This is a genomic window from Bradyrhizobium sp. CW1 (genome assembly GCF_023100665.1).
GTDB classification, from domain to species: Bacteria; Pseudomonadota; Alphaproteobacteria; order Rhizobiales; family Xanthobacteraceae; genus Bradyrhizobium; species Bradyrhizobium canariense_D.
On record NZ_CP064684.1, the window covers coordinates 620,163 to 732,893 of the forward strand.

110 protein-coding genes, 2 tRNA genes and 2 pseudogenes (2 of these 114 running past the window's edge) are annotated in these 112,731 nt (G+C 64.5%); 81 read left to right on the plus strand and 33 right to left on the minus strand.

The window, feature by feature from the left end:
* From IVB54_RS02885 to IVB54_RS02895, 3 genes are all read left to right on the plus strand, one after another.
* A protein-coding gene (locus IVB54_RS02885; RefSeq protein ID WP_018453042.1) for a GumC family protein crosses the window boundary here: on the plus strand, positions 1–313 show its end. It extends 1,841 nt beyond the left edge of the window; the window shows 313 of its 2,154 coding nt (coding positions 1,842–2,154); its start codon lies off the left edge, out of view; it ends in the stop codon at positions 311–313.
* A gap of 59 nt (positions 314–372) precedes the next feature.
* Positions 373–1,479 (plus strand): cellulase family glycosylhydrolase, encoded by a 1,107-nt coding sequence (locus IVB54_RS02890; RefSeq protein ID WP_245288363.1) that lies wholly within the window; start codon positions 373–375, stop codon positions 1,477–1,479.
* Between the two features lie 78 nt (positions 1,480–1,557).
* Positions 1,558–3,138 carry a hypothetical protein gene (locus tag IVB54_RS02895; RefSeq protein ID WP_018453044.1) on the plus strand — a complete coding sequence of 527 codons (1,581 nt, stop codon included), beginning with the start codon at positions 1,558–1,560 and terminating at the stop codon, positions 3,136–3,138.
* A gap of 53 nt (positions 3,139–3,191) precedes the next feature.
* Here the strand turns inward: IVB54_RS02895 and IVB54_RS02900 are convergent.
* Positions 3,192–4,205: pseudogene (locus IVB54_RS02900) on the minus strand (LLM class flavin-dependent oxidoreductase); the annotation flags it as partial.
* 273 nt (positions 4,206–4,478) lie between these two features.
* Here IVB54_RS02900 and IVB54_RS02905 point away from each other — a divergent pair.
* The 7 genes from IVB54_RS02905 to IVB54_RS02935 all read left to right on the plus strand — a co-directional run bounded on the left by IVB54_RS02905 (position 4,479) and on the right by IVB54_RS02935 (position 13,958).
* Entirely contained in the window at positions 4,479–4,988 is a 510-nt protein-coding gene (locus tag IVB54_RS02905) for a DUF2867 domain-containing protein (protein WP_018453046.1), read from the plus strand.
* Positions 4,989–5,149: 161 nt separating this feature from the next.
* Positions 5,150–6,595, plus strand: coding sequence for an IS1182 family transposase (locus IVB54_RS02910; protein WP_085348205.1), 1,446 nt, complete (start codon positions 5,150–5,152; stop codon positions 6,593–6,595).
* Between the two features lie 322 nt (positions 6,596–6,917).
* Entirely contained in the window at positions 6,918–8,000 is a 1,083-nt protein-coding gene (locus tag IVB54_RS02915; protein ID WP_018453047.1) for a hypothetical protein, read from the plus strand.
* A 61-nt stretch (positions 8,001–8,061) separates the two neighbouring features.
* Positions 8,062–9,177 (plus strand): efflux RND transporter periplasmic adaptor subunit, encoded by a 1,116-nt coding sequence (locus tag IVB54_RS02920; protein ID WP_247777062.1) that lies wholly within the window; start codon positions 8,062–8,064, stop codon positions 9,175–9,177.
* Positions 9,174–12,212 carry an efflux RND transporter permease subunit gene (locus IVB54_RS02925; RefSeq protein ID WP_026232448.1) on the plus strand — a complete coding sequence of 1,013 codons (3,039 nt, stop codon included), beginning with the start codon at positions 9,174–9,176 and terminating at the stop codon, positions 12,210–12,212. The genes IVB54_RS02920 and IVB54_RS02925 overlap by 4 nt, the downstream gene beginning before the upstream one ends.
* Positions 12,213–12,217: 5 nt before the next feature.
* The gene (locus IVB54_RS02930) at positions 12,218–13,336 is read left to right on the plus strand and encodes an alpha/beta fold hydrolase (protein WP_018453051.1); all 1,119 of its coding nucleotides are present in this window, start codon (positions 12,218–12,220) and stop codon (positions 13,334–13,336) included.
* A gap of 76 nt (positions 13,337–13,412) precedes the next feature.
* On the plus strand, positions 13,413–13,958 hold the full coding sequence (locus IVB54_RS02935; protein ID WP_018453052.1) for a hypothetical protein: 546 nt from the start codon (positions 13,413–13,415) through the stop codon (positions 13,956–13,958).
* Positions 13,959–14,618: 660 nt separating this feature from the next.
* Here the strand turns inward: IVB54_RS02935 and IVB54_RS02940 are convergent.
* Entirely contained in the window at positions 14,619–16,640 is a 2,022-nt protein-coding gene (locus IVB54_RS02940; protein ID WP_018453053.1) for a YgiQ family radical SAM protein, read from the minus strand.
* A gap of 265 nt (positions 16,641–16,905) precedes the next feature.
* On the opposite strand from IVB54_RS02940, the gene IVB54_RS02945 reads away from it, so the two are divergent.
* Positions 16,906–17,070, plus strand: coding sequence for a hypothetical protein (locus IVB54_RS02945; protein WP_162847272.1), 165 nt, complete (start codon positions 16,906–16,908; stop codon positions 17,068–17,070).
* Positions 17,071–17,076: 6 nt separating this feature from the next.
* Here the strand turns inward: IVB54_RS02945 and IVB54_RS02950 are convergent, their stop codons facing one another.
* The gene (locus tag IVB54_RS02950) at positions 17,077–17,742 is read right to left on the minus strand and encodes a GntR family transcriptional regulator (RefSeq protein WP_018453055.1); all 666 of its coding nucleotides are present in this window, start codon (positions 17,740–17,742) and stop codon (positions 17,077–17,079) included.
* A gap of 8 nt (positions 17,743–17,750) precedes the next feature.
* On the minus strand, positions 17,751–19,163 hold the full coding sequence (locus tag IVB54_RS02955) for an FAD-binding oxidoreductase (RefSeq protein WP_018453056.1): 1,413 nt from the start codon (positions 19,161–19,163) through the stop codon (positions 17,751–17,753).
* A gap of 181 nt (positions 19,164–19,344) precedes the next feature.
* On the opposite strand from IVB54_RS02955, the gene IVB54_RS02960 reads away from it, so the two are divergent.
* From IVB54_RS02960 to IVB54_RS02985, 6 genes are all read left to right on the plus strand, one after another.
* Positions 19,345–20,229, plus strand: coding sequence for a dihydrodipicolinate synthase family protein (locus tag IVB54_RS02960; RefSeq protein WP_018453057.1), 885 nt, complete (start codon positions 19,345–19,347; stop codon positions 20,227–20,229).
* A 204-nt stretch (positions 20,230–20,433) separates the two neighbouring features.
* On the plus strand, positions 20,434–22,758 hold the full coding sequence (locus IVB54_RS02965) for a TonB-dependent siderophore receptor (RefSeq protein ID WP_026232450.1): 2,325 nt from the start codon (positions 20,434–20,436) through the stop codon (positions 22,756–22,758).
* Positions 22,759–22,821: 63 nt separating this feature from the next.
* Positions 22,822–24,015 carry a PepSY-associated TM helix domain-containing protein gene (locus IVB54_RS02970; protein WP_018453059.1) on the plus strand — a complete coding sequence of 398 codons (1,194 nt, stop codon included), beginning with the start codon at positions 22,822–22,824 and terminating at the stop codon, positions 24,013–24,015.
* A gap of 78 nt (positions 24,016–24,093) precedes the next feature.
* Positions 24,094–25,326: a rhodanese-like domain-containing protein gene (locus IVB54_RS02975; RefSeq protein WP_247777063.1), complete on the plus strand. Its 1,233-nt coding sequence runs from the start codon at positions 24,094–24,096 to the stop codon at positions 25,324–25,326.
* A gap of 99 nt (positions 25,327–25,425) precedes the next feature.
* Positions 25,426–26,670: a phosphoglycerate dehydrogenase gene (gene serA / locus IVB54_RS02980; RefSeq protein WP_018453061.1), complete on the plus strand. Its 1,245-nt coding sequence runs from the start codon at positions 25,426–25,428 to the stop codon at positions 26,668–26,670.
* Between the two features lie 77 nt (positions 26,671–26,747).
* Positions 26,748–28,409: a tannase/feruloyl esterase family alpha/beta hydrolase gene (locus IVB54_RS02985; RefSeq protein ID WP_247777064.1), complete on the plus strand. Its 1,662-nt coding sequence runs from the start codon at positions 26,748–26,750 to the stop codon at positions 28,407–28,409.
* 21 nt (positions 28,410–28,430) lie between these two features.
* Here the strand turns inward: IVB54_RS02985 and IVB54_RS02990 are convergent, their stop codons facing one another.
* The gene (locus IVB54_RS02990; protein WP_247337563.1) at positions 28,431–30,149 is read right to left on the minus strand and encodes an ATP-dependent Clp protease adaptor ClpS; all 1,719 of its coding nucleotides are present in this window, start codon (positions 30,147–30,149) and stop codon (positions 28,431–28,433) included.
* A 209-nt stretch (positions 30,150–30,358) separates the two neighbouring features.
* Here IVB54_RS02990 and IVB54_RS02995 point away from each other — a divergent pair, with 209 nt between their 5' ends.
* From IVB54_RS02995 to IVB54_RS03020, 6 genes are all read left to right on the plus strand, one after another.
* Positions 30,359–30,826: a MarR family winged helix-turn-helix transcriptional regulator gene (locus IVB54_RS02995; protein ID WP_026232451.1), complete on the plus strand. Its 468-nt coding sequence runs from the start codon at positions 30,359–30,361 to the stop codon at positions 30,824–30,826.
* 17 nt (positions 30,827–30,843) lie between these two features.
* Entirely contained in the window at positions 30,844–31,614 is a 771-nt protein-coding gene (locus tag IVB54_RS03000; RefSeq protein ID WP_018453065.1) for an enoyl-CoA hydratase, read from the plus strand.
* A gap of 133 nt (positions 31,615–31,747) precedes the next feature.
* Positions 31,748–33,829, plus strand: coding sequence for a methyl-accepting chemotaxis protein (locus IVB54_RS03005; RefSeq protein ID WP_026232452.1), 2,082 nt, complete (start codon positions 31,748–31,750; stop codon positions 33,827–33,829).
* Positions 33,830–33,953: 124 nt separating this feature from the next.
* Positions 33,954–34,895: a dihydrodipicolinate synthase family protein gene (locus IVB54_RS03010; protein WP_026232453.1), complete on the plus strand. Its 942-nt coding sequence runs from the start codon at positions 33,954–33,956 to the stop codon at positions 34,893–34,895.
* A 259-nt stretch (positions 34,896–35,154) separates the two neighbouring features.
* The gene (locus tag IVB54_RS03015; protein ID WP_018453068.1) at positions 35,155–36,555 is read left to right on the plus strand and encodes a selenium-binding protein SBP56-related protein; all 1,401 of its coding nucleotides are present in this window, start codon (positions 35,155–35,157) and stop codon (positions 36,553–36,555) included.
* A 77-nt stretch (positions 36,556–36,632) separates the two neighbouring features.
* Positions 36,633–37,226 carry a hypothetical protein gene (locus IVB54_RS03020; RefSeq protein WP_018453069.1) on the plus strand — a complete coding sequence of 198 codons (594 nt, stop codon included), beginning with the start codon at positions 36,633–36,635 and terminating at the stop codon, positions 37,224–37,226.
* 3 nt (positions 37,227–37,229) lie between these two features.
* On the opposite strand, the gene IVB54_RS03025 is transcribed toward IVB54_RS03020, so the two are convergent.
* Genes IVB54_RS03025 through IVB54_RS03035 form a run of 3 tightly spaced genes read right to left on the minus strand, consistent with a single transcriptional unit; the run spans position 37,230 to position 39,796 of the window.
* Entirely contained in the window at positions 37,230–37,928 is a 699-nt protein-coding gene (locus IVB54_RS03025) for a DUF1045 domain-containing protein (protein ID WP_018453070.1), read from the minus strand.
* A gap of 18 nt (positions 37,929–37,946) precedes the next feature.
* On the minus strand, positions 37,947–39,140 hold the full coding sequence (locus tag IVB54_RS03030; RefSeq protein WP_018453071.1) for an alpha-D-ribose 1-methylphosphonate 5-triphosphate diphosphatase: 1,194 nt from the start codon (positions 39,138–39,140) through the stop codon (positions 37,947–37,949).
* On the minus strand, positions 39,137–39,796 hold the full coding sequence (locus tag IVB54_RS03035) for an acetyltransferase (RefSeq protein ID WP_018453072.1): 660 nt from the start codon (positions 39,794–39,796) through the stop codon (positions 39,137–39,139). The genes IVB54_RS03030 and IVB54_RS03035 overlap by 4 nt, the downstream gene beginning before the upstream one ends.
* Positions 39,797–39,979: 183 nt before the next feature.
* Here IVB54_RS03035 and phnC point away from each other — a divergent pair, with 183 nt between their 5' ends.
* The 4 genes from phnC to phnE (IVB54_RS03055) all read left to right on the plus strand — a co-directional run bounded on the left by phnC (position 39,980) and on the right by phnE (IVB54_RS03055) (position 43,594).
* Positions 39,980–40,789, plus strand: a complete 810-nt coding sequence (phnC, locus tag IVB54_RS03040; protein ID WP_247777065.1) for a phosphonate ABC transporter ATP-binding protein — start codon at positions 39,980–39,982, stop codon at positions 40,787–40,789.
* 63 nt (positions 40,790–40,852) lie between these two features.
* On the plus strand, positions 40,853–41,788 hold the full coding sequence (gene phnD / locus IVB54_RS03045; protein WP_026232455.1) for a phosphonate ABC transporter substrate-binding protein: 936 nt from the start codon (positions 40,853–40,855) through the stop codon (positions 41,786–41,788).
* A gap of 76 nt (positions 41,789–41,864) precedes the next feature.
* Complete coding sequence (phnE, locus tag IVB54_RS03050) at positions 41,865–42,749, plus strand: phosphonate ABC transporter, permease protein PhnE (protein WP_026232456.1); 885 nt, start codon at positions 41,865–41,867, stop codon at positions 42,747–42,749.
* Positions 42,746–43,594 carry a phosphonate ABC transporter, permease protein PhnE gene (gene phnE / locus IVB54_RS03055; protein ID WP_026232457.1) on the plus strand — a complete coding sequence of 283 codons (849 nt, stop codon included), beginning with the start codon at positions 42,746–42,748 and terminating at the stop codon, positions 43,592–43,594. The genes phnE (IVB54_RS03050) and phnE (IVB54_RS03055) overlap by 4 nt, the downstream gene beginning before the upstream one ends.
* Positions 43,595–43,758: 164 nt before the next feature.
* Here the strand turns inward: phnE (IVB54_RS03055) and phnF are convergent, their stop codons facing one another.
* Positions 43,759–44,490, minus strand: coding sequence for a phosphonate metabolism transcriptional regulator PhnF (gene phnF / locus IVB54_RS03060; protein WP_018453077.1), 732 nt, complete (start codon positions 44,488–44,490; stop codon positions 43,759–43,761).
* A gap of 118 nt (positions 44,491–44,608) precedes the next feature.
* Here phnF and phnG point away from each other — a divergent pair, with 118 nt between their 5' ends.
* Genes phnG through IVB54_RS03105 form a run of 9 tightly spaced genes read left to right on the plus strand, consistent with a single transcriptional unit; the run spans position 44,609 to position 51,606 of the window.
* Positions 44,609–45,073, plus strand: coding sequence for a phosphonate C-P lyase system protein PhnG (gene phnG / locus IVB54_RS03065; RefSeq protein ID WP_018453078.1), 465 nt, complete (start codon positions 44,609–44,611; stop codon positions 45,071–45,073).
* A gap of 4 nt (positions 45,074–45,077) precedes the next feature.
* A complete protein-coding gene (gene phnH / locus IVB54_RS03070; protein WP_018453079.1) occupies positions 45,078–45,686 on the plus strand; it encodes a phosphonate C-P lyase system protein PhnH in 609 nt (202 codons plus the stop codon).
* Between the two features lie 2 nt (positions 45,687–45,688).
* Positions 45,689–46,792 carry a carbon-phosphorus lyase complex subunit PhnI gene (locus IVB54_RS03075; RefSeq protein ID WP_018453080.1) on the plus strand — a complete coding sequence of 368 codons (1,104 nt, stop codon included), beginning with the start codon at positions 45,689–45,691 and terminating at the stop codon, positions 46,790–46,792.
* Positions 46,789–47,685 carry an alpha-D-ribose 1-methylphosphonate 5-phosphate C-P-lyase PhnJ gene (locus IVB54_RS03080; RefSeq protein ID WP_018453081.1) on the plus strand — a complete coding sequence of 299 codons (897 nt, stop codon included), beginning with the start codon at positions 46,789–46,791 and terminating at the stop codon, positions 47,683–47,685. The genes IVB54_RS03075 and IVB54_RS03080 overlap by 4 nt, the downstream gene beginning before the upstream one ends.
* Positions 47,678–48,475, plus strand: a complete 798-nt coding sequence (phnK, locus tag IVB54_RS03085; protein ID WP_018453082.1) for a phosphonate C-P lyase system protein PhnK — start codon at positions 47,678–47,680, stop codon at positions 48,473–48,475. The genes IVB54_RS03080 and phnK overlap by 8 nt, the downstream gene beginning before the upstream one ends.
* A 39-nt stretch (positions 48,476–48,514) precedes the next feature.
* The gene (phnL, locus tag IVB54_RS03090) at positions 48,515–49,213 is read left to right on the plus strand and encodes a phosphonate C-P lyase system protein PhnL (RefSeq protein WP_018453083.1); all 699 of its coding nucleotides are present in this window, start codon (positions 48,515–48,517) and stop codon (positions 49,211–49,213) included.
* Between the two features lie 11 nt (positions 49,214–49,224).
* Positions 49,225–50,379 carry an alpha-D-ribose 1-methylphosphonate 5-triphosphate diphosphatase gene (locus IVB54_RS03095; protein WP_247299237.1) on the plus strand — a complete coding sequence of 385 codons (1,155 nt, stop codon included), beginning with the start codon at positions 49,225–49,227 and terminating at the stop codon, positions 50,377–50,379.
* Positions 50,376–50,972 (plus strand): phosphonate metabolism protein/1,5-bisphosphokinase (PRPP-forming) PhnN, encoded by a 597-nt coding sequence (phnN, locus tag IVB54_RS03100; RefSeq protein WP_018453085.1) that lies wholly within the window; start codon positions 50,376–50,378, stop codon positions 50,970–50,972. Before IVB54_RS03095 ends, phnN begins: the two co-directional genes overlap by 4 nt.
* Before the next feature lie 22 nt (positions 50,973–50,994).
* On the plus strand, positions 50,995–51,606 hold the full coding sequence (locus IVB54_RS03105; RefSeq protein ID WP_247299239.1) for a pyridoxamine 5'-phosphate oxidase family protein: 612 nt from the start codon (positions 50,995–50,997) through the stop codon (positions 51,604–51,606).
* A 326-nt stretch (positions 51,607–51,932) separates the two neighbouring features.
* Here IVB54_RS03105 and IVB54_RS03110 read toward each other — a convergent pair whose 3' ends face one another.
* Positions 51,933–52,106 (minus strand): hypothetical protein, encoded by a 174-nt coding sequence (locus IVB54_RS03110; protein WP_247299241.1) that lies wholly within the window; start codon positions 52,104–52,106, stop codon positions 51,933–51,935.
* Here IVB54_RS03110 and IVB54_RS03115 point away from each other — a divergent pair.
* A complete protein-coding gene (locus IVB54_RS03115) occupies positions 52,105–52,308 on the plus strand; it encodes a hypothetical protein (protein WP_018453086.1) in 204 nt (67 codons plus the stop codon). The two genes, IVB54_RS03110 and IVB54_RS03115, sit on opposite strands and share 2 nt — an antisense overlap.
* Here the strand turns inward: IVB54_RS03115 and IVB54_RS03120 are convergent, their stop codons facing one another.
* The 4 genes from IVB54_RS03120 to IVB54_RS03135 form a co-directional block, all read right to left on the minus strand.
* Complete coding sequence (locus IVB54_RS03120) at positions 52,309–52,812, minus strand: DUF6496 domain-containing protein (RefSeq protein ID WP_247777066.1); 504 nt, start codon at positions 52,810–52,812, stop codon at positions 52,309–52,311. It abuts the gene before it with no gap.
* Positions 52,813–52,879: 67 nt separating this feature from the next.
* The gene (locus tag IVB54_RS03125) at positions 52,880–53,662 is read right to left on the minus strand and encodes an alpha/beta hydrolase (RefSeq protein WP_018453088.1); all 783 of its coding nucleotides are present in this window, start codon (positions 53,660–53,662) and stop codon (positions 52,880–52,882) included.
* A 4-nt stretch (positions 53,663–53,666) separates the two neighbouring features.
* The gene (locus tag IVB54_RS03130) at positions 53,667–54,962 is read right to left on the minus strand and encodes an O-acetylhomoserine aminocarboxypropyltransferase (RefSeq protein ID WP_018453089.1); all 1,296 of its coding nucleotides are present in this window, start codon (positions 54,960–54,962) and stop codon (positions 53,667–53,669) included.
* Positions 54,963–55,043: 81 nt separating this feature from the next.
* On the minus strand, positions 55,044–55,844 hold the full coding sequence (locus tag IVB54_RS03135; RefSeq protein ID WP_247777067.1) for an IclR family transcriptional regulator: 801 nt from the start codon (positions 55,842–55,844) through the stop codon (positions 55,044–55,046).
* Between the two features lie 131 nt (positions 55,845–55,975).
* Between IVB54_RS03135 and IVB54_RS03140 the strand changes: the two genes are divergently transcribed.
* From IVB54_RS03140 to IVB54_RS03165, 6 genes are read left to right on the plus strand one after another with little or no spacing between them, the layout of a single operon-like run.
* Positions 55,976–56,941 (plus strand): tripartite tricarboxylate transporter substrate binding protein, encoded by a 966-nt coding sequence (locus IVB54_RS03140; RefSeq protein ID WP_247777068.1) that lies wholly within the window; start codon positions 55,976–55,978, stop codon positions 56,939–56,941.
* 3 nt (positions 56,942–56,944) lie between these two features.
* Positions 56,945–57,562, plus strand: coding sequence for a flavin reductase family protein (locus IVB54_RS03145; RefSeq protein WP_018453091.1), 618 nt, complete (start codon positions 56,945–56,947; stop codon positions 57,560–57,562).
* Positions 57,563–57,606: 44 nt separating this feature from the next.
* On the plus strand, positions 57,607–58,467 hold the full coding sequence (locus IVB54_RS03150) for a fumarylacetoacetate hydrolase family protein (protein WP_018453092.1): 861 nt from the start codon (positions 57,607–57,609) through the stop codon (positions 58,465–58,467).
* A 3-nt stretch (positions 58,468–58,470) separates the two neighbouring features.
* Positions 58,471–59,274 (plus strand): 2-oxo-hept-4-ene-1,7-dioate hydratase, encoded by an 804-nt coding sequence (gene hpaH / locus IVB54_RS03155; protein WP_018453093.1) that lies wholly within the window; start codon positions 58,471–58,473, stop codon positions 59,272–59,274.
* 25 nt (positions 59,275–59,299) lie between these two features.
* Positions 59,300–59,692: a RidA family protein gene (locus tag IVB54_RS03160; RefSeq protein ID WP_018453094.1), complete on the plus strand. Its 393-nt coding sequence runs from the start codon at positions 59,300–59,302 to the stop codon at positions 59,690–59,692.
* A gap of 13 nt (positions 59,693–59,705) precedes the next feature.
* A complete protein-coding gene (locus tag IVB54_RS03165) occupies positions 59,706–60,581 on the plus strand; it encodes an amidohydrolase family protein (protein WP_018453095.1) in 876 nt (291 codons plus the stop codon).
* Between the two features lie 54 nt (positions 60,582–60,635).
* Here the strand turns inward: IVB54_RS03165 and IVB54_RS03170 are convergent, their stop codons facing one another.
* Entirely contained in the window at positions 60,636–61,631 is a 996-nt protein-coding gene (locus IVB54_RS03170) for an LLM class flavin-dependent oxidoreductase (protein WP_026232460.1), read from the minus strand.
* A gap of 232 nt (positions 61,632–61,863) precedes the next feature.
* On the opposite strand from IVB54_RS03170, the gene IVB54_RS03175 reads away from it, so the two are divergent.
* The 5 genes from IVB54_RS03175 to IVB54_RS03195 all read left to right on the plus strand — a co-directional run bounded on the left by IVB54_RS03175 (position 61,864) and on the right by IVB54_RS03195 (position 64,700).
* Entirely contained in the window at positions 61,864–62,286 is a 423-nt protein-coding gene (locus IVB54_RS03175; protein WP_018453097.1) for an MgtC/SapB family protein, read from the plus strand.
* A 135-nt stretch (positions 62,287–62,421) separates the two neighbouring features.
* Positions 62,422–62,925, plus strand: a complete 504-nt coding sequence (locus IVB54_RS03180; protein WP_018453098.1) for a twin-arginine translocation pathway signal — start codon at positions 62,422–62,424, stop codon at positions 62,923–62,925.
* An 11-nt stretch (positions 62,926–62,936) separates the two neighbouring features.
* A complete protein-coding gene (locus IVB54_RS03185; RefSeq protein ID WP_026232461.1) occupies positions 62,937–63,566 on the plus strand; it encodes a ferric reductase-like transmembrane domain-containing protein in 630 nt (209 codons plus the stop codon).
* A 195-nt stretch (positions 63,567–63,761) separates the two neighbouring features.
* On the plus strand, positions 63,762–64,238 hold the full coding sequence (locus IVB54_RS03190; protein ID WP_018453100.1) for a cyclic nucleotide-binding domain-containing protein: 477 nt from the start codon (positions 63,762–63,764) through the stop codon (positions 64,236–64,238).
* A gap of 132 nt (positions 64,239–64,370) precedes the next feature.
* Positions 64,371–64,700 carry a hypothetical protein gene (locus IVB54_RS03195; RefSeq protein ID WP_085361134.1) on the plus strand — a complete coding sequence of 110 codons (330 nt, stop codon included), beginning with the start codon at positions 64,371–64,373 and terminating at the stop codon, positions 64,698–64,700.
* Between the two features lie 212 nt (positions 64,701–64,912).
* On the opposite strand, the gene IVB54_RS03200 is transcribed toward IVB54_RS03195, so the two are convergent.
* Positions 64,913–65,863 carry a LysR family transcriptional regulator gene (locus tag IVB54_RS03200; protein ID WP_018453102.1) on the minus strand — a complete coding sequence of 317 codons (951 nt, stop codon included), beginning with the start codon at positions 65,861–65,863 and terminating at the stop codon, positions 64,913–64,915.
* 249 nt (positions 65,864–66,112) lie between these two features.
* Between IVB54_RS03200 and IVB54_RS03205 the strand changes: the two genes are divergently transcribed.
* Complete coding sequence (locus tag IVB54_RS03205; protein ID WP_247777069.1) at positions 66,113–66,493, plus strand: DUF4440 domain-containing protein; 381 nt, start codon at positions 66,113–66,115, stop codon at positions 66,491–66,493.
* Between the two features lie 824 nt (positions 66,494–67,317).
* Here the strand turns inward: IVB54_RS03205 and IVB54_RS03210 are convergent.
* Positions 67,318–67,392 (minus strand) — tRNA-Thr (locus IVB54_RS03210).
* 316 nt (positions 67,393–67,708) lie between these two features.
* Here IVB54_RS03210 and IVB54_RS03215 point away from each other — a divergent pair.
* The 14 genes from IVB54_RS03215 to IVB54_RS03280 all read left to right on the plus strand — a co-directional run bounded on the left by IVB54_RS03215 (position 67,709) and on the right by IVB54_RS03280 (position 77,326).
* Entirely contained in the window at positions 67,709–67,921 is a 213-nt protein-coding gene (locus IVB54_RS03215; protein ID WP_018453104.1) for a hypothetical protein, read from the plus strand.
* 26 nt (positions 67,922–67,947) lie between these two features.
* Complete coding sequence (locus IVB54_RS03220) at positions 67,948–69,654, plus strand: FAD-dependent oxidoreductase (protein WP_247777070.1); 1,707 nt, start codon at positions 67,948–67,950, stop codon at positions 69,652–69,654.
* A 237-nt stretch (positions 69,655–69,891) separates the two neighbouring features.
* Positions 69,892–70,200, plus strand: a complete 309-nt coding sequence (locus tag IVB54_RS03225; protein ID WP_007615494.1) for an EthD family reductase — start codon at positions 69,892–69,894, stop codon at positions 70,198–70,200.
* Between the two features lie 224 nt (positions 70,201–70,424).
* Positions 70,425–70,934 carry a hypothetical protein gene (locus IVB54_RS03230; protein ID WP_026232463.1) on the plus strand — a complete coding sequence of 170 codons (510 nt, stop codon included), beginning with the start codon at positions 70,425–70,427 and terminating at the stop codon, positions 70,932–70,934.
* Between the two features lie 19 nt (positions 70,935–70,953).
* On the plus strand, positions 70,954–71,778 hold the full coding sequence (locus IVB54_RS03235; protein ID WP_018453107.1) for an alpha/beta hydrolase: 825 nt from the start codon (positions 70,954–70,956) through the stop codon (positions 71,776–71,778).
* 136 nt (positions 71,779–71,914) lie between these two features.
* Positions 71,915–72,574 (plus strand): NAD(P)H-binding protein, encoded by a 660-nt coding sequence (locus IVB54_RS03240; protein ID WP_018453108.1) that lies wholly within the window; start codon positions 71,915–71,917, stop codon positions 72,572–72,574.
* Between the two features lie 81 nt (positions 72,575–72,655).
* Positions 72,656–73,093 carry a DUF2948 family protein gene (locus IVB54_RS03245; RefSeq protein ID WP_026232464.1) on the plus strand — a complete coding sequence of 146 codons (438 nt, stop codon included), beginning with the start codon at positions 72,656–72,658 and terminating at the stop codon, positions 73,091–73,093.
* Positions 73,094–73,245: 152 nt separating this feature from the next.
* Entirely contained in the window at positions 73,246–74,541 is a 1,296-nt protein-coding gene (gene hisD, locus IVB54_RS03250) for a histidinol dehydrogenase (protein ID WP_018453110.1), read from the plus strand.
* A complete protein-coding gene (locus tag IVB54_RS03255; RefSeq protein WP_018453111.1) occupies positions 74,538–75,035 on the plus strand; it encodes a UPF0262 family protein in 498 nt (165 codons plus the stop codon). Before hisD ends, IVB54_RS03255 begins: the two co-directional genes overlap by 4 nt.
* A 5-nt stretch (positions 75,036–75,040) precedes the next feature.
* The gene (locus tag IVB54_RS03260) at positions 75,041–75,508 is read left to right on the plus strand and encodes a low molecular weight phosphatase family protein (RefSeq protein WP_247777494.1); all 468 of its coding nucleotides are present in this window, start codon (positions 75,041–75,043) and stop codon (positions 75,506–75,508) included.
* A gap of 156 nt (positions 75,509–75,664) precedes the next feature.
* On the plus strand, positions 75,665–76,294 hold the full coding sequence (locus IVB54_RS03265; protein ID WP_007597557.1) for a Maf-like protein: 630 nt from the start codon (positions 75,665–75,667) through the stop codon (positions 76,292–76,294).
* Between the two features lie 155 nt (positions 76,295–76,449).
* The gene (gene yacG, locus IVB54_RS03270; protein ID WP_007597555.1) at positions 76,450–76,632 is read left to right on the plus strand and encodes a DNA gyrase inhibitor YacG; all 183 of its coding nucleotides are present in this window, start codon (positions 76,450–76,452) and stop codon (positions 76,630–76,632) included.
* A 185-nt stretch (positions 76,633–76,817) separates the two neighbouring features.
* Positions 76,818–76,893: transfer RNA gene (locus tag IVB54_RS03275), tRNA-Phe, on the plus strand.
* A gap of 184 nt (positions 76,894–77,077) precedes the next feature.
* Positions 77,078–77,326 (plus strand): hypothetical protein, encoded by a 249-nt coding sequence (locus IVB54_RS03280; protein ID WP_007615460.1) that lies wholly within the window; start codon positions 77,078–77,080, stop codon positions 77,324–77,326.
* Positions 77,327–77,339: 13 nt separating this feature from the next.
* Here IVB54_RS03280 and IVB54_RS03285 read toward each other — a convergent pair whose 3' ends face one another.
* Positions 77,340–78,482, minus strand: a complete 1,143-nt coding sequence (locus tag IVB54_RS03285) for a helix-turn-helix transcriptional regulator (RefSeq protein ID WP_018453114.1) — start codon at positions 78,480–78,482, stop codon at positions 77,340–77,342.
* Between the two features lie 625 nt (positions 78,483–79,107).
* Between IVB54_RS03285 and IVB54_RS03290 the strand changes: the two genes are divergently transcribed.
* Genes IVB54_RS03290 through IVB54_RS03300 form a run of 3 tightly spaced genes read left to right on the plus strand, consistent with a single transcriptional unit; the run spans position 79,108 to position 81,794 of the window.
* Positions 79,108–79,782 (plus strand): heme-binding beta-barrel domain-containing protein, encoded by a 675-nt coding sequence (locus IVB54_RS03290; RefSeq protein ID WP_018453115.1) that lies wholly within the window; start codon positions 79,108–79,110, stop codon positions 79,780–79,782.
* A 19-nt stretch (positions 79,783–79,801) separates the two neighbouring features.
* Positions 79,802–80,512: a dihydrofolate reductase family protein gene (locus tag IVB54_RS03295; protein WP_026232465.1), complete on the plus strand. Its 711-nt coding sequence runs from the start codon at positions 79,802–79,804 to the stop codon at positions 80,510–80,512.
* A 10-nt stretch (positions 80,513–80,522) separates the two neighbouring features.
* The gene (locus IVB54_RS03300) at positions 80,523–81,794 is read left to right on the plus strand and encodes an NAD(P)/FAD-dependent oxidoreductase (protein ID WP_018453117.1); all 1,272 of its coding nucleotides are present in this window, start codon (positions 80,523–80,525) and stop codon (positions 81,792–81,794) included.
* Positions 81,795–81,852: 58 nt separating this feature from the next.
* Here the strand turns inward: IVB54_RS03300 and IVB54_RS03305 are convergent, their stop codons facing one another.
* Positions 81,853–82,173: a hypothetical protein gene (locus tag IVB54_RS03305; RefSeq protein ID WP_018453118.1), complete on the minus strand. Its 321-nt coding sequence runs from the start codon at positions 82,171–82,173 to the stop codon at positions 81,853–81,855.
* Positions 82,174–82,443: 270 nt separating this feature from the next.
* Between IVB54_RS03305 and IVB54_RS03310 the strand changes: the two are divergent.
* Positions 82,444–82,577: pseudogene (locus tag IVB54_RS03310) on the plus strand (oleate hydratase); the annotation flags it as partial.
* Positions 82,578–82,609: 32 nt separating this feature from the next.
* Here the strand turns inward: IVB54_RS03310 and IVB54_RS03315 are convergent.
* From IVB54_RS03315 to IVB54_RS03330, 4 genes are all read right to left on the minus strand, one after another.
* Positions 82,610–83,200, minus strand: coding sequence for a hypothetical protein (locus IVB54_RS03315; RefSeq protein WP_018453119.1), 591 nt, complete (start codon positions 83,198–83,200; stop codon positions 82,610–82,612).
* Positions 83,201–83,396: 196 nt separating this feature from the next.
* Positions 83,397–84,710, minus strand: coding sequence for a tetratricopeptide repeat protein (locus IVB54_RS03320; RefSeq protein WP_247299245.1), 1,314 nt, complete (start codon positions 84,708–84,710; stop codon positions 83,397–83,399).
* 13 nt (positions 84,711–84,723) lie between these two features.
* On the minus strand, positions 84,724–85,734 hold the full coding sequence (locus IVB54_RS03325) for an aldo/keto reductase (protein ID WP_018453120.1): 1,011 nt from the start codon (positions 85,732–85,734) through the stop codon (positions 84,724–84,726).
* Between the two features lie 280 nt (positions 85,735–86,014).
* Positions 86,015–86,440: a PaaI family thioesterase gene (locus IVB54_RS03330; protein ID WP_026232466.1), complete on the minus strand. Its 426-nt coding sequence runs from the start codon at positions 86,438–86,440 to the stop codon at positions 86,015–86,017.
* A gap of 66 nt (positions 86,441–86,506) precedes the next feature.
* On the opposite strand from IVB54_RS03330, the gene IVB54_RS03335 reads away from it, so the two are divergent.
* Together IVB54_RS03335 and IVB54_RS03340 are read left to right on the plus strand one after the other, a co-directional pair.
* Positions 86,507–87,136 carry a CoA pyrophosphatase gene (locus IVB54_RS03335; protein WP_018453122.1) on the plus strand — a complete coding sequence of 210 codons (630 nt, stop codon included), beginning with the start codon at positions 86,507–86,509 and terminating at the stop codon, positions 87,134–87,136.
* Between the two features lie 70 nt (positions 87,137–87,206).
* The gene (locus tag IVB54_RS03340; protein ID WP_018453123.1) at positions 87,207–88,421 is read left to right on the plus strand and encodes a hypothetical protein; all 1,215 of its coding nucleotides are present in this window, start codon (positions 87,207–87,209) and stop codon (positions 88,419–88,421) included.
* Positions 88,422–88,580: 159 nt separating this feature from the next.
* On the opposite strand, the gene IVB54_RS03345 is transcribed toward IVB54_RS03340, so the two are convergent.
* Entirely contained in the window at positions 88,581–88,883 is a 303-nt protein-coding gene (locus IVB54_RS03345; RefSeq protein WP_026232467.1) for a hypothetical protein, read from the minus strand.
* Positions 88,884–89,077: 194 nt separating this feature from the next.
* Between IVB54_RS03345 and IVB54_RS03350 the strand changes: the two genes are divergently transcribed.
* The 5 genes from IVB54_RS03350 (at position 89,078) to IVB54_RS03370 (ending at position 94,136) form a co-directional block, all read left to right on the plus strand.
* Positions 89,078–89,557: a hypothetical protein gene (locus IVB54_RS03350; RefSeq protein WP_018453125.1), complete on the plus strand. Its 480-nt coding sequence runs from the start codon at positions 89,078–89,080 to the stop codon at positions 89,555–89,557.
* 162 nt (positions 89,558–89,719) lie between these two features.
* Complete coding sequence (locus IVB54_RS03355; protein WP_018453126.1) at positions 89,720–90,667, plus strand: TAXI family TRAP transporter solute-binding subunit; 948 nt, start codon at positions 89,720–89,722, stop codon at positions 90,665–90,667.
* A gap of 161 nt (positions 90,668–90,828) precedes the next feature.
* Positions 90,829–92,940, plus strand: coding sequence for a TRAP transporter permease (locus IVB54_RS03360; RefSeq protein ID WP_018453127.1), 2,112 nt, complete (start codon positions 90,829–90,831; stop codon positions 92,938–92,940).
* Positions 92,937–93,314, plus strand: a complete 378-nt coding sequence (locus IVB54_RS03365; RefSeq protein ID WP_198293337.1) for a DUF1850 domain-containing protein — start codon at positions 92,937–92,939, stop codon at positions 93,312–93,314. Before IVB54_RS03360 ends, IVB54_RS03365 begins: the two co-directional genes overlap by 4 nt.
* A 15-nt stretch (positions 93,315–93,329) precedes the next feature.
* Complete coding sequence (locus tag IVB54_RS03370; RefSeq protein WP_204512522.1) at positions 93,330–94,136, plus strand: glucose 1-dehydrogenase; 807 nt, start codon at positions 93,330–93,332, stop codon at positions 94,134–94,136.
* Positions 94,137–94,295: 159 nt separating this feature from the next.
* Here the strand turns inward: IVB54_RS03370 and IVB54_RS03375 are convergent, their stop codons facing one another.
* The gene (locus IVB54_RS03375) at positions 94,296–95,066 is read right to left on the minus strand and encodes a hypothetical protein (protein WP_018453130.1); all 771 of its coding nucleotides are present in this window, start codon (positions 95,064–95,066) and stop codon (positions 94,296–94,298) included.
* Between the two features lie 78 nt (positions 95,067–95,144).
* A complete protein-coding gene (locus tag IVB54_RS03380) occupies positions 95,145–96,722 on the minus strand; it encodes a sodium:proton antiporter (protein ID WP_018453131.1) in 1,578 nt (525 codons plus the stop codon).
* Between the two features lie 95 nt (positions 96,723–96,817).
* Here IVB54_RS03380 and IVB54_RS03385 point away from each other — a divergent pair, with 95 nt between their 5' ends.
* From IVB54_RS03385 to IVB54_RS03400, 4 genes are all read left to right on the plus strand, one after another.
* Positions 96,818–97,576: a tetratricopeptide repeat protein gene (locus IVB54_RS03385; RefSeq protein ID WP_018453132.1), complete on the plus strand. Its 759-nt coding sequence runs from the start codon at positions 96,818–96,820 to the stop codon at positions 97,574–97,576.
* A 133-nt stretch (positions 97,577–97,709) separates the two neighbouring features.
* Positions 97,710–99,095 carry a tetratricopeptide repeat protein gene (locus IVB54_RS03390; protein ID WP_018453133.1) on the plus strand — a complete coding sequence of 462 codons (1,386 nt, stop codon included), beginning with the start codon at positions 97,710–97,712 and terminating at the stop codon, positions 99,093–99,095.
* Between the two features lie 143 nt (positions 99,096–99,238).
* Complete coding sequence (locus IVB54_RS03395) at positions 99,239–101,161, plus strand: propionyl-CoA synthetase (protein ID WP_018453134.1); 1,923 nt, start codon at positions 99,239–99,241, stop codon at positions 101,159–101,161.
* Positions 101,162–101,325: 164 nt separating this feature from the next.
* Positions 101,326–101,586, plus strand: a complete 261-nt coding sequence (locus IVB54_RS03400; RefSeq protein ID WP_018453135.1) for a hypothetical protein — start codon at positions 101,326–101,328, stop codon at positions 101,584–101,586.
* Positions 101,587–101,705: 119 nt separating this feature from the next.
* Here IVB54_RS03400 and IVB54_RS03405 read toward each other — a convergent pair whose 3' ends face one another.
* Positions 101,706–102,401, minus strand: a complete 696-nt coding sequence (locus tag IVB54_RS03405; RefSeq protein WP_007597507.1) for a cell cycle transcriptional regulator TrcR — start codon at positions 102,399–102,401, stop codon at positions 101,706–101,708.
* Positions 102,402–102,654: 253 nt separating this feature from the next.
* Here IVB54_RS03405 and ispH point away from each other — a divergent pair, with 253 nt between their 5' ends.
* Genes ispH through rnhA form a run of 3 tightly spaced genes read left to right on the plus strand, consistent with a single transcriptional unit; the run spans position 102,655 to position 105,074 of the window.
* Entirely contained in the window at positions 102,655–103,623 is a 969-nt protein-coding gene (ispH, locus tag IVB54_RS03410; protein WP_007597506.1) for a 4-hydroxy-3-methylbut-2-enyl diphosphate reductase, read from the plus strand.
* Between the two features lie 6 nt (positions 103,624–103,629).
* On the plus strand, positions 103,630–104,613 hold the full coding sequence (locus tag IVB54_RS03415; protein WP_247360879.1) for a homoserine kinase: 984 nt from the start codon (positions 103,630–103,632) through the stop codon (positions 104,611–104,613).
* Positions 104,610–105,074: a ribonuclease HI gene (rnhA, locus tag IVB54_RS03420; RefSeq protein ID WP_018453138.1), complete on the plus strand. Its 465-nt coding sequence runs from the start codon at positions 104,610–104,612 to the stop codon at positions 105,072–105,074. Before IVB54_RS03415 ends, rnhA begins: the two co-directional genes overlap by 4 nt.
* Before the next feature lie 169 nt (positions 105,075–105,243).
* Here rnhA and IVB54_RS03425 read toward each other — a convergent pair whose 3' ends face one another.
* The 6 genes from IVB54_RS03425 to IVB54_RS03450 form a co-directional block, all read right to left on the minus strand.
* Positions 105,244–105,729, minus strand: coding sequence for a peroxiredoxin (locus IVB54_RS03425; protein ID WP_018453139.1), 486 nt, complete (start codon positions 105,727–105,729; stop codon positions 105,244–105,246).
* Positions 105,730–105,836: 107 nt separating this feature from the next.
* Positions 105,837–106,391 (minus strand): DUF924 family protein, encoded by a 555-nt coding sequence (locus tag IVB54_RS03430; RefSeq protein WP_018453140.1) that lies wholly within the window; start codon positions 106,389–106,391, stop codon positions 105,837–105,839.
* 15 nt (positions 106,392–106,406) lie between these two features.
* On the minus strand, positions 106,407–108,092 hold the full coding sequence (locus tag IVB54_RS03435; RefSeq protein ID WP_018453141.1) for a long-chain fatty acid--CoA ligase: 1,686 nt from the start codon (positions 108,090–108,092) through the stop codon (positions 106,407–106,409).
* Between the two features lie 190 nt (positions 108,093–108,282).
* Complete coding sequence (locus tag IVB54_RS03440; RefSeq protein WP_085361117.1) at positions 108,283–109,728, minus strand: D-alanyl-D-alanine carboxypeptidase family protein; 1,446 nt, start codon at positions 109,726–109,728, stop codon at positions 108,283–108,285.
* A 202-nt stretch (positions 109,729–109,930) separates the two neighbouring features.
* Positions 109,931–111,727 carry a glucan ABC transporter ATP-binding protein/ permease gene (locus IVB54_RS03445; RefSeq protein WP_247360881.1) on the minus strand — a complete coding sequence of 599 codons (1,797 nt, stop codon included), beginning with the start codon at positions 111,725–111,727 and terminating at the stop codon, positions 109,931–109,933.
* Positions 111,728–111,816: 89 nt separating this feature from the next.
* Positions 111,817–112,731, minus strand: partial view of an ABC transporter substrate-binding protein gene (locus IVB54_RS03450; protein WP_247777071.1) — the 3' portion only. The gene runs 132 nt beyond the window's last position; only the last 915 of its 1,047 coding nucleotides appear in the window; its start codon lies off the right edge, out of view — the gene reads right to left on this strand; it ends in the stop codon at positions 111,817–111,819.

Here is a 112,731-nt window from a genome sequence, read left to right on the forward strand (position 1 = left end):
GATCGACGAGCTGCTGAGCGCCGGCAGGAAGGCCGATGCGCGGCCGGAGGACGACATTCGCTCGGAGTTCGACCTGATCATCGTCCATGCGAACAATCTTGCCTTGCAGCCAGATGCGATCGCGCTCGCCGCGCACGCGGACCTGATCATCCCGGTGGTGCGCGCCGGCGAGCTCGGTTCGGCGGCGATGCGACGGGTGACCGCCGCGCTGTCGAAGTACGACACCGTGCCGACCGGTCTCGTCGTCAATCATGCGCCCGCCGGCTCTGCCGCGCCTCACCCTGACGGCGGTGCGCTTAGCAGGGCGGTTTGACGATGGCGACGCCGTGCCGTCGTCTGCTCCTTGCCACGATCTTGCTATCCACGATCTTGATGCCAACGTCGCTCGCCTCCGCGACATCGGCCGAAACTTGCGTACCTGCCTCGCAGACCGTCGCGCCGCACAGGCTCGCCGCACTGTCGCGCGGGTTCAATGCCGACGGCTGGATCAATGGCGAAAAATCCGCGCCTCCAACTCGCGAATTGCTGCAGCAGCTTCGCAAGGCGGGGATGAGTCATGTCCGCTTGCCGGTGCCGGCCGAGCGCGTGATGCTGCGCTTCGCTTCGAAAGCGGAACGCGATGAGACGCTGCGTGCGCTCGACAAGGCATTGAAGCAGCTCATCTCGCTCGGCTATTCAATCTCCGTCGATCTTCATCCCGGCGATCGTTTCAATCGCCTGCACAAGGACGACGCCGACGCCTCGCTGCGCGAGCTGGAGGATGCGTGGGGCACGCTCGCCCGGGTCATTCAATCGTTCCCGGCCGACCGCGTGTTCGCCGAGCTGCTCAATGAGCCCGACATCGAAGCCGGCAGATGGCAAAAGCAGGTCGAAACGCTCGCCGCCTTCGTTCGCCAATTGCTTCCCGCGACCACGCTGATCGTCGGCCCGGTCGACTGGCAACGCGCGGACTCGCTGCCGCGGTTTCGCCCGTTGCCGGATCCAAACGTCGTCTACGCCATCCATTTCTACGATCCCATGGTGTTCACACACCAGGGCCACTGGGACGTGCAGGATCCGCTGCACGACATCACGGATCTGCGTTATCCGATCAGCGCCGGCGATCCCGGGGTTCAGGCGCTCCGCCGGGATTTGCAGGACAGAGGCGCGACGAAGGCGCTCCTCATGCTCGACACGGCGATTGCCGCCGCCAGGGACAAGCCGGATGTCAGCCGCTGGCTCGCGCCCGCGGTCGCGTGGCAGCAGCAATTTTCGCGGCCGATCATCATCAACGAATTTGGCGTGTTGAAAGCCGCGGCGCCCCGGGACAGCCGCGTACGCTGGCTCGCGGCCGTGACCGCATATGCGCGGGCGCATTGCTGGGGCTGGGCGCATTGGGAGCTGGCGCAGGGATTCGGCCTGCTCGAAAACGGGACCGGCAAGCCCGATCCCGACGTCATGCGCGCGCTGTTCGGCGCCGCGAAGCCGGGCCGCCGCTGAAGCCGGTCCGTCATCGCTAACGAATCCTTACGCATCCTGCCGCTATCGTGGCCGCCGCGCTGCGCCAAAGGACGAGTCATGAGTGGCGGGACCTCACCGCATCTTCAAGCCGTGCAGGCGGGCTGTCCCGAGCCTTCGCGTTCGCCTTCACGTTCGCCTTGGCGCGAGCTGATCCCGACGCTCTGCATCGCCATCGCAACCATCGGCTTTGTGCCGGTCCTGCACGGGGCGAGCCCGGTCCTGTCCCTGACCGTCGAAGTTCTCGTCGCCATCGCCATCGTGGTTGCGGCTCCAACCTACGCGCCGGCGATCGCGATCTTCGTCCTGTTCTTCCAGAACCTGTTCGTCTCGATCCTGTCGCCGCTGATTTCGGCGCCGTCCGACCTGGACTTCATCAAAGGCTATAATTTTCTCGTCTGCTCCGTGATGTGGCTGACGACATTTGGGCTCTACGTCGCCGGCCAAAGGAACCGGTCGACTGAGGTCAATCAGATCATGCGCTGGGGCGTCGTGACCCTCGCCGTGGTGTCGTTGTATTTCGCGATCGGCTTCGTCCAGGACGGCCAGGCGGCAACGGTCTATCTGCGCAACATCGTGCTGCCGCTGTTCCTGTTTCAGCTCTCGCTGCTGACGGCCGCGACCTATGAGGTTCGCGCCACGCCGTTCCTGGTGACGCTTGGAGTCATTCTGATCCTGTGCGGATACGTCGAGTTTGCGTTTCGGGATTTCTGGCTGGCCGTCACCAACGGCTACACGTTCTGGGGTTTCGACGAGCTCAAGGCGGCCCGCTCCGGCGCTTGGGAAGCCGAGATGCGCGCCACCGGCAACGTGCCGGTCGATCTGAAGGATCGCTTCAGCTTCGACTTTCTCAATACGCCCCTGCTCGAAGGGTTCGGCGTGTCGAAGATCCTCCGCATCCACGGGCCGAATATGCACCCGATCAGCTTCGCGTACGGGATCGCGTTTTTCGGGCTTTTCCTGTTTTCGGTAGGGCGTCCGGTTCTGGCCCTCGTGGCGTTGCCGCTGCTGATCGTTTGCAGCGTGAAGGGAGCGCTCATCGTGGTGGTGTTCGTCGCCACGGCCTGGATATCGACCCGTCTGCTCGGCGCCGTGGTGACGCTATGGCTCGGCTTCGTGGCCTTGATCGTGTTTGCAATTGTCGCGATCCGCGTCGGCTTGCAGATCGGCGACTATCACGTCCTCGGCCTCATGGGCGGCTTGAACGGATTTCTCGAAAAGCCGTTTGGCCGCGGCCTGGGCGTCGGCGGAAATCTGTCGGACGATTATTTCTCGATCGACTGGAGCGCCGCGCAGGCCGCCGGAACGACCAACGGCGCCGTCGAGAGTGCGATCGGGGTCCTGCTGTACCAGATGGGCATCGCCGCCCTCGTTCCGCTGGCGTTTCATTTCGCGGTGGCGCTGAAGGCCTGGCGTCTTTATGCGTTCTCCGGATATCTGACGCAGGGGCTCGCGGGCTTCGGCGTCATGGTCGTGCTGCTGAATGGATTGTTTCAGGAAGAGGCCTTGTTCGCGCCGCTGGCGCTGGGGCTCATGCTCTCGCTCACCGGACTGGTCATCGGCAGCCAGATCAGGGCGCAGACGGTCTCCGTTCCGGATGCCGATCCGGAGCGGCTGGCACACTACCAGCCCGCGACGTAGCCTTTAAAAGCCGTAACCTTTAAAAATTGTGCGGCAGTCCAGGCGTCACCGCACCCCAGCGCAGGCGCCACATGCGTGAGGATCGCCTCGATGGCGTGCGCGCAATAGTCGACGCCGAGCTGGTTCGGAATCGTCAACAGCAACGTGTCCGCCTCGGCGATCGCCTCGTCCGTTCGGAGCTGCTCGATCAGCACATCAGGCTCCGCCGCATAGGAGCGGCCGAAGATCGCGCGGGTGCGCGGGTCGATGAAGCCGACCTGGTCCTCGCTGCCGCGCTCGCCGCCGAAATAGGCGCGGTCGCGATCGTCGATCAGCGCGAAGATGCTGCGGCTGACGGAGACGCGCGGCTCGCGGGGGTGGCCGGCCTCTTTCCAGGCTGCGCGATAGGTACGGATTTGCGCGGCCTGCTGCACGTGGAAGGCTTCGCCGGTCTCGTCGTTCTTGAGCGTCGAGCTCTGCAGATTCATGCCGTGCCTGGCGGCCCAGACCGCCGTGGCGTTCGAGCCGGCACCCCACCAGATCCTCTCGCGCAGACCTTCCGCATGCGGTTCGAGCCGCAACAGCCCCGGTGGATTTGGGAACATCGGCTGCGGGTTGGGTTTTGCAAAACCTTCGCCGCGCAAGATGTCGAGAAAGACCTCGGCATGACGCCGGCCCATGTCGGCGTCGCTCTCGCCGTCGGCCGGCCCGTAGCCGAAATAGCGCCAGCCATCGATCACCTGCTCGGGCGAGCCGCGGCTGATGCCGAGCTGGAGGCGCCCGCCGGCGATGAGATCGGCAGAGCCTGCGTCCTCCGCCATATACAGCGGGTTCTCGTAGCGCATGTCGATCACGGCCGTGCCGATCTCGACCTTGCTGGTCCTGGCGCCGACCGCGGCCAGCAGCGGAAAGGGCGAGGCGAGCTGGCGCGCGAAATGGTGCACGCGGAAATAGGCGCCATCGGCGCCGAGCTCTTCCGCCGCAACCGCAAGCTCGATGGATTGCAGCAGCGTGTCCGCAGCCGAGCGGGTCTGCGATTGCGGCGAGGGCGTCCAGTGCCCGAAGGAGAGGAATCCGATCTTTTTCATGGAGGCAACATATGGAGGACGGGAGGAGTTTGCGACACTTCGGCCGGAGGAAAGATGACGACCTGGGAAGCGCGTATGGGTAAGTGCCGCTCCTCGAGGGGGAAGCGGACCGAAGCAGACATCGCTGCCAGCTGGCCTTTTGGCCTAACTGAGACATGTGCGCCGCAGGATTGTTGCGTTGCAGAGCGCGTGGATATAAAAGGACGGCGGCGGCAAGATCCTCTGCAACGCCGGCTGCGCTACGCGCCTCCCCGGCATGCGGTACCTGATCCCATGACAAAAGCGCGCGCCGTGCCGATGCCCAGCAACAGCGTGCTTGCGCCGCTTTACGCGGGCGCGGACCTTTTGGACGCCTTTGCAATTCAACTGCCGGCGGGCGCCAGCGATGATGTAGAGGTGCTGGCACGCGCCGCGCTCGAGCGACAGGCGTGGTGGATTCGTGCGCTCACGCGTGTCCGCGATGTGGTGATGGCGGCAGTCGCGGTCAAATCGTCGCGCGCCGTCGGTCTTGCCGCGGCGGCGCGTGGGCCGGTTATCGGCTTCTTCCCGGTGCTGTCAAAGAGTGCGACGGAGTTGGTCGTGGGTGCGGATGACCGGCATCTCGACTTCCGCGTCACCATTCAACTTCGCGCCGATGCAGCAAATGGGCGCGAGCTGGTCGCGGGTACCGTGGTGCATTGCCATAACCGACTGGGGCGCATCTATCTTGCTACGATAGCACCGTTTCATCGCGTGATCGTTCCGGCCAGTTTGGAACAGGCGGCAAGAGCAATGAAGAATTGAGCAGGCTTGGTGGTCGTGACCGGCTGCGGTCGACCAACGAGTCGGCTTCTGGCCCCTCAGCTGACTTGCCGCGCAATCTGTCGAGGACCGCTTGTGACCCTGGCTGTGTGAAAAGCCACGAGTCGGCTACTATTCCTCCGCTTCCTGATTGGAGGATACGGATGGGACGCTTCGTTGAAGGCGCGGACAGATCCCAGCTGACGCTCTTACCGGACTGCCTGGAGGATTGGGTAAGCGAGGACAACGCGGTCCATGTGATCGATGCGTTCGTCGAGGCGCTCGACCTGCATGGACTGGGGTTTGAGCGTGTGATCGCCAAGGAGACGGGTCGGCCCTCCTATCATCCGGCAGTTCTTCTGAGGCTTTACATCTACGGTTATCTCAATCGGGTGCAATCCAGTCGCCGCCTGGAACGTGAGGCTTGCCGCAATATCGAGGTGATGTGGCTGATCGGGCGCCTGGCTCCCGATCACAAGACAATCGCGGACTTTCGGAAGGACAATGGCGTGGCGATCCGGAAGGTTTGCGCGAAGTTCGTTGCCCTATGCCGGCAAATGGGCCTGTTGCAGACCCCAAGCGTCGCCATCGACGGCAGCAAGTTCAAGGCGGTGAACAACCGAGACCGCAACTTCACGCATGCCAAGATGGCGAGGCGGATGGCGCAGATCGAGGAAAGCGTCGGTCGATATCTGCGTCAACTCGATAGTGCCGATCGCCAGGAGCCATCGGAAGCGATCAGCATCAAGACGACGAGGATCAAGGAAAAGATCACTCGGCTGAAGCAGGAGATGAGCCGCCTCGAAGTGCTTGATGCGCAGATGCGCAACGCACCGGATCAACAGATATCGCTCACCGATCCGGATGCCCGTTCTATGGCCACCAGTGGACGCGGATCGGGCGTCGTCGGCTACAATGTCCAGGTCGCGGTGGACACCGAACACCATCTGATCGTTACGCATGAGGTCGTAAACGTCGGCAACGACCGTGGGCAGCTTGCTCGGATGTCGAAGCAAGCCAAAGAAGTGCTCGAAGCGGACAAACTCGAGGCAGTCGCCGACCGTGGCTACTTCGATGGAGAAGAGATATTAGCCTGCGAACAGGCTGGCGTTACAGTCACCTTGCCCAAGCCCATGACGTCGAACGCCAAGGCGGAGGGCCGGTTCGGCAAACAGGACTTCGCCTACCTGCCCGATGAGGACGTCTACCGCTGCCCATCCGGCCAGCTGCTGCCCCATCACTACACCAACATCGAGCACGGAATGACGCTGCGCCGTTACTGGTCGACAGCAGCGTGCCAGGGCTGCGCGATCAAGAGCCAATGCACGCCGTCAAAGGAGCGCCGCATAACGCGCTGGGAGCATGAGTATGTGATCGAGGAGGTTCAGAGACGGCTGGATTCCAATCCCGACGCCATGCGGACGCGGCGCGAGACGGTCGAGCATCCCTTCGGCACGATCAAAGCCCGTATGGGTGCGACACACTTCCTGATGAAGCGCCTACGGAATGTAGCCGCTGAGATGGCCTTGCACGTCCTGGCCTATAACCTCACTCGGGTGATGAACATCGTCGGCAAACCGAGCCTGATTGCAGCTATCCGAGCGACCTGAAGGCGGGAAGTGCGTCCAAAAGCGACGCCGCGCGTCCCAATAACCACCTCAGCCGGTTACATAGACGATCCGACGCGAAAACATCGGCGGCCTGCAACGATTGTCGACCACGGCCGCCTTTGAGCTGTGTTTCCACACAACCAAGACCCGAAGCGGACCTAAGCCGCGAGGAAAACCCCTGGCTGTTTCCGGATGTCTTTCAATCATTGGAGGTTCCCGCGTATGATGGGAGGTCACAAGAGGCCGGCCCATCACAGTACTTGGCGCCGGCCGTCGGGATGAGAATCGCGCCTGAGACGCGATCAAGAACCGGGGGATCGACATGGGTGTGGTGGGTACGACAGCGCGCTGGACGTGGATTTGGCCGGCTCTCGCCTGGGCCATCTTGTTGCTCAGCCTGGTTCTCGGCGGCGGCGGAATTGTATACGCAGCCGCCGGCGCGGCCCTGTTCGGCACGGTCTTCGCCGCCGTATACCACGCCGAGGTGGTCGCTCACCGCGTCGGCGAGCCGTTCGGCACCCTGATCCTCGCGTTAGCGGTGACCGTGATCGAGACGGCGCTCATCGTCTCGGTGATGATCGCAGCGCCTGCCGAGAAAGCCGGACTGGCCCGGGACACGGTCTTCGCGGCGGTCATGATCGTCTGCAACGGCATCGTGGGGGCCTGCCTGCTGTGGGGCGGCGTCCGGCACCGTGAACAGGGTTTCCAGGCGCAAGGCGCCGGCGCCGCTCTCGCCGTGCTCGTCGCTCTCACCAGCCTCACGATGGTGCTTCCGAACCTTGCGGCGCAAGAACTCGGCCCGCTGTACAACACCTCGCAGCTGGTGTTCGCCGCGCTTGCGTCCTTGGTTCTGTACCTGGCGTTCGTTTTCGTTCAGACGATCAGGCACCGTGACTATTTCCTGGCCGCGAAGGGTGCCACGGCGGACGAGCATTCGCCTCCTCCGGACAACAGAACGACCGGTCTGAGTGCCGCTCTCCTCGTCGTCTCCCTTGTGGCCGTCGTGGGCCTTGCAAAGGTCCTGACCCCCAGCGTGGAGAGCGCCATCGATTATCTTCAGGTGCCCAAGGCAGTCGTCGGCACGATCATCGCCGCGCTCGTTCTTCTTCCCGAGGCGGTGGCGGCCGTGAAGGCGGCCCAAAGCGACCGGCTGCAGACCAGTCTCAACCTGGCCCTGGGCTCGGCGCTTGCGACCATCGGGCTGACGATCCCCGCGGTCGCCGCGGTCTCGATCGCGATGGGTTATCGGCTCGAACTCGGGTTGGACATAAAGGATTTGGGCCTGCTGATGCTCACGCTGCTGTTGAGCGTAATCACGCTCGGGACCGGGCGCACCACGGTGCTGCAGGGCGTCGTCCACCTGGTCATCTTCGCCGCGTTTCTGTTTTTCGCGGTGGTGCCGTGATTTGCCGGAACTACGCGGCCGCTCCGAACGGTCGAATTCGGCAGGACTCGAGGAATGCCCGATGATCCGACATCTCGCGCGATTCACCGCTTTGGGCCTCCTTGTCGTCGGCCTGCAGGGCTGTGGAGAGAAGAAGAAGGAAGCGAACGAACAGCCTGTCCGCGGTCTGCGCGCCTACAAGGTCGCTGCGACAGCCGAAAGCCGTGTTCGGCGCTTTCCGAGCGTGCTGCAGCCGGCCGACGTCAGCAGCCTCTCGTTCGAGATCGGCGGGCAGTTGAAGACCGTTGGCCTCACCGTCGGCCAGAAGGTGCAACTCGGGGACGTCCTCGCCGAAATCGACCCGAGATCGCTGCAGAGCCAGGTGGACCAGGCCAGCGCCGGTGTGCAGCAGGCGCAGGCGCAGCTCGACAACGCTCAGTCGGACTTCCAGCGCAAGGAAGAGCTCCTGAAGCGGGGCGTCTCCACCCAAGCGGCTTTCGAACAGTCGAACGCCACCCTGCTCAGCTCCAGGGCCCAAGTTGACCAGGCACGGCGCCAACTCGAATTGGCCAACCAAAACCTGGACCGGAGCAAGCTGCTGGCCCCCTTCGCCGGGACCATCTCCCGGGTCGAAGTCAAATCGTTTGCGCAAGTCGCTGCGGGGCAGCCGGTGGCCGCGCTCTACAGCGACGACAGCTTCGAGATGTCCTTTCTGGTCCCGGCCGCGACTTTCCAGAATCTAAAGGTTGGAGCCAAGATTGCGGTCAAGGTCGCCGACAAGCCTGACCTGCCGCTCAAGGGCGAGATCAAGGAGCTCGGGTCGAAGGCGGAGCAAGTGTCGGCCTTCCCGGTTGTCGTCCGGCTCGAGAACACCGCCCCGGGTCTGAACGCCGGCATGTCGGTCGAGGTCACGATCGAAGAGCCCTTGGTCGTGGGTCGCAGCGGCTTCCTCGTCCCGCTCAGCGTGCTTGTGCCCGACGGCGGAAGGGTGCTGCAGAATACCGGGACCGTGTTTGGTTACGACGAGGCAAGTTCGACTGTGAAGAAACGCACCATCACCGTCGGCGGGATCCGGGACAATCGCCTGGTCGTCGTGGAGGGCGTCAAGCCAGGCGATATCCTGGCCTCGGCCGGGGTGTCGTACCTCGCCGACGGACAGAAGGTGAAGCTGCTTCCCTTGGAGGACGCCGCGCCGTGAATCTCCTCACCCGATTCGGACTTGCACGGTCTCGATTCACGATCATGGCCATGATCGGGCTTCTGATCGCCGGGATCGGGCTCTATCCGAACTTCCCGAAGCGCGAAGACCCCGTGATCGTCATCCGGACTGCGGTCGTGTCGGCCCTCTTCCCGGGCATGGCCCCCGAGCGGATGGAAAATCTAGTCGCGATTCCCATCGAACGAAAAGTACGCGAGCTCGCCGAGGTCAAGGACATCAGGACGCTTGCGGGCGAAGGATCCCTGACGATCTATGTCGACTTGAAGGACGAGGTCGCGAACGTCACTGCCACCTGGCAGCGGCTTCGCGACAAGATGGCCGATGCTAAGGTCGAACTGCCCGACGGCGTCGTTGGACCCTTTGTCAACAGCGACTTCGGCGACGTTGCGATCGCCACCATCGCCATCACGGGCGAAGGCTTTTCGCCGCGCGAGCTGAAGGATGCGGCCGAGGATTTCCGGAAGAAGCTGTACCAGATCGCCGGCATCTCCAAGGTCGAGCTTCACGGCGTACAGGACGAACGGGTCTGGCTCGAACTCGATACCCGGAAGTTGGCCGCGATCGGCGTTCAGGTGAACGCTTTGATCAAGGACCTACAGGGGCAGAACGTGGTGCTGCCGTCCGGCAACATCAACGCGGACGGCACGCGCCTCCTGCTGGAGACCTCCGGAGATTTCCCGAACGTGCGGGCGATCGAGACCATGCTGACCCGTGTGGGCAGCACCGACAGCCTGGTCCGGCTCGCTGACATCGTCACTGTCCGCCGGGATTACGTCTCTCCAAAGGTTAAGCCGATCTATTTCAACGGCCGTCCTGCTGTAGTCCTCAGCGTGATCATGCAGCCGGACCAGGATGTCACCCAGATCGGTGTCAAGCTCCGTACGGCGGCACGCGAATTTGAGCAGCGGCTCCCGATCGGCTTCGCCCTCTCCTTCCCCACCTACCAGGCCGATCAGGTCAGCGCCTCCGTCAATTCGGCCCTCTCCAGCGTGGCCCAGACCTTCGTCGTGGTGGCCGTGCTGGTGGTGGTCTTCTTGGGCCTGCGGGCGGGCACCATCGCCGCGATGATCGTGCCGTTCGCCGTGATGTTCTCGTTGATCGGGATGCGGGCTCTTGGGATCGCGCTTGAGCAGGTCTCGATCGCGGCGATCATCATCGCGCTCGGTCTGCTGGTCGACAATGGCGTCGTGATCGTCGAGGACATCGTGAGCCGGATCGGCCGCGGAGTGCCTCCCGAGGAGGCCGGATTGGCGTCCGGAGCACAGTATGCGCTGCCGCTCCTGATCTCTTCGATCACTACGATAGCGGCGTTCTTGCCGCTCATGCTGCTGTCCGGAGCGTCCGGCGAGTATGCGTTCTCGCTCGCGGCCGTGGTGGCGCTCACGCTTGGGGGATCCTGGATCACGGCGCTGTACATCCTTCCCGCTTTGACCGTGTGGCTCATCGGCCGGCGAGCCGGCTCCGGAACGGAGGATGCCGCGCCCTCACGGCTGCAGCGGCTCTATGCCACCGCGCTCGGCCGGGCCTTGCGCTTCTCGCCCATCGTCCTCGCCGGTTGCGTCGCGCTGGTCGTGATCGCGCTTACACAATTCCCACGCATTCCAAAGGAGATGTTTCCGCTCAGCGAACGGAGCCAGTTTCTGGTCTACATGAACATGCCTGACGGGACCGACATCTCGCAGACCGAAGCTCGCGCGCGCGAGATCGAGCGATGGCTGGGCGACAAAACGGCCAACCCTGAAATCTCCAGCCAGATCCTGTACGTCGGAGATGGCGGCCCGAGGTTCTACCTCACCTTGACCCCCGTCCCTCCGGACCCGGCGTCCGCTTTCTTCCTGGTCAATACCACGGACTATCAAGGCGCGGTGCGTGCGGCCGATCGCGCCTGGAAGTATCTCTACGCCAACCATCCGGAGGCAAGCTTCAAAATCAAGCGGCTGGCCATGGGCGCGGTGGAATCCGGCGTCGTGGAGCTCGAGATCTCGGGGTCCGATGGGGACCGGCTGCTTGGCTTCAGCGAACGGGTCCGATCCCTGCTGCAGGCGGCTCCGGACGTGCGCGAGAACGACGACGATTGGGGCAACAAGATCGTCAAGGTGGTCGTCGAGATCGACCAGGACCGTGCCCGCCAGCTCGGGGTGACCTCGGAGGAAGTGACCCGACTGCTGAACACCTACTTCAGCGGCACCGCGGTCTCGATATACCGCGAAGGCGACAACGCCATCCCCATCGTACTGCGCGCCGGCGCCTACACCTCGCAGAGCCTGGAAGGCCTCACCAGCGCCACCTTCGCGAAGAACGGCGGGCTTATCTCGCTGGCGCAGGTCGCCAGGCTGAAGCCCGGGTTCGACTTCGCGCGGATCCGCCGCAAGAACCAGGAACGGACGATCACGGTCACGGCCCGCAGCACCTCCCTGACGGCCGGGCAGCTACTGGAATCGATCCAGCCCCGGCTCGACGAGATGGACATGACCGGCGGCTATCACGTGACCGTGGGGGGCGAGATCCAGAAAAGCGCCGAGACGAACCAGAAGCTGGCCGCCGGCTTTCCCGTCGCGCTCGCCGTGATGGTGCTGGCGATCATCCTGCAATTCAACTCCTTCCGTCGTACGCTCCTGACCTTCGTCAGCATACCGCTGATCCTGATTGGCATTCCGTTCGGGCTGTTGGCGACGGGACAACCGCTCTCGTTCTTCGGCACGCTGGGCATCATCAGCCTGTCGGGGATCATCATCAACAACGCCATCGTGCTGATCGATCAGATCGACATCGAGCGCGAGACGCTCCCGCTGCGGAAAGCCCTCGTCGCTGCGTCGGAAAAACGGCTTCGTCCGATCCTCCTGACGTCCGCCACCACGGTGCTCGGGCTCGCACCGATGGCACTGGCCGGCGGCGCGTTGTGGCAGCCCATGGCGGTGCTCATGATGTCGGGACTAGCCGTCGCATCCGTCCTGACACTCTTCTTCGTGCCGGCAGGATACTTTCTGCTGTTCCGCTCGGCTAAAGGAGCCTGACTCCCTTGTGGCGCGCGCCCCTCAGCCATGGCGAAACCGGGAAGATCTGCCGGTCAACCCTCGGCCTCATCGTCTTGGCGCTGTGCTGCTGCGCCTGCAGCCGCGTGCCTCTGGACACGCTGCTACCCGTCGGACAGGTCGAAGCGGAAGGCGTGTCGGTCGTCCCGCTGCTGGTGGCAACGACGCGCAACCGAACGGCTGCCGGAAATGCAGCGATGTTCGACAGCGAACGGGCGGACCAGGTGAACTACGCCTCCATCGCCGTTTCCATCCCGCCGGACGCATCGCGCACTGTCGGTCAGGTTCAGTGGCCGACTTCCTCGCCCGGGGATCCACGACTAAACTTCGTGACGGTCTCGGCCGAAGCGGCCGAAAAACCGGCATTTGGCGCTGCGCTGGCGGCGGCCGCAAAGAAGCCGCGAGCACGTGGAAGAGTCCTTGTATTCGTCCATGGCTTCAACAACAGGTTCGATGAAGCCGTGTACCGGTTCGCCCAGATCGTTCATGATTCCGGAGCGCCGGGGGCTCCCGTCCTGTTCTCCTGGCCGTCGCGGGGGTCCGTCAGCCTGGAAGCCTACAAGGAGGATGCGGAGAGCGCGGCGCAGTCTCGAGATGCATTTTCGCAAGTGCTCGATGCGATCGCCGCTACTCCGAACGTCAAGGAAGTGACCGTCCTGTGTCACTCGATGGGGTGCTATCTCACGTTCGAAACCTTGCGCGCGCGAGCGATAGCTGGCCGCATTGGGGCCAAGATCAAGAACGTGCTGTTCGTTGCGCCCGACGTAGACGCCGACAGTTTCCGTACGCAATTGCACGACATGGGAGCGGTACGGCCACGCTTCGCATTGTTCGTGTCGCGGGACGATGCCCCATTGAAGCTATCGAAGTCTCTCCATGGAGGCGCAATCCGCCTCGGCGGCATCGATCCGGACCAAGAGCCGTATGCCGCTGAATTTCGGCGGGAGGGCGTCGAGCTATTCGATTTGACCCGCCTGCATGGACGCGCTCATTCGCGAGCGTTCGACGACGTGACGACCGTCATGAGTATGATCCAGGCACGCCTTGTCGGCGAGCAGCAGGGTACGGGCGGCGTCTCGAGGCGCCAGGGAGCCGCGCTGCGATGATACGGTGGAGTGGACTCGCATTGCTCATTCGGAAGGCATCGGCCGAAATCGAAACCCAATCAGTTGGAAGGCGCCCTTGATCAAGCGCGGAGAAACACCATCCGATTCCATAGCTGAGGAAATCCCTGAGCCCCTGGCAGAGCCGATTTCCCATTCTTCCGCGGGGCGCGGTGTGCTCACCTACCTGCTCTTGATGGCGGTCCAATTGTTCGGATCGGATTTCATCGTATGGAAGGGCCTGCCGGCCTTCCGGGAGCTAGTGCTCGCGCCTGGTCAGCAGCCGGCCAATACGCCCTATGACGACAATCTGACCCTTGCTGTTCTCATGCTTATGCAGGCGGCTTACTGGTACCGCCTCTTGAAGGTGGCGATCCCGTTCAAAGGCGGACGGCTGTCCCTGAGCCACCTCTTCCTGTTCCTAGGCCGGCTGAACTTCATCTTCGGCAGCGCTGTGTTCTCGATCGTGCTGTTTCGCCACCTTCCCGAACTCGGCCCCGATACCGACGTGGTCTTGATGGCCCGACGTGGGGTGTTGATGGTGATTACGCTGTTCGCGCTGTTCTGCTTCACGTTAGAACTCGAGCGTCTGGGGGATGCACTTGGCGAGAACAAACGAGAGTAGCGCATGCGGCTCGACCGCGCTCTCCACCGAGGTCTGCCGGAGACTATCACCGCTACTACCAGGCCGCCGCGATTACTGTCCAATTTCCTCCTGTGCTTCGGAGGGACCAGGGATCCCGAGCGGAGCGACGCGAAGTCACCGTACTCTGCGATCGCCCCCCTTTAAGAGAGCACTGTCATGACCGCTGTTGGCCCCTAGCTGACTCACAAGGCGGGACTGGCTATGTCCGGTTTCGCGGACAGAGCGGACACCGGCTACCCCGCGAGCTATCGGGTTTACGACTACGCTCCCCAGCGCATCCGGGCGCGCATCGACGCCTGCTGTGTTGAATGGATTCAAGTCGGAGGACGGTTGCTTCGAGCCTCCGCGCGGGACGCGGTGTGAAGCTCGAGGATATCGATACGGAGTAGCGGTTGGGGCTCGCCCTGCCACGCGTGCCGCGACAATGGCATCTTGCGCCTGTTTTGCCCGACGAGTCAATATTTCGTCAAAACATAATTTCGGTTTTTCCGTTATCTCACCCCGCGGATTCAACGGATTCGGCAATCGCCTAAGTCATTGATCCCGCTCATGCCGGCTACTGTGCATGGGGTTGTTTTCGAGGTTTTTGTTTTGAGGGCGACAATGCGAAGCTGAACCGGACCTGATCCGGCTCGCCCGCTACTTCATCACCCGCAAATTCTTGGTCGTGAACCGCTGCGTCTTGCCGTCTGGACGAACCGGCCGCCGCGTGCCGGCGGCCTTGCCGGTGCCGGGCGGCTGGTGCGCGGGGACCAGCTGGTCGGGGCGCGAACCGATCAGATCGGCGCGGCCCATCTCTTTCAGGGCTTCACGCAGCACCGGCCAATTGTCGGGGTCATGGTAGCGCAGGAACGCCTTGTGCAAGCGACGCTGGCGCAGGCCCTTGATCGCCTCGACCTTGTCGCTGCCACCGCGCCGCACGCCGCGCAGTGGGTTGACGCCGGTGTGGTACATCGCCGTCGCGGTCGCCATCGGCGAGGGCAGGAAGGTCTGCACCTGATCCGCGCGGTAGCGGTTCTTCTTCAGCCATAGCGCCAGGTTCATCATGTCCTCGTCGGTCGTGCCCGGATGTGCCGCGATGAAATACGGGATCAAATAGTATTTCTTGCCGGCCTGTTCGGCCGCGGCATCGAACATCCGCTTGAACTGGTTGTAGGCGCCGATGCCGGGCTTCATCATCTTGTCGAGCGGCCCGCGCTCGGTATGTTCGGGCGCGATCTTGAGATAACCGCCGACGTGATGGGTGACGAGCTCCTTGATGTATTCGGGGCTCTCGACCGCGAGGTCGTAGCGCACGCCGGAGGCGACCATCACCTTCTTGATGCCCTTGGTCTCGCGCACCTTGCGATAGAGCCGGATCAGATCGTCATGCGAGGTGTTGAGATTCGGGCAGATCTCGGGGAAGACGCAGGACGGCCGCCGGCACGCGGCCTCGACCTTCGGGTCCTTGCACGCCATCCGGTACATGTTGGCGGTGGGACCGCCGATGTCCGAGATCACGCCGGTGAAGCCCGGCGTCTTGTCGCGGATCTTCTCGATCTCGCGCAGGATCGAGCCCTCGGACCGGTTCTGGATGATGCGGCCCTCGTGCTCGGTGATCGAGCAGAAGGTGCAGCCGCCAAAACAGCCGCGCATGATCGTCACCGAGAACTTGATCATGTCCCACGCCGGGATCTTCGCGTCAACGTAGGACGGATGCGGGGCGCGCGCGTAAGGAAGATCGTAGACGGCGTCCATCTCCTCGCTGGTCAGCGGAATCGGCGGCGGGTTGAGCCAGAGATCGCGATCGCCGTGGCGCTGCACCAGCGGCCGCGCATTGCCGGGATTGCTCTCCCGGTGCAGCACGCGTGACGCGCGCGCATAGGCTTCCTTGTCCTGCTCGACCTGCTCCAAAGCGGGCAGCCGGATCACGGTCAAGCCTTTCGTGCGCGAAGCGCCCTCATCGGCGGAGTCGATATCGTCGGCGTGCAGCTCGGTGTAATCGTCGGGCACGCGGCGGAACAGCGCGACGCCCCTGATGTCGTCGAGCTCGCGCGGCGCCTCGCCGGCGGCGAGACGATTGGCCACTTCGACGACGGCGCGCTCGGCATTGCCGTAGAGCAGCAGGTCCGCCTTGGCGTCGGCCAGCACCGAGCGGCGCACCTTGTCGGACCAGTAATCGTAATGCGCGATCCGGCGCAGCGAGGCCTCGATGCCGCCGAGTACGACCGGGACGCCCTTGAACGCCTCGCGGCAACGCTGCGCGTAGACGACGGTGCAGCGGTCCGGCCGCTTGCCACCTTCGCCGCCCGCGGTATAGGCATCGTCATGGCGCAGGCGACGATCCGCGGTGTAGCGGTTCACCATCGAATCCATGTTGCCGCCGGTGACGCCGAAGAAGACTTTTGGCTTGCCCAATGCCTTGAACGGCTCGGCCGAATGCCAGTCCGGCTGCGAGATGATGCCGACCCGAAAGCCCTGCGCCTCCAGCAGCCGGCCGATGATGGCCATGCCGAAGCTGGGATGGTCGACATAGGCATCGCCCGTCACCAGCACGATGTCGCAAGCGTCCCAGCCGAGCGCATCCATCTCGGCGCGACTCATCGGCAGGAACGGCGCCGGCTTGTGCGGGCGTGCCTGCGCCATCAGGGGTTTTTCGGCGGCGATGATCTGGATGTCCATGGCGCATACGCATAGGACTCCGGGCCTCCGAATACAACCGACGGGCAGGTGAAAGATCCGGTTCCGCGACCGGCAGCCCGGGCGTGCGACCGCGTTAACGGTTTCTAGCGCCGCCATCAGCTGTCTGCACCTTCTCGGGTCACGCGCAGGAACCAACTGCCCTCGCGAACATTCTGAAGCAGGGTTGCGCTGGGCCCGGCTGGCGCGCGCTCGCCTCCGGGGTGTAATATTGCCTCGATGTTCGCCCCTGGCGGATGGGGGAGCCGTGAGTACAGTCATAGAGAACTTGCTGCTCCGAAAGCAGAAGCTGGTTGAGCAGCTCGAGAAGGCGCCCACGGCCGAGGACCGCGACAAAATCGAACACCAGCTCGAACAGATCAACACCGCGCTGGATTTTCTGGACAGGCCCGGCACGAAAAATGCGCGGTAGCAGCGCTCAATCGACCTGCAGCGCTTTGGCGTAGACCACGCCAGAATTGGTGACGTGCGTGGTCATCAGCGTCGCGAAGGCGGCAAACTCGCCGCGGGCGAACAGATCGAGCAGCTTGCGATGCTCGTCGAAAGACGTGCGCGTGCGCACGTCGATCGGCGAAGTCAAATTGGTGCGGAGTGCCGCGACGCGGCTAGATGCGAGCTGATAGGATTCGGCGAGATAGCGGTTGCCGCAATGGGCGAACAGCGCCTCATGGAAAGCGGCATCGGCGCGGCCATAGGCGATGTTGTCCCTGGCTGCAATCGCCGGCTCCATCGCCGCGATCGCCTCGCTCATCGTCGCGATCGCACCGGCGCGATCATGGCGGAAGGCGAGCTCAGCGGCCTTGGGCTCCAGCGCGATCCTGAACGTGCAGAGCGCGGTGATGTCTTCCGCGCTTGGCGTAAAGACAAAACTGCCGACCTGCGGCCGGATCACGACGAGGCCCTGCGCCTGCAGCTGACCCATCGCCTCGCGCACCGGGGTGCGGCTGACGCCGAAGGAGTTTGCCACCATCTCCTCGGAGATGGCGGCGCCGAGCGCGAACTCGCCGTCGATGATGGCCTGGCGCAGCCGCTGCATCACCCGCTGCGACAGCGATTTCGGCGCATCGAGCTTCAGCGATCGCATTGGCTCTCTCAGATCACCTTGCCGGGGTTGAGCAGATGATCGGGATCGAGCGCGGCCTTCAGCGTTCGCATCAGCGCGATCTCGGCCTCGCTGCGGGCATGACCCAGCCACTTCTTCTTCAACGTGCCGATGCCGTGCTCGGCCGAGACGCTGCCGCCCATCTCGCGCACGAGACCGTAAATGATCGCGTCCATCTCTTCCTTCGGCTGCTGCTCGACGGCAAGGCCGGTGACCCAGGAGACGAGATGCAGATTGCCGTCGCCGATATGGCCGTAATAGACGCTTTCGCATCCCTCGACGCCATCAGCCAGCGCCGCCTTGCAGCGCGTGACGAACTCGTCCATCCGCGCCACGGCGAGGCCGATGTCGTAGGAGATGTGCGGACCCAACACCTGGCCGAACTCGGCGCAGATGTCGCGCACGCGCCAGAAGCTTCGCGTCTGCGCCAGCGATTGCGCCACGGCGGCGTCGGCGAGCAGCCCGCGCTCCATCAGCTCTTCGAGCCAGCTTTGGAAGCGCGGTGCGTCGAGGCTCTCGTCGGTGCCCTGCGCTTCCACCAGCACGTAGAGGCCATGGCCTGCGGCGACCGGCGGCTTGACGCCTGCGCGCGACGTGATCACGTCCCAGTAATCCGGCCACATCACCTCGAACGCCGACAGCAGCGGGCCGAGCCCGCTTCGCGCGGCGCCGAGCAGCGCGATCACCGCGGCATAGTCCTCGAGCGCGCAGAGCGCGGCCATGGTCGAACGCGGTTTTGGAAACAGCCGCAGCACCACGCGGGTGATGATGCCGAGCGTGCCTTCCGAGCCGATGAACAGATGCTTCAGATCGTAGCCGGCATTGTTCTTCATCAGCTTGTTGAGGCTAGTGATGATGGTGCCGTCGGGCAGCACGACTTCGAGCCCGAGCACCAGTTCGCGCGTCATGCCATAGCGGATCACGCGATTGCCGCCGGCATTGGTCGAGAGGTTGCCGCCGATGGCGCAGGAGCCGCGCGAGCCGAGATCGAGCGGAAAGAAGAAGCCGGCTTCGTCGGCTGCCATCTGGATCGTCTGAAGCGGCGTGCCTGCTTTCACCGTCATCGTCATCGAGGCGTGATCGATCTCCTCGATCCCGCTCATGCGCTCGAGCGAGATCGCGACCCAGCCTGCTTCAGGCGATGCGCCGCGGCACAGCCCAGTCAATCCGCCCTGCGGCACGAACGGCAGATGCGCCTGCCGGCAGGTCAGAATCGCGTCGGCCACGCCTTGCGCATCGACCGGGCGGATCACCGCGAGCGGCGTTTGCGGCAGGCTCGCGCTCCAGTCGTTGCAATTGCGCGCGGGCACGTCCGGGCCAACGAGCACGGCGGCCGCGCCGAGGCTGTCGCGCAAGGCGCCGAGCAACTGGGTGGGCCGCTCGACCGGGGTCACCATGTCCATGCGAGACCTCCTCGGAATCTGGCTGCGTGTTATGCGCGCCATGACGGCGGAAAGGATTTGCGCCTTTGTTGTATGTAAGGTACAAGCCCGAAAGTAAAGCAAAAACAAGGCTTGCCAAGCTCTGGTTTGATCGTCCGAGACCAGACGCCTGGTCCGAAGCCACAGCAACGGATGGTGTGTGATGACGGAGGCAATTCGCGGGTTCTGGGTGGCTTCGGCGACGCCGCTGGCGACGGACGGCAGCGTGGACTCCGCCAAGCTCGCCGCCCACGGCAAGCAACTCTTCGGTAAGGGCATCGACGGTGTCGTGCTGTTCGGCACCACCGGCGAGGGCACCTCGTTCAATGTCGCCGAACGCGTCGCGACCATCGAAGCCGTGCTCAAGGCCGGCGTTGCGCCGGACCGAATTGGAATCGGCGGCGGCTTCCCCGCGATCGGCGACAGCATCGCATTGACGCGTGCCGTGCTCGGTCTCGGCCTGCGTCACGTGCTGTATCTGCCGCCTTACTTCGACCGAAGCGTCAGCCCTGAAGGCATCGAGGATGCCTTTGCGGCGATCCTCGACGGCGTCGCCGACGATCGCCTGCGTGCCTACCTCTATCATATCCCGCAGATCTCGGGTGTCGCGATCCCGACCGGCGTCGCCGCGAATTTGCGCAAGCGCTACGGCAAGGTCGTTGCGGGCCTGAAAGACTCTAGCGGCGACTTCAAGCAGTTCCAGGCGTTCCGTGCCGCCGCTCCCGAGCTCGCCATCACCGTCGGCAACGAGGTTGACATCACCCGCGCGATCGCCGCCGGCGGTGCCGGCACCATCTGCGGCATGGCCAACATCGCGCCGGAGCTGGTCAAGGCAATGATCGACGGCAAGGATGTCGAAGCACGCATGCAGGCTGCCGTGGACATCGTGGTGAAATCACCATCCTTCCTCACGACGCTGAAAGCCATCCTCGCGGCACAGACGGGCGACGCGAGCTGGCTACGCGTGCGGCCGCCGCTCCGGGCCTTGTCCGACGGCACCGCGCTCAAGCGCAAGCTCGACGAGCTGATGGCTCCCGCGATCGCGTGAGATCGCGGGAAGCCGCGACACGTTGCCGCGAATTCGCGCGCTGCGTGTCGCGGTCGCTGCGCAATCCATCGAGGATTGTCGAATAGCGATCAAAGCCTAGAACCATTCAACACTAGAGCGATTCAAGGCCGCTTGCGGTTCTCTTCACGAACAACGGCTGTTAGACGCGCCAGCTTCTGCGTCTGACTTGGAAGTGAATCGAAAGTGCGTGCTCATCTGGATGGCCAGCGCGTCAGCGGCCGTCGAACTCCTGCCGGCACGAGCTGCGCAGTCCTCCTCATTGGAGCAGCCGTTCTGCTCGGCGCACCTTCCTTCAGCGCGACGGCCGCCCAAGCGCAATCGGCTCTGCCGCCGGTGACGGTCGAGGCGCCGGCACCGCGGCCGAAAGCGGCGCGTGCATCGGACCAGTCCCCACGCCGCGCTCAGACCGCCGCGCGCCAGCGCAATCGCAATCCCGCACCCGCAGCGCCGACGCTCTCGGAGCGCGCGGCCGCGGAAGCCGCCGCGCAACAGGCCGCCAAGCTCGGCTACCGCGCGATGCCGAGCGCGACCACGCTGCGCAGCGGCGCTTCGCCGCTCGATACGTCGCAGGCCGTCAACGTGGTGCCCGAGCAGGTGCTGAAGGACCAGCTCCCGCGAAACATCGACGACGCGCTGATCAACGTCAGCGGCATCACCCAGACCAACACGCTCGCCGGCAGCCAGGACGCGGTCATCCGCCGCGGCTTCGGCGACAACCGCGACGGCTCGATCATGCGCAACGGCATGCCGCTGGTGCAGGGGCGCAGCTTCAATCCCGCAGTCGAAAGCGTCGAGGTGCTGAAGGGGCCGGCCTCGCTGCTCTACGGCATCATGGATCCCGGCGGCATCGTCAACACGATCAGCAAGCGGCCGGAGCTGTACCAGCACGGCTCGGTTACGCTGCTTGGTTCGGCCTTCAGTGCTTCCAAGACCGGCGCCGACGGCTTGCTCGACATCACCGGTCCGATCGGTGATCAAGGCCTCGCCTATCGCTTCATCGGCTACAGCGTCAGCGAGGATTACTGGCGGAATTTCGGCCGCCACCGCGAGATGCTGGTTGCGCCGTCACTGGCCTGGTATGGCCAGGACACCACGGTGCAGCTCAACTACGAGCATCGCGAGTTCATCTATCCGTTCGATCGCGGCACGGCGTTCAATCCGGTGACGAAGGCGCCGCTGGCAGTTCCCACGACGCGCCGGCTCGACGAGCCCTTCAATAACACGTGGGGCACGTCGGACCTGATCCAGGCGTCGGTCGAGCACCGTTTCAATCATGATTGGAAGCTCTACGCCGGCTACAGCTACAACACCGAGACCTTCAGCGCCAACCAGCTTCGTATCACCGGCATCAACTTCACGACAGGCGCCGAGACCCGCAGCAACGACGGCACGCAGGGTTCGCTCAGCAACGCCAGCTATGGAACGTCCTATATTTCAGGCGGCTTCTGGCTCGGCGACATGCGCAATGATGTGGTGTTCGGTGGCGACGGCCAGTATCGCACCATCTACCGGGACAATCTGATCCGGCAGATAACGCCCGCCTTCAATGTCTACAATCCCGTTTACGGCCTGATCGGGCCGGGAACGACGGTGTCCAATCCAGACAGTGCGCAGACCGACAAGCTCGGCCAGTGGTCGATGTTCGTCCAGGACACGTTGCATCTGACAGAGCGGTTCGCCTTGGTCGGCGGCGTGCGCTACATGGACTACGACCAGATCGCCGGGCGCGGGAAGCCGTTTGTCACCAACACCAATGTGTCCCAGGACAAGGTGCTTCCGCTCGGCGGCGCCATTTTCAAGCTCACCGACCAGATATCGCTCTATGCGAGCTATACTGAATCGTTGAAGCCGAATTCGACCATTGCGCCGATCGGCGTCACGATCGGCTCCAACGTCGCGCCGGAAGAAGGCGTGTCATACGAGACCGGCGTCAAGTTCGATTTGAACAAGCGCATCTCCGGCACGCTGGCGCTCTACGATCTCGACAAGAAGAACGTGCAGACGACGAAGACGAACAGCGCAGGCGTGGTAGAACTCCACACCGTGGGCCGTGCCCATTCGCGCGGTGTCGAGTTGGACGTCACCGGCAGGATCACCGATAGCTGGGCCTTGATCGGCAGTTATGGCTACACCGACGCCCGCGTGACGGCATCCGAGGACATCACGCTGCTCGGCAGGAAGTTGCAGAACGTCGCGCTGAACACGGCCTCGCTCTATCTGGTCTATGACTTCGGCACAGCCCTGCCGGGTCAGCTCCGCCTCGGCGGCGGCGCGCGTTATGTCGGTGATCGTCCCGGCGATTCGATCAACTCCTTCTTCCTGCCCTCTTATGTGGTCGCCGATATTTTCGCGACCTATGAGATGAAATACCAGAACACGCCGGTGATCTACCAGCTCAACGTCAAGAACCTGTTCGACACTGTCTACTATCCCTCCGCCGTCAATAATCTGAACGTCGCCCTCGGCGACGCGCGGCGGGTCTCGCTGTCGGCGACGGTGAAGTTTTAGCGATGGGCATGTCGCGCAGGGACGCCCTTCGGATGATCGCGCCGAGCAGGAGGGCTCGCGCCGATGCGTGAGTCCTGGCGCGCGATCAAGGCCGCTCTGCTTCATGTCCATTCCATCGCGGGCCTCGTGCTGGCGCTGCTGCTCGCCGTGATCGCACTGACCGGTGCGATCATGAGTTTTGAGGACGAGATCGTCGATCATCTCAACGCCGGCATCATGCAGGTCGCGCCGCGCCAGGCACCGGCGCTGATGCCGGACGAACTGGTTGCGCGCCTGACTGCGGCGCAGGACGTCGGCAAAATCTCCGCGGTGACGCTGGCGAGTGATCCGTCCGCCGCGGTGCATGTGCGCTTCGCCCGCGACGAACGAGGCGCGCGGCCGTCCTCGCTCTATGTCGATCCCTATGACGCGCGCGTGTTGGGCACACCGGACGGCGAAGAGTTTTTCGCGACCGTGCGCAAGCTTCATCGCTGGCTGTTGATTCCCGGCGATGCCAAGGGCTGGGGGCGCCAGATCACGGGCGTGGCCGCGCTCGGCCTGATCGTGATGCTGATCTCGGGCCTCGTGCTGCGCTGGCCGCGTCGTGCAGGCAGCGTGAAGATGTGGCTGAAGCCGAATCTCGGGCTCAGTGGCCGCGGTCTGCATCGGTCGCTGCATGCGGTGATCGGCACCTGGGTCCTGCCGGTCTATCTGGTGATGACGTTCACCGGGCTCTGGTACTCGTTCGACTGGTACAAGGATGGCGTCGTCTGGTTGCTGTCGCGCCCGCAGATCGCCGCGGCGAAGATGCAGCCCAAGATGCCCACAAAGGCGTCGCGTGCTGCCGGTGTCAGCGAGACGGCACAGCCGATCGGCTTTGATCGCGCGTGGGCCGCCTTCCTGCACGAAGAGGGCGGCCGTTTCTCCAAGGCGTTGCTGACGCTGCCCGCCGGTCCGGGCACGGTGATACGGATCCGCTCCTGGGGGAAAGACTCGACCCTCGACACCACCCGTGACGAATTCCGCGTCGATGCCATCACAGGCCAATTCGTGTCTGCGGAGCGTTATTCCGATAAGACCCTCGGCGAGAAGACCATCGCGAACGTGCTCGATATCCACCGCGGCGCATTTCTGGGCTGGCCCGGCAAGCTCGCGTTCATGCTCGCGGCTGTGCTGATGCCGCTGTTCGCGGTCACCGGCGTTTTGCTTTATTTGTCGCGTCGAAAGCTGAGGCGGCTGGCGCAGCCACGGCTCGGGCGGCTCGTTCCCGGCGAATGAACGGGCTGCCGCAAAGGCTAGCCAACACTTCTGCAATCGTTCAAAAGCCCATGGCCAATCCTCGTCAGGGTTTACGCCATGAAGATCACCACCGTCACTCCCGCCGACATCCGCCGTGCACTGCTGCTCCGCGAGGAGATCGCGTTGCTTGATCTCAGGCACGAGGCTGGTTTCGCGACGGGACATCCGCTGTTCGCCGCCAACATGGCTGCCGATCGGATTGCGATCGAAGCGGACGTCAGGCTGCGGCGCAAGAATGTGCCGATCGTGCTCTATGATGACGGCGAAGGGCTCGTCACCGCGGGTGCCGAGCGGCTGGCCGCGCTCGGCTATACCAACGTCCGCGCGCTCGAGGGCGGACTGAAGGCCTGGCGCGACGCGGGCTATCAAATGTTCGAGGACGTCAACTCCTACTCCAAAGCCTTTGGCGAGCTGGTCGAGTCGCGTAGGCACACGCCCTCGTTCAGTGCCGACGAGGTGGCAAAACTCATCGCGGACAAGGCCAACATTGCCATCCTCGACGTCCGCCGCTTCGACGAATATGCTACCATGAACATTCCGGGCTCGGTCAGCGTGCCCGGCGCGGAGCTGGTGCTGCGGGCAGGACAGGCGGCACCCGATGCCGACACCACCATCATCGTCAATTGCGCCGGCCGCACCCGCTCGATCATCGGCACCCAATCGCTGATCAATGCCGGCGTGCCGAACAAGGTCCGGGCGCTGCGCAACGGCACCATCGGCTGGACGTTGGCGCGGCACACGCTCGACCATGGTGCTAACAGGCGTGGCGCGATCGGGTCGTTCGAGGGCGGCCCGGCCAATGCGCGCGACGTCGCCTATCGCGCCGGTGTCCGCCATATCGGCGCGAGCGAGATGGCTGCGCTTGTCGCGCAGACCGATCGCACGCTCTATCGCTTCGACGTGCGTGACGCCGAGGGATATGCCGCAGGCCATCTCCCGGGCTTTCGCCACTATCCCGGCGGACAGCTCGTCCAGGAAACCGACATGGCCGCACCGGTGCGCGGCGCGCGTATCGTGTTGACCGACGATAAGGGCGTCCGCGCCGACATGACGGCGTCCTGGCTCGCGCAGATGGGCTGGGAGGTCTATGTGTGGGAGGGCGGCTATGACGGCGCGCTCGAAATCGGTCCGCCGCACGTCCTGCCCAAGCCCGACCCCGCCCACCGCTACCGCCGCCCCTATGAAGGCACCGGCGTCGACGAACGCGCGATGCAGGCCTATCTCGACTGGGAATATGGCCTGGTCGAACAATTGCGTCTGGACGGGACGCACGGGTTTTACGTGATCTGACGACCGCTCCGCCATCTTCTCCCCGTATCCGAACCCTATTGTGCTGCGCATCCCCCGCGGTCTATGAGCTGCGGCGAAGCTGTGACCCACGGAGATTTCATGTCAGTCCCAGGCCGAAGCCCTGAGCGGAGCGCGAAGGCGCTGCTGCTCGAAGGCGTCAATGACAGCGCCGTGGACCTGTTCAGAACGGCGGGTTTCACCAATGTCGAGCGCCTGACCAAGGCGCTGGACGGCGAGGATTTGCGGCGGGCGCTCAAGGGCGTGTCGCTGCTCGGCATCCGCTCGCGCACCCAGATCACCGATCAGGTCCTGGAAGCGGCCGACCAGCTTCTCGCCGTCGGCTGCTTCAGCGTCGGCACCAACCAGGTCGATCTGCTGGCGGCGCGCAAGCGCGGCATTCCGGTGTTCAACGCGCCGTTCTCCAACACGCGCAGCGTCGCCGAGCTCGTGATCGGCGAGATCGTGATGCTGCTGCGGCGCATTTTCCCGCGCTCGGTGTCGGCCCATGAGGGCGGCTGGGACAAGTCGGCGACCGGCAGCCGCGAGGTGCGCGGCCGCACCCTCGGCATCATCGGCTACGGCAATATCGGCTCGCAGCTCTCGACCCTGGCCGAGGCGATCGGCATGCGCGTGATCTATTTCGACCGCACCGACAAGCTCCGCCACGGCAACACCGAGCCAGTCGAGAAGCTGGAGGAGCTGCTCGCGCAGAGCGATGTCGTCAGCCTGCACGTGCCGGAGACGCCGGAGACATCAGGGATGATCGGCGAGAAGGAGCTGCGGGCGATGAAGCCCGGCTCCCTTCTGATCAACAACAGCCGCGGCACCGTCGTCGATCTCGATGCACTGGCGGGGGCTCTGCGCGACGGCCATCTCGCGGGTGCCGCCATCGACGTGTTTCCGGTCGAGCCGTCCTCGAATTCGGACCGCTTCAACAGCCCGGTGCAGGGCCTCGGCAATGTCATCCTCACGCCGCATATCGGCGGCTCGACCGAGGAGGCGCAGGAGCGCATCGGCGGCGAGGTGGCGCGCAAGCTGGTCGACTTTTTCATCACCGGATCGACCACGGGCGCGGTGAATTTTCCGGAAGTGCAGCTGCATCTGCGTCCCTCCGGCGCGCGCTTCAGCCACGTCCATCGCAACGTGCCCGGCATGCTGCGCCGGCTCAACGAGGTCTTCCTCCAGCGCGACATCAACATCGCTGCGCAGTATCTGGAGACCTCCGGCGACCTCGGTTACGTCGTGCTCGATGCCGACCTCGGCGGCCAGGATTCAGGCGCGCTGCTCCAGCAGATCCGCGCCCTCGACGGCACCGTCGGCGCGCGGCTGGTGTTTGAGCACTAGCACTGCATTGACGAGCGGCCGCAGGGCGCCTTGAATGCGGCCTGCTGACATAACGAACAGAAACTCAGGGGGAAACGATGGCGCAAATCCATGTGAAGCTGTGCGCATTGCTGGTGGGCGCAGCGGGCGCGCTGGGCGCGAATTCCGCTTCAGCGGTGACGCTGACTGAGGATGCGGACACTGTCTGCAAGGGCCTCGTCGGCGGCGCTGACGCCGTGAAGGTGGATTCGGCGACGTTGCTGGCGCCGTCGCAACTGGCCGTCGCCGAACGCGGCCCGACGCCGTCGGGGCGCGTCACGCCCGCCAATCCCGGCTTCTGCAAGGTGCTCGGCCACATCGATCCCACCGATCCCAAGGCGCCGCCGATCAAGTTTCAGGTCAATTTGCCCGTCGAATGGAACGGCCGTTCGCTGCAATATGGCGGCGGCGGATTCAATGGCGTGCTGATCACGGGCCTGGCGCTGCCGCCGGCCTATCCCTTCGACAAGCCGTCGCCGCTCGCGCGCGGCTTCGTCACCTACGGCACCGATTCCGGTCACGAGTCCAAGCCGGGCGAGCCGCCGCAGCTGTTCGCGCTCAACGACGAAGCCTTCGAGAATTTCGCCCATCGCGCCTACAAGAAGGTGCGCGATGCCGCCGTCGCGCTGATGCAGCGCGCTTACGGCAAGGCGCCGGAGAAAATGTACTTCATGGGGTCGTCCGAAGGCGGCCGCGAAGGCCTCACCATGGCGCAGCGCTACCCTGATGATTTCGACGGCATCTTTGCTCGCGTGCCCGTCATCAACTGGGTCGGCCTGCAGCATGCCGGCACGCGTTCGGGGCTCGTGACCATGGGTGATGGCTGGATCAATCCGGCGCAGGTGAAGCTAGTCGGCGATGCCGTGCGGGCCGCTTGCGACAAGGCCGACGGCTCCGATGACGCGCTGGTGCAAGATCCCGTTTCCTGCAAGGCGGCCTTCAAGGTGGAGACGCTGCGTTGCGCGAGCGGCAAGACGGGCGATCAGTGCCTCACCGACGCACAGATCAAGGCGATCGAGACCTTGCATGCGACCTACAAATTCCCGTTCGCGCTCGCCAATGGCCTCGACGATTATCCGGGCTGGGGCGTGTCGGGCGATGACACGCCGGCGGTCGGCCCGACCGGCGGCTGGGTCGCGTGGTGGCTTGGCACGGCGCCTCCCGCGCAGCCGCCCGCGCCCAATAATGGCATCGCCTGGATCTACGGCGCCGGCGGCATCCAATACGTGTTCGCGCGCGATCCCAAGCTCGACGTGACGACGTATAAGCCCGAAGCGCACAAGGCGCGGCTGCTCGAGGTCTCCAGCCTGATGGATTCCACCGACCCCGACCTCAGCCGCTTCCGCGCTCGCGGCGGCCGGCTGATCATGCTCGAACATATGGCGGACTACGCGCAAAGCCCCTATGCCGGCATCCGCTATTTCGAGAACGTCGAACGCAAGGTCGGCAAAGCCGAGACGGCCGAGTTCGCGCGGCTCTACACCGCGCCAGGGGTCGACCATGTCGGCTCCGGCGCGCCGGCCAATGTCGACATGCTGAGCGTGCTGGTCGACTGGGTCGAAAAGGGCAGGGCGCCCGGCGATCTGGAAGTTACCGAGCAGAAGGTCGAGGCGCCGTCGTTTGCGACGCTTCGCGCGCTGCCGCTGTGCCGCTGGCCGGCCTGGCCGCACTACAAGAGCGGCCCAGTGACGGAGGCGTCGAGCTTCATGTGCGCGCCGTAGCAGGCGCGCCACTTCGGAGCGTCACCCGGTGGCCATTGCCTGCGCGCCGCCGAGCAGCTGCGCGTTAAGCCGGCCGCCGGAGAACAGCATGTCGTCAAGCGCCTCGTCGATATCGGCCGAGATCACGGTGTTGCCGCCGTCCCGCGCGATGCTTCCTTGCGCCAGCCGCCGCATCAGCTCCTTGATGAAGGCGCAACTCGTGCCCTCGCTGCGTCGGGCAGCCTCCGCGATCACGGCCCCCTCGAGCGGCAATCCCCTGCCGTAGAGCCGGACCAGCTTGCCGCGGCCGGTCTCGTCTGGCAGCGGCACTTCGATGGCTTGATCGATGCGGCCGGGGCGACCCGCGAGAGCTCCCTCGAGGTCCTCCGGCCGGTTGGTGGTCAGGACGAACAGGATGTCGGCGTCTTCCTTCAGCCCGTCCATCTCGTTGAGCAGCTTGTTCAGCATGGATTCCTCACACGGCCCCATGTCATCGCGGTCGCGGGCGATGAGATCGACATCCTCGATCACCACCATCGACGGCTGGAGCAACCGTGCCAGGCTCATATAGGCGCCGAGCAGACCGATCTGCTCGGCCGTGATGATCAGCGTCGTATGCCCGGGCAAATGCGTTGCGAGATAACGGATCGTGTGGGTCTTGCCAGTGCCCGGCGGCCCGTACAGCAAGATGCCTTTGCGTGTCGATTGACCCAGCCGGCGCAATTGGTCTCGGGTGTTGACGAAGGTCAGAACGTTGCGATCGAGCAGCCGCAGGGTCTGCTCCGGCAGGATCACCTCGTCGCGCGCGACCTGCGGCAAGCGATGCACCGTGATGCCGCGCGAGCGACCGCGATAGTCGGAATCGGCATCGAGCGACAGGATCTTGCCGCGATAGGTCCGCGCAGCCTGTACGGCTTCTTCCAATTCACTGAAGCATTGCTGGACGAGAGCCGCGCCTGCGGAACCTGAGGGTACCAGGATTTCGATCCGAATTCCGGGCTCGCGACTGTATTCGCGGTGTGCGCAGAGCAAAACCGCATAGCGGAGATGATCCTGCTCACACAGCCACAGCCCGTTATCCAGACACTTGACCGGGCTCTTCTCGCCTACGTCGACGTCGGAATATTGCAGCGGGGCAATCGCGATCGCATAGCGGCCCTCCTTGAGCAGTCGTGGAATCGACAGCGTTTCGTAGCGCTGCTCCTCGTTCAGTCCCACCAGCCGGATGGCCTTGCCGAAGAGCCGGTCGACGGCGGCCTGGAGATCGACCCGCATGTGGCCGGGAAATTGGCGGATCGTGGTCACGAGTTTGCTGCGCGCAGTGCTGGCAAGGTGCCAATCGAGAATGTCGCATGCAAAGTCGAAATTCTCCTCTCGCTCGTTCGAGGGCTCATCCGCCGCACGCATGCATTCGCTGCACAGCCAGACCGTGCGGCTGCCGATACGAACGTCGGTCTGTCCCTCAGGCTTGCCACAGAGTTCGCAAGGACTCTTGACCGCCTCTAGCGTGACCTGCAGTTGGTGGCCGGCCAATTCGATGGATTGTTGCGCAGATTTGAAAAGGGCTTCGGCAACCGATTGCGGGTAAGGTCCGCAAACCGCTTTTTCCTTCTGCTCGATCTGGGTGATCAGCGCGGTCGCTTCACGGTCTGATTTGCCGAAAACCTGCCGAAGCAGATCCATCACGAATTGGTCCGGCGTATCATCGTCATTATGAATTATGAGCTGGGTCGGCTGGTTCTCGCCACGCATACTGTTCATCACGAAAGGCCTCCGGGACAATCTATGATTGAATAGAACGAATAGAGAACATAAAGGGAAGCGGCCGTCAAGCGTGACGGCGGCGGCTAATTGCGATTGGTGGGTGAGGTCCTGGTGCGCCGGGGCGGCCCTGTTCCTCGACGACTGCCGCGGCACATGTCCAGCTGCCGTCCTTTGACAATCTGATCCGCCTCGATTATCTATTTCGCATGCGAAATAAAGACGAGGGCGCGAGACACCATCGGTTGATCTACCTGTTGAGCGTGGCGCAGCGGCGCGTGCAGCGCTGGATGGCGGCGCAGCCTTCGAGCGAGGTCACGCCGGCGCAAGCGGGGCTGCTGTTCATCCTCGGCAAGCAGAACGGCGTCCTGATGGGTGAGGTGGGCGCGGCGCTCGACATGGGGCCGGCCGGCATCTCGGGGCTGGTCGACCGTACGGCGGCGGCTAAACTGGTCGAGCGGCGCGCGGATCACGAGGATGGTCGCGCCTGGCGCGTCTGGCTGACGCCGAAGGGGCGGACGGCACTGGCGCAGGCGAAGGCCAGCGCGGCACGGGTCAACGCGGCGTTGACGGACGGATTCACCAGTGCGGAGATCGATATCGTCGCGCGCTGGCTGACCAGCATTCAGGACAAGTTTCCAAGACAGCTTTCAACAGAGCTTTCTAGAGATCCATAGGAATAGAGGAGAGACCCATGACCGAGCACGTCCGGATCCGGAACGACGGCGGAATTCTCACGCTCACGCTGGCACGCCCCGACAAGAAGAATGCGCTGACGGATGCGATGTACGGCAAGCTCGCCGATGCCATCGAATCAGCCGAGCACGATCCGTCGGTCCGCGTGATCCTGATCCGCGGCGAAGGCGACATGTTTACCGCCGGCAACGATGTCGGCGAGTTCGCGGCGGTCGCGGCGGGCAAGTCGGAAGGAAGCCGCAACGTCGTGCGCTTCATCCAGTCGCTGGCGCGCTGCTCCCGGCCCTTGGTGGCCGCGGTGCAGGGCCGCGCCGTCGGCGTCGGCACCACGATGCTGCTGCATTGCGACCTCGTCGTGCTTGCCGCCAACGCGCAATTGTCGACGCCCTTCGTCAGCCTCGCACTGGTGCCGGAAGCAGCTTCCAGCCTGCTGATGCCGGCGCGCATCGGCTATGCGCGGGCCTACGAGATGTTCGCGCTGGGCGAGACGGTGCCGGCCAAATCCGCGCTGGAATGGGGGCTCGCCAACCGCGTCGTGCCGCTCGACAAGCTCGATGCCGAGGCGCTCGCGCTGGCGCAGCGTCTTGCCCGTCAGCCGGCCGGCGCACTCACCGCCACCAAGAAGCTGATGCGCAACGGCGAGACGCTGGTCGCGCAGATGAATGCCGAAGGCGAGCAGTTCGGGCTGCGCCTGCGCACCGCTGAGGCGCGCGAGGCCTTCACGGCGTTCGCGGAACGCCGCCCGCCGGATTTCACCAAGGTTGCGTGATATCCGGGACTGCGCTGAGGCTCGTCGGGCCGGAAACTCACGCCCATTCGATTAAAACCTTAACGGAACATTGGCATGTCGCGGGCAAGGTGGCGCTCGAAAGAATAGGCCCCCGACCCAGGCCCCCGACACCATGGCAATGTTTAAGAAATCGGTAAGTTCGCTCCTTCTGACCTTGATGGCCCTGCTGGCTGCGGGTGCGCTGGCCTCCACGGCGATCCAGATGGTTGGGGCGTTCGGCCGCTATAGCGACAGCCTCGAGACCGCGCGGCTTGCCGCGGCCGACAAGGCGATCTTCCATGGCGTGCTGGCGCTGCGCAACAATCGCGGCGATGCCCAGAGCGCGATCCTCGGCGAGGATGATCCGCGAGCAAAACTCGAGGCGGCGGAGAAGGCCGAGCAGGGCGGCTATGACGCCATCGGCGCCGCGCTCGCCACCGTCGATTTCGCCCGCCGCGACGAACTCGCTGGCACATTGAAGCAGGGCTGGAGCGCCGCCGCGCCGCAGTTCCAGCTGTTCTACGACGAGGCCAAGCGCCCGCGCGCGGAGCGCAAGATCGAGCGCACCAACTCCTGGTATGATGGCGTCACCAAGGTGATCGAAACGGCCAACCTCGCTTCCACCGCGGTGTCGAACCGCGCCTGGATGGACGACCCCTTCATCGCCCGCATGATCCAGGTCCGGCGCTTCGCCTGGCAGGTGCGCGATCGTTATGGTATCCATTGTTCGTCCCTTCGCTCCAACGTCAACGCCAGCAAGCCGCTCGACGACGCTCAGAAGCGGTCAGTGGCGCAATGGGATGGCACGATCGCCTCCGGTTGGGCGGGCATGGCCGAGTTGCTGGCCGCGCCCGGCGTGGCGGCGGAGCTGGTGACGGCAGCGGCGGACGCGAAGGCCAAGACCGACGGTGCCCTCAAGCAGATCGGCGACCTCACCAAGAATTTCGACGGCAGCGGTAAGCCCGCGATGCCCGCCGCGGAATGGAATACGCTGTGTCAGTCACCCTTTGCGTCCATCGTCGCGGTGGCGAACAAGGCGCTCGACCAGTCGATCGTCCGGGCGGAAACGGTGCAGGCCAAGGCGCTCACCAATCTCGTCGTGCAGTCGCTCGCGTTCCTGCTCGCGCTGGCCGTGACCCTGACCGGCGTGTACGTGGTGCGCAATCGCCTGATGCGCCCGGTGCGCGCCATCCTGGACGCGATCGCCAAGATCAGCGCCCGCGACTACGCGACGCCCGTCCCGCAATCCAGGTATCCCGACGAGTTTGGCACCATGGCGGCCGCACTCGAAAGCCTGCGCGAGAGCGCGGCGACCGCGGAACGCCTGGGCCAGGAGCGCGAATCGCAGCAGGCGCTCCAGCTCGCCCGCTCCGGCACCGTCGATGCGGCCTGCCGCAGTTTCGACGACACCGTGCAAGCCGTCATTCACAGCGTTGCGGCGTCGACCAAGGAGCTCGATGCCACCGCGACTGACGTCCGCTCACTGGTTTCGGAATCGAGCAGCCAGACCGCGGCGGTCTCCTCCTCCGCCGAGCAGGCCACCAACAATCTCGAGACCATCGCAGCGGCGACCGAAGAACTCTCGGCGTCCGTCGGCGAGATCTCCGCGCAGGTGCAGGCCAGCGCCCGCGAGGCCCGCGAAGCCGTGTCGCAGGCAGCGCAGACCAATGCGACGGTCGAAATCCTCGATCAGACCGCTGGCCGCATCGGCGAGGTCGTGAAGATGATCAACGCCATCGCAGGGCAGACCAATCTCCTGGCGTTGAACGCCACCATCGAAGCCGCGCGCGCGGGCGAGGCCGGCCGCGGCTTCGCCGTGGTCGCCGGCGAGGTCAAGAGCCTCGCTTCGCAGACGGCGACGGCGACGGAAGAAATCTCCCGCCAGGTCGCGGAGATCCAGGGCGCGACGGGCCAGGCGGTCGCGGCCATCCGCGCGATCGGCGGCGCGATCAGCGGCATCGACGAAAAGATGACGGCGATCGCGGCAGCGGTCGAACAGCAGCGTGCGGCCACCACCGAGATCTCCCGCAACTTCCAGCAGGCCGCGCAGGGAACCCGCGAGGTCACCGACACCATCGGCAGCGTCGCCAGGCTGAACCAGGAGACCGGCAATGCCGGTTCGGTCCTGTCGGTGTCCGTGACGAAAATGTCCGCCGACGCCGATCGTCTCCGCGTCGCGGTCGAGGGCTTTTTGGGCGCGGTGAGGACCGCATAGCTTCGACAATCTTCCGTCCTTACGTCGCGCGATCGGCATTGCCGCCGATGCGCGCGGCGGGTACATCTGTGGCGCTGTGCGAGCGTCGCGGCAGATGTAAGAGATATCAGGGATGGAGAGTTCGATGCCGGTCACGCCCCACCACAAGGCCCAGCGCCCCTATCGCGGCGTGTTCCCGGTCGCACCCACCATCTTCGACGAGCGCGGCGAACTCGACCTTGAGGGACAGCGTCGCTGCATCGATTTCATGATCGACGCAGGCTCGAACGGTCTGTGCATTCTCGCCAATTTCTCCGAGCAGTTCGTGCTCACGGATGCCGAGCGTGAGACCGTGATGCATGCGGTGCTGGAGCATGTCGCGGGCCGCGTTCCCGTGATCGTCACCACCACGCATTTCAGCTCGGCCGTCTGCGCCGCGCGCAGCCGGCAGGCCGAGGCGGCCGGTGCCGCCATGGTCATGGTGATGCCGCCCTATCACGGCGCCACCTTCCGCGTGCCCGAAAAAGGCGTCGTCGAATTCTTCAAGGTGCTGTCGGGCGCGATCAAGATTCCGATCATGATCCAGGATGCGCCTGTCGCCGGCACCCCCCTGTCGGTTGAGCTACTCGCGCGGCTGGCGCGCGATTTCGCCAACATCCGTTATTTCAAGATCGAGGTGCCGGGCGCGGCTGCAAAGCTGCGCAGCCTGATCGACGCCGGCGGCAGCGATATCGAGGGTCCCTGGGACGGCGAGGAAGCGATCACGCTGCTCGCCGATCTCGATGCCGGCGCCACCGGCGCGATGACCGGCGGCGGCTATCCCGACGGCATCCGCCAGATCGTCGATCCCTATTTCGCCGGCAAGCGTGAAGAGGCCAAAGCCGCCTACGAACGCTGGCTGCCGCTGATCAACTACGAAAACCGCCAATGCGGCCTGATCGCCTGCAAGGCGATGATGCAGGCCGGCGGCGTGATCAAGTCGGACACGGTGCGGCATCCGCTCCAGCCGTTGCACCCGGCGACGCGGGCCGGGCTGCTGGAGTTGGCCAAGGAGCGCGATGCGCTGGCGTTGAGGTGGGGGAAGTAGCGCAACGCTGTCGTCCCGGCGAAGGCCGGGACGACGCTGAGTGTGAGGTGCGCACCCCTGGCCTGATCCCGCCAGCTTCCATCTGGCTGAAGGCGTCGAATTAACGCGGTTCGGGCGGTTTCCCGCAGCCCGGCGATGACATATTGTACGCTCGCCAACCTGGCCCGCGGAGCAACTCAAGACATCGCGCAACAGCTCTTCATTATGCCGCTATTCCGAACCAGGTTGGTGCGAACCAACGAAACAGGGAGGCAGTGCCATGACGATGAGGCCGGATCCCACCTTTCACGCATCGCCCAAGCTTGCGATGGAAGCTCCTGCGGAGAACTTTGCCTACACGTTGCTGCTCAGTCCGGATTTCTCGAAACCGGATGCTCTCGCGGTGATCGACGCCAAGCCGGGATCGCCGACCTACAGCCAGATCGTCCACACCGTGACGATGCCCAACAAGGGCGATGAGTTTCATCACTTCGGCTGGAATGCCTGCTCCTCCGCCTTGTCGCCGCTCACTGGGCATGCCTTCATCGAGCGGCGCTATCTCATCATCCCCGGGCTGCGCTCGTCGCGGATTTACATCATCGATACCAAGCCCGATCCGACCAAAGCCAAAATCCACAAGATCATCGAGCCCGAGGAAGTCTTCAAAAAGACCGGCTATTCGCGGCCGCACACCATCCATTGCGGGCCGGACGGCGTCTATGTGAGCACGCTCGGCGGCGGCGGCAAGGACGGCACCAACGGGCCTCCAGGCGTCTTCATCATGGATTGCGAGACGTTCGAGGTCCTTGGACGATGGGAGATCGACCGCGGTCCGCAGACGCTGCACTATGATTTCTGGTGGAACCTGCCGCGCGACTACATGGTGACGAGCGAATGGGCATTGCCGCCGCAGTTCGAGAACGGGATCGTCCCGGAAGATCTGCTGGCGAACAAATATGGCCATCGTCTCCACTTCTGGGATCTCCGCGCCCGTCGCAACGTGCAGACCATCGACCTCGGCGCCAATCATCAGATGGCGCTGGAGGTACGGCCGGCGCACGATCCGGTTCGCGAATACGGCTTTGTAGGCGTTGTGGTCGACACCACGAATCTCGAAGCCTCGATCTGGACCTGGTGGCGCGAAGGCGGAAAATTCCATGCGGAGAAGACGGCGACGATCCCGCCCGAGCCTGCGCCAAAGGAGAAGCTCCCGCCGCTGCTTCAGGGCTTTGGCGCCGTGCCGCCGCTGGTGACCGACATCGACCTGTCGATGGATGATCGTTTTCTCTATGTCTCGTGCTGGGGCACGGGTGAAATGCGCCAGTACGACGTGAGTGATCCGCGAAAGCCGAAGCTTGCGGGCTCGGTTCACATCGGCGGCATCGCGCGCCGCACCCCCCATCCGAACGGCAAGGCATTTGCGGCCGGTCCGCAGATGGTCGAGATCAGCCGGGACGGCAGGCGGGTGTACTGGACCAATTCGCTCTATTCCACCTGGGATGACCAGTTCTATCCCGATGGCGTTCCGGGTTTGGAAGTCATGGCCAATGTCGGTCGCAATGGTGGCTTCGAGCTCGACAAGAACTACTTCGTGAGCTTCCCCGACGGATATCGTGCGCACCAGATCAGGCTGGAGGGCGGCGATTGTTCGACGGACTCCTTTTGCTACCCGTCGGCCTAGATTGGGCACACGCGAGCCTCGGCTGGCTGTGGCTCGCTCTTGTTGCGAGCGGTCTCTATCACGGGGTCAATCCGGGAATGGGCTGGCCGCTCGCCGTTTCGGCCGGGCTCATGGACAAGAGCCCGCGCGCGCTCTTTCGTGCGTTGTGGGCTCTGGCCGCCGGACATCTCCTGGCAACGCTTCTCGTGCTGCTGCCATTCGCGTTCCTGCTCGTGCTGGCCGAGTGGCAGCGTTCGATCCAGCTCGGCGCGAGCCTTTTCGTCATCGGCTTCGGCGTCTATCGGCTGGTCGAGCGGCGCCATCCGCGCGCGCTGGCACGAATTCCGCCGACGCAATTGGCGCTCTGGTCATTTGCCGTTGCCATTGCTCACGGCGCCGCCTTGATGCTCGTGCCGATCTATCTCGGGCTCTGCCAGGCCTTCGAACTCGATGCCGGCCATGAGGCCGCCGGCGCGCTGATGAAGGCGAGTCTCGGGATGGCGGTTCTGGTGTCTTTGGTGCACGTCGCTGCCATGGTCAGCGCCGGCGGATGTCTGGCGTGGCTGGTCTACCGCCATCTGGGATTGAGGTTCGTCTCGCGAAGCTGGTTCAATCTGGATGTAATCTGGGCCACCAGCCTCATTCTGGTTGGCGTTGTGGCCTTCGGCTTCAATCTCGCGAGCTGGCACTGACACTTACTGGGTCAAAGCCCACTCGCCGATGATGCGGAAGCGAGCCTTGGCGTGGTCCTGTTTGAACAGCGCGACGCGATCGATCGCAAGCGTCTTGAGGCCGAGCGCAGCAAACCTTCCCTGCAGCATTTCCAGAATCGGCCCGCGCCGCTCCACGTCGAGCCGGCCCGTCAACGTCATGTGGAAACGGAATTCCTCCATCACGTAAGGATAGCCCCAGCGGTCGAGATAGTGGCGCTGCCGTTCGCTCAGCTTCTCCGGCTTGCGCCGCGCACGGTCTTCCGCGCTCAGCGGCGCGCGGAAGGAGTCGAAGTCGCGCGCGCAATCGGCGGCGAGCTGCTGGAGTTCGCCGACCGGCTCCCCGGGAATGACGGCGATGAAGCCGCTGATGGAATCGACGACCGGGCGGATCACCGGAATTGCGCGTGCCCTGCCGGCGAATGTCGCGCAGGCCGCAACAAGCTCGACCTCGCGCCTGTCGGACGCCAGCGCCATCGGCGCCTTCAGCGTGGCGTGAAAGCCGTATTTGCGGGGATCGGCGGTGACATCACGCCAGTCCGGCGCGAGACGCGATGCGTCGGCGGGAAACGGCAGCTCGTTGCCGGTATAGGCATCGTAGCCGAGCAACTCCGCGCCGAAGCGGGTGAGCGCGCTGTCGCTGCCTGCGGCAAAATAGATCGCGTAGCGGGGGAAACTCGTCATCGTCCGAGCATAGCGGGTTTATGCCGCGGCGACAGCTTGGCGCGGGGTAGCTGGCATGCCAAGCAACCGCGTCGCCTCGGTGAGATGCACGAGCTTGCCGCCTGATATCACGGCGATCAGCCGCGGCCGCAGCGGCATGCTGTCGTCGACCAGCAGAATGTCCGCGCGCCGGCCTTCCGCGAGCACGCCGCGATCTGCAAGACCGGTCGCGCGCGCGGGCGCGGCGGAGACCAGATTCCAGGCCTCGGTCAGCGGCAGCACGCCATCGGCGGCGAGCCGGAACGCAGCGAGCAGCTGCGCGGGATAGTAGTAGTCCGAGGCCAGAACCGAGCAGAGCCCTTTGGCGATCATGTCGGATGCCCTGGTCCAGCCCGTGTGGCTGCCTCCGCGCACGACGTTCGGCGCGCCGTAGACGATGGCGTCACCGTGGCTTGCTGCCGCCCGCGCTGTCTCCTCGTTGATCGGAAACTCCGCAATCGCCACGCCCATGGCGCGAAAGCCTTCGCGCATCGCCGGCGTCGCATCATCGTGCGAGAGCATCCGCACGTCGGCGGCGCGGGCCGTCGCGGCCAGCCGTGACACGGAAGCCGGCACATCCGCGGCGCGGGACATTATGTGTCCGACCAGCCGGTCGAATTCCTCGCTCGACAGGCCGGTGCGCTCCACCATGCGATTGCGCTTGCGCGGCTTGGCCATGTCCCCAACCGTGCCGTCCATGTGGTCGTTGAAGGCGAACAGGTCGACGCGGCCCTCAGTGAGCCATTGGCTGATCTCGGTTTCGGCGTCGAGATTGTAGGTCTCGTGGCGCAGGTGAAAGCGGGTGTCGGCGGCGAATTGCGGGCGCTGCCGTTCGATCGCCTCCATCAGGCTGCGCGCATTGCCGGCGCTGCGCAGGCCCGGCTCCCACGAACAGGTCGTGGCGTGAAAAACCGTGGTGATGCCGTTGCTGATCGCCTGGCGGTCGCTGTCGGCGAGCGCGACGTCGATCGGGAAATCGACCCCGGCGCGCGGCATCATCTGTCGCTCGAAGGCATCGCCATGCAGATCGACGATGCCCGGCAGGACCAGCAGATCGCGCGCCTTGATCGCCAGCCGCGCCCGGCTGCGCGAGGCATTGATCTCTGCGATGTCCGTTCCGGACACGAGAAGCGACGTTTCGGCGAACTCGGAGCCGATCAGGGCCCGCCCGCCCTCGAGGAATATGTCTGTCACGCGACCGCGCTTCGTTTGCTGGCAGAAGAGGGTGCCCCTGCTTCGTATGCCGTGAGGAAATCCTCAATCCCGAGCTTGCGGAAATTGGGCAGGGCTTCACGCAACTTGTCGTGATCCCAGTCCCACCAAGCGAGCCTCGCAAGCCGCCCCGCAACCTCTTCCGAGAACCGCCGGCGCACGATGCGCGCCGGATTGCCGGCGACGATGGTGTAGGCCGGAACGTCCTTGGTGACGATGGCGCCGGCCGCGATCACCGCGCCGGTGCCGATGTTGCGGCCCGGCAGAACGATCGCGCCATGGCCGATCCAGACGTCATGGCCGATATGGACGTGATGCTGGCGCCGCCAGTCGAAGAATTCCGTGTCGTCGCTCTCGCCTTCGAAATAGGCGCTCGAACGATAGGTGAAGTGCGCCTGCGTGGCGCGTTGCATCGGGTGATTGCCCGGATTGATCCGTGTCATCGCCGCGATCGAGCAGAATTTTCCGATGGTGGTGTAGGTGATCTGGGCGTCGTTCACGACATAGGAGTAATCCCCCATCGTCACCTCGTGCAGCATCGTGCGCGCGCCGACCTCGGTGTAGGCCCCAAGCCTGGCGTCGTGCAGCTTCGCGGAGGGATCGACAGTCGGCTGGACCGAAAGAGCTTTGGCGGCCATGTTGAATCCGAACGAGAGGGCGGGCGTTTCTCTTCGAGCGGCTTGATGACAATGTCATGACGACGCCATGACAGGGGATGAACAGGAGATGAGGTGTGTAGGATCGCCGCACCGCAACGTCCGTGTCACACAAGTGTCAAGCGCCGGCGTTAGCGGTGGGTCCCAGCTACTCTGGAGCCCTGCATGCTGGTGGTTGAAGGTCTGACGTGTCGCTTCGGCGTGAAAGCCGCGGTGGACGACGCCTCGTTTCAAGTCTCTCCCGGCGGCTTCGTCGGCGTGATCGGACGCTCCGGCGCCGGCAAGTCGACCCTGCTGCGCACCATCAACCGTCTCGCGACCCCTGCACAGGGCCGCATCCTGTTCGATGGCCTCGACGTCACGGCGCTGCGCGGCAAGGAGCTGCGGCAGTGGCGGGCGCGCTCGGCGATGATCTTTCAGCAGTTCAATCTGGTGGGCCGGCTCGATGTGCTCACCAACGTCCTGATGGGACGGCTTGCGACGATGCCGGCCTGGCGCTCGCTGTCGCAGACCTGGCCCGAGCAGGACAGGGCGCTGGCGATGTCCGCGCTCGAACAGTTCGACATTGCCCCGCTCGCGGCCCAGCGCGCCGATCAGCTCTCCGGCGGCCAGCAGCAGCGCGTCGCGATTGCCCGCGCGCTGGTGCAGCAGCCCGACATCATCCTCGCCGACGAGCCGATCGCCTCGCTCGATCCGCGCAACACCAAGATCGTCATGGATGCGCTGCTGCGCATCAACAAGCACTTCGGCATCACGGTGCTCTGCAATCTGCATTCGCTCGGCCTGGCGCGCAGCTATTGCGACCGCCTGATTGGCATGGCGCAGGGCCGCGTGGTGTTCGACGGCGCGCCGGCCGAGTTGACCGACCACGTGGCGCGCGAGCTCTACGATCTCGAAGCCGCCGAAGTCATGGGCGGCACGCCTGCACCGGTGCGACAGGGCATTCCGGCGCTTGGAACGGCGGCCGCCGCCTGAGCTGCGCCGCATCAGGACTTACCAATTTTGCGTCAACCGACCTCAACCAATGAAGAGGCTATCATGATTACTCGCAGATTGATTCTCGCCGGCGCCGCCGCGCTCGCGTTGACGACTTCGGCCTCCGCCGAAGACTGGAAAGCCAAATATCCCGAGCTGACCTTCGCGGTCATTCCGGCGGAAAACGCCTCGGGCGTGACCGAGCGCTGGGCGCCGTTCATGAGCTATCTCTCCAGGGAATTGGGCGTGAAAGTCACGCTGCGCATCGCCAACGACTACGCTGCCGTAATCGAAGGCCAGCGTGCCGGCAACATTCACATCGCGAGCTACGGCTCGGCCTCGTTCGCCCGCGCCCGCCTGACCGGCGTCAAGACCGACGCCTTCGCCAACGACATCAACTCCGACGGCTCCACCGGTTATTACTCGGTGTTCTTCGTCAAGGCGAGCAGCGCCTACAAGAGCATCGACCAGCTCAAGGGCAAGAACCTCGGCCTGGTCGACCCGAACTCGACCTCCGGCAACAACGTGCCGCGCTTCGAGCTCGACAAGATGGGCATCGCGGACGCCGACACCTATTTCAGCAAGGTCGTCTTCACCGGAAGCCACGAGAACGCGATCCTGGCGCTGGCGCAGGGCACGGTCGACGTCGCGGCCAACCAGTGGACCAGCGACAACGACTCGACATTAGCGCAGATGCTGACCAAGGGCATGCTGAAGAATGCCGATGGCTCGGCGATGAAGAAGGATGATTTCCGCATCATCCACAAGTCGGCGCCGATCATCAACGGCCCCTATGCCTACAATTCTGACCTGCCGGAAGAGGCCAAGGCCGCCATCGCCAAGGCGTTCTTCGACGCGCCGGCCAAGGACAAGGCTGCGTTCCATCGCCTCCAGGACGGCCAGAAGAAGGGTTTTCATCCCGCGACCACCAAGGATTGGGATGGCACGATCGAGCTGATCAAGTTCGTCGATGCGCTGCGTAAGAAGAAGGCGTCCTGAGTTTCGGGACGATGCCACTGGAGCCGGGTCGATGGACCCGGCTCTTTCTCTTTGATTGACCATTTTCCTGGCCAAGATGACCGTCGCGGTTTCGATCCTCCCCGAGCAACAGCTCGCCGTGCTCAACGCCGCCTATCGCCAGGCGGTGGCGCGCAAGCGGCTCCGAATCCTGTCTGGAGCCGTGATCTTCGCCGCAGCACTGTGTCTGGCCGCGATCGGCGCTGAAGTGAATCTGCGCACGCTGTTCGCCCACTTTGGCAACTTCATCAGCTATTTCGACCGCATCCTCACACTCGACACCGGCCAGCGGGTCTGGACCGATGTCGGCGAGTGGCTGTGGGGCTGGCGCAAATGGCTGAGGATGCTGGGCGAGACTTTGCTGATCTCCTATGTCGGCACGCTGATCGGCGCGACTTTTGCGTTTTGCCTGAACTTCTTTGCGGCTGAAAACACCTCGCCCGCGCCGTGGTTGCGCTTCGTCGTGCGGCGCCTGCTCGAATTCGCCCGCACGGTCCCCGGCATCGTGTTTGCCCTGATCTTCGTGATCGCCTTCGGGCTGGGGCCGATGGCGGGCGTGCTGGCGATCGCGATTCACTCCACCGGCGCGCTTGGAAAGCTGTTCTCGGAGATCGTCGAGAACGCCGACATGAAACCGGTCGAAGGCGTCCGCTCGACCGGCGCGAGCTGGCTGTCCTGCATGCGCTTCGCCATCCTGCCGCAGGTCACGGCGGGCTATGCCAGCTACGCGCTGCTGCGTTTCGAGATCAACGTCCGCGAGGCCTCCGTGATGGGCTTCGTCGGTGCCGGCGGCATCGGCCAGGAGCTCGTCGTCGCCATCCGCAAGTTCTACTACTCGGACGTCAGCGCCATCCTGCTCACCATCATCGTCACGGTTTTCATTATCGACATCAGCACCGGCTGGCTGCGCGGCCGCCTGTTCGGCAAGGAGGCGCGGACGTGACGGGGCCGCAGGACATTGACACATCAGCGCTTCGCGCGCGCTACCCTGATGTGTTCGACCGGCCGGCTTCGGCGCGGCTCCCGATGCCGGCGATGATCGTCGCGGCGCTCGCGGTTCTGATTTATGGCCTCATCGATCTCGACTTCTCGCCGTCGCGGTTGTTCGCGGGGCTCAGCCAGCTCGGTTGGATCAGCCTGATGATGATCCCGCCGGATCCCGGCTCGTCGCTGCCGGTCTATCTGAAGGCGCTGGGCGAGACGCTGTCGATTGCGCTGCTCGGCACGACGCTGGCCGCGGTCTTCGCGCTGCCGGTCAGTCTTCTTGCCGCGCGCAATGTGGTGCCGTCGAGGATTTTGCGGTTTCCGGTGCGGCGCTTCCTGGATTCAATCCGCGGAGTCGACACGCTGATCTGGGCGCTGGTGTGGATCAACGTGGTCGGGCTCGGCCCGTTTGCCGGCGTGCTCGCTATTGCCGTGTCGGATTTCGGCGCGTTTGGAAAACTGTTCTCGGAGGCGATCGAGGGCGCCGACCAGAAGCAGGTCGAGGGCATCCGCGCCTCCGGCGGTAGCGCGCTGCACGAGATTCGCTTCGGCCTGCTGCCGCAGGTCCTGCCCGTGATTGCCGGGCAGGTGCTCTATTTCATCGAGTCGAATACGCGCTCGGCCACCATCATCGGCATCGTCGGCGCCGGCGGCATCGGCCTCCAGCTCGCCGAGCAGATCCGCGTGCTGGAATGGCAGAAGGTGTCGTTCCTGATCCTGATGATCCTGGTCGCAGTCGCCGCGATCGATTTCGTTTCGGGCAAATTGCGTTTTGCGATTATCGGGCGGCGGGCGGTGGCGTAACCTTCTTCCTTCTCCCCTTGTGGGAGAAGGTGGCGCGAAGCGCCGGATGAGGGGTCTGCATCCTCAATTCAGATCAGTGCGCGGAGGCAACCCCTCACCCGTCTCGCCGCTAGCGCGGCGAGCCACCCTCTCCCGCAAGGGGAGAGGGGCAGAGGGCAGCCAGTTCACCCGTTCTCCACCAGAAATTCCACCCGCTCCGCCGCAAAGCGCGAATGCTTGGTGACCAGCGGCTTGCCGTCGAGATCGTGATCGGTGGCGTCGACCACCAGGATCGGCCGTCCCAGCGCCAGATCGAGCCGTGCGGCGTCGGTTGCGTCGACGATACCGGCGGTGATCCGGGTCGCGCCGCGGCGATAGTCCCGGACGCCGTAATGCTCGAGCAATTTCGTCATCGAGCGGGTCGCGGCAAAGACGTCGCCCGCAGCGGGGAATAGCTGTGCCGATAGCCACGTCGTGGAGACACAGATCGGCGTGCGGTCGGCGAGGCGCATCGCCTCGATCCGGACCAGCGGTGCGCCGGTCTTGAGGCCAAGCTCCCGCGCGAGTTCGCGGGTCGCAACGTCAGCGGACGCCTCGATCAGCCGGCCATGCGGTTCGCGGCCGTCCGCGCCGACGATCTCGGAGAAACGGGTCCGCGAGCGCAGTGGATAAGCGAGCTTCTGCGCCTCGACATAGGTTCCGCTGCCGCGTTCTGCCCGCACGATGCCGCGCTCGGCAAGCGCGGCCAGCGCGCGTCGCACGGTGTGGCGGTTGACGCGATAGGTTTCGGCGATCTCCACCTCGCCCGGCAGCTTGTCGCCCGCCGCAAAGCGGCCGTCGGCGATGCCGCGCTCGATGCCGTCGGCAACGAGGCGCCACAACGCGACGCCGGAGGAGGCTGTGTCCTGCATGCTCATGTGGCCGGGAAGCTACTCCAGAAATCACGCCTTTGTCACGAAACAGTCATGGCGCTCCCGTATCAAGTTGTCTAGTATCATAGACAACTTGGATTCGGCAAGTTCTGCAGAGAAGTCGGTGGATGCGGTGACCCAGCACAATAATCAGCAAGCCCAGCGCAAGGCCGCAATGTCCGTGCTGGCGCACGCGGAGGCGGGCGAGATCGCCGCTCGCCTCCACGCTCTCGCTTTGCCGGCGCATCAGGATCTGCGCGCGCCGGAAAACGGCCTCGTCATGCTGCGCGGCCGGGTCGGCGGCGATGGTGCGCCGTTCAACCTCGGTGAAGCCACGGTGTCGCGCGCCGCGGTGCGGCTTGCGAGCGGCGAGGTCGGTTTCGGCTACACGCTCGGCCGCGACGGCGAGAAGGCGCGGCTGATCGCGCTGTGCGATGCCCTGGTGCAGTCCAGCGATTTCGGCGCCGCGGTGGAGCGGGACATTATCGCGCCGTTGCGTGAGCAGCTGATGGTCAGGCGCAAGCAGGTGGCGGCCCAGACCGCCGCGACGAAGGTTGATTTCTACACCATGGTGCGCGGTGAGGGGTGAGATCATGACCACGATTGCGGAACTGCCGCCGGGGTTCGCCGATAAGGTCTTGTCGGCGCAATCGACCTTTCGCTCGGTCATGGACGCGATGGCGCGGCCGGGATCGGTGCAGCGCATCGTGCCGACATCAGGAGCGCCTCGTGTGATGATGCGCGGGACGGCCGCGATCGCGCTGACGCTGTTCGATCACGACACGCCGCTCTGGCTCGATGCGCGCATGCATGAGACTTCCGACGTCGTGAAATGGCTGAAATTCCATACTGGTGCGCCGGTGGTGCAGGATTCTTCCATCGCCAGCTTCGCGCTGATCAGCGACGGCGGGGCGCTGCCTTCGCTGGAGCGCTTCGCGCTCGGCACCAGCGAATATCCGGATCGGTCGACCACGTTGATCCTGCAGGTCGAGAGTCTCGATTCGGGACGCAGCTTCGAGCTGCGCGGGCCCGGCATCGACGGCGTCGCCACGCTCCAGGCGTCGATCAAGCCGTTCGACGTGTTCGAGCGACTTCGTATTAACGAGGCGCTGTTTCCGCGCGGTATCGATGTGGTGCTGGTCGCCGATGACGCCATGGTTGCGATCCCGCGCACCACGCGTATCGTGAGCAGGGGAAGCTAAGCATGTATGTCGCAGTCAAAGGCGGCGAACGCGCCATCGAGAACGCCCATCGCCTGCTCGCCAGTGCGCGGCGTGGCGACCAAAGCGTTCCGGAAATCTCGCTCGACCAGATCTCCGAGCAGCTTGGTCTCGCCGTGGACCGCGTCATGAGCGAAGGCTCGCTCTATGACCGCGAGCTCGCGGCGCTCGCCATCAAGCAGGCGCGCGGCGATCTGATCGAGGCGATCTTCCTGGTCCGCGCCTTCCGCGCGACGCTGCCCCGCTTCGGCGCCAGCGAGCCGGTCGAGACCGGCGCGATGCGGATACGGCGGCGGGTGTCCTCGACCTTCAAGGACATTCCCGGCGGCCAGATCCTCGGCCCGACCTTCGACTATACCCACCGCCTGCTCGATCCCTCGCTCGCCGAGGGCTTTGTGCCGGAGACACCGGCGACGGCCGAAGCATCGTCTGCGCCAACCCCGCGGGTGACCGACATCCTCGGCCGCGACGGGCTGATCGAATCCTCGCCTCAGGCTGAGGACGGCGCCAGCGTCGGCGATCTCACTCGCGAGCCGCTCAATTTTCCCGCCGATCGTGACCTGCGCCTGCAAAATCTCGCGCGTGGCGACGAAGGTTTTCTGCTGGCGATGGGCTATTCCACCCAGCGCGGCTACGGCCGCAACCATCCCTTCGCCGGCGAGATTCGCTTCGGTGAGGTCGAGGTTGAATTCTCCGCGGAAGACGTCGGCTTCGCCGTGCCGCTCGGCTCGATCGAGCTCACCGAGTGTCAGATGGTCAATCAGTTCAAGGGCTCCGCGACGGAGGCGCCGTGCTTCACCCGCGGCTATGGCCTCGCCTTCGGCCAGAGCGAGCGCAAGACGATGTCGATGGCGCTGGTCGACCGCGCGTTGCGTGCGCGCGAGCTCGGCGAAGAGGCACTCGCCCCCGCGCAAGACGAAGAATTCGTGATGTCGCATTCGGACAACGTCCAGGCTACCGGCTTCGTCGAGCATCTGAAGCTACCGCATTATGTCGACTTCCAGTCTGAGCTCGGCCTGTTGCGCAAGCTGCGGAAGGAATTCACTGAGGCCAATGCGCCCGATGCCATGAAGGAGGCCGCGGAATGAACGCGCCCGCCTACAATTTCGCTTATCTCGACGAACAGACCAAGCGGATGATCCGCCGCGCGATCCTCAAGGCGATCGCGATCCCCGGCTATCAGGTGCCGTTCGCCAGCCGTGAAATGCCGATGCCCTATGGCTGGGGCACCGGCGGCGTGCAGGTGACGGCCGCGATCCTCGGGCCCGAGGACGTGCTGAAGGTGATCGACCAGGGCTCCGACGACACCACCAATGCGATCTCGATCAGGAAGTTCTTTGCCAAGACCGCCGGCGTCGCCACGACGACGGCGACGATCGATGCGACCGTGATCCAGACCCGCCACCGCATTCCGGAGACGTCGCTACACGCAAATCAGGTGCTGGTCTACCAGGTGCCGATCCCGGAGCCGCTGCGCTTCCTCGAGGCGCGCGAGACGGAGACGCGGCGCATGCACGCGCTCGCCGAATACGGCCTGATGCATGTGAAGCTCTACGAGGACATCGCCCGCTTCGGCCACATCGCGACGGCTTACGCCTATCCGGTGAAGATCAATGCGCGCTACGTGATGGACCCGTCGCCGACGCCCAAATTCGACAATCCCAAGATGGACAATTGCCCGGCGCTGCAACTGTTCGGCGCCGGCCGCGAGAAGCGCATCTATGCGATCCCGCCCTATACGCAAGTTGTGTCGCTCGACTTCGAGGACCATCCCTTCGAGCCGTACCGCTTCAACGCGCCGTGCGCGTTGTGCGCCGCTGAAAATTCCTACCTCGACGAGATCGTGACCGACGACAAGGGCGGGCGCATGTTCGTCTGCTCCGACACCGATTATTGCGAGGGACGTCAGGCCGCCGGCCATCACGGCAGCCTCAGCGCCGCGCCGTACAAGGACAAGGCGCAGGAGGCATCGAATGGCTGATCAAGACATGCTCGAGAACGACGAGCCGCTGCTGGTCGCAAAATCCCTCAGTAAGTCCTATGGCCGGATCGCGGCGTGCCGCGACGTGTCCTTTGCGCTCTACCCCGGCGAGGTGCTGGCGATCGTCGGCGAATCCGGCTCGGGCAAATCGACGCTGCTGCAGCTGCTGTCGGGTCAGCTCGCGGCCAGCGGCGGTGAGGTGTCCTACCGGATGCGCGATGGCGTCACCCGCGATCTCACCACGCTGGGCGAGGCCGAGCGGCGCTTCCTGTTTCGTACCGATTGGGGCTTCGTTCATCAGGATCCCGCGCAGGGGCTGCGCATGACCGTCTCGGCCGGCGCCAATGTCGGCGAGCGGCTGATGGCGGTGGGGTGGAATCACTACGGCCGCATCCGCGATACCGCGTCGGACTGGCTGACTCGCGTCGAGATCGACATCGCGCGCATCGACGATGCGCCGCGGACCTATTCCGGCGGCATGCGCCAGCGGCTCCAGATCGCCCGCAACCTCGTCACCGAGCCGCGGCTGGTGTTCATGGACGAGCCGACCGGCGGCCTCGATGTTTCCGTGCAAGCCCGTCTGCTCGACCTCGTGCGCAGCCTGGTCGCGGAGCTGCATCTCGCGGTCATCATCGTCACCCATGATCTCGCGGTCGCGCGCCTGCTGTCGCATCGGGTCATGGTCATGAAGGGCGGCCGAGTCATCGAGACCGGCCTCACCGATCAGGTGCTCGACGACCCCCGCGAGCCCTATACCCAGCTGCTCGTCTCCTCGATCCTGCCGCCATGAGCCTTCCAACGTAATGAGCCTTGCAAGAAGAGTTCTCCAATGACCGCCATGATCGACATCGCCGACGCCAACAAGACCTTCACGATGCACCTGCAAGGTGGCATCGAGCTGCCCGTGGTGCGCGGCGTGACCTTTCACGTCAATCCCGGCGAATGCGTCGTGCTGTCGGGGCCATCAGGCGCCGGAAAATCGTCGATCCTGAAGATGATCTTCGGCAATTATCGTTGCGATTCCGGCCGGATCGGCATCCACCATCGCGGCGCGCTGGTCGATCTCGCCACCGCCGAGCCGCGGCAGGTTCTCAACATCCGCCGCGCGACCATTGGCTATGTCAGCCAGTTCTTGCGCGCGGTGCCGCGCGTCGCGACCCTCGACGTGGTCGCCGAGCCGCTGATCGTCAACGGCCTGGCGCGCGCGGAGGCGCAAGCCCGTGCTGGCGAACTGTTGCATCGCCTCAACATCCCCGAGCGGCTCTGGCAGCTTCCGCCCGCGACCTTTTCCGGCGGCGAGCAGCAGCGCGTCAACATCGCGCGCGGCTTCATCTCGGATCTGCCGATCCTGCTGCTCGACGAGCCGACCGCGTCGCTCGACGCCGCCAACCGCGCCGTCGTGGTCGGGCTGGTAGCCGAAAAGAAGCGCCAGGGCGTCGCCATGGTCGCCATTGTCCATGACGACGAAATCCGTCATCAGATTGCCGACCGCACCGTCGACGTCACCAGCTTCGCCGCCGCGGCCTGAAGGAAATGGACATGAACGCCAAGAAGGACATCGTGATCGCCAACGCCAGGATCGTGCTGGCGGAACGGGTGATCGAGCAGGGCTGGCTTGCCCTCGCCGATGGACGCATTGCCGAGATCGGCGAGGGCAGGGCGCCCGCGGGGGCAGAGGATGCCGGCGGCGATCTGATCATGCCCGGCTTGATCGAGCTCCACACCGATCACCTCGAGGCGCATTACGTGCCGCGACCAAAAGTGTTCTGGAATCCAGTCGCCGCCGTCGTCTCCTATGACGGCCAGCTCGCGACATCAGGCATCACGACGGTGTTCGACTCGCTCCGGGTCTGGCGCGAGGATGGCGCCGAGGAAGTCGACGGCCGCGCCGGCACGCTTGCCGCCGCAATCACGACCGCTCGCGATGCTGACCTGCTCCGCGCCGATCACTTCCTGCATCTGCGCTGCGAAATCCCGATGCCGAGCGTGGTCGAGGAGGCCAGGGAGCTGATCGACCGTCCCGACGTGCGGCTGATGTCGCTGATGGACCACACCCCCGGCCAGCGCCAGTTCCGGGACGAAGGCAAGCTGCGCGACTATTATCGCGGTAAGGGCGGCGGCAAGACCGACGCCGAGCTCGACGAGCTGTTCGCGAAGCGCTTCGAATATCAGAAGGCCTATGCCGCGACCAACATGCGCGAGATCGTGGCGCTGGCCCACAAGTACAAGATCCCGCTGGCGAGCCATGACGACACCACTGAGGAGAACGTCGTGGACGCCGTGCGCGATGGCGTTTCGGTGGCGGAATTTCCGACCACGCTGGAGGCCGCGCGCGGCCTGCACGAGGCCGGCATCGACATCCTGATGGGCGCGCCGAACGTCGTGCGCGGCGGCTCGCATTCCGGCAATATCGCCGCGGTCGATCTCGCCCGCGAGGGCCTGCTCGACATCCTGTCGTCGGACTACATCCCCTCGAGCCTTCTGATGGCCGCGCTGCACTTGCCCGAGCACGTGCCCGCCATCACTCTTCCGGCGGCGATCCGCACCGTGACGAAGGCGCCCGCGGAGGCAGTCGGCCTGTCCGACCGCGGCGAGATCGCGATCGGCAAGCGTGCCGATCTGATCCGCGTGCATGTCGCGGGCCGCGTCCCCGCGGTCCGCAGCGTCTGGCGCGAAGGAAGCCGTGTCGCATGAGCGAGGCCGTCACCGTGGCGGGAAAGACAACGGGTGCGATCGGGCCCGGGCGGCTCGTGCTCGTGGTCGGTCCCAGCGGTGCCGGCAAGGACACGCTGCTGCGGCTGGCGCGGGCAGCCTGCATCGAGGATCACGACATCGTCTTCCCGCGCCGTGTCGTGACGCGGGAATCCTCGGCCGACGAAGACAATATTGCGGTGAGCCCTGACGAATTCCGTCGCGCGCGCGAGCATGGCGAATTCGCCGTGCATTGGGAGGCGCATGGGCATTGTTACGCGCTGCCGCTCGACCTCAACGACGATATTCGTGCCGGACGCGCCGTCGTGGCCAATGTTTCGCGCACGGTGATCGGCGTGCTGCGCCAGACCTATGCAAACGTCGTGGTGGTCGCGATCACGGCGCCTCCGGATGTGCTGGCGCAGCGGCTTGCCGCTCGCGCCCGGCACAGCGACGGCAATATCGCGGAACGGCTGACGCGCAGCGTCGACGACGCATCGACTCAGGCCGACGTCACCATCCTCAACGCCGGCAGCGCTGAGTATCACGGCCGCCAGCTTCTGCGCGTGATCAGGAACCAGGGCTGGCACGAATAGCCCGCACAACAAGGAGACTGGAATGTCGGTGATCGAAACGGTCGAGCAGCTGGAGGCCATCTACGGCGTCACCAACGACGCATCGATCGTGAAAGTCGCCGACCACGTCACCCCGCTCTATCGCGTCTTCATCGAAAAGGCGCCGTTCGCCGCGCTCGCTACCATCGGACCCGAGGGGATCGACTGCTCGCCGCGCGGCGATCTCTCCGGCTTCGTCCGCATTCATGACCCGAAGACGCTGATGCTGCCGGATCGCCGCGGCAACAACCGGGTCGATTCCTTGCGCAACATCGTGCGCGATCCCAGGGTATCGCTGATGTTCCTGATCCCCGGCTCCGGAAATGCGGTTCGGGCCAATGGCCGGGCGCATCTGTCCATCGATTCCGAATTGCTGGCCTCGTTCAAGGTCGACGGCAAGGCGCCGCGCAGCGTCATGGTGATGACGGTCGACGAAATTTACTTCCAGTGCGCCCGCGCCATCGTCCGCTCCGATCTCTGGAATCCCGACAAGCGCATCGACCCCAAGACGCTGCCGACGCCCGGCCAGATCCTCGCCGAGATGAGCGAGAACAAGGTCGGCGGCGCGGAGTATGATCGCGCCTGGCCGGAGCGTGCGGCCGCGACGATGTGGTGAGTTCGTTCTTCCCCTCTCCCCTTGCGGGAGAGGGTGGCTCGCCGCGTAGCGGCGAGACGGGTGAGGTCTCTCTCCGCGTGCGACTCTCTTGAGGATTCGCGGAGGCAAACCCCTCATCCGGCGCTTCGCGCCACCTTCTCCCGCAAGGGGAGAAGGAAGAACTCATCGCGAGATGAATTCGTTTGTCGGCGCTCGCACCCGGAGACGCGCCCCTGCGCGCTCATCGCAATTATGGATAGACATTTCATTGACCGTTCGCGCTAAACGCTCGATATTCGACGCATCGACACTGCTCCTTCGAGCCGAAGCCGCGATATGAGAACCGATCACCCGCGCAGTAACAATGACATGCATGCGTGCATGACGCGCCGCTGTTTCTCGGCGGCCACCGGCGCATGTTGTTGTTGCTGACCGCCGCCTCCTAGCAGCACCTCACCCAGCAAATCCCAAGAAGCAAATCCAAAGACAGGAACGCCGAGACCCGGCGGACGAGCAGTCATGTCCCGAACTCAATCGAATGCCTACGTCATCGAGATCCACGACCGCGCCGCCGGCATCGTCACGAGGGATACGCGCGGCTTCCGCTTCTTCTCCTCCGAGCGTCTGTTCGACAGCCTCGAAGGCCGCCAGTTCCGCTCGGCGCGCGAGGCGGAGCGCGCCGCCCGTGCGGTATTCTCCGAGCGGGGCCGGCGCGCGAACTGATCAGCTCCGGCGGCGCGCCCTGGTGCGTGCCGCCTTCTTTGCGGCGCTGGAGCGGGCCTTGGCGCCCTTGGTGCGGCTCGCCTTGCGCGCGGCGGCTGAACGCGACGCGGCCGTTCGCCGGCTCGCGGCACGTTTGCCCTGCTTCGACAGTGCACTGCGCGAGGCGGTCGAGCGCGGCTCCTTCTTCAAAACCTTTTCGACTGCTTGCGACACGAGCGGCCGGCGCTTCGGGGTGCGCTTGCCCTGACCGACCTCGTAGGCATATTTGGCGCTGCGTCGCGTCGATTTCTTGACGCTTTCCTTGCGCGGTGGCGGCAGATCGATGCCGGCGCGGCGCGCTTCGGAGAGACCGATGGCAATGGCCTGCTTCGTCGAGCGGGCGCCATGCTTGCCCTTGCGGATCTTGTCGATCTGGTCCTTGACGAATTCGCCGGCCTGCGTGCTTGCCGATTTACCGGCACGCTTGTCTTGCCTGGCTTTGCGAATGACTTCCTGTCTTGGCATGGGTCCTGTTCCCTCGATCTTCACAGGGATATCTGACCGCAACGCGCAAGATGGATGATTGATCCTGTCAGTTCCGGAGCGCAGCCAACAACTCATCCGGGCGTTCGGCCATGATCATGTGGCCCGCGCCGGGCACCACGACGGTCTTCGCATGCGGGATCGCGGCGGCAAGTGCCTTGCCGGCCTTCACCGGCGTCATCATGTCCCGTTCGCCGAGGATGAGCGTCGTGGGCACCTTCACGCTTGCGGCTGCTTGCAGCGCATTCGCGTAAGCATTGCAGGCCGACAAATCCCGGAACAGCACGCCCGGCTCGCAGTGTTTCAATACGGCCTGCGCCCCGCCATGCATCCACAGGCCCGGTGCGAGGCTGCCACCGAGCTCGGCGTTGAAGCCGAGGCCCCAGATCGAGACCATGTCGTTTGCATCCTGCGAATTGGCTTCGGCCGCCTTCAGCAGATCCGGGCCGACCGTCATGGTCGCGGCCGTGCCGATCAGGCTGAGCGCGGAAACCTTGTCGGGGTGACGTGCGGCCGTCTCCAGCGAGATCAGCGAGCCCATGGAATGGCCGATCAGATGCGCTTTCGTCACTCCGGCCGCATTGAGCAGGGCCGCCGTCCAGTCGGCCATCTCGGCGATGCTGCCGAGCGAAGGTCCGGGCGAGCGGCCGTGGCCGGGCAGATCCGGCGCCAGCACGCCAAAGCCATGATGGGCGAACCAGCGCGTGTGCAGCGCCCAGGTCGAATGATCGAAGCCGGCGCCGTGGAGGAAGGCGACCGCGGGCAGGGATCTGTCGAAGTCGCGGCCGCCGGTTGCGACCAGCACCTCGGCGCCGTTGACGGAGAGCTTCATGGTGTCAGACCTTTTGCGAGATGCGCAGCGCTTGGGTGAGATCGTCGACGATGTCGCTTGCGGTCTCGATGCCGACCGAGAGTCGCACCAGCTCCTCGCCGATGCCGGAGGCCTTGAGCTGCTCGGCGTCCATCTGCTGGTGTGTGGTCGAGGCGGGGTGGATCACCAGCGTCTTGGCGTCGCCGACATTGGCGAGATGGCTGATCATGCGCAGCGATTCGATGAACTTGCGGCCGGCGGGCCGCCCGCCCTTGATGCCGAAGGAGACGATCGAGCCGGCGCCGCGCGGCAGCAATTGTTTTGCGAGCTGGTAGTCCGCATGATCTTCCAGCGAGGGATGCAGCACCCAATCCACGGCCTTGTTGGACTTCAGTGCTTCCAGCACGAGCTGGGTGTTTTGCATATGGCGGTCCATGCGCACCCCGAGCGTCTCGACGCCCTGCAACAGCTGGAACGCGTTGGTCGGGGATAGACAAGCGCCGAAATCGCGCAGGCCTTCGGTACGCGCGCGCATGATGAAGGCGGCGGTGCCGAACTGCTCGTCGAAGACGATGCCGTGATAGCCGCCATAGGGCTCGGTCAGCACGCCGAATTTTCCGGATGAGCGCCAGTCAAAACGACCGCCGTCGACGATGGCGCCGCCGATCGCGATGCCGTGGCCGCCGATCCATTTGGTCGCCGAATGCATGACGATGTCGGCGCCGAGCTCGATCGGACGGCTGAGATAGGGCGTGGCAAAGGTGTTGTCGATCAGCAGCGGAATCTTCGCGTCATGCGCGATCGAAGCGACTTTCGGAATGTCCAGCACCTCGAGCCCGGGATTGCCGATGGTCTCGCCGATCATCAGCTTCGTGTTCGGCTTGATCGCCGCGCGGAACGCGTCGAGATCGCGCGGCTTGACGAACGTTGTGGTGATGCCGAAGCGCGGCAGCGTGTGCGCCAGCAAATTGATGGTGCCGCCATAGAGCGAGCTCGATGCCACGATATGGTCGCCGGCGTTCAGAAGCGTGGCGATGGCCAGATGCAGCGCCGCCATGCCGCTCGCGGTGCAGATCGCGCCGACGCCGCCTTCCAGCGCCGCAAGCCGTTCTTCCAGCACGCCGGTGGTCGGATTGGAGATGCGCGTATAGATGTGGCCGGCGCGTTCGAGATTGAACAGCGCGGCGGCGTGATCGGAATCCTGGAACACGTAGGACGTGGTCTGGTAGATCGGCACCGCGCGGGCGCCGGTCGCGGGATCCGGATGCTGGCCCGCATGCAGGCTCAGGGTCTCGAAGGCAGGCGGTTTTGGCGCGGGCATGCGGGGCCTCGTTGCTCGGTCGGCGGAGGCGGCTCTTGTGCCATAAAATGGCGCGCTGCGTCAGCCCATTGACAGCGTTGTCTAACCCCGGATCGCCTGCTCGATGATCCGCGCCTCCCGCAGCAGGATCTCCGCGACCTCCTGTTCGCGTCGTGGGCCGAGCCTGGTGCGAACGGCGGAGACGGTCATCGCGGCAGCGGGACGGCCGTCCGGGGTCTCGATCCAGGTCGAGATCGACTTCGTACCCTGCACGAGACCAATTTCCCTCCTGCCGTATCCCAGCCGTCTTGCGGCGGTGACCTGGCCCAGCACCGTCGCAACATCGGTCCGGTAGGCCTCCAGTCTCTTCTCGTTGGCTGCGACGATTTTTCGCGCGTCCTGCGCCGGCATCGCGGCGAGGATGGCGACGCCTGCGCTGGAGACGCCGAGCGGTCGGCGCGCGCCGACCTCGATCGACAGCACCTGGATCGGATAGACGCCAATCCGGCGATCAACGCACAGCGTGTCGTTGCCGGTCCGCACCGTCAGGAACAGCGTGTCGCCGATCTCGGCCGAGGCGCGTTGCAGCGACGGATTTGCCGCGATCAGCAGCCGCGACGGCCGAGGCCGTGCGAGCGCGAGCTCCGGCACCTGGTTGCCGATCGCGTAGCGGCCGGTCCGGTCATGCCGTTCGACGATGCCTTCCTCGATCAGCACGTGGACGATGCGGTGCACGGTCGGGCGGGTGAGGCCGGTCGCCCGCACCACCTCGGCCAGCAGCACGCCGTCTTCGCGGCCTGCGGCAAGGATGCGCAGCACCGCGAGCGCGCGCCGGATCGCCTGCGCGCCCTGTCGCGGTCCCGTGATGCGGCGGGTGGATTTCGCGGAAGTCGTCTTGTCCATAATATGGACGAGAACGCCACAATTCACTCGACAGGTAAAGCGCCCATCTGGAGATTGCGCTCCGAATCGACATGCCGTGTACGACGTCAGGCAAATCGACGTAAAATTGGAAGCGCCGCCGGGAGGTTAACATGCGATTAATCTGGATTGCCCTAGCTGCCGCAGCGGCGATGTTGACGGGACCGGCGTCGGGCCAGCAATGGCCGGCGCGCAACGTCAAGCTGATCGTGCCCTATCCGGCCGGCGGCAATGTCGATAGCGCCGCGCGCATCATCGCGGACAAGCTCCAGGAAAAGCTCGGCCAGCCCTTCATCATCGAGAACAAGGCGGGCGCCGGCGGCATGATCGCGGGCGAGGCGTTCGCGAAATCCGCGCCCGACGGCTACACGCTGTTCGTCGGCGCCAACGGCCCGGTGCTGTTCGCGACCGAAATCAACAAGCGCGACGCCTACAATTGGAAGAAGGACTTCCTGCCGATCACGACGATCTCGATGACGTCGTTGGTGCTCGAGGTGCATCCGTCGGTGCAGGCGACCACCTTCAAGGAATTCATCGACCTCGCCAAGCGCGAGCCGGGCAAGCTGACGATGGCCTCGCCCGGCCCCGGCACCACCAATCATCTGCTCAGCGAGCTGATGCAGTCCAGCCTCGACCTGCAATGGGTCACCGCGCATTATCGCGGCAATGCGCCTGCCGTCAACGCTCTCTTGGGCGGGCAGGTGCAGTTCGCGTTCGACCAGCTCACGGTCAGCCTGCAGCACATCAAGGCCGGTCTGTTCCGGGCGCTGGCCGTCACCAGCCCGCACCGCCTGAAGTCGCTGCCCGACGTGCCGACCTTCGCCGAGCTTGGTTACAAGGATTTTGACGGCCAGACCTTCACCGGCCTGTTCGCACCGGCAGGCACGCCGGCGCCCGTGATCGACAAGCTGCACGAGGCACTGACCGCGATCCTGAAGGACCCCGCCGTGGTCGACAAGTTCGAGAAGCTCGGCGGTGAAGCCGTCGCGATGACGCCCGACGAATTCAAGGCCTATCTCGCGCGCGAGGACGCCAAATGGATTCCGATCGTGCGCAAGGCCAACATCAAGGCGGATTGATCGATGCGGATCGACCCCAGCGAGCTCGGCGCCGAGCGCATCTACCGGCTGATGACCGGCATCGTGGTGCCGCGTCCGATCGCCTGGGTGACGAGCCTGTCGCGCGCAGGCGTGCTCAACCTCGCGCCGTTCAGCGCCTTCACCTTCGTCTCGCAGAAGCCGCCGATGCTCGCGATCAGCGTCGGCCGCAAGGGCGCGGACTACAAGGACACCGCGCATAACATCCTCGATACCGAGGAATACGTGATCCACATCGCCGATACCCCGCTGATGCAGGCGGTGCACGACTCATCGGTCGAGCATCCGCCCGAGATCAGCGAGGTCGCGGAGCTCGGCCTTGAGACGCTCCCGAGCGAGCGCATCAAGGTGCCGCGGCTCAGCGTTGCACCCGTTGCGATGGAGTGCCGCTTTCGGCAGTGCCTCGAATTCGGCGACGCCCGCAGCCGTCTCATCGTGGGCGAAGTCGTGATGTTCCACCTCCGCGACGGCCTCGTGAACGACGGCAAGGTCGAAACCGTCGCGCTCGATCCGATCGCGCGCATCGGCGGGCCGCGCTACGCCCGGCTCGGCGAGATCGTGACGCTGCACGGCGTGTTCCAGACTCCCAAATCGAAAGACTGAGCGCGCCGCCCCCGCGCGCGCCCCAAGACCATTGGAGAACGACCATGCGACTCCTAAGCTATCTCGTGGACGGAGAGCCGCGCTACGGTGCCGTCATGGAAGGCGGCGTCGTTGATCTGACCCGGCGGATCGGCCGCGACTTCTCCGATGTCAGGGCGCTGATCGCAGCCAACGCGCTGGCCGACGCGCAGGAAGCCGTCGCCGGACAAAAGCCGGACTACGCGCTGGAAGAGCTCGTGCTGCTTCCGCCGGTGCTGGCGCCGGAAAAGCTCTGGTGCATCGGAGTCAATTACGCCGAGCGCAATGCGGAGTATAAGGACAGCTCTGACCTGCCCAAATATCCCAGTCTGTTCGTGCGCAGCATGTCCTCGATGACGGGCTCAGGCCAGCCGCTGGAGAAGCCTCACGTCTCCGAGCAGCTCGACTATGAAGGCGAGCTCGTCATCGTGATTGGCCAGGGCGGCCGCCACATTCCGCGCGAAAAGGCCTGGGCGCACATCTTCGGCATGACGCTGTGCAACGAGGGCACGATCCGCGACTGGCTCCGCCACGGCAAGTTCAACGTCACGCAGGGCAAGAATTTCGACCGCTCCGGCAGCATCGGTCCGTGGATCGTCACCGCGGACGAGCTCGATCCGCGCGGGCCTCATGACATCGTCACGCGCGTCAACGGCGAGGTGCGGCAGCAGGACACCACCGAGCGGCTGATGTTCCCGTTCGATTTCCTGATCTCCTATCTCTCGACCTTCGCAACCCTCAAGCCCGGCGACATGATCGTGACGGGCACGCCGACCGGCGCCGGCGCCCGCTTCGACCCGCCGCGCTGGCTCAAAGTCGGTGACGTCGTCGAGGTCGAATCCAGCCGCATCGGCGTGCTGCGCAACACCGTCGCGGCGGAGCAATAGGTCATGCTGGATACTGCCACGATCGAACGTCTTGCCACGCGGCTCGACGAAGCCGAACGCACCAAGACGCTGATCACGATGTTTTCGAAAGACCATCCCGATTTCAGCATCGAGGATGCCTATGCCGTTCAGCGCGCCTGGACCAGACTCCAGCTCGGACGCGGCCGGGTCATCAAGGGCCACAAGATCGGCCTGACCTCGAAAGCGATGCAGAACGCGGTCGGCATTTCCGAACCCGATTACGGCGTGCTGTTCGCCGACATGTTCTATGCCGACGCCACGCCGATTCCGTTCGACCGCTTCCAGGCGCCGCGAATCGAGGTCGAGCTCGCCTTCGTGCTGAAGGCGCCGCTGCGCGGGCCCGATTGCACCATCTTCGACGTGCTCAACGCCACCGACTACGTCACCCCGGCGCTGGAGATCCTGGAGACGCGCATGCACCGCGTCGATCCCGAAACGGGCAAGGCGCGAAAGGTCATGGACACGATCTCGGACAACGCGGCGAACGCCGCGCTGGTGCTTGGCGGCCGGCCTTTCCGTCCGATGGACGCGGACATGCGCTGGATAGGCGCGCTGTTGTTCCGCAACGGCGAGGTCGAGGAAACCGGGCTTGCCGCCGGCGTGCTCAACCATCCCGCCAACGGCATTGCCTGGCTCGCCAACCGCCTCGCGCCGCATGACGAGCATCTGGCCGCCGGCGAGGTGGTGCTGGCGGGATCGTTCACGCGTCCGGTCGACATTCGCCGCGGCGACACGTTTCATGCCGATTATGGCGCGTTCGGCTCGGTGTCGTGCCAGTTCGTCTGAATCAACACATGAAAGGGAGCGCATCATGACCGGTCACACGCGGCGCAAGAGCATCCATATCGGCGGCTTCAAGCATGCCAACCCGATTCCGAACGCCTGCCGCATCGGCAATCTCGTGATGTCGGGCGTCATTCTCGGCCGCGATGCGACTGGTGCGATGCCCGAGAGCCTGGAGGCGCAATGTGCCAACATGTTCGCGCATATGAAGGCGACGGTCGAGGCTGCCGGCGGCACCACCGACGACATCATCAAGATGACGGTGTGGCTGAAGGACCGTACGCAGCGCGGCCCGGTCAATGTCGAGTGGCTGAAGATGTTTCCGGACGAGCATTCGCGCCCGGCGCGCCACGCGCTGCCGATGGACAACATGGACGGCGGCGCGCTGGTGCAGTGCGACTTCACCGCCGTAATCGACTGAGGGAGTTTTGCGCATGCCGACCTATCTTCCGTTCGACCCGAACCCGCGCCGCCCGGTCAAGGGGCCGCCGCCCAAATCCCTCGACAGCCAGTTTCACGTGCTCGGCCCCCTCGACAAATATCCGGAGCGTCCCGGTGCTGCCTATCGGATGCCGACCGCGACCTGGGAGGCGGCGCTGCGCGTGCACAAGACGCTCGGCATCGAGCGCGGCATCATCGTGCAGACCACGACGTATGGCGCCGACCATGCCGTCGTGCTCGACGGTCTCGCCGCGATGGGCCCGAACTATCGCGGCTGCGCCAACGCGCTGGTGTTCGCCGAGGCGAACGATTCGTATCTTGCCAAGCTGCATGATGCTGGGGTCCGCGGCGCGCGCTTCAGCTTCCGCCAGGAGCTCGGCGCTGTGCTGTCGGATGCCGATTTTGCCCGCGCGATTGCGCGCATCCGCGAGCTCGGCTGGTACGTCAAGATCCAGCCCGAGAAGGACGGCATCGTCTCCAGCGTCGCCAAATACGAGAATCTCGACGTGCCCGTGCTGATCGACCACATGGCACGGCCCGATCCTGAAGCCGGCAGGAACGATCCGAACCTGCGCAAGATGCTGGAGCTGCTCGGCAAGGGCAATTTCTGGGTGATGCTGTCGCTCGGCGAGAAGTCCTCGAAGCTCGGGCCGCCCTACGACGACGTCATCCCGATCGCGCGTGCCTATATCGAGGCAGCAGTCGACCGCTGCGTCTGGGCCAGCGACTGGCCGCACCCGGTCTCGGTCAAGCAGCCGCCCAACGACGCCGATCTGCTGGAGTTGATGTACCGCTACGCGCCCGACCAGTCGACGCTGGAGAAGATCCTGGTGCACAATCCGGCCAAGCTGTTCGGCTTTCCGGACTAGGGCGCTCACGGCCTGCCACGAGCGCAGCTTCACCGTCGCAACAATCGCACCCGCTCACCCCGCCAACCGGTCCCTTACCCCGGCTGCGATCTCGAACGAGCGCAGCCGTGCGGCGTGGTCGTAGATCTGCCCCGTCGTCATCAGCTCGTCCGCGCCGGTGTCGGCGATCAGCGCCTTCAGCTTCGCTTCGACCATGTCAGGCGTGCCGACCGCCGAGCACGACAGCGACTGGCCGACCATCGCCTTCTCGGCTGGCGACCACAGCGCGTCCATGTCGTCGACCGGCGGCGGCAGCGGGCCGGGCGTGCCGCGGCGCAGATTGATGAACTGCTGCTGCAGCGAGGAGAACATGCGCTGCGCGTCCGCGTCGCTGTCGGCGGCGAACACGTTGACGCCGACCATCGCATAGGGCTTGTCGAGCTGCGTCGAGGGTTCGAACCGCGCCCGATACTCCCGCAGCGCCGGCATCATCATTTGCGGTGCGAAGTGTGAAGCGAACGCGAACGGCAGGCCGAGCATCCCTGCGAGCTGCGCGCCAAAGGTGCTGGATCCCAGGATCCACAGCGGCACCTTCGTCCCCATGCCCGGCACGGCCCGGATGGCCTGGTTCGGCTGCACGTCGCCGAGCAGCGCCTGCAACTCCAGCACGTCCTGCGGAAAGTTTTCCGAACTCGTCGCGAGGTCGCGCCGCAGGGCGCGTGCGGTAAATTGGTCGGTGCCCGGTGCCCGCCCGAGCCCGAGATCGATCCGCCCGGGATAGAGCGAAGCCAGCGTGCCGAACTGCTCGGCGATGACGAGCGGCGAATGGTTCGGCAGCATGATCCCGCCGGACCCGACCCGGATCGTCTTCGTCCCGCCCGCGATATGCCCGATCACCACCGACGTCGCCGCGCTCGCGATCCCCGTCATGTTGTGATGCTCGGCCAGCCAGAACCGCTTGTATCCCCAGCCCTCCGCATGCTGCGCGAGATCGAGCGAATTGCGGAACGCTTGTGACGCATCGCCGCCTTGGCGGATGGGCGCGAGGTCGAGCACGGAGAAGGGGATCATGGAAGGGTCCGGATGGAGCGTGCGGTGGTAACGTGGACTCGACATGTAGGAGCCGGTCGCAGGAATACCAGCCGAAACGATCATGGTGCTGCGCCGGCGGCTCCATCGCGCGGAGACGGGGCCATCGCTGCGCTGCATGCGGCAAATTCGCCTGTATGGAAACCGCGGGCCGCATTGCCGCGTTGCCGGCCGGTTTGATCAACGGCGACGATTTTCATTTCGGGGGCTTTCTTTGGACAGATTCAACATTGGTGTTCATGTCGTTGCGCTGGCTGCGGCCTTCGCACTCGCCGTTCCCATTGGCTGGGACCGCGAGAAGCGGGCGCGAAGCGCGGGCTTGCGCACCTTTCCACTGGTCGCAATGGCAAGCTGCGGCTTCGTGCAGGCCAGCGAAAGCCTGCTCGTGCATTCGCCTGACGGAATGGCGAAGGTGATCGAGGGCCTCATCACCGGCATCGGCTTCATCGGCGGTGGCGCAATTCTCAAGCAGGGGAATTCGGTGCAGGGGACCGCGACGGCCGCGAGCCTCTGGGCGACCGGCGCCATCGGCGTCTCCGTCGGGCTCGGCGCTTTTGATGTCGCGGTGACGGTCGCCGTATTCACGTTCCTGACGCTTCGCTTGTTGACGCTGGTCAAGGAAGAAGACGATCACTGATGCATGTGCGAGCGGCCTGCACCCCGTTCACAACAACGTCATCGCGACCCGCTGCGTCCCCCGGCCCAACTGTGCGTCTGGCGCGTTTTCTTGTACACTCACTGAGCCTTTGGACGCTCGCCAGGAGGAACCGACATGACCACGGTCGTACTCAATCGCCGGAGCCTCCTCGCCGCGGGCGGCTCGATCCTCGCAACCGGGCTCTTGGCGACCGGCGTCCCCGGCCTGCTGTTGCCTGCACGCGCGGACGGCCTCGCACCGACCGAGACGATGTCTGGCGGGGCGAACAACTACCGCAAGGGCGCGGCGATCGTGGAGCGGATCGGAAAGGGTGGCTTCTGGATGAGCGGCACCGTGCGCCGCGCCGGCGACGGGACTCCCTTGGCCGGGCAGCGCATCCAGATCTGGGCGCACACGGTCGAAGGCCAGGAGCACGAGCCGCAGAGTCATGGCGCCACGCTCACCGACAAGGACGGCAAGTTCCGGCTCGAAATGCCGCAGATCATTCCCATCTTCGGCCAGCCGCATGGCCACCTCGCCTATGACAGCGGTGAATTCAAAACCGTCTTCCTGCGGCCGATAATGCGGAGCGCAAAGGAAACCAGCCTCGAGGCGCACTTCGTCCTGCAGCCGGCCTGATCGCATTGGAGATGAAGGGGCGGAGATCGGCCCGGGCGCCCCTGATCTGGATCGCCCTTGCCTTGGCCATCGGCGTGCCGATCGCGCTCGCTGCGGGAAGCGAACAGCTCACATGGCGCGGCCCGGTCTACATCCTCGCCGGCTTCGCTGGCATCATTGCGCTCGGTCTCGTGCTCGCTCAGCCCCTGCTGATCGGCGGATATCTGCCGGGACTGTCGGCCTATCGCGGCCGGCGCGCCCACCACTGGATCGGCGGCACGCTGGCTCTGGCGGTGGTGATCCACGTCGCCGGCCTCTGGATCACCAGCCCGCCCGACATGATCGACGCCCTGACTTATACGTCACCGACACCGTTCTCCCCCTTCGGCGTGACCGCCATGTGGGCCATCTTCATTGTTGCGCTCCTGGCTCTGCTGCGCCGGCGGCTGGGATTGCGGTTGCGCACGTGGCGCATCGTCCATATTCCCCTCGCGATCGTCATCGTCGCAGGCAGCGTCGCCCATTGCCTGCTGATCGAGGGGACGATGGAGACGATCTCGAAGGCTGCGCTTTGCGCAGCTGTGCTGGCGGCGACCGTCAAGGTGATGGTTGATCTCTGGAGAAGGCGGACGTTGCGCGATAGCAGCATTGCGCGGCCGTAAGCGTAGGGTGGGCAAAGGCGCGTAGCGCCGTGCCCACCATCTATCTATCAATGGTGGTTGGTGGGCACGCTTCGCTTCGCCCAGCCTACGAGCTCCGAAACTTTCGCTGACCCCCTTGTTCCAACACGTTCGGCGTCGTTACCGCTGGTATCGGCTCCGCTTGCCCGGGAAGGCGGTCAAGATTATCCTCGCGCGATGGCCGTCAGTGTCCCCGACCTGAGAGCATTCCTGCTCGCCACACCGTTCTTCGGCGGTATCCCGGATCAAAGTCTCGACCTCCTGATGTCGATGCTGGTTGAGTGCCGATTTGATACCGGAGCAACCGTCGTGACGGAGGGCGAGCCCGGACGCTCGCTGTTCATCGTCAAATCCGGCCGGCTGGCGGTGAGCAAGCGGGCGAATGCGGGCAACGTCATCCCGATTTCCGTTCTGGAGCCCGGCGATTTCTTCGGTGAGATGACGCTGATTGAAATGCAAAATCGATCCGCCACGGTGGTCGCGGAGAGTCCGACCGTGCTTTACGAGCTGACCGCCCAGAAGCTCTACGCTTGCTACAAGGCCGATATCCACACCTATGTGATCGTCCTGCAAAACATCAATCGCGAGCTATGCCGACGGCTGCGCCGTTCAGACGATCGGTTAGCGGGGCATCAGGTGGGTGACGAGAGTTGACATGCGTAGCATGGGTAGAGCGAAGCGAAACCCATCATGTCTCGTCACCGCGCAAATCTTCCATGGATTTTCGTTTCGCTGTACCCATCCTACGAACTCCCCGGCACCGTAGGCTTCGAATAGGAAACTAACATGGCTCAAGCCGGAGATAATGGACGGTTCGCGGCGTTCAAGCACCACGCCAAGGTGCACTCCTTCAGAGTCAGCACTGCTTTTCTGACTTGGATTCTGCTCGGCGCGACGCTCTTTTACAAGCCTGAGTGGGTCCGATGGGCCCTGCGAACAGGCACGCACGCTATTGAAGCTGTCGGCGATGCGCTTCCTGGTTATTGGGGCGCTCAGGCCGAAATTGTCTTGCGCGAACTCGGTGGTTTCCTTTGGATCCAGATCACGGCCGCGATCCTGTTTGTCCGGTTCGTGTTCTGGCTGATCGGGGCCTCGTGGCGACGTGGTCGGCGGTAGATCCAGTCAGCTCGCGTAGGATGGGTAGAGCACTTGCGAAACCCATCATGCTTCGTCACCGAGCAATGCTATGCAATTCCTGGCCAAAACTGACTGGAGCTCTCGCTCGGGCGATGCCCGCAAGTGACCCCGAAGCGGCGGTCGCGGGGAAGTTGAGGTTCGCTAAGGCCCCACAGGCCTAAAATGTGCTTTAAGGAATATAAGAGACATCCTCAGCTGAGGGAGCCAACCTCAGCGGCGATTTCTTCCGTCAACCACGCAATGCCCGCATCCATCATTGCTGCCTTGGTCGTAATGGCCATGATTGCATCGGACTTCCGCTTCAAAGGAAGCTCAACCAATTGCAGCGCGAAACGAGCCGCGTATCTCTCGACGAGACGGCGCGGCAATGTTGCTATCAAGTCCGAGTTTGAAATTTGCGTGAGTGCCATCATAAAGGTGGGCACGGTCAGGACAATGCGGCGCTGGAGGCCGCGCTTCTCCAGGAGTTGGTCGACAAAACCTCGCGGATCGCCGTCGAGCGACACAAGAAGATGCTGTGCTCTGCAGAATGCAGCAATCGTTGGTGCGCGGGCGAATCCGTTTCCCTTGCGCATTGCGACCACGAAACACTCATCGTAAAGCTTTCTTGCCTGGAAGCGGGTTGGCACTGTGCCCAGGGGCAGGATGGCCAAGTCGATTTCGCGCTTCTCCAGCTTCTCCAGGCTTGACCGCCAAGGGTGCTCCACAGCGCTTGCATGCCTCCCTGGCATCAGATGGATCAAGCTCAGGTCGGCACGGGGTGCCTTTCTCCTGAGCCGCCCCGCAAATGGTCCCATCACCGTGTCCATGATCGCATCAGGAGCGCCAATGGAAAAACGGCGGCTACTTGTAGTCGCGTCGAAGGGCGTAGCTGAAGCAAATACGCGCCCTACGCGAGAAAGGATATCTGCTACTGGCTCGCCGAGTTCCAGCGCACGCTCCGTCGGCACAACACCCTTCGGCGTCCGTAAGAACAGGGGGTCATTAAATAGATGCCGTAGCCGCCCAAGTGAATGACTTACGGCAGAAGGGGTGATGTTCAAGCGGCTAGCCGCTCGCGCCACGTGGCTCTCCTCCAGCACAGTGTGGAAGACCAGCAGCAAGTTAAGATCGACTTTTGACAAGGAAATGTGGTTCAGCATATTGCTGAGGTTATATCACTGGATTCATGTCTCTGAAAGCTCCATGGATTGCGCAACGTTAGCCACAGGAGCTGAAATGACCAAACACCATGCAAACTGGCCAGGAACGCTGTCACGGCGGTCCGCGATCACGACAGTCGCTGCGGCATCGTTGACCCCTCGATTTTGCGCTAGTGTGGCTGCCATGACGACGTCGCTCACCTTATCGAGCGCGCCGCTGCGAAAAACGCGGCCTTCATGCGCGGGGACATGGATCGTTGGCTGGCCCTTGTTCGCATCGCCAGTGACTTCACGTTAATGCAACCATTCGGCGGCCCAACTAGCCACGGGTTCGACGCAAGTCCTGAACGTTTGGCGAAGCTATCCCAGTTTTTCAAGAACGGTGAGACGACCTTGGAGGTCGTGCAAACCTATGCATCGGACAAGCTGGTCGTTCTCGTCATGGTCGAGCGGCAATATGCCGAAGTCGGGAGCTTACCAAAACAAGACTGGTCGCTCCGAGTTACGGAAATCTATCGCAAGGACGGTTCTGAATGGCAGTTAGTCCATCGCCACGCAGACCCGCTGGTTCATGGCGTTACGTTGCAGGAGGCGGCGACGATTGCTCGCGGCGGACGTAAGGATGAATGACCGCGGCAACTGGCGTCTTATCAGAAGAAGGATCGATTGCGCCGAAGACTGCATTACATGCAGGTCCACTTCCCCTTTTGGCCCCATAGCGGAAGTCTGCTCGACGTCGGCTTGTATCCCCTTCCATAGGTTGGGCGATATACGTGCTTAGGCGCGCGCTAGGCAGGCAAATCTGACCCGTCGGGCAAAACACCTCTCTCCTGCAAAATCTCGTCAACCCTCCCCCACAAAAATATTCCACTTTACCGAAATTCGGAATCGCAGTATCAATCCGCCATCCCGGTCCAGGGAGAGGGGCGATCGTCCGTCGTAACGTGCGTGGGTCGGGGGGCGGTGGACGCGGCAGTGTCGGGCACGCGAAGGCGGAACCAGGGCGAGATGAACCTCGTGAGGTCCTGTTGCGTGCGGACGAACGGCGCCTGTGTCCGGCGAGCCTCTTGGCGAAGCCGGATCGCTGCGTACGGCAAAATCGTGTGGTCCTGGCCGTCGTTGCTACGGTCAAGCCTTGCGGAGATGGATCGAGGCTCAACCGGGTCTCAATGCATCGTCAATTCGCAAGGCGACGGTGACAAAAAGGAACTCGTCGCCGGGGAGAGCGCGGCATAAGCCGTCAACCCACTGCGCAGGGAAGGCCGAGTGTTCGGCGTCACCTGTATGCTGCTGTGCGGTCTTTTTGCGCTACATTTTCGCGCAGCGGACCGCGGGTGCTAAGCCGGCACCCGGTCTTCCCTGCGCCTCTTCACAGAGGAGGGTCAAGGTAGAAGCAAAACTCGGGCATCTCATGCCGCGAGAAGGCTGTTTCATGTGTGATTTGAGCGAGGGAATGGTGCTGCCAGACAGGATTGAACTGTCGACCTCTCCATTACCAATGGAGTGCTCTACCACTGAGCTACGGCAGCATGTGCTGGGATAAGAATCGGCCGCCACGAGGGGCCTACCAAGCGGGCCGATATCTGCCACAAGGCCCCCTCCTGTGCAAGCTTGCTAGCTCCGCCAAAGCGATAAAATCGGGTCGATATCGGGGCCAAAATGCCTGTTCTGGCGCGAAACGGCCGACTTTCCGCGGAATAGGTTCCGATATCCCCACCCAACTGGCCAGTTGCCCGATACGCCGGATTCGATCCATTTCGATTTTCGCACGATCGGATCGCGCGGGCCTCTTGAGCCGCCTTATTCCTCGGGCATGTTATCGCCGATCGCTGTAATGGACCGGTGATGGCAGACGAGAACGACAAGAGCACGAAGCAGGACTCCAGACAGGCGAGGGCGTTCCGCGACGACCGGCTCAAATCGGCGCTGCGCGAAAACCTGAAGCGGCGGAAGATGCAGGCGCGCGAACGCGCCGCAAGCACCGACCCCTCGCAGAATGAAGATGGTTCCCTAGATGAGGGGGCCGCCGGCGAGATAGCCGGCAAGACCGGCGACTAGAATTTTTGGAGTGCATGGACGTGGCAATGGGGCAGGACGAATCGCAACGACCCGAGAGTGACGCGCGGATGTCGCGGTTCACCCGCCCTGAACAGACCTTTCCGGCGCTGACACCAGCCGAGATCGGGCGTGTCAGGCATTTCGGCGAGGTCCGCAACTATGCCGATGGGGAATTCCTGTTCGAGACCGGTAAGCCGGGACCCGGCATGTTCGTCGTGCTCAAGGGCCACGTCGCCATCACCCAGCGCGACGGCCTCGGCCATGTCACGCCGTTGATCGATCAGGGGCCGGGGCAATTTTTGGCCGAGCTGAGCCAGCTCTCCGGACGGCCGGCGCTGGTCGACGGCCGCGCCGAAGGCGATGTCGAGACGCTGCTGTTGCCGCCGGAGCGGCTGCGCGCGCTGCTGGTCGCCGAGGCCGAACTCGGCGAGCGCATCATGCGCGCGCTGATCCTGCGCCGGGTCAATCTGCTCCAGGGCGGCGTCGGCGGCGTGGTGCTGATCGGTCCGTCGCATTCGGCAGGCGTGGTGCGGTTGCAGGGCTTCCTCACCCGCAACGGCCAGCCGCATCATCTGCTCGATCCCGCGCGCGATCGCGACGCCGCCGACGTCATCGCGCGTTATTCGCCCAAGCCGGACGACTGGCCGCTGGTCGTCACACCCGATGGTGCGGTGCTGCGCAATCCCGGCGAAACCGAGCTTGCGCGCGCGATCGGCATGATCGGCGGTCCGCGCAACGACCGTATCTACGACGTCGCGATCGTCGGCTCGGGGCCAGCCGGGCTCGCCACGGCCGTGTATGCCGCGTCCGAAGGCCTCTCCGTCGCCGTGCTCGACACCCGCGCCTTCGGCGGCCAGGCCGGCGCCAGCGCGCGCATCGAAAACTATCTGGGCTTTCCGACCGGCATTTCCGGCCAGGCCCTGACCGCGCGCGCCTTCAACCAGGCACAAAAGTTCGGCGCGGAAATCATGATCCCGGTGACGGTGAAGTCGCTCGACTGCACGCGCAAGGACGGCGCGTTCTCGGTGGCGCTTGACGGCTGCGATCCCCTGCATTCGCGCGCGGTGGTGGTCGCAAGCGGCGCACGCTATCGCCGGCCCGAGATCGAGAACCTCGACAAGTTCGAAGGCCGTGGCGTCTGGTATTGGGCCTCGCCGGTCGAGGCGAAGCTCTGCGCCGGCGAGGAAGTGGCGCTGGTCGGCGCCGGAAACTCGGCGGGGCAGGCCGCTGTGTTCCTGTCGGGGCACGCCAAAAAAGTGCTGATGATCATCCGCGGCGGCGGTCTCGGCGCCAGCATGTCGCGCTATCTCATCGAGCGCATCGAAGCCACGCCGAACATCGAACTGATGTTCAACACCGAGATCACGGCGCTCGAAGGCGACGAGGCCTCGCTGCTGCGGCGCATCCGCTGGAAGAGCCGGCTCTCGGCCGACGAGGATTTCGCCGACATCCGCAATCTCTTCCTGTTCGTCGGCGCCGATCCCGCCACCAGCTGGCTCGACGGCTGCGGCATCACGCTCGATCGCGGCGGCTTCGTCGTCACAGGCGCGCAGTCCGAGCAGAACCAGGGCCGGCTGGTTGCGCCGCTGGAGACGTCGGTGCCCGGCGTGTACGCCGTCGGCGACGTCCGCTCCGGCTCGGTCAAGCGCGTCGGCGGCGCCATCGGCGAAGGCGCCCAGGTCGTGGCCTCCCTGCACGGCTTCCTCGGCGACGCCGCAAAACCGGCGCTTTAGTCAAGGACAAGGCAAGTAAATGGCAAGTCGAATGAGGCTTGCCATCTTGCGGTGTGATGCGTGACTATCTCCTCATCCTGAGGAGCGCGCATTGCGCGCGTCTCGAAGGATGAAGGCCCAGCTGCCAAAGCCGGGCCTGCATGGTTCGCGCGGCGATGCGCAAGCATAGTCCGCAGGGGCGCTCGCGCGCCTCCTCACCATGAGGATCGACAAAGAAGCGCTTAACGGGAGGACTAAATGGCTGAAATCGTCGTGCTGTATAAAACGCCCACGGATGCTGCGGCCTTCGACAAATACTATGCCGAGACCCATATTCCGCTCGCCAAGAAACTTCCAGGCTTGAAGAAGTACGCCATCAGCAAGGGGCCGGTCGGCTCCCCCGCTGGACCTTCCGGAATCCATCTCGTCGCCATTCTCACCTTCGACAGCACAGCCGACATCCAGGCGGCATTCGCTAGCCCGGAAGGCAAGGCGACCGGTGCCGACGTGCCGAAATTCGCCAGTGGCGGCGCCGACCTGTTGATCTTCGACACCAAGGAAGTGTGAACCGCGATTCGACTTCGTCGACTCGTAGCCCCGGATTTCGCTTCGCTCCATCCGGGCTACAACTGCCGTCGTTTGTGACAGCGGTGCAAATAATTCAGCCATGCGTTTTCTATTCGCACGAAGACGCATGGCTGCGCACGCATGTGTGACGCCAGCGCGTGTGGCAATTCGATGAGGACCGTAATATCAATCCCGACCTCAATATGGAGAGTAGGAGAGATGTCATGGTTCTTGGGTTGAGCTTGCCCGCCTTCACGCTGGTTCATGTCATCATCAGCCTGATCGGCATCGCCGCCGGCCTTGTCGTGATGTTCGGCCTGCTCGGCTCGAAGCCGATGCCGCGCCTCACCACGATTTTCTTAGCGTTCACGATCCTCACCAGCGCCACCGGCTTCCTGTTTCCGTTCAAGGAGCTGCTGCCGTCGCATATCATCGGCATCATCTCGCTGGTCCTGCTCGCGATCGCCTGCGTCGCGCTCTACGGCATGAAGCTCGCTGGGGTGTGGCGCCCGGTCTACATCGTGACCGCGATGATCTCGCTCTATTTCAACGTCTTCGTGCTGGTGATCCAGTCGTTCCTGAAGGTGCCGGCGCTCGCCGCGCTCGCTCCCGCCGTGGCGCCGGCGCCGCCCGGAGGTCCGGTGTTCGCCGTGGTGCAGGGCCTCGTGCTGGTGTTCTTCGTGGTGTTCACCATCGGCGCCTGGCGCCGCTTCAAGCCGATGGCGGTCGCCTGAACATACAAGGAGCCTAGCAATGCCCACCATCACCACCAAGGACGGCGTCGAGATCTTCTACAAGGACTGGGGAAGTGGCCAGCCGATCGTGTTCAGTCACGGCTGGCCGCTGTCGGCTGACGACTGGGACGCGCAGATGATGTTCTTCGTCACGCGCGGCTATCGCGTCATCGCGCATGACCGTCGCGGCCATGGCCGTTCGTCGCAGGTCGCCGACGGCCACGACATGGATCATTATGCCGATGATCTCGCAGCCGTGACGGCCCATCTCGATCTCAAGAACGCGATCCATGTCGGCCACTCCACCGGCGGCGGCGAAGTCGTGCATTACATCGCGCGCCATGGCGAGAGCCGGGTGGCGAAGGCCGCGATCCTCTCCGCAGTGCCGCCGCTGATGCTGAAGACGGAGGCTAATCCCGGCGGCCTGCCCAAGAGCGTGTTCGACGATTTCCAGGTGCAGCTCGCTGCCGGCCGCGCCAGCTTCTACCGCGACATCGCGGCCGGCCCCTTCTATGGCTACAACCGTCCCGGCGCAAAGCCGTCGGAAGCGGTGATCCAGAACTGGTGGCGCCAGGGCATGATGGGCGGCGCGAAAGCCCATTACGACGGCATCGTCGCGTTCTCGCAGACCGACTTCACCGAGGATCTGAAGAAGATCAATGTGCCGGTGCTGGTGATGCACGGCGACGACGACCAGATCGTGCCCTTCGCCGATTCCGCGCCGCTGTCGGCCAAGCTCTTGAAGAACGGCACGCTGAAGACCTACAAGGGTTTCCCGCACGGCATGCCGACGACGCACGCCGAGACCATCAACGCGGACCTGCTTGCGTTCTTCAAGGGGTGAGCGGCCTCAGTCCACGCGCGGACCGATCTGATTTCGAACCGGCCGGGTGCGAACACGTTCCAGTCGCGTGTGAGCCGGTGGTTGCAGCCTTTCATTAGTCAGTCTGCCGCGGAAGGCGCGCTGCGGGGAGATCCCGATGCAGATCATCATCTTCGGCGCGACCGGCATGGTCGGGCAGGGCGTCTTGCGCGAATGCCTGATCGATGCCCGCATCGATCGCGTGCTCGTGGTCGGCCGCAGCCCGACCGGCGTGCGCCACGCCAAGCTCACCGAGATCACACACGGCGAGTTCACGGACTACTCGGCGATCGAAGCGCAGCTCACCGGCTTCGATGCCTGCTTCTTCTGCCTCGGCGTCTCCTCGATCGGCATGAGCGAGGAGCGCTACCGCCATCTGACCTATGACATCACGCTCGCAGCGGCGACCGCGCTGGCACGGCTCAATCCGCAGATGACATTCGTCTATGTCACGGGCGCCGGCACTGATTCCACCGAGCAGGGTTCGCGGATGTGGGCGCGGATCAAGGGCAAGACCGAGAACGACCTGCTCAAGCTGCCATTCAAGGCGGCCTACATGTTCCGGCCCGGTGCGATCCAACCGCTCCACGGTGCCCGCTCCAAGACTGCGTGGGTGCAGGCCGTGTATGCAGCAAGTTGGCCGCTGTGGTCGGTGCTGCGCCGGCTCTCGCCGCGGCTCGTTACCTCGACCGAGCAGATCGGCCGCGCCATGATCCGGGTTGCGCGGGAGGGGTATCCGCGAAAGGTGCTGGAGATGGAGGATATCAATAGCCTCTAGTCCCGTAGGGCATTAGTTCTAGGGAAATTTCGCCGCCCGCGCGCGTTGAGCCCTATCCGCCCGAAGGAGAAAGCGCCGTCGATGTCTCCCCAGCTCAAACTGATCGCACTCGACGCCGACGACCTCTCCGTAATCTCGGCCCACGTCCAGGACGCCCGCGTGCAGCCCTCGGACATCATCTGGCGGCAAAGTGAAAAGCGGCTGGTCGTCGGCATGAGCCGGTTGGACTGGGAGCAGACGCTGGACGGCGAAGCCGAGCCGCGCAGGCTGGTGGCGGCTCTCCGGTTCGACCGCGTGCTCGCCTGCAAGTCGCGCGACATCGACCTCGACGCGCCGGACACTGTCCTGGACCTTGTCGGCATCGAATTCCACGGCCAGGACGCCCCCGGCGGGAGCGCCCTGCTGCTGTTTGCCCAAGGCGGCGCCATCCGCCTCGACGTCGAATGCCTGGAATGCGAGCTGACTGATCTGGGGGCGGATCAGCTGGGGACGGGGTTGGAGGCTGAAGGCGAGGGGTGAGGTGGCATGCCAACGCCACGCCTTCCGGTTTCGCCAGGACGACGCCGGAGGGGAGCGGCCCGGCTCAAGGGTTGACGCAGCTTCCCCGCCGCGCCATTGAGCAGGGGCCTGGTGAGCCAAACCGCGCCCCCAAAAACCAGTTAGAAGCCAAGATGCCCGTTCGTCTCGACCGCAGCAGCGCCGATTTTGACCAGCGATTCGGGGCCTTCCTCGCCGCCAAGCGCGAGGCCTCGGCCGATGTCGAGGCGGCCGCGCGTGCCATCGTCGACGACGTGGCGAAGCGGGGCGATGCCGCCTTGCTCGAGGCCACGGCAAAGTTCGACCGGTTGACGCTCGATGCATCCGACCTGCGCGTCACCGCCGCCGAGATCGAGGCCGCGGTGAAAGCCTGTGATGCAGCGACGCTGGATGCGCTCAAGCTCGCGCGCGATCGCATCGAGACCTATCACCGCCGCCAACTGCCGAAGGACGAGCGCTTCACCGATCAGCTCGGCGTCGAGCTCGGCTGGCGCTACACCGCGATCGAATCCGCCGGCCTCTACGTGCCCGGCGGCACCGCGGCCTATCCGTCCTCGGTGCTGATGAATGCGGTGCCGGCAAAGGTCGCCGGCGTGACGCGTCTCGTCATGGTGGTGCCCTCGCCCGACGGCAAGCTCAATCCGCTGGTGCTGGCGGCGGCAAAGCTTGGTGGCGTCACCGAGATCTATCGCGTCGGCGGTGCGCAGGCGGTGGCCGCGCTCGCCCATGGCACCGCGACGATCGCGCCCGTCGCCAAGATCGTCGGCCCCGGCAATGCATATGTCGCCGCGGCAAAGCGGCTGGTCTTCGGCAAGGTCGGCATCGACATGATCGCGGGTCCCTCCGAGGTGCTCGTCATCGCCGATGACACCGGCAATGCCGACTGGATTGCCGCCGACCTGCTGGCCCAGGCTGAGCACGATGCCAGCGCGCAGTCGATCCTGATTACCGATTCCGCGCGCCTTGCCGCCGATGTCGAAAAAGCCGTCGAGGCGCAGTTGAAGACGCTGCCGCGCGCCGTAATCGCCAGCGCCTCGTGGGCCGATTTCGGCGCCATCATCATGGTGAAGAACCTCAACGACGCCATTCCGCTCGCGGATGCGATTGCCGCCGAACATCTCGAGATCATGACGCAAGATCCCGACGCGCTCGCCGCAAAAATCCGCAACGCCGGCGCCGTGTTCCTCGGGCCGCATACGCCGGAGGCGATCGGGGACTATGTCGGCGGCTCCAACCATGTGCTGCCGACGGCGCGCTCGGCACGATTCTCGTCGGGGCTCTCGGTGCACGATTTCCTCAAGCGCACCTCGATCCTGAAATGCGGCCCGGATCAGCTGCGTGCGCTGGGACCAGCCGCGATGATTCTCGGCAAGGCGGAGGGGCTAGATGCCCATTCGCGCTCGATTGGATTGCGCCTCAATTTGTCATGACCCAGCCGCCCGAACAGGACGACTCGACCAATCGCATCGTCGGCGTCACGCTCGACGAGGACTCGATCGGCCGTTCCGGGCCTGACATCGAGCATGAGCGCGCGATCGCGATCTACGATTTGATCGAGCAGAACCTGTTCGCGCCGGAGGGCGCCGACGGGAAGGGGCCGTTCACGCTGCATATCGGGATCACCGGCAGCCGGCTGATGTTCGACATCCGTCGCGAGGACGGCACGCCCGTGGTCGCGCATCTGTTGTCGCTGACGCCGTTCCGGCGGATCGTGAAGGACTATTTCATGATCTGCGACAGCTACTATCAGGCGATCCGCACAGCGACGCCGGACAAGATCGAGGCCATCGACATGGGCCGCCGCGGCATCCATGACGAGGGCTCGCGCACGCTGCAGGAGCGGCTGAAGGGCAAGGTGCGGGTCGATTTCGAGACCTCGCGCCGGCTGTTCACGCTCATTACCGTTCTGCACTGGAAGGGTTAAGCGCGATAACGGGTCCGCCACGCGCACGCGATCCGCAATCGGTGCTGTTCGCTTGCGCCATGAACAGCGTGCGCTCGCCGATGGCCGAGAGCCTGCTGCGGCACATGTTTCCGCAAGGGCTCTACGTGAAATCGGCCGGCGCCAGGCGCGGCGAACTCGATCCGTTCGCGGTGTCCGTGATGGCCGAGCTCGGCCAGGACATCTCCGCCCACAAGCCTCAGACCTTCGACGAACTGGAGGATTGGGAGGGGTTGAATTTCGACCTGATCATCACGCTGTCGCCGGAGGCGCATCACAAGGCGCTGGAGCTGACCCGCACGCTTGCCGCCGACGTCGAGTATTGGCCGACGCATGATCCCACCACCATGGAAGGCAGCCGCGACCAGAAGTTGGCTGCCTATCGCGACGTCTGCGACCAGCTCCTGCTGCGCATCCGCCGGCGGTTTTCGAAGGTGGGCGCGGCGAACGGGTAGCATTCGGCGCCCGTAACACCCGCGTCACAGACTGCAGGCACACGCATCCTGTACCCGTCGAATCAGTAAAGTCCGGGTTCCCGGGTTGTGAAATCAGCCCCCGTCCGATAGGTTCCGCGCGCAATTCACCCCCTGCTTCATTCCCCAAATCACCTGATGCTCGGCCGCCCCAAATTCGTTCTCGCCTCCGGTTCGCCGCGGCGCCTGTCGCTGCTCAACCAGGCCGGCATCGAGCCGGACGCGCTCCGGCCCGCCGACGTCGACGAGACGCCGAAGCGGGGCGAGCTGCCGCGCGCCTGCGCCAACCGGCTCGCGCGGGCCAAGGCGGATGCGGCGCTCAAATCGGTGCAGCTTGACGACGAGCTGCGCGGCGCCTTCATCCTCTCCGCCGACACGGTGGTGGCGGTCGGCCGCCGCATCTTGCCCAAAGCCAACCTCGTCGACGAGGCCGCGCAGTGCCTGCGGCTGCTGTCGGGTCGCAACCACCGCGTCTACACCGCGATCACCCTGGTGACGCCGCGCGAGGCCTTCCGCCAGCGCCTGGTCGAGACCCGCGTCCGCTTCAAGCGCCTCTCGGAGGACGACATTCAGGCCTATATCGGCTCCGGCGAATGGCGCGGCAAAGCCGGCGGCTACGCGGTGCAGGGCATCGCCGGCTCCTTCGTGGTCAAGATGGTGGGGTCCTACACCAACGTGGTCGGCCTGCCGCTCTACGAGACCACCACGCTGCTGGGCGGCGAAGGTTTCCCGATCCGCTTCGGCTGGCTCAACGCCACCGCCGTCTGAGCCGAAAAGCCGCTCCTGCAAAAATCGCGAAAACAACCCCATGCACAGTAGAATTGCCCCGCGGAAATCTGGCCGGGACGCCTGCGCTTCCGCCGGAGGAACCCCTTTGGCGACGGGCTCTTGAACTCTCTCACCTCGTGTAAGCTGAGCACCCTATGGACGACCAGGTGAAAAAGCCCGCAAGCCCCCTCAAAACCTGTCCGATCTGCGGCAAGCCGCAGTCCGAGGCCACCCGCCCGTTCTGCTCCTCGCGCTGCCGCGACGTCGATCTGAACCGCTGGCTGAAAGGCTCCTATGTCATTCCCGGCCGGGATGACGAGGCAGACGGAGAGGAATAACCCTGTTCTATCAAGCATTTAAATTGTAGATGCACCGCTACGCGGCGTTGCCTCCGAGCCACGTCCTGCCTTGTGCACAGCCGGGCCACGCCCCGCGAAGCCATCGGCGAAGCGTGGGTGGACAGGCAGCCTTCAGCCCACTATAAACCGCCCGCTCGATGGGCTTTGGCCCCTCTTTGGAGCACGCCCAGGTAGCTCAGTTGGTAGAGCATGCGACTGAAAATCGCAGTGTCGGTGGTTCGATTCCGCCCCTGGGCACCATTTTCGCTCTCCACGGGCAACATCTTGCCCAGCGCCAAGCCTTGAGCGCCAAGCCTTGACCAGCCGGCTCGCGCAGCAATCCGTTCCGGAACCAGATCGCGCCCGCCGTTGCTGGCACTCTGCTTGCTCAGCCAGGACCAAAGTCTGGCCTTGGAAGAGAGGCCGTTTCAGGTTGAGGCAAGTGATGCAAGAAATGTCCCGTTCTGGTGCTGCCGGCGAACTCCGGCTCGATGCGTTGGTCGCCGATTTGTGGTGGCGCGTTAGACTCATCAACACCGACATTCTCGAGGAAGAGGCGAGAGCAGGGGTGTTTGACGTGCTTCAGCCGACCTATCCGCTTCTTGCGCTGAATCTTCGCGCGCGACGCGACAATTTGGTCTCGACGATCGGCGTGCTCGAGCAGCGTGCGCGATCAACGTCGGAAGCGGCTTGAGCGCGGTCTTCTGTTACACCGGGAACGTCAGCGATTTCGCGAGCCTGACCAGATCGACCTGGCGCCGGCAGCCCGTCTTTTCGAAGACGTGAATGAGATGGCTCTTCACGGTGCTGACGGAAACGCGGAGCAAGGCCGAGATTGCGTCTCGTGTGTGTCCCTCGCAGATGAGCTCGAAGATGCGAATCTCGGCCGGCGTCAGGTCATAGAGCTGGTTGAGCGCATCGTGAAGCAATCGCGGCGGCCCGGAGGCTGACGTCACGAACACGGCGGCAGCGGCGCTCTGGATCAGACCGGATCGTGTGTGGCTGCGTCGCAGCGGCAGAACGTGGATGACGAGAGGCTCACCGCTTTGGCGAGGGATCGGGATGCCGATGCCTTTTTGCCCGAGCGTCGCCTCGTCCTTTGCCGCCTGCGCGACGGCTGATTGCAATGTGGCCGTGCTCGCCGCGGATTGAACCGCGATCCTGCCATGCCTTGCCACGATCGGATCGCCGGCCGCGAGCATCGCCGCGGCTGCGGCGTTGGTGTGAACGATCTTCGAATCCTCGTCGGCCAGGACGACGCCCACCGTCAGGGCCTCCACCGTCGCCGCGAATGTGTTGGCTTCCACCGCCTTCATGTCGAACAGATTGCTGATCGTCACGGCGCGGCGGATGTGAGGCGCCAGAAGGCGCAATCCGTCGACCTGCGCATCGTCGATCCGGCCTGCCGACTCATGCTGGCTGAATATCGCATTTCCAACCATCGTCCTGTCGCGAACGAGGCCGACGGCAACGGCGTCGAACAGGCCCCTGGGCATGGCCCATTCGCGATAGTAGCGGTTGCTGGAAATAACGTCCGGCCGGACGGCTTGGGATTGAACGACCGGCTCGCCGAGCGGGTATTGCCGAATGCGTTCGGCGCCGCCCCAGAGCTCGATGATGTCGGGGCCGTAGCCGACCCCGTTCTGGGCCATCTGGGCCAGGTCGGACCCGGAGACCGCATTGACGACGGCCTTCATGTTGGTGAGGCTGGCGACCGAGAGCGCGCCGGTGGCAAAGCCGAACTGGGCGCAGATCTGATCTAGAACTTCGGTCCAGCCTTCCGGCGCGATCACACAATCATAGACACTGCCGATGAGGTCCGAGAACTTCTCGACCGAAGCCTGCTGCATTCCAAACCACTCACTTGAAAATAACGGACGTCACGTGAACGCTAGTTTAGGAGTGGCTTCGTCGCCTATGGTGTATTTCACAATCCTGAGGTGATCTTATCATCGTGATTCCGTGGCGCAAACGGGAACACCGAACACAAATGCTTATGACGCTCTCCTGGGCAGCTGCCATGATTTTCACGAATTACGGAACGTCAACGCCTTGGCTGCATAAGCCCGACGCTCGGGTGTCTGATTAAAACTGCGGCAGATTCGACGTCGATTGCAAAATCTACCTTGTTGTCAGGTAGCTCGCAGTGATCCACCAAGCGAAAGGCAGAACTCCATGCACAACTCCATCCAGCGATCGCATTGGCGACGTGGTTACACCCTCGAGCGCGACGACGCATCGTCTGCGACCATCGCGACCAGCCCATCGTGGGCGACCATCGCAATCAACCCATCGTCCGGGACCACCGCCACTAAGCGTCCTGGCGACGGAGCCGAACTGAGGAGGTTCGGCTCCGCTTCGCGTCATGCATCGTCTGCGCGTGGCGCCTATGTCCATTCGCGATTGTGAGGCTGGAGAACGAGCCACGCCCGCGCTCTCATGCTATTGCTGCCTCGCAACGACGCGAGGACACCCATGCTCCCCCTTCCCGCCGATATCTTCACCGAGCCCGAGGACGTCTCGCCCGACGGACTTGCCAATCTCGGCCCGCTCCGCCGTCTCGCCGGTGTCTGGCAGGCCGACAAGGGTATCGACATCAATCCGAAGGCCGAGGGGCCGGAGCGGCGGACCTTCATCGAGCGCATCCGGATGGACCCGATCGATCCGCAGGCCAACGGGCCGCAGCTGCTCTATGGGCTGCGGTATCACATCCACATCAACACGCCCGAGGAAGACATCACCTTCCACGACCAGGTCGGCTACTGGTTGTGGGAGCCCGCGACCGGGTTGATCATGCAGACGCTGGCGATTCCGCGCGGGCAGGTGCTGCTGGCGTCGGGCAAGGCCGGGCCGGGCGACAAGGAGATCTCCGTGACCGCCAAGCGCGGCGACACCGCTTACGGGATCTGCTCGACTGATTTTCTGGAACAAGCGTTCCGCACCGATGCTTACCGCTGCGACATCACCTTCAACGACGACGGCAGTTGGACCTATCTGATCCAGACCGAGTTGTTCGTGCACGGCGCGCCGTTCAACCATCGCGACACCAACACGCTGAAACTCATCGCGCCGCCAAAGCTCAATCCCCTCGCTTTGATCGTGAACGATCGCGCCACGGGGAATGAGAAGGGCAATGAGCCGGCTGCCTGAGCGCGGCCCGGAGATACGCATGAAGCCTTACGTCATCTGCCTGATGCATTCGAGTCTGGACGGCCGCACCCATCCGAGCCGCTGGCGCCCGAAGGGGGCAGGAACGGACTGGTTCGAGAAGATCCACGACGAGCTCGGCGGCGACGCCTGGGTGATCGGCCGCATCACCGGCTCGGAGTTCGCCAAGGGCGATGCCTATCCCACGACGGCGGACGCGAAATTTCCGCGCGAAAACTGGTTTGTGCGACGCGACGCGAAAACCTATGGCGTCGTGCTCGATGCGCAGGGCAAGATCGGCTGGGGCCGCTCCGATATCGGCGGCGATCCGATCGTCGTCGTGTTGACCGAGAGCGTCGCCGATTCGCATCTCGCGGGGCTCCGCGGCGAGGGCGTGTCCTATATCTTTGCCGGCAAGTCCGAGATCGACCTCGCGCTGACGCTGGACATCCTCAACCGCGAGCTCGGCGTGAAGCGCCTGCTGGTGGAGGGCGGCGGTGTCGCCAACGGCGCGTTCCTGCGTGCCGGCCTGATCGACGAGTTCAACCTGATCCTCAGTCCCGCGATCGACGGTGCCAAGGGCGCGCCCTTCGTGTTCGATTCCACGGACTCGGACGGCGACCGGCGCGCACCGCTGAGCGCGATGACGCTGGAGAGCACGCGGGATCTCGGTGGCGGCGTCCTGCTGCTGCGTTATCTGATCCAGAACGATCCGCAGGCCGTGGGCAAGTAACAGCACCGAGATGTCGGCAACATCCGAGCATATCGTCATTGTCGGTGCCGGCGCGGCCGGTCTGATGGCGGCGCGCGAGCTGGCGCGCGCGGGCAGGACCGTGACAATCCTGGAGGCGCGCGAGCGCTGCGGCGGCCGCATCCACCCGCTGCCTGCTTCGGAGTTCGGCTACCCCGCCGACGGCGGCGCCGAATTCGTCCACGGCGAGGCGCCGGTCACGCGCGCGTTGCTGCGTGAAGCCGGGCTGTCCCTACAGGAGATCGAGGGCGAGCGATGGGGCTTTGACGGCGCTGACATCGTGCGCGAGGATCGCCACGATCCGCATCAGGCTGAGCTGCACGCCGTGGTCCGGGAATTGAACGACGACCTCACTGTCGCCGATTTCCTGCGCCGGCATTTTGCCGGGGATGAGCATGCGCGGCTGCGCCATTCGATCGAGCGAATGGTTGAGGGCTATGATGCGGCCGATCCCGAGTCCGCCTCCACGCTGGCGCTGCGCGAGGAATGGATGGCTGGCGGGCACTCTCCGCAGGCGCGCATCAAGGGCGGCTATGGTGGGATGATCGACTTCCTGGCAGCCGAGTGCCGCAAGCTTGGCGTGACGTTTCGCTTCGGCTGCGTGGTGTCGGCGATCGAGGAGGAGGGCGGCGCGATCGTCGTTCGCTGTGTCGGCGGCGACGTGCAGGGCTGCGATCGCGTGATCATCACCGTTCCGTTGCCGTTGTTGCGCGAGATCGGGCTGCCGAGCCGCGCGCGCGCGAAGGCGGCGGCGGCCGACGATATCGGCTTCGGTAACGTGATAAAAATCCTGCTGCGCTTCAGGCGGCCATGGTGGCGTGAGCGCAAGGAAGAGCTCGCGGACATGGCCTTCCTTTTGTCCGACCAGGCCATCCCGGTGTGGTGGACGCAATATCCGAACCGGCATCCCGTGCTGACCGGATGGTTCGGCGGCCCGCGCACGGCAGCGCTGTCGCGTCTCGACCCGCAAGCGCTGATCGATACCGGGCTCGATTCGCTTGCGATCGTCTTTGGCCTGTCGGGCCAGGACCTCGCACGCGAACTCGTCATCGCGGTCGCGACAAACTGGGCGCACGATCCCTACGCCCGCGGCGCTTATTCCTGGGCGACGCCGCGAACGCGCGAGGCGCAAACGATCCTTGCGCGCGCCGACGGTCCGGTGCTGTTCTCCGGCGAGGCGCTCTATCGCGGAGCCGACATGGGTACAGTCGAAGCGGCGCTGGCGAGCGGTCAACAGACGGCGGGGATAATCTTGCGGGAATAGGCTGACGAGCAAAGAAAGGCCCGCGTTTCGCGAGCCCTTCGTCTTGCTGCCTTTCGTCTTACCAGCGGCTGCCGCCGAAGCCGAACGTCACGCTGGGACCGCCGCCGCCGTAATATCCGTACGGTCCACCGCCGTAATAGCCGTGGTGCCGCGGATAATAGCCGTAGCTCCGGTAGTGCGGACGATGAAATCCGTGATGGTGGTGAGGACGCCAGTGATGGCGATAGCCGTGATGGTGGTGCCTGTGCTGCGCGCTGATATCGGTTGACTGGGCGGCTGGCGCGTTCTGTTTCGCACTTGAATGATTGGCCGCGTTCGCCGCGGATCCGCCGACAAGCGCCGCAGCACCGACGGCCATCGCGACAAAGAGATACTTCATGTCATCACTCCGGTTGAATGTCGTGTGACAACACATGGTCATCCGGCACGTTCCGGCCAGTGCGGGCGTCGAAACGACGCAGTTACATTGGTCCGGTTCGCGCGGCTGCGTGCGTCTCTTGAGATCTATTGTCGCATCACCGGCGTGATCGCAACTCTGCCATCACTCTGCCGCGAATGACGCAATCACGTCATCGGTGGTGACGATGCGCGCGAATTCGTCGGTGAGCAATCTCGGCTTCGACACACAGCTGGTGCGCGGCCATCTGAATTCGACCCTGGCGTCTTCGAGGATGCGATCTGCATTCCCTGCCGCATGCCCTACATCACCAGCATGTTCATGCCGCGCAGCGCGGCCGACCGCTGCCGGTGCCCAGGAATTCCGTCAATCTCGCCTTCTTCGCGACGCTGGAAAGGCGTTCACGTAACGGATGGAGCTATTTGAACGGATCCTGGATCGACGGCGCCGACTGCCTGATGCGGCGCACGCTCACCGGCGTGCCGTCGGAGACGAACAGGAGTTCGTACTTCCGGCCCTCGCTGTCGGTCGCGGAGCAGGTGACGTCGTTCACCTTCTTGGCGGCGAAATTGCCGGTCTGGCGGCAGAGGCCGGTGGAGGTCTGCTCGGCCGGCACCGGCAGCCCGTCGACCTTGGGGCGGTCCTTGGAGTTGAGCAGCATGCGGTCGATCGGCAGCTCGTAGGAATTGTCGTCGGCGCGCTTGCCGTTCTCGCCGGAGAACGACACGACGTGATTGTCATCAGCGGGATCGTCGACCGCGACCGTGAAATTGACCCGGCCCTTGTCACCATGAGCGTAGGCGACCGTCTTGCAGGGGAAGGTGCGGCCGGCAACCTTCAACGTCTTGCAGTGGCCGGACATCAGCGCCAGCAAGTCGATAAAGGCGGTCTGTTGCCCGGGCGGATTGTTGACGGGAATCGGCGCGGAAGACTCGGCAAAACAAGGGCTTGCCAAGAGGACCAAGGTGGCGACGAGGGCAGCAGCGAGGATGGGGCGGCAGAGGCGCATCGGAAGGCTCACATGCCAGGGAACGACCGAAAAGTCCCGTCGGATAACCAGCGAACCGTAAATTGGTTGCGATCCCGTTTGTTCTGCCGGACTCGTCTGAAATACCACCGCGCCACCCCAACGGCAATTCGCCCATATCGCCCAACCCATTCCCGGCCAGCACTTGCCGTCAGGCCGGTGTTTTTTTCGTGGCGGGCTACCCCATAGCCGCCCGCCAGCGCGTATCGCGCAAGGATGGGCGGCGGTGCAGGCGGGCGTCGAGCAGGGCGCGGGCGCGCGGCAGGTCGCCGCTGCGCATGAGGGCAACGACAAAAGTGTCCTCGATCAACTCGCGCTGGGCGTGGCTGCCGCCGAGACGCACGACCTCGTCGAGGACCGGCGCGAGCATTTGCACGCATGCCGCGTAATCCTCGTCCGCAAAGGCTGCCAGCGCGCGGCAGACCGCCGGCACGACGGGGCCGGCCGGCAGCTTGCCATCGGCGAGCCGCTGCTCGATCGCGGTCAACCGCGCGACAAGCGCCTCGCGATTTTGCGTTGCGGCTGCGAACAGTGCCATGTGGATATCGGCGAAGGGCAGGCTCGATTTCGGAAACAGTCTTTGCGCGGTGGCATCGGCTTCGACCCAGAGCGCTCTCGGCACGACGTGGCCGTAAGCCGACAGGCGCCAGAGCAGTGACGCACCGTCGGTGACGAGATTGAGCGGCGGCGCCTGTGTGGCCTTTGGCTGCAGCACATCGGCATAGATCGCGAGCGCCCGCGCGGCATCGCCATGCTCCAGCGCGCCGAGCGCCTGATGCCAGCGGATGTGGCCGTGCAAGATCCCGGCGCGGTCGTAACAGGGGATCCAGTCGTCGACGAGCCGGTCGGCCGCTTCGATCGAACCGTCCTCGAACATCGCATGCAGCACGGCGTGCACGGCATGGGCATTCTGCCGGCGCAGCTCGAAGCCGCGCTCGGTGACACCGCGGCCGCGACTGACATTGCCGTTCTCGGTCATCGCCCAGCCGTACATGGTGAGGAACCACCAATCCTCGCCATAGTCATGCGCGACGCGCTCGCACAGCTCCTGCCGGGCGCGGTCGTGATCGGCCATGCCGGAGAACGCGAACAGGCCGAAGGCGCCGAGCGGCAGCGACAGCACCAATGCATCGCGCGGCCACGCCTCGACGTGCTTCATCGTCGCCGCGATTGCCTCGGGCAGCCGGCCCTCAATTGAAAGCGCCAGCGTCTCGACATGCGAACGCTCGCGTTCCGTGCCGCGTGTCGCCACGAGCTCACGGGCGAGTGCCGCCTTCTGCCGTGCCAGATCGCCTTGCTGATAGAAGCCATGCAGGCGGGCGCGGGCGATATGGGCCAGCGCAAAATCCGGATCGGCCGCAATCGCGCACTCCAAGGTTTCCGCCGTGCCGGTCCAGCCCGCGAGCATGAGGTCGACGCCTTCGCGATAAGCGGACGCCGCCTTGGGCGAAGAGGTAGAGAGCGGCAGGCCGTAGCGATCTTCGAGGGCCATTCTTGTCTCCGGCTCAGGCCGTCCGCGCGCGACGTCCTTCAATCGGATAGGCCGGGTCGTTGTAGCCTGGCGTCGAGGGATGACCCGGCACGACCAGTCTGTCGATCAGCGCCTCGTCCTCGGCGGTGAAGCGATAGTCGAGCGCGCCGGTATAGCCGTCCCATTGCTCCTCGGTGCGCGGGCCGGCAACGATCGAGGAGACAAAGGCGGAGTTCAGCACCCAGGCGACCGCGAACTGGCCTGCGGTGATGCCATTTTTCTCGGCGTGGGCCTTGATCTCCTGCGCCAGCTGGAGCGATTCCGGCCGCCATTCGGTCTGCATCATGCGGGTGTCATTGCGGCCCGCGCGCGTCTCCTTGTCGGGAGCCGCGTCGGGCGTGTATTTGCCGGTCAGCACGCCGCGCGCCAGGGGGCTATAGGGCACGATGCCGAGGCCGTAATAGGAGCAGGCCGGGAAGTGCTCGACTTCGGGCATGCGATTCATGGCGTTGTAATAGGGTTGGCTCACCGCGGGCCGGTCGATGCCGAGCCGGTCGCAGATGTTGCAGATTTCGGCGACGCGCCAGGCGCGGTAGTTCGAGACGCCGAAATAGCGCACCTTGCCGGCGCGGATCAAATCGCCCATCGCGCGCACCGTCTCCTCCAGCGGCGTCGAATGGTCTTCCTTGTGCAGATAATAGATGTCGATGTGGTCGGTGCCGAGCCGCTTCAGGCTCTCATCCGCCGCTTGCAAGACCCAGCGTCGCGACAGGCCGACACGGTTGGGATCGTCGCCCATGGGATTGGCGAGTTTCGTGGCCAGCACCCAGGCGTGACGGTTGTTGCCGATGGCGCGTCCCACGACCTGTTCGGATGCGCCCTTGGAATAGGCGTCGGCGGTGTCGATGAAATTGACCCCGGCCTCGTGCGCCTTCGCGATGATCCGCTTTGAGGTGGCTTCATCGGTCGGCCCGCCGAACATCATGGTGCCCAAGCAGATCGGCGACACTTTCAGGCCGCTGCGGCCGAGTTGGCGGTATTGCATGGGCGCGTCCTTGCTGCTTCTTCTGGCGACAGCATAACCGTCTCACTCCGTCATTGCGAGCGCAGCGAAGCAATCCAGAGATGCGTCTGCGGCGGCAGTCTGGATTGCTTCGCTGCGCTCGCAATGACGCGGTTGGCGGAGATGCTTGCTACGCTCTCAGCTGTCATCGCCCGGCTTGACCGGGCGATCCAGTATTCCGAGAGGGCTGTAGTTCAATCGAGAAGCCGCGGCGTACTGGATTCCCCGCCTGCGCGGGGAATGACAGCGGTGGGTATCGCTCCTACCCCGGCCCCTTCAAGATCTTGAACACACCATTGGCCATCACCACGCAGCGGCCGTCCACCGTCACCTCGGTGCTCATGAAGATCAGGCTGCGGGTCGAGCGCACCACGCGCGGGCGGGAGATCAGGATGTCGCCGATCTGGCCGGCTTCGACGAAATGTGTGTCGAGCTGCACCGTCGCCATGAACTCCTTGCCCGAGACATAGCGGGCAGTCATGCCGCAGGTACGGTCCGCGAACGTCATCATCACGCCGCCCTGGACCATGCCGCGGCGATTGTGGTGCTTGTCCTCGGTCGCAAGTGCGAATTCGTACTGGCCGTCGACCTTGCGCTCCCACAATGGGCCGATCAGGTGCATGAAGCCCGTGGTCTCCAGGATGGTCCAGCCGTCTGCTTTCAGCCTCGCGGCGGTCTTGTTGGTCATGTCGTCCATTTCCTGAGCGGGTCGTGCGATCTCGTTTCATCGGGGCCGGACGTGGTGTAGTCAAGCATGATGAGACCGTTCGACGATGCCACACGGCGGAATATCGCGGCTGCCTGTGCGGCCTTCACGCGGCTGCCGGAGGATGAGGCGCCGGCGGCGTTGAAGCGTGCCGCTGTGGTGATTGCGCTGACCGCAGCCAGCGAGCGCGATGACACGGCGTTCCTGCTCACGCTGCGCGCATCGCATCTGCGCGCCCATCGCGGCCAATGGGCTCTTCCCGGCGGACGCTGCGATGCCGGCGAGACGCCGGTCCAGGCGGCACTGCGCGAGCTCGACGAGGAGCTTGGCCTGCGCCTCACCGGCGCGGAGGTGCTCGGCACGCTCGATGACTATCCGACCCGCTCCGGTTATCTGATCACGCCGGTCGTGGTCTGGGCCGCCGATAGTGCCGCGATCAAACCAAACCCGGACGAGGTCGCCTCCGTCCATCGCATCGCGCTTGCGACGGTCGAGCGCGCCGACGCCTTCGATTTCGTCGCGATCCCCGAGAGCACGCGCCGTGTGATCCGTTTCCATCATCAGTCGAGCTTGATTCACGCACCGACGGCGGCCCTGATCTACCAGTTCCGCGAAGTGCTGGCAGGACGGCACACCCGCGTCACCGAGCTGGAACAGCCGGTATTCGCCTGGAAATGATGCGAGGGGCGAAAACGAGGTAAACGGCGCGTTAACGTGACAGTTACCGGATGCCTGCTAAGAGGGCAGCATGCATCAATCGATTCGAAATGCCGTGAGACTGGTTCCACTCGCGCTCGTCCTGCTCGCGCCTGCCGTGCGCGGCGGCGAATCCGACGCGCTGCCGCCGGCCGTCCGCAATGCCAATGCCCAGCTGTTGTCGCAGTTCTTTGCGCAAGGCGGCGTGTCGCCCGCCGTGCTGGAATATCGCCGCAAACTGCAGGAGTATCAGGCGGCGCGCGCGGCCTTTGACGAGGAAGCCGGCGCCTATTGGAGTCAGATCTCCGAGAAGCGGAAAGGCCGTAATGCCAAGCGGCGCAGCGGGCAGCAGGTCACGCTCGACGATTACGTGCTGGAGCATCCGCCGCTCTATAACGGGCCGAAACGGCCGGTGAATCCGGAGCCGGAGGAAACCCCGGACCGCCCGACGAAAAAGCCGATCCCGGTGGTCGCCGATCTGCTGCGCGCGGCGCAGGAGCTTTATCAGTTCACGCCACAGCGGCCGGCCAACGAAGTCGAATTCAAGCGCGTCTATGCACGCTACGCGCTGGCCTCGGGGCTGACGCGCGAGCAGGCGGTGCGGGTCTACGCGTTCGAGACCGGCGGCACCGGCAGTTACGACGTGCAGGCGGGAATCGAACATGGCGGCAAGCGCGCCATTTCGACCGCGATGGGCTACAACCAGCTGCTGACGACCAACAGCGTCGAGCTGCTGGCCGAGCAAGGCCATGAATTCATCCGCGCTCTCTCTGACAAGGTGGCGCGGACCTCAGGCCCGGCGCGTCAGTCGCTCGAGCACAAGCTCACTGTGCTCAAGAAAATGGTGGCGCACGCCAAGTCGGTGCCCGACACCTGGTCGGAGCACGAGAAGATCGGCAACACCGCGCAGGGCTGGGCCATGCATGCCATGGTGCTCGACATCGATATCGGGCCGATGCTGCAGACTCACAAGCTGCTCACCTCGGTGCTGTTCGCGCGTGCCAAGGGCTACAACCGCCCGCTCAGCGCGGCCGAGCTCGAGATGATGAACCTCACCGGCGACGGCACCGGCCTCGACATGGTGACAATGCCGCAGGTAATGCGCGAGCAGGTGCCGACTTCGAACTTCTTCCAGCGCGGCGGCTACGAGCGTAACCCGGTCGCGATCCGCCACAACACGGTGGCGAAGCTGCTGGCGGTGACGGATACGAGGATGGACAGCAACAGCAACAACGCCGGCGCGCGCGAGCTGGCGGGGGCGTTTTAGGCGGCGTCGTCCGGCGAAGGCCGGGACCCATTACCACAGGGCATAGTTTGGGAGGACGGTCGTTCGGTACTGCGGCCGTACGCAATCGAGGGATCACGCGGTATGGGTCGCGGCCTTCGCCGGGACGACAGCAGTGTGTGGCGTCGCCGCGACCTCGCCCTACTGATCCGACCCGAACTTGAACTTGCCGTCGCCTTCCAGATACGGGCCGCTGCGCATGTAGAGCTGGCCGTTGTGGCCGAGGAAGAACAGCGTGCCCTTCGGCACCTTCTTGGCGCCCTTCAGAAGTTCGCCGGCATTGCTGGTGCCCATCTTGTAGGAGAAGGTCTTGCCGTCCTTGTCATAGGCGTAGCCGGTGTCGGGCTTGAGCTCCCAAGGTGTTGCAGCGGTCTGCGCCAATGCGGGTGCAGCGAACGCGCCGAGCACGGCCGTCACCAAAAATATCCTTGTCGAAAATGCCATCACCCTATCCTCCCCATCGAGGCTCCCGGCTTGAACAAATCACGAACGGCGCTTCCAGGTCAATTTGCGAAAGCGCCGCAGCGCATCACGTCTTGCCGAGCAGTTTGTGATTTTCCCTTCGTCCCCGCGCGACTATGTTCCGCTTTCCGTCTAGAACGCAATTCGACAAAAACATTGGGTAGGGGATGATTCGAATGAACCTCGTCATTAAAGCTTGCTGGGCCGCCGGCCTGTTGCTGACGGTGCTCGCGCCGGCCGCCCGTGCCGATGATTACCAGCTTAGCCACAACCAGAGGATCTCGTGCAGCCGCGGCCTGGCCCCGGGCAAGCTGAACACCGCGACCTGCAAGTCATACACCTACCTCTTCAACACCAAGACCTCGGAATATTTCCGTTGTCAGGTCTCGCTGGCGCTGACCCGGGACAACAAGGAAGTCATCAACGTCCAGACCGACGGCGGCTGTACCAAGAAGCCGCGCATCTTCGACACCGACGGCCATTACGATTTCGACGCGACCGAGACCGAGCCGCCGAACACCAATTCGTTCTTCGGCCCTGGCGGCTACTCGGTGTGGGCCGCCGACGTCGGCGCGCAGAAGGTGCGCGGCTGCATCATCATCTCCTCCGGCCTCGGCTCCGACATCTCCAAATGCCTGGACATGACCTTCCAGTGAGGGGCTGACCAGACCTGGCTGCGCCACCTCGCCGCACCTGGCGAGTTCCCCAAAAATCGAACCAGCACAGCCATTTACTGCAGTCCTGTTTTGACTTTTGGATGGGTTGACCCGCCCCCCTCATCCGGCCAACTTCCGGCCGGTTTGGGGAGTAGAAAGATCATGAAACGAACGATTTTCGGCGTGGCCGCGGCTCTTGCTCTGGCGGCCTCGGCACCTTGCGCGCAGGCGCAATCCTTTATCAATGTGCTGACCGGTGGCACCTCCGGCGTCTACTATCCGCTCGGGGTCGCGATCGGGAAGATCTACGGCGACAAGATTCCTAACGTGAAGACGCAGGTGCAGGCCACCAAGGCGTCGGTCGAGAATCTGATCCTGCTCCAGCAGGGTCGCGGCGAGATCGCGTTCACGCTGGGTGACTCGCTGAAAGCGGCCTGGGATGGCGACGAGGAAGCAGGCTTCAAGTCCAAGCTCGACAAGCTGCGCACGATCGGCGCGATCTATCCGAACTACATCCAGATCGTCGCGACTGCCGAGAGCGGCATCAAGACGCTTGCGGATCTCAAGGGCAAGAGCCTGTCGGTCGGCGCGCCGAAATCGGGCACGGAGCTGAATTCGCGCGCCATCCTGGCGGCGGCCGGCATGAGCTACAAGGATCTTGGCAAGGTCGAGTATCTGCCGTTTGCCGAATCCGTCGACCTCATGAAGAACCGCCAGCTCGGCGCGACGCTGCAATCGGCCGGGCTCGGCGTGGCCTCGCTGAAGGATCTGTCGACCTCGAGCCCGATCGTGGTGGTGTCGGTGCCGAAGGAGACCGTCGACAAGATCGGCCTGCCCTTCATCGCGGCGACCATTCCCGCCAACACCTACACCGGGCAGGACAAGGACGTGCCGACTGCGGCGGTGGTCAACTACCTCGTCACCAGCTCGGCGGTGTCGGACGATCTCGCCTACCAGATGACAAAACTGGTCTACGAGTCGCTGCCCGAACTCGCCAACGCGCATGCGGCCGGCAAGGAGATCAAGCTCGAGACGGCCGCCAGCGGCAGCCCGGTTCCGCTGCACCCCGGCGCGATCCGCTATTACAAGGAAAAGGGGCTGATCAAGTAACGTCGGCCTCGTTATCGGACGTCATGGCCGGGCTTGTCCCGGCCATCCACGTTCTAAGGCCAGGCGAGAAAGATCGTGGATGCCCGGGACAAGCCCGGGCATGACGGCGCGGATGGACCGTGCCAATGCTATAAGCGCTCGACGATTGGGGATGGGTTGAAATGCTGGAGAAGGCAGAGGGCGCTCAAGAGCCCATCAAGGTCGAGTTCGACAATTTCGAGCACGGTTTTCCGGAAGGCTTTGGCCCGGGCTGGTGGGGCACGCTCGCCTACTGGATCGGCATCGCCTTCGCGATCTTCCAGCTTTATGTCGCGGCCTTCAATTATCTGCCGAGCCAGGTGGTGCGCGGCGTCCATGTCGGCTTCCTCATTCTCCTCACCTTCGGCCTGATCGGCAACTTCACCGCCAAAAGCGATTTCGGCCGCGCGATCGGCTGGCTGATCGGCGGCATGGGCTTTCTGTGCGGGCTCTATCAATGGATCTTCTATGCGGATCTGATCGCACGTGACGGCGATCCGACGCGCCTCGATCTGGTGGTCGGCACGCTGCTCGCCGTCCTGATCTTCGAGGGCACGCGGCGGCTGATGGGCGCAGCGCTCCCGCTGATGTGCGGCGCCTGTCTCGTCTACTGGTTCTTCGGCCAGTATCTGCCGTCACCGCTCAACCATCGCGGCTATGATTTCGACCAGATCGTCACGCATCTGTCGTTCGGCACCGAAGGTTTTTACGGCGTGCCGATCTACGTCTCGGCGACCTACATCTTCCTGTTCATCCTGTTCGGCTCGTTCCTGGAGCGCGCCGGCATGATCCAGCTCTTCACCGACGTTTCTCTTGGGTTATTCGGCAGGACCCGCGGCGGCCCGGCCAAGGTCGCGGTGTTCGCCTCGGGCATGATGGGCACGATCTCCGGCTCCGGCGTCGCCAACGTCGTCACCGTCGGCCAGTTCACGATTCCGCTGATGATCAGGTTCGGCTATCGCCGCGCGTTCGCGGCCGGCGTCGAAGCGACAGCGTCGATGGGTGGGCAGATCATGCCGCCGGTGATGGGCGCGGTCGCCTTCATCATGGCAGAGACGCTCGGCGTCCAATATTCTGAGATCGTGAAGGCGGCCGCGATTCCCGCGATGCTCTATTTCGCCTCCGCCTTCTGGATGGTGCATCTGGAGGCCGGCAAGCACGGGCTCACCGGCATGAAGCGCTCGGAGATTCCGAGCGCCTGGAAGGCCCTGGTGACGCGCTGGTATCTCGTGCTGCCGCTCGCGGCGCTGGTCTACATGCTGTTCGAAGGTTTTACGCCGCTCTATGCCGGCAGCATGGGCCTCGCGCTCACAGTGGCGCTGATCCTTGGCACCGCCATCACGACAGGCGCGTCTTCGATGGCGATCCGCTATGTCTTCTGGATCGGGCTCGCGCTCGTCGTCGCGGCGCTCTCGCGCGACGGCCTTCAGATCGTGCCGGTCGCAGGCGTCGTCGTCGCGCTGATCGTGATCACTGCGTTCGTGCGTGGCGGATTTTCCGCCCTGCGCGCCTGCCGCGATGCCTTGGCTGAAAGCGCCAAATCCGCGATCACCGTCGGCATGGCCTGCGCCATCGTCGGGGTCATCATCGGCATGATGTCGCAGACCGGCGTCGGCACCATCTTCGGCGGCTGGGTGATCGGTCTCGGCGAGAAGAGCCTGTTCCTGGCGCTGATCATGACCATGCTGCTGTCGATCCTGCTCGGCACCGGCATCCCGACCATCCCGACCTACATCATCACGGCAGCGCTCGCGGCGCCCGCGTTGGCCAAACTGGGTGTGCCCCTGATCGCAAGCCACATGTTCGCGTTCTATTACGGCATCATGGCGGACCTCTCGCCGCCGGTGGCGCTGGCCGCGCTTGCCGCAGCACCGATCGCGAAGGAGAATCCGGACAAGATCGGCTGGGAGGCGATGCGCATCGCGCTCGCCGGCTACGTCATCCCCTTCATCTTCGTCTATTCGCCGGCGCTGATGCTGCAGGGCGGCGATCCCATGGCGGCCAAGCTCGGCTTCTACGGCGCGGTGGCATTGGCGACTGTCAAGGCGCTGGTGGCGATCGCGCTGTTCGGCATGGTCGCGATCGGATTCCTGTTCACGCGCCTGACGTTCCTCGAACGTTTGGTCGCGCTCGGTGCCGCGCTGTGCCTGCTCGGCGACTTCCCGTTCAGCGACACCGCGGGCTTCCTGCTCGCCGCTGCGATCGTGCTGTGGCAGTGGCGGCGGCGGCCGCCGGCGCCGGTCGAGGCGGTGTGAGCCTCTGCCTCGTCACAGCCTCAGGCCTGAAGGCGCTGGCGCTGTCCGCGTTCACACTGGTGTGGACGCATTCGATCGCGAAGGTCGACTGGCAGGAAGACTGGCGCGTCACCCCCGCCGGGCTCGAACTGGTGCAGGCACGCGTGAAGGGCACCGGCCCCGGCATGGAGCCGCCGCCCGAGGCGCGCCTCGTCGACGGCTGGTTTCAATGGAGGCCCGCGCGCGCGCCGATGCCGGAGGTCGTGCTGGGCAATTCGGACGCGGCTGGCGAATGGCGGCTATGCCATGACGGCAAGTGCCGGACGTTGTCCGAGATTGTCGGTCATCCCATTGGTGCTAACGTCACAAAGATGATCGTCTGCAAAGAACAATAATAAGGGAGACACGCGATGGGTCGGCTCAAGGGCAAGGTTGCGATGGTGGTGGGTGCCGGCTCGATCGGGCCTGGTTGGGGCAACGGCAAGGCCACCGCGGTCACCTTTGCCCGCCAGGGTGCGCAGGTGTTTTGCGTCGATCGCAACGGCGCGGCCGCCGAGGAGACCGCGAAGATCATCGCGGACGAAGGCGGCCAGGCGAGCGCGTTCACGGCCGACGTCTCGCATGCGCGCGAGGTCGAGGCGATGGTCGCGGCATGCCTCAAGGCCTACGGCCGCATCGACGTGCTCGACAACAATGTCGGCATCGCCGAGATGGGCAGCGTGGTCGAAGTGACCGAGGAAAGCTGGGACCGGGTCTTCAGCGTCAACCTCAAGAGCGCCTATTTCGCCATGAAGCACGTCATCCCCGTGATGGTGAAACAGGGCGGTGGCTCGATCATCAACATCTCCTCGATCGCTTCGATCCGCCACATGGGCATCTCCTACGTCACGTACGGCACCTCGAAGGCGGCGATGAACCAGATGACCCGCACCACCGCGATCGAGTTCGCGCGCCACCATGTCCGCGTCAACGCGATCCTGCCCGGCCTGATGAAGACGCCGATGGTGGAACATTCCGCAGGTCTTGCGAACAGCTATGCCAAGGGCGATGTTGAAGCGATGTGGCGGGCGCGCGATGCGCAAGTGCCGATGGGCCACATGGGCGACGCTTTCGACGTCGCCAACGCCGCGCTGTTCCTGGCCTCGGACGAAGCGAAATATGTGACGGGCATCGAGCTCGTGGTGGACGGCGGGATCACGTGCAAGGCGGGGGCCTAGGCGTCGTTCCGTGTTCGCCGTCGTCCTGGACAAGCGAGCGTAACGAGCGCTGATCTAGGACCCATAACCCCAGGGAGAAGTTTGACGAAGGCTGGCGGCTCCGGCTACTTCAACATTCGGCATTCGGGGTAATGGGTCCTGGCTTTCGCCAGGACGACATCATTGCGCCAGCGCCAGAATCCCGCCGGCGAATGAATGCCATGCCGCCGTTTCGCTGATCGGCCAGTTCAGCACCTTCACCGCCAGCAGCGCGAGCGTGCCGGTGATGTAGACTGGATGCACTCGGCCCGCGGTGCGCCAGTCGCGTACCATGGCGACGACGAGCAGCAGCGAAGCGACCATCGCGGGCGCGATGGTGACGGGCACCGGCGGCGGCCCTGGCGGTCCCGAAGGCGCGAGGAAAGTGAGAAACCAGCGCGCGATCGCGGCATCGAGGATGGAGACCGCCGCGAGCAGCATCAGGCGTTTGTGAATCTCCGGCTTTCGCGTGTTCATGATCGCGAGCACGAATACACCAGCGAAGAACGCGATCCCGCTCATCGGCACGATCGAGAAGGCGATGCCGGCCTCTTTCTGGCCGAGCGCCGCGGAATGCTGCATCACATGGACGGAGGCGAGGAAGCCGAAGATCGTCATCGCGGTCGCGAGCGAAACGCCGGCTATGCCGAGCGCACGGTGATTGACCATGCGGCCTGAGGCGGCGAGCCACGTCTGGATCACGAAATAGAGAGACCAGGTGAAGAACAACAGGCCGTGGAAATGAATGACGGGGCTTGCGGACAATGTCCGGTTCGCGAGCGGCACAAAATAGGTCGGTGCGAAGCCGAGAAAGGCGGTGGCCGCGCAGGCCAGTGCCATGTGGAGATAGAAATATCGTGCGGGCGACGCATCTCGCGCGCGCACACGACGGTCGTCGATCAGGGTCGTCATGAGGGATGAGTCTGGAGAGGCGGCGTTTGGTTCAAACCCCTAGCCACCTGTGCAGGGCGCTTGTCGGGATGACGAAATCTAACCCCCCGCGCTCAGTTCCGCGCGATCGAGCTCCTCCTCGATCCTGTGAAACGCGTCGTCACCGATCACCTCGGTGGCCCGGAGGTCGAAGATCGATTTTCGCGCGGCTTCGATGGCGCGGCGGCGCAGCGGATCGGCGGGCAATTCGCCGTTGGTGATGCCACCATGGGGATCGTCGTCGGCCTGCATCAGGATGGCACGATATTCGAGCCGCAGGATTTCGGCTTCCTCCGACGGATCGTCCTCGATCGCGTCGAGCGCCGCGCGATAGGCGACGGCGCGGGCGCGCGCGACCTCGATGCCGACGGGATTGTCGTCCTTGAGGCCGAACGCCAGGATCAGCGGCCGCAAGGTCAGGCCCTGCACGACCAGCGTGCCGAGCACGACCGCAAACGCCGAGAAGACGATGAAGTCACGATGCGGAAAGTTTTCCGGCAAGGCAAAGGCGGTGGCGAGCGTGACGAGGCCGCGCATGCCACACCAGGAGATGATGAGGCCGCCCTTGGCGGAGGCGACCTGCTTCGGATCCTTGGGGTGATAGATCCCGTGCGCCACCAGCGTGCGCAGCGTCGTGCGGTAGAGCGTGACCCAGGCCAACCGGACCAGGACCACGGTGAGCAGGATCCAGGCGGCGGCCAGGCAATAGTCCCAGCGCACGTCCGCGTCCAGCCGCGTCCAGATCGGTCGCATCTGCATGCCGATCAGCATGAACGCGAGCACGTTGAGCACGAACACCATCGTATCCCACACCGCGTAGGACGGCACCCGCAACCGCGCCGGCATGCGAGCGGGTGCAGCGCGTGCCATCGTGATGGCGTACACGACGATGGTGAGGATGCCGGAGAGGCCGAGATGTTCAGCGCCGATCCAGACCATGAAGGTAGTGGCGAATTGCATGATGATCGAACTGGGAGCCTCCGTGATCCGCACGATCACCAGTGGCATGACTCGCGCGGCGAGATAGCCGGCAACGACGCTGCCGACCAGGGCCAGAGCCATGGTTGGCGCGACCTGGCTCCATGCCAGATGCTCGGTGGCGGTCGCTCCGACGGCGATGCGATAGATCAAGAGCGCGGTCGCGTCGTTGAGCAGGCTCTCGCCTTCCAGGACCTTCACCATGCGGTGAGGCAGCTTCACCTGGCTCAGGATCGCGACCGCGGCGGCCGCGTCCGGCGGGGCCACGATGGCGCCGAGCGCAACCGCGGCGGCCCAGGGCATATCAGGCATCAGCCGGTGCGCGACGTAGGCCACAGCGGCCGTGGTCAAGCCGACCGCGGCGACGACGAGGGTGGAGACCGGAACCCAATTGTTGCGGAGATCGCGCAGCGAGGTGTCGAAGGCGGCATCGAGCAGGACCGGTGCGACAAAAAGAGCCAACGCCAGGTCGGGCTCCAGCGTCCAGGACGGGCTCGACGGCACAAAGGCGATCAGTGCGCCCCCGATTGCGAGAAAGGTCGGGTAGGGGACCTTGATCCGCCGCGCCAGCGCCGATAATGCAACGGCGCCGAGCAGAAGCACGATGATCCATTCGAATGTCGACACGTTGATCCCCGAACCCGATTTGAGCGGCGCCACAAGCTAGCACCAATCCGGTCGTATGATGGATGGTGCAGCCCCAAGGCAAGACCTCAAGGCGGACCTTAACTCAAGACTTTCCAACTGTGGCGAGCATGCGTTTTCTCATTCAATGGTCCGGCGCCGGGTTGCTCTTTGCGCTCTCGTTCGTTGCGGCTCATGCTGCGACCGGCGGCGAGCCGGCCGCGGTGCCGCAGGTCGACATCGCGCCGTGCCTCGCGGCTGCCGCAGCCGACGACATCGACAAGGCCGCCACGGCCTGCGCCGCCGTGATCGACAACGAGAAGACGGCGAAAGGGGACCTGATCAAGGCGCTGATCGCGCGCGGCGGGCTTTATGCGCGGCACGACCAAGTCGACCGCGCGATCGCCGACGACAGCCGCGCGCTGGAGCTCGATTCCGGTCTCGCCGATATCTTCAACGCGCGGGGCGAACTCTGGCTAAGGAAGGGCGACAAGCCCAAGGCGGTGCAGGATTTCGGTGCGGCGTTGAAAATCGATCCGAACCACGAGAAGGCCAAGCCCAATCACAAGGCGATGGCGCGCGAGATCGAGCGGATCGGCGCGCAGATGGCAGTCGCGGGCAAGCCCAGTTTCATTTGCAAGGGTGTGCGCCGTCCCGTCGAGAAGGCGATCTGCGCCAACCGCGAGCTCGCAGATCTCGACCGCGAGATCTTTGCCGCCAACGCGCGCGTGTTGCGCGAAGCCCGCAATGCAGGCGAAGCGAAGGCGCTTCAACGCGAGCAGGACGATTTCATCGCCGGCCGCAACGCCGGGTTCGGCCGGCCGGGGTACGATTTGAAGAAGGCGATGCAGGAGCGGCTGCAGCGGCTCAACGGGGTGGACGGGTATTGAGGCTCCTCGTCTCGCTCGTAAGAGCGGGACGAAGGAGGGAAGGGATCGGTGCGCCGCTGGCACGCCTCGATTTGAACCGATTCTTTGGCTGCCGCGACAATGGTGAAAGCCTGATGTCCCGGAGCCCTATGCCATGTGCGGCACGCATCCTTCCGCGCAAATGCTCTCGTTTGCAAAAATCTCGTTTCGCTCGCTCCTGCTCAGCGCGGCAATGAGCGTCGTTCTCGTCGCCCCTGCTTCGGCCGGCGTCGATTGCGTAATCGGGAGCAAGGCCGCTCCGGCTGAGCTGATCCCGGCCTGCAGCGCCATCATCGACCAGGCCTCGAATCCATCCCTCGATCGCGCCGCGGCATTGCTGGTGCGCGCCGACGCCAATGCGCGAACCTCGGGCGCCCTCACGCAGGCGCTGCGAGATATCGATCGCGCCATCGCACTCGATGGCAAGAACGCAAAAGCCTGGCGCCTGCGCGGTGATCTCCTGCGCGAGGCCGGCGGCGATCTCAACCGCGCCGCGGCGGACCTCAGCAAGGCCATCGAGCTCGATCCGCAGGATTCGGAATCTTACGAGCTGCGCGGCGTCGTCTACACCAACCAGCACCGGCTCGACCGCGCGCTTGCCGATTACGACCAGGCGATCAGGCTGAAGCCTGACAATGCACAGGCCTGGTCCGACCGCGGCGTGACCTATTATCTCGGCGGCGACAACGAGAAGGCGATCCGCGATCTCAGCGAGGCGTTGCGCCTCGATCCGAACCGGCCGCGCAGCTACACCAATCGTGGCGCCGCCTACAAGAAGCTCGGCCAGCTCGACAAGTCGGTTGCCGACGACGGCGAGGCGATCCGGCTCGATCCGAAAGTGCCCGAATATTACGACAATCGCGGGCTGGCGCTGGCCGCGATGGGGGAGTACGACAAGGCGATTGCCGATTACGATCAGGCGCTCCGGCTGGCACCGCGGCCGAATTTCTTCACAAACCGCGGCGATTCCTACCACCTGAAGGGCGAGCTTGGCGCGGCGCTGAGCGATTACGAGGCCGCGCTGAAACTCGATCCGAATTTCGCGCTGACCTACAACAACCGCGCCGTGCTCTACAAGAAGATGGGCGAGCGCAAGAAGGCGCTGGCCGACTACGAGACCGCGCTGCGGCTCGATCCCGGCAACGACAATGCGGCCGGCGGCCGCCGAACCATGATCGCGGAGATCGCGAAATTCGGCGGCGAGCCGCTGCGGCCGCTCGCGGCGAATTCCGGCAATGGCCCGTCGTTCGATTGTGCCACCGCGAAGCGCGAGGTCGAGAAGGTGATTTGTGCCGATCCGCAGCTGGGGGTGCTCGATCGCCAGATCGCCGAGACCTACGAGCGCGTGCTGAAATCGGCCGGGTCCCGCTTCGCCGGCGGCCTCCGTCGCACCCAGCGCGATTTCCTCACCACCCGCAATACGAGCTTCGGCCGCCCCGGCTATGATCTCAGGAAGGTCATGCAGGAGCGGCTGCAGCGGCTGAATGCGATGGATAGCTGAGCATTGTTCTTTTCAGCTTGAACCGCGGCCCGTTCCCGGGAAAATACCCCTCAAACAAGGCCGGTACTTGATCCCTGTCATGGCGGGACGTCTGTCCTGCAACAAGGTCAAGGCCAGGCGAATAAGGGAACGGGAGCGCGGGAATGAACGTCCGAGGAAACATCGACGGAAAAAGTCTCTATCACGAGGTTTATGCGCGCTCGCTGGCTGACCCCAAGGGCTTTTGGGCCGAGGTGGCCAAGGAGATCGACTGGATCGAGCCACCGAAAAAGATCTTCGATCCCTCGCAAGGCGTCTACGGCCGCTGGTTCAGCGGTGGCGTCGTCAACACCTGCTACAACGCGCTTGACCGTCAGGTCGAACGCGGCCGCGCCGACCAGGTCGCGCTGATCCATGATTCGCCGCTGGCAAATAGCGTCACCAAATTCACCTACGCCGAACTGCTGGCCGAAGTGCAGGCGCTTGCCGCCATCATGCAGGATTTTGGTGTCGCCAAGGGCGATCGCGTCATCCTGTATATGCCGATGGTCCCCGAGGCCGTCGTCGCGATGCTCGCCTGCGCGCGCATTGGCGCGGTGCACTCCGTGGTGTTCGGTGGCTTTGCCGCGAAAGAGCTCGCCACCCGCATCGACGATGCGCAGCCAAAGTTGATTCTGTCGGCGAGTTGCGGCATCGAGCCCGGCCGGATCGTGCAGTACAAGCCGCTGCTCGACGAGGCGATCAGGCTTGCGGGGGCAAAGCCGAAGGCCTGCATCGTGCTGCAACGTCCGCAGCTCGTCTGCGCCCTCACGCCCGGCCGCGACTATGATTGGGCGGGCCTGCGCCGCAAGGCGATGAACGACGGCAAGAAGGCGCCTTGTGTGCCCGTCGCCGCTACCGATCCGCTCTACATCCTCTATACGTCAGGCACGACCGGCATTCCCAAGGGTGTCGTGCGCGACAATGGCGGCCATCTCGTCGCGGTGAAATGGTCCATGTTCAACCTTTATGGCGTCAAGCCGGGCGAGGTCTGGTGGTGCGGCTCCGACATCGGCTGGGTGGTCGGCCACAGCTACATCGTCTACGGCCCGCTGCTGCATGGCGCGACCTCGATCATGTATGAGGGCAAGCCGGTCGGCACGCCCGATGCCGGCGCGTTCTGGCGCGTGATCAGCGAGCACAAGGCCGTCGCCTTCTTTACTGCGCCGACCGCGTTCCGCGCGATCCGGAAAGAAGATCCGGAAGGAAAATTCATCCGGCAATACGACCTCTCGACGTTCCGCACGCTGTTCCTGGCCGGCGAGCGCGCCGATCCGCCGACGGTGGAATGGGCGGAGCAGCAGTTGAAAGTGCCTGTGATCGACCATTGGTGGCAGACCGAAACCGGCTGGTGCATCGCCGGCAATCCGGTTGGCTTAGGTCAGCTGCCGGTGAAGCACGGGTCGCCGACGGTGCCGATGCCGGGCTATCAGGTCGACGTGGTCGACGAAGCGGCAAAGCCGGTCGGTCCGAACACCATGGGTTCGATCGTCATCAAGCTTCCGATGCCGCCGGGCTGTCTGCCGACGCTGTGGAATCAGGACGAACGGTTCAAGGAAGCCTATCTCACCGAATTCCCCGGCTACTACAAAACGTCGGATGCCGGCTACAAGGACGACGACGGCTATGTCTTCGTCATGGGCCGCACCGACGACATCATCAACGTCGCCGGCCATCGGCTCTCCACCGGCGGCATGGAGGAGATCCTGGCTTCGCATCCCGATGTCGCTGAATGCGCCGTGCTCGGCGTCAAGGACGCGATCAAGGGCGAGGTGCCCTGCGGCTTCCTGGTGCTCAAGGCGGGTGTGAAACGGGCCCCGGCCGAGATCGAGAAGGAGATCGTCGCGCTGGTGCGCGACAAGCTCGGTCCCGTTGCCGCGTTCAAGCTCGCCATCACCGTCGGCCGCCTGCCCAAGACGCGATCCGGAAAGATCTTGCGCGGCACGATCAAGAAGATCGCAGATGGTGAAGCTTGGACCATGCCGGCGACGATCGAGGACCCCAAGGTGCTGGACGAGATCGGCGATGCGCTGAAGGGGCGGGTGTGAGGTTTGCAATGGGGCTTGAATAGGCCGCATTTTTCCGCTCAATCCTCATCCTGAGGACCTGGCGCGCGTCTCGAAGGATGAAAGGCCCCGCTGCGGCAGCTTGGCCTGCATGGTTCGAGACGCCCGCTGCGCGGGCTCCTCACCATGAGGATGAAGGGCCTGCCATGAATTCGAAGCCGTTTCTAGCGATTGCATTTGCGGGCCTCATTCTCTCCGCCTGCTCCGCGCGCTACCAGACGCCGGTGGCGATGGGCGGCGATGATGACGACGCGGTCTGCCAGAGCCGCGGCTATGCGGCCGGATCGCCCGAATACGTGGCGTGCCGCAAGGACCGCGACGTCCAGCGCAGTTCCGCGACCACCCGCGCCGACCGCCGCCAGCGCGACCTCGGCGAATACATGCTGAACCATCCGGACCGGCCATAAAGGCTGCGCTGCGCCGCTGCGCTCGCAATGACGAGGTTGCTGAAGCTTCTTGCGTCAGACTAAAAACGCGGCGAGTTTCCCCGCCGCGTTTGCATTCGATGACGACTGAAGTGGAAGGATTACTCCTCCTCCTGGTCCTGCTTCTTGCCGCCGAGCGTCTTCAGCTTGGCGAACACAGCATCGACGTTGAGATCGTCGCTGGACCTCTCCGCGGGTTCGTACTCGTCCTTCTTGGTGGTTTCTGAGGCCGGCAGCAAAGTGGCGCCGCCATAGGCTGCGTCGATCGGCTTTTCCTTCGCCGCGCGCGCGACCTCGAAATCGAGCTCGATCTGCGAGCAGAGGCCGAGGGTGACGGGATCGATCGGCGTCAGCTGGGAGGTGTTCCAGTGGGTGCGATCGCGGACACTCGCGATCGTACTCTTGGTCGTGCCGACCAGGCGCATGATCTGGGCGTCCTTGAGCTCGGGATGGTTGCGCAGCAGCCAGAGGATGGCGCTCGGGCGTTCGTGGCGGCGCGAGACCGGGGTGTAGCGCGGGCCCTTGCGCTTGGGCTGCGGCGGCAGCACCACCTTGCTCTCCTGGAGGCGGAGCCGGTAGTCCGGGTTGTTCTCGCCCTTCTCGATTTCCTCGCGGGTCAGCTGGCCATTGGAAAGGGGATCCATGCCCTTGATGCCCTGGGCGGCGTCGCCATCGGCGATCGCGCGCACCTCGAGGGGGTGCATTTTGGTGAAATCGGCGACCTGATCGAAGGTCAGCGCGGTATTGTCGAGCAGCCAGACGGCGGTCGCCTTGGGCATCAGAGGTGCGTTGCTCATGGCAAATCTCCTTTGTGCTTCGCCCACCCCTTTGGAGGCGAAACCGGTGGTCATCAGCGATGACTGGGAATTCGCGCTATATAAGCCCGGAGGGGCTAGCCACGCAATGGTTCTGCTATAGATAGTGCCTTGACAGCGCCCGAAAGGGGGCCCAATTCCCTCTGAAGTCTCTGTAAGACCGTACCCAAGCCCTGTTCATCCATCGACCGCTTCCCGCCCATTTGGCGAGGTGATTCGGTCCCGAGATCGCTCAATGTCAGCCAAACCAGACCTCAAGATCGTGCTTTGTTCTCCCCGTGGCTTCTGCGCCGGGGTGGTCCGGGCGATCGACACCGTGGAACGGGCGCTCGATAAATACGGCGCCCCCGTCTATGTTCGCCACGAGATTGTGCACAATAAATACGTCGTCGATGGGTTGAAGAAGAAGGGCGCGATCTTCGTCGAGGAACTCGCCGAGATCCCGGAAAACACCACCGCGCCGGTGGTGTTCTCGGCCCATGGCGTGCCGAAATCGGTCCCGGCCGACGCCACCTCCCGCAATTTGTTCTCGCTGGATGCGACCTGCCCCCTGGTCACCAAGGTGCACCGCGAGGCCGCGATCCATTTCAAGCGCGGCCGCGAGATCTTCCTGATCGGGCATTCCCATCATCCGGAGGTGGTGGGCACGCTCGGCCAGCTCCCGACCGGCGCCGTGACCCTGATCGAGACTGCCGAGGACGCCAAGACCATCGCCCCGAAGGACCCGAACAACCTCGCCTTCGTGACCCAGACCACGTTGTCGATCGACGACACCGCGGAGATCGTGGCGCTCCTGAAGGAACGCTTCCCGAACATCAACGGGCCGCACAAGGAAGACATCTGCTACGCCACCACCAACCGCCAGCTCGCGGTGAAGAAGGTGGCGCCGGTGGTCGACGCCCTGATCGTGGTCGGTGCGCCGAACTCGTCGAACTCGCAGCGCCTGCGCGAAGTCGCCGAACGCGAGGGTTGCCCGATCGCCGTGCTGGCGCAGCGCGCCACCGAAATCGACTGGAAGCGGTTCGAGAACATCACCAGCCTCGGCATCACCGCGGGTGCCTCGGCACCGGAAGTGATCGTCGAGGAGATCATGGACGCGTTCGCCGAGCGCTTCACGCTGCATGTGGAGACGGTCTCGGCCGCGGAAGAGAACGAGTTCTTCCCGCTGCCGCGCCAGGTGCGCCCCGAAGCCGCCGCCGAGTAGACGTTCATGGCGGTCTACACCGACGTTGCCGCCGACGAGCTTGCGGACTTCCTCAACCAATACGATCTCGGCGAGTTGCTCTCCTACAAGGGCATCGCCGAGGGCGTCGAAAATTCCAACTTCCTGCTGCATACGACCAAGGGGTCGTTCATCCTCACGCTCTATGAGAAGCGCGTGGCGAAGAACGATCTGCCGTTCTTCCTCGCGCTGATGACGCATCTTGCCGAGCACGGCGTCAACTGCCCGCTGCCGGTGAAGGGAACGGACGGCGAGGCGTTGCGCGAGCTGTCGGGCCGGTCGGCCGCGATCATCACCTTTCTCGAAGGCGTCTGGCCGCGCAAGCCGAACGCGGTCCATTGCGCCGGCGTTGGCGAGGGGCTCGCCAGGATGCATCTGGCCGGCGCGAATTTCGCGATCAGGCGTGCGAACGCGCTGTCGGTCCCGGGCTGGCGGCCGCTGTTCGATGCCGCATCACACCGGGCCGACGAGGTGCAGCCCGGCCTGCGCGCGTTCCTGAGCCAAGAGCTCGACTACCTCGAGAGCGGGGTCTGGCCGACGCTTCTGCCCGAAGGCGTGATCCACGCCGACCTCTTCAACGACAACGTCTTCTTTCTCGACGACAAGTTGTCAGGGATCATCGACTTCACTTTCGCCTGCAATGACTGGCTCGCCTATGATGTCGCGATCTGCCTCAACGCCTGGTGCTTCGAGCCGGATCATTCCTTCAACGTCACCAAGGCGCGGGCCTTCCTCAATGCCTATGGCCGCGTGCGAAAGCTGTCCGAGCCGGAAGAGGCAGCGCTGCCGCTGCTCGCGCGCGGCGCTGCGATGCGCTTCCTGCTGACGCGGCTGGTCGACTGGCTCAACGTTCCGCCCGGCGCGCTGGTTCGGCCGAAGGATCCGCTGGAATATGTCCGCAAGCTGCGCTTCCACCAGAGCGTTTCCAGCGTGCGCGACTACGGGCTGATGCCGTCGGGGCTGGTGGCGTGAGCGAGCTTCCGATTGTCACGATCTACACCGACGGCGCCTGCTCGGGAAATCCGGGGCCCGGCGGCTGGGGCGCGATCCTGAAGTTCGGCGACAAGGAAAAAGAACTGAACGGTGGTGAGCGCCACACCACCAATAACCAGATGGAATTGATGGCGGCGATCTCCGCGTTGGAAGCGCTGAAGAAGCCGTGCACGGTCGATCTCTATACCGACAGCCAATATGTCCGTCAGGGCATTACCGGCTGGATCCACGGCTGGAAGCGCAACGGCTGGCGCACCGCCGACAAGAAGCCGGTGAAGAATGTCGAGCTATGGCAGCGCCTGGATGCCGCGCTGAAGGCCCATGACGTGCGGTGGCACTGGGTCAAAGGTCACGCAGGCCATCCCGAGAACGAACGCGCCGACCAGCTCGCGCGCGACGGGATCGTGAAGGCGCGGTTGCAGCAGAGGCTGGCGGAGTAGGCGCGCGGTCGGCGCTCCTTCCTCATGCTCCGCCGTCATCGCCCGGCTTGACCGGGCGATCCAGTACGCAGCGGCCTCTCGATTCAACAACAACTGCTCTGGAATACTGAATGCCCCGCTTTCGCGGGGCATGACAGAGTCGTTTGTGGCTGAAAGCGGCGTCTAAAGCTTACAGCTGCCCGAGCAGCGTATCGCCGCCGGACACCTCGACCTTGCCGGGCATCGCCTCGAGGTTCAGCTTCTTGACCACGCCGTCCTCGACCAGCATCGAATAGCGCTTGGAGCGGATGCCGAGACCGTTGCCGGAGGCGTCGAGCTCCATGCCGATCGCCTTGGTGAAGTCGGCATTGCCGTCGGCGAGGAAGATGGCCTCGTCGCGCTGGTCGGTATCGCGCTTCCAGGCGTTCATGACGAAGGCGTCGTTGACGGAGACGATGGCGATGGTGTCGACGCCCTTGTCCTTCAGGGCGTAGGCGTTGAGGAAAATGCTCGGCAGATGCATCTTGTGGCAGGTGCCCGTATAGGCGCCGGGCACCGCGAACAGCGCCACTTTCTTGCCCTTGAAGATGTCGTCGGTGGTCTTCACCTGCGGGCCTTCGGCCGTCATCACGCGGAATTTCGCCTCGGGCAGTTTGTCGCCAGTCTGGATCGCCATCGTCAGTCTCCCTGAAAATCGGTCCCGCTTTTTAGACCGTGCGGCGGCGCTGCACAATGTTGCCGGTAGGGCAGGCGGTGAGGGCGGGACCCTTCACCGTTATGTCATCAGCCGGCGAACCCGCCGCCGTCGAGGAAGGCCTGCTCGTCCGGGGTGGTGTCGCGGCCGAGCAGATGGTTGCGGTGGGGGAAGCGGCCAAACCGCCGGATGATGTCGGCGTGCTCACGCGCGTATTTCAGATTTTCGGCATTGTCGGTGTTTTGAAACAGCGCGACGCAGTGCAATTGGTCGGGCAGGTGCTCGGAATGCATGAAGGGCAAATAGAGGAATTCGAGCAGGACCGGATCGATCCTTTGATCTGCGCCCCGCGCAATGGCGCGGCGGGCGACGTCGCGCGCCAGCGCATCGCTGGCAAAGGCCTGCGACGTGCCGCGAAACATGTTGCGCGGAAACTGGTCGAGCACGATGACGAGCGCGAGTGCGCCCTCATCGGTCGCCTCCCATGACGAGAGTTCGCCGGCGACCGCCTTCTGCCACAGCGCGAGAAAGCGGCGCCTGATCTCCGCGTCGAATGCGTCGTTGCGCTCGTACCAGGCATCGCGGCCGGCCTCGCGCCAGAAGGCGAGGATGCCGGCCGGACTGATGTTGCCGTCGTCGGTCATGAACGAAAGAGGCGCTTACGCCGCCTCCGCCTTCTTCTCGTCGCGCAGCTGCCGCCGCAGGATCTTGCCGACATTGGTCTTCGGCAGGTCGGTGCGGAATTCGATGTGCTTGGGCACCTTGTAGCCCGTCAGCTGCTCCTGGCAGAACTTGACCAGGGCCTCCGCCGTGAGGTTCGGGTCCTTCTTGACCACGAACGCCTTCACCGCCTCCCCCGACTTGGAATCGGGAATGCCGATGACGGCGCATTCGAGCACCCCGGGGTTGCTCGCGATCACTTCCTCGATCTCGTTCGGATAGACGTTGAAGCCGGAGACCAGGATCATGTCCTTCTTGCGGTCCACGATCTTGGTGTAGCCCTTCTCGTCCATGATGCCGATGTCGCCGGTGCGGAAATAGCCGTCCGCGGTCATCACCTTGGCCGTCTCCTCCGGCCTGTTCCAGTAGCCCGACATCACCTGCGGGCCCTTGGCGCAGATCTCGCCGGGCTGGCCGAGCGGCATCTCGTTGCCGTCGTCGTCGCGGATCGAGATCCAGGTCGAGGGCACGGGGATGCCGATAGTGCCGTTGAACTCCGGATTGGTCGTGGTGTTGCAGGTCAGCGTCGGAGATGTCTCCGACAGGCCGTAGCCTTCGGCGATGGAGCAGCCCGTGATGGCCTTCCACTGCTCGGCGACGGGGCGCTGCACCGCCATGCCGCCACCGTTCGAGATCTTCAGCTTGGAGAAGTCGAGCTTTTTGAAGTCGGGATGATGCATCAGGCCGTTGTAGAGCGTGTTCACGGCAGGGAAGTTGTTGACCTGGTACTTCGCCAATTCCTTGATGAAGCCCGGGATGTCGCGCGGATTGGGGATCAGGAGATTGCAGCCGCCGGCGCGCACCGCGAGAAGGTAGCAGGCTGTCAGCGCGAAGATGTGATAGAGCGGCAGCGCGCAAACGACCATGAGTTGATCCACATGCGGCGGCGCGGCCATCGCCGGCTGCAGCCAGGCGTCGTTCTGCAGGACGTTGGCGACGATGTTGCGATGAAGCAGGGTGGCGCCCTTGGACACGCCGGTGGTGCCGCCGGTATATTGCAGGAAGGCGACGTCGCCGGGTGACAGCTTCGGCTTGTTGAAGGCCAGAGAGCGGCCGGCGGAGATCGCGTCGTTGAAGGACACCGCGCCCGGCAGCGACCATGCCGGCACCATCTTCTTGACGCGGCGGACGACCAGATTGACGATCACTCCCTTGAAGCCGAGCAGGTCGCCCATGCTGCCGACGATGACGTGCTTGACTTGCGTCTTGGCGATCACCTGCTCGACGGTGTGGGCGAAGTTCTCGAGCACGATGATGGCTTCGGCGCCGGAATCCTTGAGCTGGTGCTCGAGCTCGCGCGGCGTGTAGAGCGGATTGACATTGACCACCGCGAAACCGGCGCGCAGCACGGCTGCGGTCGCGACCGGATATTGCAGCACGTTCGGCATCATGATCGCGACGCGGGCGCCGCGTTGCAGGCCGCGCCCTTGCAGATAGGACGCCATCGCCAGCGACATCTGGTCGAGGTCGCGATAGCTGATCGACTTGTCCATGCAGATGAACGCCTTGCGGTCGGCGAACTTGGCGAAGCTCTCCTCCAGGAGGTCGACCAGCGATGAATATTGCGTCGGCTCGATATCGGCGGGGACGCCGGGCGGATATTGCTTAAGCCAGATGCGCTCCATGGAAACTCCCCTCATTGACCAGAGCCCGTTGTGTCTCGGGCTTGCCTCGTTGCCGTCAGTATCGAGCCTGCCGGAACGGGTGGCAAGCGGTCGAGGCTTAGGACAAACGTCAGGGAGTGGCTACCGGAATCCTTGCAAATGGCGCTGCCGCAACTGCGAAGTGCGGCGCGGTCTCGCCTCGCGTCGGCTGTTAACTGTTGTTGGCGGGCTTGGCGGGCTTGGTCGCGGCCTTGGGCTTGGCGGGCTTGGCCGCCTCGCCGCTCACCGCAGGCTTTGCCACCGCATCGGGCTTGGCTGCGGCATGCTTGGTACCGGCCGGCTTAGCTGCGGACTTGCCGTCGGCCGGCTTTGCGGCCGCCGCCGTCTTGGCATCGGGCTTCGCCGCCGCCGTCTTGGCATCCTTCGGCTTGTCTGCCGCGTCGGGCTTTTTGGCGACGCGCGACTTCTTGCCACGCGGCTTTGGCGTGGCCTGCTGGTCGGCATCGGCCGCGACCGCCGCGATCAGGGCGGTCCCGGTGCGGGTCGGACCGGTATACACCAGCACGGGCTCGGCCGCCGCCGGGGCCGAGGCCATCAGCTCGGAGGCCTTCATCAGAGGCGGCTGAAGCCCGGCCGTGAAGAAGGTGACTTGGGCTTCGCCGCCGGTGGCCGAGGCGGACCCGGACGTGCCGCCATTGGCCGCGATCAGCGCGTCGTCATCGTCGCTGGCCGGCCGCTTGCGATGGCCGCCGCACATGTCGTCACGCAGGTTCGGCGGCGAGGCGTCGACCGGGACCAGCTTGTCAACGGTGCCGAGCGAGGGGCGGAGCCAGGTGAGATTATCTTGCGAGAAGCCGCGCTCCAGCAGCTGCGCCGCCTTCACCGCGCGCGCGGTCCCGGAGTTGGCGCCCAGCACGACGGCGATCAGCCGGCGGCCGTTGCGGGTGGCCGACGCGACGAGATTGTAGCCGGAGGCGCAGATGAAGCCGGTCTTGAAACCGTCGGCGCCGGGATAGCGGCCGATCAGCTTGTTGAAATTGCCGGTGACGCGCTTGCCGAAGCGGATTGCCGGAATGTGCACGAAGTACTCGTACTCGGGCAGGTCGCGCAGGAACGAGCGCGCGAGAATGCCAAGATCCCGCGCGGAGGTGATCTGTCCGTCGGCGGGCAGGCCGTTCGGATTGACGTAGCTCGTCTGCGTCATGCCGAGCTTCTGCGCCGTGTCGTTCATCAGCGCCGAGAAACCATCGATCGAACCGCCAACGCCTTCGGCGAGCACGACGGCCATGTCGTTCGCCGATTTCACCATCATCATCTTGAGCGCGTTGTCGACGGTAAGCTGCGTTCCCGGGCGAAAGCCCATCTTCGAGGGCGACTGCGAGGCTGCCGTCGGCGAAACCGTGAGCAGTGTGTCGAGTGTGAGCTTGCCGTCCTTGACCGCCTTCAGCGTCACATAGGCGGTCATGATCTTGGTGACGGAAGCCGGATACCAGGGAATGGTCGCGTTCTCCGCCTGCAGCACCTTGCCGCTATCGGCCTCGATCAGGAGCAGCGCTTCGGCGCTCGCCGCGCGCGGCGCGAGCAACGCGGCACACGCGAGTGCCGCGGCGAACAGGTTGAACAGGGATTGACGAAGCAGCGGGCGAAGAGCGTGCACTATCCGATTCCGGTCCTTGGAGACCCGCCGGTTCCGGTCGGCTCTCCTGATCTGATGTTCGGTTCTGAAATCCAGCGCCGCCGCTTGCGGCGCCGCAAACCTATACCGGCTGGTGCGTCGGGAATAGGGGCATCAGCCGGGTATTCCGCAATGAAATGGGCCGAATTTCGACGATACGATGGGGACTTGCCAAGGCGGCTTGTTAAGGCGACTTGGCGGCCGTCGCGGCAGCCTCAGCCGCTGTCACGCTGGCCCGTGCGTTCTCCTGAACCATGAATTGAGCCCTGGCGAGGTCGGCGAAATGGCCGCCTTTGGCCACGAGTTCATCGAAAGTTCCGCTTTCGATCACGCGCCCGTTCTCGAACACCAGGATACGCGTGGCATTGCGGATGGTGGAGAGACGGTGGGCGATCACGAAGGTGGTGCGGCCCTTCATCACTTCGTCGAGAGCGGTATTCACCTTGGCCTCGGTGACGGCGTCGAGTGCGCTCGTCGCCTCGTCCAGGATCAGGATCGGCGGATCCTTCAGCAGTGCACGTGCGATCGACAGCCGCTGGCGCTCACCACCCGACAGCATCCGGCCCCGCTCGCCGGCATTGGTCTCGAAGCCGCCGCTGCGCTCGATGAATTCGAGCGCCTGCGCGCGCTCCGCCGCCTTGCGCATCTCGGCCTCGGTGGCGTCCGGCTTGCCGACGCGCAAATTCTCCGCGATCGAGCGGTTGAACAGCAGCGCCTCCTGAAAGACCACGCCGATGTTCCGCCGCAGCGATGTCAGCGTCACCCCGCGCACGTCCATGCCGTCGATCCTGATGAGGCCGGACTGCGGATCGAAGGCGCGATGCAGCAGCGCAATCGCCGTCGACTTGCCGGCGCCCGTCGCGCCGACCAGTGCGATGGTCTGGCTGGGAAGCGCGGTGAAGGAGAGGTCCTCGACCGCCGGCCGCTTGCCGTCATAGGAGAAGGTGACGTCGTTGAATTCGACGAGGCCGGAGAGCCGACCCGCATCGATCGCGTCGTGCCGGTCGTGCACCGCAGGAACCGCATCGAGCACGTTGAAGAACTCGCGCAGGCGCGGGGCTTCCATGAACACGTTGTTGATGAAGCTCACGACCTGCTCCAGCTTCTGGATCAGAAGCGTCGCGAAGCTCACGAACATGACGATCTCGCCGACAGAGGTCAGCCCCTGGTCGTGCAGCGCGATGCCGAAAGTGAAGATCGCGAGCACGGTGATCGTGGTGGAGGCGCGCGTGATGACGGTGACGAGTGCCCACCACGACAGCACCGGCATTTGCGCCGCTAGCAACTCGTCGGCGACGGAGCGCAGGCCCTTCACCTCGGATTCGACGCGGACGAAACTCTGCACCAGCGCGACGTTGCCAAGGGCGTCGGACGCGCGCGCGGAGAGCTCGCTGTAGTGCTCCTCCACCTCCATCTGCATGCCGAAGGTTCTGCGCACCACGAAGGTGGTCAGCGCGGTGAAGACGATGCAGAGCACGAACAGCAGGATTGCAAGCCGCCAGTTCAGGTAGAGCGATAGCGGCAGCAGCACCACGACCGAGAGGATCGCGGCAAAATGCTCTCGAAAGAAGCCGACCCATAACCGCCACAGCGCATCTGTGCCGTTCAGCATCACCTTCATCAACCGGCCCGAATGGGTGCCCGAATGGAAGGTCAGAGGCAGCTGCAGGATGTGCTCGAAATAGTCCGTCAGGACCGCCTGCCGCTGGCGGTGGGAGAGCCGGTCGGCCTGCAACGCTACGACCGCGCTGCAGACGATGGTGAACAGTCCGAACGCGACCCATGCAACCAGGAACGGCCAGGCCGAGTTGGAGCCTGCGACCGTCTTGCCGGAGAGCACATCGACGATCCGGCCGAACAGCACCGGTTCGGCGAATTGCGAGCCCGCAAGCAGGAGATTGACGACCGCAAGCAGCCAGCCCAGCCGTGCCTCCTTACCGAGCAGCTCGAGAACGCGGGTGTAGAGGCGGAGAATGGGCATGGGCGAGGAGCTCGGGCGGCTGGAACGGAGTGAGCGCATACTCTAATCAGGGATCGCCCGTGAGATATAGCGGAAGCTGTCGGTTTTGCTCAGTTGATCAACCGCCCTGCAACTGGCGGCAAGAACCCGCTGTCGAAGATGTCGCCCGCCGCCGGCCGGTTGCGGAATTTGAAATCCTGCCCGATCTGGTCGATCGCGCGATCCATGCGCGCCGGGTCGATGTCGCCGAGGCCGTTGCGACGGACCTCGTCCGTCAGGATGTTGTCGACGAGGACGGTGCGCAGCCGCTCCAGCTCAAGATCGCGATCGCCGCCGTCGATGCGGCTCGCGGCTTCGTCCGCCGCACGCGCCGGGTCCTTGACGGTCGCGTTGATGCCGGCGATCAATGCGCGGACGAATCCCTTCACGGTGTCCGGCTTGGCCGCGGCGAAAGCCGGGTTGACCACGACGGCAAAGCCATAGGCCTCGCAACCATAATCGGCATAGCGAAGCGCGACGAGATCGCCGCCTGGCACGCCGCGGTCGCGCAGGTTCACTGCCGAGAGATAGCTGAAGCCGGCGACGGCATCGACCTGTCCCGCGGAGAGGATCGGCTCGCGCACCGCGGCGCTGATCTTGTGGAATTTCACGTGAGCCGTGTCGATGCCGTTCTGCTGCGCCAGCGCCGGCCACAGCCGCATCGACAGATCGCTATCGGCAACGCCGACGGTTTTGCCGTCCAGGTCGGGCAGGAGGTGGATGCCGCGGCTCCTGCGGGCGACGATCGCGTAGGGCGCGCGGTTGAACAGCACGAATACCGCCTTGACCGGGGTCGCATCCTTGTCGCGGAAGCGGATCAGCTCGTTGATGTCGACGAGCGCGAGCTCGCTGTTGCCCTTGGCGACGCGCGCAAGCGCCTCCGGCGATCCGGCCGCGCTGCTGAAGGAGACGTTGAGACGTTCGGCGCCGAAGCTGCCGTCCTTGGCGGCAAGAAAGAACGGCGCCATGCTCGCATCGATCGGGCG

Coding starts and splice junctions, on each gene's coding strand:
- IVB54_RS03215 (WP_018453104.1), top strand. CDS start 67,709: ATGGCAGACGAGAACGACAAGAGCACGAAGCAGGACTCCAGACAGGCG.
- phnC (WP_247777065.1), top strand. CDS start 39,980: ATGCTGGTGGTTGAAGGTCTGACGTGTCGCTTCGGCGTGAAAGCCGCG.
- IVB54_RS02890 (WP_245288363.1), top strand. CDS start 373: ATGCCAACGTCGCTCGCCTCCGCGACATCGGCCGAAACTTGCGTACCT.
- IVB54_RS03390 (WP_018453133.1), top strand. CDS start 97,710: ATGTGCGGCACGCATCCTTCCGCGCAAATGCTCTCGTTTGCAAAAATC.
- IVB54_RS03400 (WP_018453135.1), top strand. CDS start 101,326: ATGAATTCGAAGCCGTTTCTAGCGATTGCATTTGCGGGCCTCATTCTC.
- IVB54_RS03255 (WP_018453111.1), top strand. CDS start 74,538: ATGACCCAGCCGCCCGAACAGGACGACTCGACCAATCGCATCGTCGGC.
- IVB54_RS03190 (WP_018453100.1), top strand. CDS start 63,762: ATGGCCGTCAGTGTCCCCGACCTGAGAGCATTCCTGCTCGCCACACCG.
- IVB54_RS03435 (WP_018453141.1), bottom strand. CDS start 108,092: ATGGAGCGCATCTGGCTTAAGCAATATCCGCCCGGCGTCCCCGCCGAT.
- IVB54_RS03005 (WP_026232452.1), top strand. CDS start 31,748: ATGGCAATGTTTAAGAAATCGGTAAGTTCGCTCCTTCTGACCTTGATG.
- IVB54_RS03425 (WP_018453139.1), bottom strand. CDS start 105,729: ATGGCGATCCAGACTGGCGACAAACTGCCCGAGGCGAAATTCCGCGTG.
- IVB54_RS03320 (WP_247299245.1), bottom strand. CDS start 84,710: ATGGCCCTCGAAGATCGCTACGGCCTGCCGCTCTCTACCTCTTCGCCC.
- phnH (WP_018453079.1), top strand. CDS start 45,078: ATGACCACGATTGCGGAACTGCCGCCGGGGTTCGCCGATAAGGTCTTG.
- IVB54_RS03120 (WP_247777066.1), bottom strand. CDS start 52,812: ATGCCAAGACAGGAAGTCATTCGCAAAGCCAGGCAAGACAAGCGTGCC.
- IVB54_RS03350 (WP_018453125.1), top strand. CDS start 89,078: ATGAACCTCGTCATTAAAGCTTGCTGGGCCGCCGGCCTGTTGCTGACG.
- phnD (WP_026232455.1), top strand. CDS start 40,853: ATGATTACTCGCAGATTGATTCTCGCCGGCGCCGCCGCGCTCGCGTTG.
- yacG (WP_007597555.1), top strand. CDS start 76,450: ATGGACGACCAGGTGAAAAAGCCCGCAAGCCCCCTCAAAACCTGTCCG.
- IVB54_RS02960 (WP_018453057.1), top strand. CDS start 19,345: ATGACGGAGGCAATTCGCGGGTTCTGGGTGGCTTCGGCGACGCCGCTG.
- IVB54_RS03150 (WP_018453092.1), top strand. CDS start 57,607: ATGCGACTCCTAAGCTATCTCGTGGACGGAGAGCCGCGCTACGGTGCC.
- IVB54_RS03180 (WP_018453098.1), top strand. CDS start 62,422: ATGACCACGGTCGTACTCAATCGCCGGAGCCTCCTCGCCGCGGGCGGC.
- IVB54_RS03205 (WP_247777069.1), top strand. CDS start 66,113: ATGGATCGTTGGCTGGCCCTTGTTCGCATCGCCAGTGACTTCACGTTA.
- phnN (WP_018453085.1), top strand. CDS start 50,376: ATGAGCGAGGCCGTCACCGTGGCGGGAAAGACAACGGGTGCGATCGGG.
- IVB54_RS02975 (WP_247777063.1), top strand. CDS start 24,094: ATGAAGATCACCACCGTCACTCCCGCCGACATCCGCCGTGCACTGCTG.
- IVB54_RS03130 (WP_018453089.1), bottom strand. CDS start 54,962: ATGCCCGCGCCAAAACCGCCTGCCTTCGAGACCCTGAGCCTGCATGCG.
- serA (WP_018453061.1), top strand. CDS start 25,426: ATGTCAGTCCCAGGCCGAAGCCCTGAGCGGAGCGCGAAGGCGCTGCTG.
- IVB54_RS03430 (WP_018453140.1), bottom strand. CDS start 106,391: ATGACCGACGACGGCAACATCAGTCCGGCCGGCATCCTCGCCTTCTGG.
- IVB54_RS02905 (WP_018453046.1), top strand. CDS start 4,479: ATGACAAAAGCGCGCGCCGTGCCGATGCCCAGCAACAGCGTGCTTGCG.
- IVB54_RS03285 (WP_018453114.1), bottom strand. CDS start 78,482: ATGCAGCAGGCTTCGGTCGAGAAGTTCTCGGACCTCATCGGCAGTGTC.
- IVB54_RS03290 (WP_018453115.1), top strand. CDS start 79,108: ATGCTCCCCCTTCCCGCCGATATCTTCACCGAGCCCGAGGACGTCTCG.
- IVB54_RS03340 (WP_018453123.1), top strand. CDS start 87,207: ATGCATCAATCGATTCGAAATGCCGTGAGACTGGTTCCACTCGCGCTC.
- IVB54_RS03035 (WP_018453072.1), bottom strand. CDS start 39,796: ATGGCCGCCAAAGCTCTTTCGGTCCAGCCGACTGTCGATCCCTCCGCG.
- IVB54_RS03325 (WP_018453120.1), bottom strand. CDS start 85,734: ATGCAATACCGCCAACTCGGCCGCAGCGGCCTGAAAGTGTCGCCGATC.
- phnL (WP_018453083.1), top strand. CDS start 48,515: ATGACCGCCATGATCGACATCGCCGACGCCAACAAGACCTTCACGATG.
- IVB54_RS03010 (WP_026232453.1), top strand. CDS start 33,954: ATGCCGGTCACGCCCCACCACAAGGCCCAGCGCCCCTATCGCGGCGTG.
- IVB54_RS03220 (WP_247777070.1), top strand. CDS start 67,948: ATGGGGCAGGACGAATCGCAACGACCCGAGAGTGACGCGCGGATGTCG.
- IVB54_RS03280 (WP_007615460.1), top strand. CDS start 77,078: ATGCAAGAAATGTCCCGTTCTGGTGCTGCCGGCGAACTCCGGCTCGAT.
- IVB54_RS03360 (WP_018453127.1), top strand. CDS start 90,829: ATGCTGGAGAAGGCAGAGGGCGCTCAAGAGCCCATCAAGGTCGAGTTC.
- IVB54_RS03300 (WP_018453117.1), top strand. CDS start 80,523: ATGTCGGCAACATCCGAGCATATCGTCATTGTCGGTGCCGGCGCGGCC.
- IVB54_RS02915 (WP_018453047.1), top strand. CDS start 6,918: ATGGGTGTGGTGGGTACGACAGCGCGCTGGACGTGGATTTGGCCGGCT.
- IVB54_RS03395 (WP_018453134.1), top strand. CDS start 99,239: ATGAACGTCCGAGGAAACATCGACGGAAAAAGTCTCTATCACGAGGTT.
- IVB54_RS03170 (WP_026232460.1), bottom strand. CDS start 61,631: ATGATCCCCTTCTCCGTGCTCGACCTCGCGCCCATCCGCCAAGGCGGC.
- IVB54_RS03295 (WP_026232465.1), top strand. CDS start 79,802: ATGAAGCCTTACGTCATCTGCCTGATGCATTCGAGTCTGGACGGCCGC.
- IVB54_RS03095 (WP_247299237.1), top strand. CDS start 49,225: ATGAACGCCAAGAAGGACATCGTGATCGCCAACGCCAGGATCGTGCTG.
- IVB54_RS03245 (WP_026232464.1), top strand. CDS start 72,656: ATGTCTCCCCAGCTCAAACTGATCGCACTCGACGCCGACGACCTCTCC.
- IVB54_RS03015 (WP_018453068.1), top strand. CDS start 35,155: ATGACGATGAGGCCGGATCCCACCTTTCACGCATCGCCCAAGCTTGCG.
- IVB54_RS03160 (WP_018453094.1), top strand. CDS start 59,300: ATGACCGGTCACACGCGGCGCAAGAGCATCCATATCGGCGGCTTCAAG.
- IVB54_RS02990 (WP_247337563.1), bottom strand. CDS start 30,149: ATGAACAGTATGCGTGGCGAGAACCAGCCGACCCAGCTCATAATTCAT.
- IVB54_RS03240 (WP_018453108.1), top strand. CDS start 71,915: ATGCAGATCATCATCTTCGGCGCGACCGGCATGGTCGGGCAGGGCGTC.
- IVB54_RS03165 (WP_018453095.1), top strand. CDS start 59,706: ATGCCGACCTATCTTCCGTTCGACCCGAACCCGCGCCGCCCGGTCAAG.
- IVB54_RS03000 (WP_018453065.1), top strand. CDS start 30,844: ATGACCGAGCACGTCCGGATCCGGAACGACGGCGGAATTCTCACGCTC.
- IVB54_RS03025 (WP_018453070.1), bottom strand. CDS start 37,928: ATGACGAGTTTCCCCCGCTACGCGATCTATTTTGCCGCAGGCAGCGAC.
- IVB54_RS03405 (WP_007597507.1), bottom strand. CDS start 102,401: ATGAGCAACGCACCTCTGATGCCCAAGGCGACCGCCGTCTGGCTGCTC.
- IVB54_RS03330 (WP_026232466.1), bottom strand. CDS start 86,440: ATGACCAACAAGACCGCCGCGAGGCTGAAAGCAGACGGCTGGACCATC.
- IVB54_RS03200 (WP_018453102.1), bottom strand. CDS start 65,863: ATGCTGAACCACATTTCCTTGTCAAAAGTCGATCTTAACTTGCTGCTG.
- IVB54_RS03385 (WP_018453132.1), top strand. CDS start 96,818: ATGCGTTTTCTCATTCAATGGTCCGGCGCCGGGTTGCTCTTTGCGCTC.
- IVB54_RS02955 (WP_018453056.1), bottom strand. CDS start 19,163: ATGGACATGGTGACCCCGGTCGAGCGGCCCACCCAGTTGCTCGGCGCC.
- ispH (WP_007597506.1), top strand. CDS start 102,655: ATGTCAGCCAAACCAGACCTCAAGATCGTGCTTTGTTCTCCCCGTGGC.
- phnF (WP_018453077.1), bottom strand. CDS start 44,490: ATGAGCATGCAGGACACAGCCTCCTCCGGCGTCGCGTTGTGGCGCCTC.
- IVB54_RS03110 (WP_247299241.1), bottom strand. CDS start 52,106: ATGACTGCTCGTCCGCCGGGTCTCGGCGTTCCTGTCTTTGGATTTGCT.
- IVB54_RS03415 (WP_247360879.1), top strand. CDS start 103,630: ATGGCGGTCTACACCGACGTTGCCGCCGACGAGCTTGCGGACTTCCTC.
- phnE (WP_026232456.1), top strand. CDS start 41,865: ATGACCGTCGCGGTTTCGATCCTCCCCGAGCAACAGCTCGCCGTGCTC.
- IVB54_RS03355 (WP_018453126.1), top strand. CDS start 89,720: ATGAAACGAACGATTTTCGGCGTGGCCGCGGCTCTTGCTCTGGCGGCC.
- IVB54_RS03225 (WP_007615494.1), top strand. CDS start 69,892: ATGGCTGAAATCGTCGTGCTGTATAAAACGCCCACGGATGCTGCGGCC.
- IVB54_RS02970 (WP_018453059.1), top strand. CDS start 22,822: ATGCGTGAGTCCTGGCGCGCGATCAAGGCCGCTCTGCTTCATGTCCAT.
- IVB54_RS02920 (WP_247777062.1), top strand. CDS start 8,062: ATGATCCGACATCTCGCGCGATTCACCGCTTTGGGCCTCCTTGTCGTC.
- IVB54_RS03265 (WP_007597557.1), top strand. CDS start 75,665: ATGCTCGGCCGCCCCAAATTCGTTCTCGCCTCCGGTTCGCCGCGGCGC.
- IVB54_RS03335 (WP_018453122.1), top strand. CDS start 86,507: ATGATGAGACCGTTCGACGATGCCACACGGCGGAATATCGCGGCTGCC.
- phnK (WP_018453082.1), top strand. CDS start 47,678: ATGGCTGATCAAGACATGCTCGAGAACGACGAGCCGCTGCTGGTCGCA.
- hpaH (WP_018453093.1), top strand. CDS start 58,471: ATGCTGGATACTGCCACGATCGAACGTCTTGCCACGCGGCTCGACGAA.
- IVB54_RS03125 (WP_018453088.1), bottom strand. CDS start 53,662: ATGAAGCTCTCCGTCAACGGCGCCGAGGTGCTGGTCGCAACCGGCGGC.
- IVB54_RS03140 (WP_247777068.1), top strand. CDS start 55,976: ATGCGATTAATCTGGATTGCCCTAGCTGCCGCAGCGGCGATGTTGACG.
- IVB54_RS03305 (WP_018453118.1), bottom strand. CDS start 82,173: ATGAAGTATCTCTTTGTCGCGATGGCCGTCGGTGCTGCGGCGCTTGTC.
- IVB54_RS03375 (WP_018453130.1), bottom strand. CDS start 95,066: ATGACGACCCTGATCGACGACCGTCGTGTGCGCGCGCGAGATGCGTCG.
- IVB54_RS03115 (WP_018453086.1), top strand. CDS start 52,105: ATGTCCCGAACTCAATCGAATGCCTACGTCATCGAGATCCACGACCGC.
- IVB54_RS03195 (WP_085361134.1), top strand. CDS start 64,371: ATGGCTCAAGCCGGAGATAATGGACGGTTCGCGGCGTTCAAGCACCAC.
- hisD (WP_018453110.1), top strand. CDS start 73,246: ATGCCCGTTCGTCTCGACCGCAGCAGCGCCGATTTTGACCAGCGATTC.
- IVB54_RS03145 (WP_018453091.1), top strand. CDS start 56,945: ATGCGGATCGACCCCAGCGAGCTCGGCGCCGAGCGCATCTACCGGCTG.
- IVB54_RS03080 (WP_018453081.1), top strand. CDS start 46,789: ATGAACGCGCCCGCCTACAATTTCGCTTATCTCGACGAACAGACCAAG.
- IVB54_RS02895 (WP_018453044.1), top strand. CDS start 1,558: ATGAGTGGCGGGACCTCACCGCATCTTCAAGCCGTGCAGGCGGGCTGT.
- IVB54_RS02910 (WP_085348205.1), top strand. CDS start 5,150: ATGGGACGCTTCGTTGAAGGCGCGGACAGATCCCAGCTGACGCTCTTA.
- IVB54_RS03185 (WP_026232461.1), top strand. CDS start 62,937: ATGAAGGGGCGGAGATCGGCCCGGGCGCCCCTGATCTGGATCGCCCTT.
- IVB54_RS03345 (WP_026232467.1), bottom strand. CDS start 88,883: ATGGCATTTTCGACAAGGATATTTTTGGTGACGGCCGTGCTCGGCGCG.
- IVB54_RS03020 (WP_018453069.1), top strand. CDS start 36,633: ATGGGCTGGCCGCTCGCCGTTTCGGCCGGGCTCATGGACAAGAGCCCG.
- IVB54_RS02950 (WP_018453055.1), bottom strand. CDS start 17,742: ATGCGATCGCTGAAGCTCGATGCGCCGAAATCGCTGTCGCAGCGGGTG.
- IVB54_RS03105 (WP_247299239.1), top strand. CDS start 50,995: ATGTCGGTGATCGAAACGGTCGAGCAGCTGGAGGCCATCTACGGCGTC.
- IVB54_RS03445 (WP_247360881.1), bottom strand. CDS start 111,727: ATGCCCATTCTCCGCCTCTACACCCGCGTTCTCGAGCTGCTCGGTAAG.
- IVB54_RS02995 (WP_026232451.1), top strand. CDS start 30,359: ATGCGAAATAAAGACGAGGGCGCGAGACACCATCGGTTGATCTACCTG.
- IVB54_RS03370 (WP_204512522.1), top strand. CDS start 93,330: ATGGGTCGGCTCAAGGGCAAGGTTGCGATGGTGGTGGGTGCCGGCTCG.
- IVB54_RS03135 (WP_247777067.1), bottom strand. CDS start 55,844: ATGGACAAGACGACTTCCGCGAAATCCACCCGCCGCATCACGGGACCG.
- IVB54_RS03315 (WP_018453119.1), bottom strand. CDS start 83,200: ATGCGCCTCTGCCGCCCCATCCTCGCTGCTGCCCTCGTCGCCACCTTG.
- IVB54_RS03075 (WP_018453080.1), top strand. CDS start 45,689: ATGTATGTCGCAGTCAAAGGCGGCGAACGCGCCATCGAGAACGCCCAT.
- IVB54_RS03230 (WP_026232463.1), top strand. CDS start 70,425: ATGGTTCTTGGGTTGAGCTTGCCCGCCTTCACGCTGGTTCATGTCATC.
- IVB54_RS02985 (WP_247777064.1), top strand. CDS start 26,748: ATGGCGCAAATCCATGTGAAGCTGTGCGCATTGCTGGTGGGCGCAGCG.
- IVB54_RS03235 (WP_018453107.1), top strand. CDS start 70,954: ATGCCCACCATCACCACCAAGGACGGCGTCGAGATCTTCTACAAGGAC.
- IVB54_RS02940 (WP_018453053.1), bottom strand. CDS start 16,640: ATGGACATCCAGATCATCGCCGCCGAAAAACCCCTGATGGCGCAGGCA.